The organism is Brucella sp. LJL56 (assembly GCF_054871705.1).
Window position 1 is genome coordinate 57,672 of sequence record NZ_JBTXLQ010000002.1, and the last position, 115,050, is coordinate 172,721.

Here is a 115,050-nt window from a genome sequence, read left to right on the forward strand (position 1 = left end):
TGACGCCAGGCGCCGGTTCAAACTCATAGAGCGTGACAACAGGGCCGGGGCGAACATGGATGATCTCGCCGCGCACGCCGAAATCTTCCAGAACGCTTTCCAGCAATCCTGCGCTACGTTCCAGCATTTCCTGCGTGATGACATTTCCGTCCTGTTCGGGCGGCATCTGCAGGAGATCACGTGGGGGGAATTCATACTCGCCATGCATCACCGGCGCTTCCGCGCGGGGGAGGGGCTGCGGCTGGTACAATGCAATCGAGGGCGCTGCCTTGACCGGAGCAGGCTTTTCGATGGCTGGCTCCGGAGCCACTACTTCCTCGACAACATGCTCTTCGGCTTCCGCAACGGTGAGCACGACTTCATCTTCAGTGGCTTCGCCGACAACCTCCGGAGCAATCTCAGGCGTGGCCACAACTGGCTGCGGAGCGGGTGTTTTGATCTCGACTGCGGCAACAGGTTCCGGTGCGACGATCTCCAGCGGTGCAGAAGCTGCAGGGGCGACCGGGGTTTCTGCGACTGGCTGAACAGGAGCCACGGCAACCGGCTCGGGCTGCTTGTTCCATTCACGAATGCGGAACTGTGCCAGAATGGATTCAACAGTAGGCAAAGGCTTGCGAGGCTCTGCCGGAACGGCAGAAACGAGCGGCTCCGCAGGCACAAGTGCCGTGTTGATATCGCAACCTTCCCAGAAAGCGAAGTCGGAAAGATAGGCGAAGGCCGATGGCTGAGCTGGATTTACAGTTTCGATCACGACTGGAGCTACGTCCAGAACAGGGGTTGCCGACGCAATGGCGGCAATCATGGGAACCGCAGGCATTGCAGGAGGCACCGGTGCTACCGGCGAACGAACCATGCTCTGCGACACGGTTTTCTGGAGTTCTGCGACAGCCATGGGCTGGGCCTCGGCAGCCTCCTCAACGCTGATGGCAGGCGTAGCTTCGGCCGCGTTCGTCTGTGAACGCTCATTGATGCTCGGAAGCTCCTCGCCGCGACGACGCAGAAGCTCGACTTCCGGCGTACGGGTAAAGCGAACATTCGCGCCGAGCGAAAAGTGAACTTTCCAGGTATCGTCACTATTCGGGCCGTGACTTCCCGTCTGACCGCGAGGCAGCTTCGGGTCCTGGGCGTTCTCTGCACGATTTCCTGTCGATTGGTGGAAATTTTCTCTCAAATTACGCATGATACCTGAACCATAGATACTGTCGCCTGAATGAGCCCAAGTAATAAAAAATGAAGGTTAACAACCTCCTTCCGAAATGCCTCAAAAGACAGAAAATTATTGCGGGATATGATCGACCACAGAAAGCGGAACCGAGGCATTGTTACCATCGGTTGCATATTTAAACGAAACATTATCAATGATATAAAGCGTATTCTTATAGTATTTTATGCGCATAAAAACAATCAAGGGTAGTTTAAGCAGCCTGTTAATTCTACGGCTTTGAAGCTTCACTCGACGACAGAAGGGACACAAGCGGACAGACTCAGACATCAGTCTCGGGCAAGTGCCACGACCGGGTCGAGTTTGGAAGCGTTGCGGGCTGGAATAAAGCCGAATCCGATGCCGATCAGGCTTGAGCAGACAAGCGCAACCACGATCGATGTCGGCGAATAAATGAGCTGGAACATCGAACTGAACTGCGCGAACAACATGCCAAATCCGGCAGCGATGAGAACGCCAAGCACACCGCCAATGAGGCAGACGAGAACTGCTTCAATTAGAAACTGCTGTAAAATATCGCTCTGGCGTGCACCGATTGCCATGCGAACACCGATCTCGTTGATTCTTTCCGAAACGGCTACCAGCATGATGTTCATAACGCCGATGCCGCCGACAAAGAGCGATATGCCTGCGATACTGGATACCAGAAGGGCAAGCGTCGCAGTCGTGGCCTGAATGGTCTTCTGCAGACTATCGGTGTTGAAAATCGAGAAGTCCTTCTCGCCATGCCTCTTTGTCAGAAACGTGGTTATCAACTTTTCGGCTTCCGACGGATCCATCGTGTCGGCGACGCGCACGAGGATCATCTGCAACGAGCGCGAGCCGGTCATACGTGTCTGCACGGTCGTGTGGGGAAGGTAGATTTCGAGCGTCTGTGCGCCGCCCGGACCGCGTTCTTCGGCCTTGACGACGCCGACAATTCGCACCGGCACCTTCTTGAGAAGGATTATTTTGCCGATCACCGAGCCGACCTCATGCGGGAAAAGGGTCGTCTTGGCTGTTTCGTCGACGACCGCGACCTGCGCCAGATCATCGACATTGCGCTGATCGAAAAAGCGACCTTCGAGCAGCTTGCTGTTGCGCGTGGCGAAATATTCCGCACCGACGCCATTGACCGACACACTGACCTCCTTGTCGCCGACGCGAATGGTGGAACTGGTCGTGTCGGATGGCGTGGCAGCCACGACATAGGGCAATTTTGCGATCTCATTGGCATCGCCGAGATTGAGTGTCGTAATCTGGGCTGCTTTCAGATCGCCAAATCCCCTGCCGGGGCTGATATAGAGCGTATTGGTGCCAAGATCGCTGATCCGTTCCAGAATCTGCTGTTGTGAACCTTGTCCGAGCGCCACGACACACACAACGGATGCCGTACCGATAATGATACCGAGCATTGTCAGAAATGTGCGGAGCCGATGAGCATTCATCGAGCGGAGCGCCATAGCGAATGCTTCGTTGAATCGATCGCGAATCCCGGCAATGAGCCTTGGCTTGGTATGCTTCTCATTCACGACCGGCACCGCCGTTAACGGTCGCATGGCCTCACCATTTCTTGTGTCCGAAATGATTTCACCGTCGCGGATTTCGATAATACGCTGCGCCCGCGCGGCAACCTGCCGGTCATGTGTAACGATGACGATGGTGCGACCTTCGCGATTCAGCTCCTGAAGAATGCCCAGGACTTCTTCGCCGCTATGGCTGTCGAGCGCGCCCGTCGGTTCGTCAGCCAGAACGACATCCGCATCGTTGATGAGGGCGCGGGCAATGGAGACACGCTGCTGCTGGCCGCCGGAAAGCTGGCTCGGTCGATGGTGCGTGCGTTCACCCATGCCGAGGCGCTGGAGGATCATCTCGGCCTTTTCGCGCCGCTCCTCTTTTCTCTGACCTGCATAAATGGCCGGAATCTCGACATTGCCCACGGCGTCGAGTTCACCAAGCAGATGATAGCGCTGGAAAATGAAGCCGAAATGCTCGCGCCGTAATTGGGCCAGTTCATCGGCTTCAAGCTCCGACGTGGCGCGACCGGAGATCAGGTATTCACCTTCCGACGGACGATCCAGACAGCCGAGAATGTTCATCAGCGTGGATTTGCCCGAACCGGACGCACCGATAATCGCCACCATCTCGCCGCGCTCGATAGTAAGGTTCACACGATTTAGAACCGTCGTGAAATCGTCACCCGATGGATAGTGTCGTGAAACGCCCTTAAGCGAGAGCAGCGGCGCGTCACTCATGTCAGATACCGGCAGGGGCTTGAGAGGTGACCTGATTATCGGTCACGACCTTATCCCCCTCGTTCAGTCCTGAACGGATTTCGGTGTTGATCTTGTCAGTAATGCCGGTTTCGACTGTCCGTTCTTCGATCTTGTTGGCGCCAGTCACCACGCGCACCGTAGCCTTGCCGGGTTCGTTCGTGTCTTTGAGGGCCGTTACAGGCGCGATCAATGCGTTCATCGCCTTCGCAAGCAGAATGTGAACCTCGGTTGTCATGTAGGTTCTGAGCAGTCCATCCGGATTGGGAACGCTGAAAATACCCTTGTAATAAATGGCGGAAGCGGTTGCCGTGCTGGAAGAACTCACTGCCGTAGTCGTAAAGCTCTTGTCGTTGACGATGGAATCCGGCGCCGGTTCGATCTTTTCCAGCTTCGCGTCGTAACGCTTCAAATTCTGTCCCGATATGGTGAAATAAAGCGGCATTCCCTCACGAACCTGAGTGATGTCTGCTTCCGAAATATCCGCCTCGACGGTCATCGTGTCGAGCTGACCGAGAATGGCGATTGTCGGCGCACTTTGCTGGGCGTTGACCGTCTGGCCTTCCTGAACGACCGTTGCAAGGATGGTGCCATCGATAGGTGCGGTGATGCGGGTATAGGCGAGGTTGGTTTCGGCGATCTGAACGTCGACTTCTGCGGCTGCGATTGCCGCTTCGCTATTGGCGACTTGCGCCTCCTTCGACTTCACGGTGCTGACCGCCTTGTCGTAATCCGCACGTGCAACGGCGTTCTTGCCGATCATCATCTGGTTTCGGGCCAGATCCTGTCTGGCCAACTCCAGATCGGCAAGATTCTGGGCACGGGTGGCTTCGTTCTGGCGAAGCGATGCCTGAGCCTTGTTGAGCTCATTCTGCTGGTTGGTCGAGTCAATCAGCGCAACGACGTCACCAGCTTTGATCTGCTGGCCAGGCTTTACTTTGAGTGAGAGGATGCGGCCGGTTGCCTGCGCGCCGATGGCGACCAGATTTTTGGGGCGCAAGGTGCCGGTGGCAAGAACCGAACTCTCGATCTCGCCGCGCTTGATAATGGTCGTAGCGGGCAAGGCCTCTTCTTTGGTCAGGGAGCGGACGACGAAATAGCCCACGATCAACAGTGCAATAAGAACGGCCAGCCACAGGCGCCAGCGAAAACGACGTTTCGACTTGGGTTTCATAACGGCCTCTTATCGGTTGTCAGTGGAGGAATGGGCGTCGTCTTGATGATGCGTGGTCCTGTGTAGCCGTCGACGACTTCAGGTTTTGCAACATCGATGAGGCCGTTCCAGCCGCCGCCCAATGCTTTCTGCAGGGCGACGTAATTCAGGACAAGATCGGTCCGGGCCTGACTGAGATTGGTTTCCGCACTGAGAAGATCGCGTTGTGCCGTCAGCACATCGACAAAGCTCTTCGTGCCGGCTCTGTACTGTTCCAGCGTCAGCTCGTTGATCTTGCGGCTGTTGCTGACGATTTTCTGAAGCTGGCCAGTGCGCAGACGGTTCTGATTGAGCGATACGCTGGCATTTTCAACTTCGCTGAGCGCCGTCAGGATGGTCTTGCGATAGGCGATGAAAGTCTGATCGCGCGCGGCTCGCGCAGCTTCCACATCAGCATTCAACTGACCGCCATGGAAGATGGGTACGCTCAGGCTGGGACCGAAAGCCCAACTGATTGTCGACAGCTTACCAATATCCCCGAAATTGGCGCCGCCTGTGTTGATGTTTCCTGTGAGCGAAATACTCGGATAGAGCAGGGCCTGCTTCTGGCCGACACTGGCATTGGAGCTTGCATAATCCCGTTCTGCTGCGCGAACGTCCGGACGGCTCAATAACAGATCGGCAGGCAGACCGGCGGAGGCCTTGCGCGGGATTGATGGGATCGGACGCGACTTGTCCAGAACGCTCGCCAGCGCCGACGAAGACCGGCCAGTCAACACCGACAACTGGTTGAGATATTGCGCGTATCTGATCCGTAATCCCGGAACCTGCGATTCAGTCGTCGCGGCTTGTGTCTCGGCGTTCAGAAGATCGACCTGCGAAATCTGTCCGGCCTCAAGCTGGCTGCGCGTCAGTGCTACTGTCTGCCGCTGCGATGCAGCATTGCGCTGGGCAATGGCGATATCAGCCTGCGCCCCGCGCAAATTCGCATAATTGGTGGCAATATCACCGATCAGCGTGACGAGCGCTGCCCGCAATTGTTCGTTTGCGGATTCGACATTGTAATAAGCCGCTTCCACACCGCGTTTGTTGCCCCCGAAAAGATCCAGCTCCCATTGGGTTTTGAAACCCATACTCGACTGATTGGAGGCGAGGGTGCTACCGCTGTCGGACCGTGAATAGCTGCCGCTGCCGTCGAGCTGCGGATAAAGTGCACCACCAGCCGACGTGTAATTGGCACGTGCCTGCCGCACCTTTGCCTTCGCGGCCGCTACATCCGGGCTACCTGCAATTCCATCCGCGATCAGTTGGTCGAGAACCGGGTCTTTCAGGTTCTTCCACCAGTCGCCAAGTTGCGGCGCCCGCCTGTCAGCCTTGCTATTCCAACCGGCGGGGGTCAGCACATTTGGCTTCTGATAGTCAGGACCAACAGTGACGCATGCCGCCAGCAACGGCAGGAAACTTCCCAGTACAGTCAGGCGAACAAGCGATCTCGTCAAAAAATTGGTCCTGAAATTTCGGTGCTGTCATCAGGTCGGCATTTGATCGCCCCGAAAACGAAGCGCCCCTTATACCTGCAACGGTTGTGCCTAAGCAGCCCAAAGTCGTGGGAGCATGCCATGGGTCGCGCCGAGTCGCGGTTGGGGGCATAATGCCATTCTTCATCATCGGTCATCAGCGAATGATCGAAGTCAAATGTGGCAATGCACAGAAAATATCAGGATTTGTATGAAGCCTGACGGGCGTTCGCGTGTCTAGTCCCCCTGGCTTTCCAGCCAGTCGGCAAGCGAGCGGCGGTTTGCGGCACGACCGCGCATGGGCTCAGCCATACACATGGAGTTGAGAACGGCTTCCTGCGTGGCTTCCGCCGCCGCGCGAAACAGTGTGTCGATGCAGTTTTCGTTGAGCACCGCGATCTCGACCACATCACGCGTTTCATCATGATCGAATGTCACGGCCGTTGAAAAGCCGATGGCAATATCGCCGCTGCCGTGACCCCAGAATGCACCAAGACGCGCCAGTCCCGCCCCGCAGCGACGGGTCACGCGCTTCAATTGCCGATGTTCCATCGGAACGTCGGTTGCGAGCACCAGAATGACCGAGCCTTTTTCGGGCTGATCGTCCGCTTTCGGTGATGGCCTGCGTCCATCGGGAAGAACCAGATCACCGGCCCGACCGAAATTGGTCAGCGCCAGTACGCCGAGGTGATGGAGCTTGCCGTCGAGTTCGAACCGGCGCGAGGATGTGCCGATGCCGCCTTTGAAGCCGAAGCAGCTCATGCCGGTTCCGGCACCGACATTGCCTTCAGCCACAGCAGTTCCGGCGAGCTTCAACGCTTCCTGTGCGTCTGGTTCCGTGACGGCCATTGCCTGAATGTCGCTGAGCGGGCCGTCATTGCATTCAAGAACGACCGGATTGACAGTTGCCGTGGTGCGCCCGATATCGGGATTGCCCGCAATCGCCTCGCGGATCAACGCATTGGCGCAGGTTCCGACGCCGAATGTATTGGTGAGCAGGATCGGCGTTTCCAGCGTGCCCAGCTCTTCAACCTGCACGAGGCCAGTGCTCTTGCCGAAACCGTTGATGACATCGCAGGCGGCTAGCACCTTGCGGCGATAAAGGTTGCCGTCATGCGGGATGATTGCCGTCACGCCGGTATTGATATCGCCGCTGCGCAAGGTGCGGTGCCCCACGCGCACGCCCGGCACATCGGTTATGGCGTTGTTTTCGCCCGGCTGCATGATACCGCAGATAATGCCGTAGTCGCGTGCCTTGCCTGTCATGGTCATTTTCCGTCAGATGTTGAAGAGGCAGGGCGTCAGAGACGTCCGGCCTCGATAATGCGTTTGAGGAAAGCCTGCGTGCGCTCGCCCTGCGGGTTGCCGAAAATCTGCGATGGCGGGCCTTCTTCATAGACCTTGCCGTTTTGCAGGAAACAGACCTTGTCCGCAACCTCGCGGGCAAAACCCATTTCATGCGTGGCAAGAACCATGGTCATGCCCTTTTTGGCAAGATCGCGCACGATGTCGAGCACTTCCGACACCAGTTCGGGATCGAGCGCCGAGGTGATTTCATCGAGCAGCAGCAGCGTCGGGTCCATCAGGAGCGCGCGCACAATGGCCACACGCTGCTGCTGGCCGCCTGAAAGCCTGTCTGGATATTCCTTCGCCTTGTGGTCGAGGCCAATGCGTGCGAGCAGCGCCAGACCCTTTTCCTCGGCTTCCTTCACCGGCATGCCCAGCACTTTTGTCGGCCCTAGCGTCACATTCTCCATAACCGTCATGTGCGGAAACAGATTATATCCCTGGAACACGATGCCGATCTCGCGACGCAAAATGTCGAGGTCCACGCCCGGTCCGGTCACGCGGTCGCCGTGCAGACGGATTTCGCCTTCATCGATGGTTTCGAGCCGGTTGATGCAACGCAAAAGCGTGGACTTGCCGCAGCCGGAAGGTCCTATCAGGCATACGACCTGATGTTCCTCGATGTCCAGGCTAATGCCGGACAGAACCTCCAGTGAGCCGTAACGCTTGATTGCTTTGTCGATTTCTACGAGTGCCATTATCCCGTCCCCCTTACATGCTCGAGCGCATTTTTCTGCGATCACGTTCGATCAGGCGGTCTACGAAGCGGGCCTGCGGAATGGTGATGACGATGAACAGGATGGCGACAGTGGTGACAGCCGACAGGTTGAAGTAGTTCGCGGCGATGATCTTCGACTGGTTGAAGGCGTCGATGGTGCCGATGATGGCAACCAGTGCAGTGTCTTTCTGCAGGCTGATGCAATTGTTCATCAGCGGCGGAATGATGCCGCGCACGGCGAGCGGCACGACGACATAACGCATGGTGCGCACATAGGAGAGGCCGAGCGAACGCGCGGCTGCGATTTGGCTTGGATGCACGCTTTCAATGCCTGCGCGATAGACCTCGGACGTATAGGCGCCGTAGGTCAGCGTCAGCGCAATGATCGCATAGGCGTTTGAGGACAGATCCTTTACGATCGGCAGGCCGGTCAGCGGCAGGCCGAAACCGATAAGATAAATCGTGATGATCGCCGGAAGCCCGCGAAACAGGTCGCTGTAGAAGGTTGCAAGCACGCGGATAGGCTTGCCTGCCTTGCCCGGCAGGGTGCGCGCAATGGCGACGACGAGCGCCCAGACGAGGATAAGGATGGCCGAGACGAAGAAAATGATAATGTTCGTGCCGAAGGCCTTCAGCACCGTACCTGCCGATTTAACGATCAGGCTGACATCGAAGAAGGTTCGGCTGACGGCTGCGTCATTGACGATCATGAACCATGCGCCGGCGCAGATGATGAGAACGGCCACAGCATAGGAAATCACCTGCCAGGAAAGATCGGACGCCTGTGCGCCGAGCTCGCGCCCACGGTAGATATCGGCGCTCTTTCCGGCTTCGCCCGAAATCTGCACAGCGCGCCAGGCAAACCAGAGGACAGCAAGCGGTGCCAGCAGCAGCACTATGCCGACTGCCACAACGGGCAATTCAGGCCAGCCCTGCGAGATCGTATAGCTCGAAACGCTATAGACCGTCTGGCCCGAGGCCAGAAGGGTAAGGAAGGAAAAGACAAAAGCGAACAGGGAACGACCGCCGTGGGTGCGAACCTTGTTTCGGACACGCCATTGCCGCGCGCGTTCCGCGCTTGCATCCGGTGCCGGATAAGACATGGTTTATTCTCACTGAAACAGATGGGGAAACGGTCCCGACGATCGGGAACGCCAGCCGCAAAAATCGGGTTCTGAATGCCGGTCAATCCGGGTCGCAACCGGCATCGCGATTGCGACCCGAAAACCGTCAGATCATGGCTTCCAGAGCGGAACGTCGGAAGGCGACATTCCCCAGGACGGAAGCAGATAGGCAGCTTCAAGCTTCTTCAGCGTGCCATCCTTGTTCATGTCCTCGATAAGCTGGTCGATGACCTTCTTGTTTTCCGAACCCTTCGGGTAAATGCCCGCCGTCTGGCCGCCGGACTCATACTTGCCGACAACCGCAAGCTTTCCGTTGGAGTTCTGCACCTGTCCGAGAATGATCGTGAGGTCGGTCATCACGGCATCAACCTTGCCAGCGGCAAGAGCGGTGAACATGGAAGCCGTATCGTCGAACACGTCGAGGCTTGCGACCTTCAGCGTATCCTGTGCGAAAGGAACCAGCGTCGTACCGGCCTGAGTTCCGATTTTTCCGGTCTTCATGTCGGCTTCGGTAACCGGCTTGTCGGCACGTGCAGCGACACCGTAATCGGAATTCATGTAAGGAACGGAGAAATCCACGACCTTCTTGCGCGGCTCGGTGACCGAGATTAGCGCAAGCGCGATGTCGTAATCTCTGTTCTGACCGGCAACGATGGAATCGAACGAGGCGTTGACGAGCTTTACCTTGTCAAGGCCGAGACGATGCGCAATGTTGACCGCCATGCAGAATTCATAGCCGTCCTTGATGCTGTCCGGCGTATCGCCGTTGAACTGTCCGAGCGCTGGCAGATTGATGATGACGGTAAACTGGCCTTCAACCGCCGGATTGATCTTGGCCGAGCCTTTTTCGCCGGTCAGTGGGCAATCGCCATAGCCTTCGGTCGCTGCCGATGCGGCTCCCGCACCTGCCAGCGCTGCCGCGCTGGCGAAAAGTGCCCCATAAGCCGTTTGTTTCAGTAGTCTTTTTATTGTCATTGTCCCCTCTTGCTTTCTTTTCTTGAGGTTAAGGTTGAAGTACCGGCTCCGCTCCCGTGCGAGCCATATCCATGTAAATCTCCTGCAGGCGGCGGGTGATTGGCCCCGGTTTGCCGTCGGAGATCGTGTGATCCTGAATGCCGATGATCGGCGTCACGAAGCTCGATGCGCTCGTGAGAAATGCTTCCTTGGCGGCCTTCGCCTCATCGACCGTGAACAGGCGCTCCTCGATGCGAAGGTTCTGTTCTTCCGCGATCTTGATGACGGCGCGGCGCGTGCAGCCGGGCAGGATGGCGTGCGAATTGGGCCGCGTTACCAGCACATTGTCGTTGGTGATGATGAATGCTGTCGATGAGCCGCCCTCGGTGACGAAACCGTCTTCGACCAGCCAGACTTCATGGTAGCCCTTGCTCTTGGCTTGCTTCTTCGCCAGCACCTGCGCCAGAAGCATGACGGTCTTGATGTCGCGACGCGCCCAGCGCGTGTCGGGCGCAACATCCACGCGCACGCCATTCTGGACCGATGGCGAGTTGGCGAGGTTCTTGGCCTGCGTGAACATGACGAAATTCGGCTTGATGCCGTCGGCATAGACGAAATCACGCTCTGCTTCGCCGCGCGTCACCTGCATATAGACGACGCCTTCATGCAGTTCGTTGCGTTTCATCAGCTCGATCTGTGCCGCGCGAATGACTTCGAGCGAAGCAGGCAGAGGAATTCCGAGTTCCTTGACGGAACGCTCCAGACGGGCGAGGTGAAGCTCGTTATCGACAAGGCGGCCATCAATGACAGCGCTGACTTCGTAAATTCCGTCACCAAAAAGAAAACCGCGATCGAACACCGACACCTTCGCTTCGCTCTCAGCGACGAAGGCGCCGTTCAAATAAATTACCCTGGCCAAAACACGTCCTCGGACATCTGTGTGGTTGATTGGGCCGGACGGTAAGAAAAAACCTTTGGAGCTGCCAATGCTATGTTTTGCAATCACTATGCAAAAATTGCATAAGAGCTAGGGCAGTAAGTGAGTAGGGCAGTAAGGCAGTAGGAAAAGGTCGCGTTTGGGCCGCTCCAGACATACTGCCCTATTGCCCTTTGCAAGAAAGGCCTACCCCAATGGAACTGAAATGGCTGGAAGACTTCATCGCGCTGGCGGCAACGTCGAGTTTCTCACGCGCGGCCGACACCCGTCACGTAACGCAATCCGCGTTTTCCCGCCGCATCAAGCAGCTTGAGCTCTGGCTAGGTGTGACGCTGGTCAATCGCGCCACCTTTCCCGCTGAGCTGACCCGTGAGGGACGAACCTTTTTACCTGTCGCACAGGATACCGTTCGCCAGTTCTACACTACGCGCAAGGCGCTGCAGCCAAGCCGCGAGGTTCAAAACCCGGTCCTCACATTTTCTGCGTTGCATACACTAACCGTCACATTCTTTCCGCACTGGCTGAAACAGATCGATGATGACATCGGCGGCATCCGGTCCTTGCTCAGCCCGGATCGGGGTGGCTTCGAGGACAATATCGCGACGCTGACGGAAGGCGAAGTACATTTCTTCCTGACCTATGCACATAACTCGGTGCCAATCCTCATCGACCGGACGCAGTTTCCATATATTGTGCTCGGCACCGAGCGCTTGATGCCAGTCTCGCGCCCTTCATCGACAGGACCGATTCTCGATCACGCGATTGCCAGCGGGGAACCAGTGCCATATTTGAGCTATGGCGACTTTTCCTTTTTCGGCGCGGCCTTATCCCAGAAATTTGCATCCGGCACCGCGTTCAAGCGCCATGTGGTTCACGAAAACACCATGTCGATTGGTCTCAAGGCCATGGCTCTTGCGGGCTGGGGCATGGCCTGGCTACCCGAAAGCCTCATCTATGACGAATTGCAGCGGGGCGAACTTGTGCCAGCCTCAACTGATCCCTATTGGGACTTCACCGTCGAGATCCGCATCTATCGTCATGATGCGGCACTTCCGGTACATGCCGAGAGCTTCTGGGAATATTTGCAGGCAAAAGATCGGGCAATATCCGAAAAGGGCGATTGACAGCAGCCCATCGTCGGCGCTGTAAAAGGCAGCATATACTCAGCCGGTAGCAGGGGACACATCGCGGCATGAAAGTTACCATCGAACAGACGCTCGATCAGGCAGGTACGGGCGCATTTCAACGCGGTCTTTTGGGTGTGTTCGGTCTTGTCTGGGCCGCCGATGCCATGCAGGTGCTGGCCGTTGGCTTTACCGGCGCTGCCATTGCAAAGACATTTGGGCTGACTATTCCACAGGCATTGCAAACCGGAACACTGTTCTTCCTTGGCATGCTGATCGGTGCAGCCGTATTCGGACGACTGGCCGATAAATATGGTCGCCGTCGCGTGCTTCTCATCACTGTCGCCTGCGATGCGATATTCGGACTGCTTTCGGCATTTGCGCCAAGTTTCGGCATTTTGCTCGCCCTGCGTTTCATGACGGGTGTGGCTGTCGGCGGAACTCTTCCGGTCGACTATGCGATGATGGCCGAATTCCTTCCCGCCAAAAATCGTGGCCGCTGGCTGGTCATGCTCGAAGGCTTCTGGGCCGTCGGCACCGTTATCATCGCACTTGCTGCATGGGCCACGAGCCTAGCTGGCGTAGAGGATGCGTGGCGCTATATCTTCATTGTCACAGCAGCACCGGCTCTTATCGGCATCTGGTTGCGCCTCTGGGTGCCGGAATCACCGATGCATCTATTGAAGTCGGGACGCCCGGAAGAAGCGAAATCGGTCATGAACCGCGTGCTTCGCCGTAACGGCAAACCGGAACTGCCGCCGAAGGCCCGGCTTGAAGCCCCCCTTATGGTGACAGACGAAAAGCTTCTGTCTCCAAATCTGCGCCAGCGCACGCTGACGACGCTCGCAATCTGGTTCCTCGTTTCAGTGTCCTATTACGGCATTTTCACCTGGATTCCGGCAAAGCTTGCGGGTGACGGTTTCGGTTTCGTCCGCGGCTATGGGTTCCTTGTCGTGGTCGCACTGGCCCAATTGCCGGGCTATGCGCTTGCTGCCTATGGCGTTGAGGCATGGGGACGCAAGAAAACTCTTATCACCTTCCTGTTTATCAGTGCCGCCGCCTGCGCTCTCTTTACGGTGGCCGACAGCTCTGCCGTCGTCGGTGCATCCATTCTCATCATGAGCTTTGCTTTGCTTGGCACATGGGGCGCGCTCTACGCTTTCACGCCGGAGCTCTATCCGACAGCGCTTCGCGCAAGCGGCATGGGAGCGGCAGGCGCCATGGCCCGCCTCGGCGGCCTGCTTGCGCCCTCCGCGCTGGCGCTCGTCATCAGCCAGAGCTTTTATGTTGCAGTGGCGTTATTTGCGGGACTTCTGGCGCTGGCCGGTGTTATCGCCTTCTTCATCGATGTGGAGACGCGGCAGAAGGCACTAAGCTGAATAGAATAAGCCCGAAAAGCGTTCGCATCTTCCGGGCTTATTTGATATTATTTCATTAATTTACAATGTATTCTTAATCCATTGCTTTCGGTAGGCGGTATAGGCTTCGTTGCCCGGCCTGAAAATCCGTCCATGTTTTTCCGGCACGGCTGCCCCCGCCAGCAATCCGGCACCAAGCGACGTGCCAGTTGATCCTGATACGGCTTCGACATCACGTCCCGTAAAATTTGCCAGCGCTTCAAGATAGACTGGATTTCCGGCAAACGGCCCTTCGATGATAACTGGCCCATCAGCACCCAAAAGGTAAAGGCAGGTTTCCGTCATCAGCGCCGCATAGATACAAGCGGCAACATAGCGCTCCGCATCATTGGCAGTATCGGCATTGATCCAGCGAAGATTGGAATTTGGATAGGGGCCGCAACCGGGCACGGCTGACGGCAGTGCCATAATGTGCTGCGCCAGAACCCTTGCCACGATATCGTGCAGGTCGGTGACCGGGGGGACGGCCAGTTCATCGGTCATGATGTCGAATTCACGCCCGCCCATGTAACGGGCGGATGGAACGGCACGTCCATAGGCATCGACATTGGCCAGCGTATCGCGTTCCGGGTCCAGCCCGTCGAGATTACCACCAACGGCGAAGCTCACCACCCATGTGCCCGTCGAAACCACCGAAAACGGACCTTTGCGTTCCATCAGATGTGCGAGTAACGATGCGTTGGAATCGTGAATCCCGCAATGTACCGGAACAGGTTTTTCCAGGCCGATTTCCTGTGCAATTTCCGGAAGCAGGTTGCCGAGTGCATCGAAGGCGGAGCGAAGCGGCGGGAATTTATCGCGAATATCCAGCCGGTCAACGAGGGGCGAGAGGGTGGAATCCTTCGGCAGCCATAGATCGGTGTGGCAACCAAGTGACGTCACTTCCGTGGCGGCGACGCCAGTAAGACGCCAGGCCCAATATTGCGGATAAGTGAATATGAAATGTGTGCGCGCAAAACCATCGGGAAACGTCGTCTTCAGATAATGAAGCTGCGCACCCAGATTGAGGCCGAGCGACAGGATCGGCGAGAATGTATCTTTGAAATCCGGCTTTATGTCAGCATAGGAAGCGCGGATCTCGGCTGGATATTCGAGTTCATAGTCGAGAGCCGGCATTGCCAGCGTGCCGTTTCTGGCGACCAGGGCCGCCGCTGCGCCATGCGTCGTGATCGAGATGGCATCAAAGCCTGGCTCTTGCGCAAATTCCGCGAGACTTGTCAGAAAGAAACGCCACAGAGCTTCGATGTCATAATGCGGATAGGGGCCATCGTGCAGTACCGTATTGGACATGCGGTTTGCAACGATCTCCTCGCCGCTTGCCGCATCGAGCACCACGACCTTGGCATTGGTCTTGCCGATATCGAGAATGGCAATGCGCTTCATGGCATATGAAAGACTGGCTTGAGGTCCACGGAAACCGGCGAATTGTCCGGGTTTGTTGCCATGATGTCCGCCATATGCGCCCACCATTTCTTCATCACCGGATGGTTAGGCAGGGTGGTCATGCCATGCGTGGTTGTGCGCGTCAGCACGCCGAATAGCGCATTGTTCTCTTCATCGAGATAGATCGCGTAATCCGACACGCCTGCCTCGTGTAGAAGTTCGACCATTTCGGGCCATATCTCGTCATGGCGGCGGCGATATTCCGCCTCCATGCCCGGATTGAGCTTCATGCGAAATGCATAGCGTTCGCTGGTCATGCCGCGCGCCTCCCCTTGAACTGCCGGATGAGGATCGGCAGCGAAATGGTGACGATAAGAAGCAGGCCGATGAAAATCGACATGACGATGCCCGGCACATTGAGAAGGCCAAGCCCGAAGGTCACGAGGCCCATCACGAAAGCGGCGATCACCACGCCGACAATGGTGCCCGATCCGCCAAGGATCGACACGCCGCCCAGCACGACCATGGTGACGATTTCCAATTCCCACCCTTGCGCGATGGAAGGGCGCGTGGAGCCGAGGCGCGAGGTCAGGCAGACGGCGGCGATGCCGCTCATCACGCCCGTCATCAGGAAAAGTACGAATTTGGTTTTCTCAACCGGTATCCCGGAAAAGCGCGCCGCGAATTCATTATTGCCGATGGCATAGATGCGGCGTCCGAAACTGGTGGCATGCAGCAGTACCCCGAACAGCACGGCAAACAGGACGAACAGCGCAAATTCGAAAGAGATCACCCAGAACACATAGCCCTGTCCGAAATAGGCAAAGCTTTCCGGATAGCCGCCAAAGGCCTGATCGCCGAGCACGATATAGGAAATGCCGCGGAAAAGGCTCATCGTGCCGATGGTCACGACGATGGACGGCAGTTTCAGCCCGGCAACCAGCCCGCCATTGATTGCGCCGCAGACAAGGCCGGTGCCGATGCCGATCATCACGAGACCGGGGGTGCCGACACCTGCTTGCGCCGCCGCGCCCATGGCCGTCGAGGCAAGCGCGATAATGGCTGCGACCGAAAGGTCGATTTCGCCAGAGATGATAAGCAGCGTCATCGCAAAGGCGATCAGCGCCTTTTCGGTGAAATTGAACGTGGCATCCGACAGGTTCCACGCATTGAGGAAGTAGGGCGAGGCGAAGGAATTGGCGATGAAGATCGCAATCGCGACACCAAGCAGAAGCATTTCCCAGCTTGCGAAGATGCGGGAGAATGGCGTTCCGAGCCGGTCCGGAATGTGACGGCGCTGTTCGTTATTCATGCCGCAACCTCCTCATAAGTCTTCGCGGCCTTGTCGCGCAGGATGATGCGTCCGCGCCGCTTTTCCTGCCTTGCATTGAAGATCACGGCCAAGATGATGACAGAGCCGGAAATCGCCATTTGCCAGAAGGGCGATATGTCGATGACGGGGAGGGCGTTCTTGATGACGCCGAGGAACAGGGCGCCAAGAACCGCACCGGCGACAGAACCTATCCCGCCAAGCGTCGAGATGCCGCCAATGACGCAGGCCGCAACGCTGTCAAGTTCGAACCCGGCGGCCACATCCACATAGGCGACGGCATAGCGCGACACCCAGAGATAGCCGCAAAGCCCGGCAAGCGCGCCTGACAGCACGAAGGCGAAGAAGCGCGTGCGGCCGACATCAATGCCGGTATAGACGGCGGCGGTTGGGTTGCCGCCGGAGGCATAAAGGGCGCGCCCGAAGAAGGTTCGCGTCAGCAGCACATAGACCAGCCCGACGATCAAGATCGCCGTCCAGCCGAGCAGCGGCAGGCCGAGAAAAGGTGTTCGCGGTGTGTTGAGGAACGGGGCGGTCATCTGGTGGGCGTTGACCCAAGCGCCGCCGGACAGCACAAAAGCCATGCCGCGATAGATGGTGAGCGTGCCGAGCGTAACGACAATCGCCGGAATGTTGAGCTTCCAGACCAGAATGCCGTTGATTGCACCAAGAACCGCACCGACACCGATGGCAAGCACGATCAATAGCACCAGGGGCAAGCCAGGATAGGTCGCATTCAGCATCGCCACGGCCATGCCGGTAAAAGCGAGATTGGCAGCAACCGACAGATCTATGGACTTGGTCAGGATCACCGCCATTTGTCCGAGCGCGATGATGATCAGGATCGACGTGTCGTTGAAGATGCCAGCCAGATTGCCGGCACTGGCAAAGCCCGGCGCGCGGCTTGCGAACAAGCCCACCAGAAGCGCGATGATGACGAGGAGCAAGAGTTCCCGCTGTTTCAGCAATTGTTTCATGATCTACTCCGCAGCCTGCTCGGCGTTACCGGTGGCGGCACGCACCAGCACTTCCGCGTCAAGGCTGGCGCGTTCGAAGACGCCTTCCATCAGCCCTTCGCGCATGACCATCACGCGGTCAGACATGCCGATGATTTCCGGCAGTTCCGACGAGATCATGATGATGCTGAGGCCCTCGGCGGCCAATTCGCTGATGAAGGCGTGAACCGCAGCCTTGGAGCCTATATCAATCCCCTTGGTCGGTTCGTCGAGAATGATGACCTTCGGATTGGTGGCGAGCCACTTGCCGATGACAACCTTCTGCTGGTTGCCGCCGGACAGCGTCCCGACCGGCACGGAAAGGGCGGCTGCGCGGAGGTCGAATCGCTCGGCATATTTGCGCGCCAGCGCCAGTTCTTCCGCCATACGCAGAAAGCCATTGCGCGAGGTGCGGGCAAGCGACGGCAGCGAAACATTCTGGAAGATCGGCAGTTGCAGCACCGCGCCGTGACGTCCGCGCTCTTCCGGCACATAGACAATGCCATGCGCCACCGCATCGCCGGGACGGCGGATGCTGATTTTGCGATCTTCCAGCGTCACACGGCCATGGGAAGGCTTGGTGATTCCGAAAAGCGATTGTGCGAATTCCGAGCGACCGGCGCCGACAAGCCCATAAATGCCGAGGATTTCACCCTTGCGCAGCTCAAAGGAAATGTCGCGAAATTCGGTCGGATGCGAATAGTTTTCGACCTTCAGCACCGGCTTGCCGATGGCGACATCCTGCTTGGGGAAAGCCTGATCGACGGAGCGTCCGACCATCATGCGGACGATATCGTTCTGCCGCGTGTCTGCCAGCGCTCCGTGTCCGACCGCGTGCCCGTCGCGGAAAACCGCATAATTATCGGCGATTTCATAGACTTCATCGAACTTGTGGCTGATGAACAGGATGGCCTTTCCCTGCGCCTTCAAGCGCGCCACGATGCGAAACAGATCGTCCACTTCCTTGCGTGACAGGGCTGCGGTCGGCTCATCCATGATGACGATGCGCGAATCCACGGACAAGGCGCGGGCAATCGCCACAAGATGGCGCTGCGCAATGGACAGTTCCTTTAGCTTGATGCGGGCGTCAACCGTCGTTTCCAGCGACGACAGCAAAGCCTGCGAGCGCGCATAGACCGCCTTCCAGTTGACGAAGCCGAACCGGGTGCGCGGCGCATGGCCGAGATAGATGTTTTCGCCCACCGACAATTCGTCGAAGAGCACGGTTTCCTGATGAATGGCCGTTACGCCATGATCGGTCGCATCCTGCGCGGTCGCCAGATGCACCGGCTTGCCGTCGATGAGGATTTCGCCTTCGTCGGGCTGGTAGATGCCGGTGAGGATTTTTACGAGTGTGGATTTGCCAGCGCCATTCTCTCCGATCAGCGCCGTCACCTTGCCCGGATAGAGCGCGATGTTCACATCATCGAGCGCACGCACACCCGGAAATGTCTTGGCTATGCCGCGCATTTCCAGAATGGGCTGGTCCGTGGCGCCGAGCGTCGGCTCTCCGCCGGATTGGCCGCTGGATTGAAAGGCTGCATTCATCGCAGATACCTGAAATCGATCAAACTGTTCCGGGAAGAAACAGGCGGCACGCACATCGCCTGCCGCCGTTTTTGAAGACGCATCCCGAAAACCGGTTTCCACCTTTCGGGATGCGGTTTTCCGATCAGAAGACCTTGGAGAACTGGTCGATGTTCGACGCATCGTAGACGAACGGATCGCTCATCGCGGCCTCGCCGTTTTCGCCGATCTTGATCTTGCCCATGCGCCCGGCTTCAATTTCGGAACCCGGCTTGCCATCGGTATCCCCCTTGACGAGGTGATAGGCAATCTGGGTCGCGGAATAGCCGAGATCGATCGGGTTCCAGATGGCGAATTCCTTGGTCGCGCCCGATTTGATGGCACCAGCCATTTCAGACGGCAGGCCAAGGCCCGTCACATAGACATCGCCGATCTTGCCTGCATCCTTCACAGCCTGCGAAGCGGCCAGAACGCCCACGGTGGTCGGTGCGACGATGACCTTGACGTTCGGATTCGACTTCAGGAGGCCCTGTGCTTCACGATAACTCTTGTCGGCAAGGTCGTCGCCATAGACGGTCGTGACCAGATTGAGGCCAGGAAAGTCCTTGAGCTGCTTCTTCATCTCGCCAATCCAGATATTCTGGTTGGTCGAGGTGGTGGTGGCCGACAGGATTGCGAAATCGCCCTTTCCGTCCAGCAGGTGGTCGGCGGCCAGCTTCAGGCACATCTTGCCGATCAGTTCGTTGGACGACGGGTTGAGGTGCACAATACGGCCTTCAGGTGCGACACCGGAATCCCACGAGATGACCTTGATGCCGCGCTGCGCGGCTTTTTTCAGGGCAGGGACGACCGCATCCGGATCATTTGCCGAAATGGCGATGGCGTCCACCCCCTGCGCAATCAGCGAATTGATGACTTCGATCTGGCCTTCGGCGGTCGTGGTGGTCGGGCCGGTATAGATGACCTCTACGCCGCCAAGTTCCTTCGCCGCTTCCTGCGCGCCCTTGTTGGCGGCTTCGAAGAAGCCGTTACCGAGCGACTTCGCGACGAGCGCGATCTTCATGTCGGCGGCCTGCGCATGGGCAGCCATGAAGGCGACGGCAAGTGCAGTACCGAGTGCCAGTTTCTTGAAAAGCTTCATGTCTCATTCCTCCCAGTATAAAGACATATGTTTCACGATGGCCCGGCAGAGCCGGGGTCATAATATAGTCGGCTCAGGCAACCTCGGCAGAATCCCCTTGTTCGCCGCCCTTGCCGGTATTTGCGGAAACCTGCGCCACAATGAGCCGGATACCCGCATTTTCCACCATCCGCCGCGCCTCATCGGAAATGCCATCATCGGTGATCAGCGTGCTGACCCGGTCGAGAGGACAGAGAATGAGGCTGGATCGGCGTGTGAATTTCGATGAATCGACCATCAGAACGAGTTCATCCGCCTGGCCCATCAGTTTTTGTTCGCTCTGGATGATCAGCGCATCGGATTCCATCACGCCAAGCGGGCTGACACCCTGACAGCCCATGAACATGCGCCGTCCGTAAAAATTGCGGATGACGTCATTATCGAATGGCGACAGGATCAGGCTCTGGTCGCGATAGATCGCGCCGCCGGGCACGATCACCGTGCTTTTCGACTGGCGCAACAGATGTTCGGCAATGGCGAAGGAATTGGTCAGCACCTGAAGGCGACGCGGGGCGAGATAATGCACCATCTGGAACGTCGTGGAGCCGCCATTGATGATGATGCTGTCGCCCTCATCACAAAGCGCCACAGCTTCGCGGGCGATGGCGCGCTTGCGGTCACCATTTTCGGATTCCGAAACCCTGAACGGACGCCCCGTCAGACTGCCGAACTGCGGCGGGTGGATGGCTTCTGCGCCACCGCGCACACGCTTGATGCGACCCTGCATATGCAACGATGCAATATCGCGCCGAAGGGTCGCTTCCGACGCCTCCGTCAACTCCACCAGATCCTGAATGGTGATCACCGGCTTCTCCTGAACAGCGCTCAGGATGATGCGGTGGCGCTCTCTTTCGTGCATGGCTCCTCCTGTCTTTTTGTATCGGGCATAAATGCAGCGAATGTCAATCACAAACAATCACAATAATGATTGAATATGATTGTTTGTGATTGACAGAGATTCCTTTCATACGTCATATCTGCCGCCAACAGGATCGCTTGCGCGTGGGATGGAGATACGCACGGCGATTGGCCATGACAGACTTGGCATAACAGACTTGGGAGGATGAAATGGTGGTCAGCAATCGGCTGCTCAATAATCGCTGGGACGACGCCAAGGCGGCAACGATGGATGAGCCGGAAAAGCTGCTTTACCGCTCCAATCTGCTCGGGTCAGACAAGCGCATCACCAATTACGGCGGCGGCAACACATCTGCGAAGGTCGAGGAAACCGATCCGCTGACCGGCGAAAAGGTTCAGGTTCTCTGGGTCAAGGGTTCGGGCGGTGATGTCGGCACAATCAAGCTCGATGGTTTTGCCACACTTTATCAGGACAAGCTCGATGCGCTGAAAGGCATTTATAAGGGCGTCGAGGACGAGGACCGTATGGTCGGTTTTCTGCCGCACTGCACCTTCAATCTCAACCCGCGCGCCGCTTCCATTGATACGCCGCTGCATGGATTTGTCGCTTTCAAGCATGTGGACCACATGCATCCCGATGCGATCATCGCAATCGCCGCATCCAGTAATTCCCGTGAACTGACAGCCGAGATTTTCGGCGATGAGATCGGCTGGCTGCCGTGGCGTCGTCCCGGTTTCCAGCTTGGTCTCGACCTTGAAGCCTTCGTGAAGTCAAATCCTAACGCTAAGGGTGTTGTCCTTGAAAGTCATGGGCTTTTCACCTGGGCTAATGATGCGAAGACCTGCTACGAAACCACGCTCGCCATCATCAACAAGGCCATTGAATGGCTGGACCGGAAGACGGCAGGCAAGGCCGCTTTCGGTGGTGCCGTCGTACAAAGCCTCCCAGTTTCCGAGCGCCGTTCCATTGTCGCGCGGCTGATGCCGGAAATTCGCGGGTTGATCGGCAAGGAAGAGCGCAAGCTCGGTCATTTTGACGATCAAGATGCCGTGCTGGAATTCGTGAACTCAAAGGAACTGCGCCCGCTGGCAGCCTTGGGCACGTCCTGCCCGGATCATTTCCTGCGCACCAAAATCCGCCCGCTGGTCGTTAATTTCGACCCGGCCAAGCCCGATATCAACGCGGTGGTTGCCGGGCTTGAGGGCGCGCTGGAAGCCTATCGCGCCGATTACAAGCGCTATTATGAGTCCTGCAAACACAACAATTCGCCGAAGATGCGCGACCCCAATCCGGTGATTTTCCTTATCCCCGGCATCGGCATGCTGTCCTTCGCGCGCGACAAGGCGACGGCGCGCATTGCCGGTGAGTTTTATGTCAACGCGATCAATGTGATGCGCGGTGCATCCGGCGTATCGGATTATCAGGGCCTGCCGGAACAGGAAGCCTTCGATATCGAATATTGGCTGCTTGAAGAAGCCAAGCTGCAGCGTATGCCAAAGCCGAAGAGCCTCGCGGGGCGCATTGCATTCATTACCGGCGGTGCTGGCGGCATTGGCTTTGCCACGGCGGAACGGCTGGCAGGCGAGGGCGCGTGTGTGGTTCTGGCAGATATTGATGCAGGATCGCTCAAAACCGCTCACGAAAATCTCGTCAAGCGTTTCAGCGCCGATCAGGTACGCAGCGTGGAACTGAACGTGACCGACGAAAAGGGCGTCGCGAACGCTTTTATCGAAGCAAGTGTCGAGCTTGGCGGCATCGATATTCTGGTTTCCAACGCCGGAATTGCATCATCCGCGCCGGTGGAAACCACCGAACTCTCCATGTGGAATCGCAATATCGACATTCTGGCGACCGGCTATTTCCTCGTTTCGCGCGAGGCATTCCGCTTGTTCCGCCGCCAGAAAATCGGCGGCAATGTGGTATTTGTCGCTTCCAAGAATGGTCTTGCCGCATCGCCCAATGCATCTGCCTATTGCACGGCGAAAGCTGCCGAAATCCATCTGGCGCGCTGTCTGGCGCTGGAAGGCGCAGATGCCGGTATCCGCGTTAATGTGGTCAATCCCGATGCGGTTCTGCGCGGTTCCAAGATCTGGGACGGCGAGTGGCGCGAACAGCGCGCGGCATCCTCCAGGATCGATGTTTCGGAGCTGGAAGAGCATTATCGGAAGCGGTCGTTGCTGAAGCTCAATGTTCTGCCGGAAGATATCGCAGAGGCGATCTATTTCCTCGCCAGCGACGCTTCGGCAAAATCCACCGGCAACATCATCAATGTCGATGCCGGAAACCAGCAGAGTTTTCCGCGCTGATCGTATAATCTGGACATTCTGGGAGGAACCATGTCCGAACAACGCATTGCGGCAGATTTCATCGCCGAGCATAATTCCGGTTTCGAGAATGCATTGAAGAGCGATTATCAGGCACTTGGCGAACAGCTTCTGCGCCGCGGTATCGAGATCGACAAGATTACAGACAAGGTGGCAGCCTATTTCGTCGCCGTTCCGTCATGGGGCACCGGCACGGGCGGCACCCGCTTCGGGCGCTTTCCAGGAAGGGGTGAGCCGCGCGGCATTTTCGACAAGCTCGATGATTGCGCCGTCATCAACGAATTGTCGCGCGCAACGCCGAATGTCTCGCTGCATATTCCGTGGGATAAGGCCGATCCGAAGAAGCTCAAAGCCCATGCGCAAGCGCTTGGACTTGGTTTCGACGCCATGAACTCCAATACGTTTGCCGATGCCGCGGACCAGAAACTATCCTACAAGTTCGGATCACTCACCCATGTCGATCCGGCAGTGCGGGCGCAGGCTGTCGAGCACAACATCGAATGCATTGAAATCGGAAAAGCTATAGGTTCCAAGGCCTTGACTGTATGGCTGAGCGACGGTTCCAACTTTCCCGGCCAACAGAATTTCACCCGCGCTTTTGAGCGCTATCTGGATTCGATGGGCGACATCTATAAGTCACTGCCCGACGACTGGCGCCTGTTTTCCGAACACAAGATGTATGAACCGGCCTTCTATTCGACCGTGGTTCAGGACTGGGGCACCAATTATCTCATCGCCTCGACGCTTGGGCCGAAGGCACAATGTCTGGTCGATCTCGGTCATCATGCGCCGAACACCAATATCGAAATGGTCGTCGCGCGGCTGATTCAGTTCGGAAAACTCGGCGGATTCCATTTCAACGACAGCAAATATGGCGATGACGATCTCGACGCCGGCTCCATTGATCCGTATCGATTGTTCCTTGTTTTCAATGAGTTGGTCGATGCGGAATATCGCGGCGTGGCGGACTTCCACCCGGCCCATATGATCGATCAGTCGCATAATGTGACCGATCCGCTGGAAAGCCTGACCTCATCCGCCAACGAAATCCGCCGCGCCTATGCGCAGGCGCTTCTGGTGGATCGCGAAGCGCTGGAAACCTACCAGCAGGAAAACGATGCGCTGATGGCATCCGATACGCTCAAACGCGCTTACCGGACAGATGTGGAACCGATTCTTGCGGAAGCGCGCCGCCGCACTGGCGGAGCCATCGAACCGATTGCCGCTTACAGGGCGAGCGGCTACCGCGACAAGGTTGCGAAGGAGCGTCCCGAGAGCAAAAGCGATGGCGGGGCGTTTAACTAAAAACGCCACCCGCCACAAAATTGCCGCAAAAAGAACGGCTGTTCGCCACAATTGAAAGGCGATTTCTGTCGCTTTTCCGCTCCGAAAATCGCGTTTGGCAACTGTCAGCGCGATTTTCGGAACGTTAAATTAAGGCGAAATTGCCCAAGTTTTTCATGCTCGCCTCGCTTCAATGCGAGTATGCCATGATAGAAGAGGCGGGACGGTCCACCCCACACAACCACGTCACCATGATGCAGCATATATTTCGCAATCGGGTCGGTTCGCTTCAATCCGCCAAACTGGAAAGTCGCGGGCAGACCGAGCGACACAGAAACGATCGGATTGCTGAAATCCTGTTCATCCTTGTCCTGATGTAATGATAGTTTCGCGCCCGGTTCATAACGATTGATGAGACAGGCATCGGGCGCAAAATCGGGATAGCCAGCTTCATGGGCAGCACTTTGGGCAAGCGTGCGAAACGCATCCGGCATCGCAGGCCAGGGCAGGCCGGTTTCCGGGTCGTCGGTACTGTAACGATAGCCGGTCCGGTCCGTGACCCAGCCAAATTCTCCGCAATTCGTCATCGCGACCGACATGCGATACCCGCCGGGCGTCGTCATGTGACGGAAAGGTGCGGCGGCGGAAACATCGGCCACCGCTTTCAGAACAGCGGCCTCGCTCGGAAGTGCAAAGCCGCGTAGAAGCACGGCTCCGGGTGCCAGGATTTCACGCGGCTCAGTCTGGTCGAAAAGATCTCTCATACGACCTTTCTAGCACGAGATCAGGAGCGAGCCTCCCGAAACCTGCTTTCAAATTTACGCCAGCCCCATGGCCTTTTCGAAAGAGCGCATGAAAAGCTCGTTCTCTTCCGGTGCACCCACGCTGACGCGGATGAAATTCGTATAGCTTTCCTGCTTCCAGGGTTTCACGATAACGCCGTCCCGCAGGAGCTTTTCGGCAAAAACAACGGAATCTGACTTTACGTCGATGAACAGAAAATTTCCCTTGGAGGGGGCAAAACGGATTTGGCGTTCACTCAAGAAACCGGCCAGACGCCCCCGCTCACTCAGCGCAAGCGCAATCCCCTTTGCAAGATGACCCTTGTCGCGGCGAGCAGCCAGTCCCGCTGCCTGCGCAATACCATTGGCGTTGAAAGGCGTGCGGGCACGATCCAGAAATCCGCGCAATTCCGGGTCACTGACAAGCCCGAACCCGAGACGGGCTCCGGCCAACCCATAAGCCTTTGAAAAAGTGCGCAGCGCCACCCAGTTGAGAGCGCTGTCGCGCAGAAGTGCAGCGGCAGACGGATAATCCTCACCAGCCGCATATTCCGCATAGGCTTCGTCAACAACCAGCAACGTTTCTGGCGAAACAGCCTCGATAACGCGCTGCATAGCTTCCGGTGTCAGCCATGTTCCGACCGGATTGAGCGGATTTGCGAACATCACGAGACGTGGAGCCGTTGCAATCGCAGCCACCAGCGCATCGATATCGACCTCAAGCGACGGCGTCACTTCAACCCGTTCGACGGTCGCGCCCATTGTCGTTGCATAGTCCTCATGCAGCGGAAAGGATGGGTAAAGTGTGACTACCCGCTCGCCGGGCCGCAAAACCGTCCGGCAGATCACGCCGATCAGGTCTTCCGATCCGTTGCCGAGAATGATGCAATCTTGCGGCCAATCGAACTCAGTCGCGATTTCCCGCGTCAGTTCGCGTCCAGATGGATCAGGGTAGAGCCGCAGCAGATCATGGGCACCGGAAAAGAGGGCCTGCACCTTCGGCGAAGGTCCGAGCGGATTTTCGTTGGAGCCCAGTTTTGCAATCGACGGAGGGTGATAACGCGCTTCCACCTCGGCAATGGTAAAACCAGCATTATAGGGGCTAAGGCAGCGAATTTCAGGCCGAATCAGATTCCCAAGCCGGACTTTTTCCTGTGCCATCCACGTTCTCCTCCAATGCAGCGCATCGCATGACGTGCGCCTTTTGGAGAGAAGTTCTAAGACTAAAATCCAATTTTGTATATATATGTATAGACAAGTTATGAAAAAGATGGTCCTATGCTGGGGAGACCACAAAAAATTGCTAAACATTCGACCCGGAACAAGTAGAAGTTCGGGCAACAATATTGTTTTGCCAAAGGTCCGCAGGGGAACATGATGCAGGTTTTATCGCTTTTCGACCTTAGCGGGCGTAAAGCGCTGGTTACCGGTGCGAGCCGGGGACTGGGACAGGCCATTGCCGAAGCACTCGCCTCGGCTGGTGCCGATGTCGCCATTACAGCGCGCAAGTCCGACGATCTTTCGCAAACGGCATCCCGTATCGCCGCCCATGGCCGCACCTCGGCAACTCTTTCTCTCGATGTGCGCGACGTCGCGGCCTGTGGAGCCGCTGTCGCGCAAGCGAAAGATGCTCTCGGCGGCCTCGATATTCTCGTTAACAACGCAGGTTATGAAGAAATCCGTCCCTCGCTCGATGTGGACGAAGCGCTCTGGGATCGCATCGTGGCGACCAATCTCAAAGGCGCGTTCTTTTGCGCGCAGGCCGCCGCCCGCCACATGACAGAGAGCGGGAAGGGTGGGGTGATCATCAATCTGTGCTCGCTGACCTCCTATGTCGGTGTGCCAACCGCCGCTCCCTATGGTTCTTCCAAATCCGGTCTCATGGGTATGACCCATGCTTTGGCGACCGAATGGGCACCTTCCGGCATCCGCGTCAATGGCATTGCGCCAGGCTATTTCCGCACGGCCATGACAGATGTGTTTTATGAAAACGACGACTGGCAGAAGGCGATGTTGGGCAAAATTCCGCAGGGGCGTTTCGGTGCCATGGAAGATGTTGCGGGCGCCGTGGTGTTTCTGGCAAGCGCCGCATCGTCCTATGTCACGGGGCAGGTGATCCCCATCGACGGCGGCTATCTCGCATCAATCTGATATTCTCAAGAAGAATATCAGCAGATAGCGAAATGACATTGAAATAACTTCATAAAGCATCTTCCGATGCTTTGACTGAAATGGGAAACAGCGATGAGTACAACCGAAACCGGAACTGGCCGTAAAGTCTCCAACGGACCGGCTGCCGTATCGGTCAACAATGTCAGCATGATCTATAACGGCTTCCATGCCGTGCGTGCGGCATCTTTCGATCTCGCCAAGGGCCGTTTTCTGACCATTCTCGGGCCATCAGGTTCCGGCAAGACGACGCTTCTCCGCCTCATTGCCGGTTTCCAGAAACCCAGCATCGGCGAAATATTCATCAACGATGAAGCTGTCAGCGCCGTGCCGCCGCACAAGCGCTCCATTGGCATGGTTTTCCAGAAGCTCGCGCTTTTCCCGCATATGACGGCCGCTGAAAATGTCGCGTTTCCGCTGAAAATGCGCCGCTTCGATGCGCGTTCGATCCCTGAGCGGGTGGAACGCTATCTCGACCTCGTTCGTCTGAACGGCCTCGGCGGACGGCGTGTGCACGAGCTTTCCGGCGGCCAGCAGCAGCGCGTCGCCATCGCGCGCGCTCTGGTTTTTGAACCGGACCTGCTTCTGCTCGATGAACCTCTGGCAGCGCTTGACCGCAAGCTGCGCGAGGAAATGCAGCTTGAATTCCGCCGTATCCAGCGTGAACTCGGCGTCACGACCATCAATGTCACCCATGACCAGCGCGAAGCGCTCGTCGTATCTGACGAAATCATCGTCATGGATGGCGGTGAAATCCAGCAGATGGCGCAGCCATCCGAGACCTATCGCAACCCGTCCAATGCCTTTGTAGCGAACTTCATCGGCGTCACCAATTTCATTTCCGGCAAGGTGTCTTCGCTCGACGGCAATCTCGTGCGGGTCGATGCGGGAATGGCTCTCGTAGGCATGGCAGGCGAGGGACGCGGACCGGTTGCCTCCGGCGCAAATGTCTCGTGCGCAATCCGCGCCGAACAGATCCGTATCGGCGGCAACGCCGCAGCGCATGCAGAACTCGATACCGTGCTTGAAGGCATCGTTACGGATGCGATCTTCGAAGGCGAACGCATCGTCTATGAATTGCGGGTTCCTGCCTTGGGAGACGTGTTGATGCGCGTCTTCGATCACGACCCTATCGGCCACAGCCAGTTTGCAGAAGGCGAGACAGTGCATCTTGGCTGGAACGCCCGCGATCTCATCGTCTTTGCCGCATGAATTGAAACGTTACGGGGAAACTCCAGAGGAGAAACAAAATGAGCAATCTGAAGAAGCCTTTTCTGATACTCGACCGCCGCCGCTTCCTGCGGAGCGCAGGCGCTTTTGCCGCAGCAGCCGGCACGACGTCGCTCGGCCTGTCGCACGCTTTCGCTGAAGAACCGGCAAAGCCGAAGGAACTGATCGTTCGCGCCTGGGGCGGCAGTTGGGTGGAAGCGCTGAAAGCTGGCGTGTCCGATCCGTTTACCGCCAAGACCGGCATTTCCATCCGCCACGACCTGACGGAAGACAACGAAATCCAGCCGAAGCTCTGGGCTGCGGTCGCGCAGAAGCGTGTTCCGCCGATCCACGTCAACTGGGATACGACCACCAATGCGACCAAATCGGCATTGCGCGGTGTAACGGAAGACCTGTCGGACCTGTCGAACCTCAAGAACACCACCGATCTTGCCAAGCCGGTTGGTCTCGACGGCTATCCGATCGTCAACACTTACGGCTATGTCTATGTGCTGGCCTATCGTCCGGAAGCCTTCCCGGATGGCCCGCCGAAGTCGTGGCACGCTCTGCTCGATCCGAAGTTCAAGGGCCGCATCGCGCTTTACAACGATGGTATCGGCTTCCACTTCCCGGCGCAGGTTGCCGGTGGCGGCAAGCTGGAAGACATTCCGGGCAACATGCAGCCCGCATGGGATTTCATCACCAAGGTGAAGCAACAGCAGCCGCTTCTCGGCGAAGACCCGGATTTCACCACCTGGTTCCAGAAGGGCGAAATCGATCTGGCCTGCACCATTTCCACCAATGCGCGCGAAGCCCAGAAGAACGGCGTCAAGATCGACTGGACCGTTCCGGAAGAGGGCGCGAAGTTCGACACAGACGGCCTTTGGATTCCAAAGGGCCTGCCGGAAAACGAGCTTTATTGGGCCAAGGAATATATCAACTTCGCGCTTACCAAGGATGCGCAGCAGGTCTGGCTCGACGGCCTTGGCCTGCCTGGCGTCGTGCCGGGCCTGACCCCTCCCGCCGATCTGGTGAACGATCCGGCCTATCCGACCAAGGACGAGGATTTCAAACACCTCATCCGCATCTCGGCAAAAGTGCAGGTGGAAAACGAGAGCGAATGGTTCTCGAAGTTCAAGGCCATCATGCAGGGCTGATCCAGCTCCATAAAAACAAGACGGGTCGCCCGAAAGGGCGATCCTGATGCCCGAAATACCAATACTCAGGAATTGAAAAATGCGAGCGGCACGCACTGCCTATCCGGTTGTCTGGCGCATCATGGACGCGCTGGAAGCAATCGCAGCCTTTCTATGGCCAGCGCGGTTCAATCGCGCCGTGCCCTATCTGATGCTGTTTCCGGCGATTGTTCTGGTCGGGCTGCTGGTGCTGGGCCTGATCCAGATTGGTGACACCAGTCTTCGCACGCTCGACACCTCCACATTCCTGATGTCGGATTATTACACGCTCGCCAATTACAAGCGCGCGCTGACGGAAAGCCTGTTCGCAACCGTGGCATGGCGCAGCCTGTCCGGCTCGCTTGTCGTGACCGCGATCACGCTTCTTCTGGCATTTCCCTATGCCTATCTCATGGTGCGCACGCCATCGGCCGCTTTGCGCAAATTCCTGCTGATCGCGCTGTTTCTGCCCTTCTTCATCGGGCAGGTCGTGCGCGCCTATGGGTGGCTCATCATTCTCGGCAATCAGGGCATGGTGAACGAGGCGCTTGGCCTTGTCGGCATCGCGCCGATGCGGCTGCTCTATAATTATCCGGCGGTTCTGTTCGGCCTCATCCAGTATATGCTGCCATTCGCCGTGCTGATGCTTGCCCCGGCACTGACCGCCATTCCTGAAGAAATGGAAGCGGCGGCAAGCTCGCTTGGCGCAAACTGGCTGCGGACCTTCGCCCATGTCGTCCTGCCCATGGCCCGCCCCGGTTTGATCGGCGCGGGACTGGTGGTGATGACGCTGTCGCTCACCGATTTTGCGGTACCGGCAATCTTAGGCGGCGGATCGCAGGATTTCATCGCCAATGCGATCTATGACCAGTTCTTCCGCACATCCGATCAAGGGCTCGGTGCAACGCTGGCGCTGCTTCTGGTTGGCGTCGGCTCCATCCTCGTCGGGATCGTGTTCACGCTGTTCGGGGCAGGCACGCTTGCCATGGGGAGGACGCGCAAATGACCTCGCCACTGTCGAAATCGATCGTCATATGGACATTCGTGATCGCGGTTCTGGTGCTGCTTTCCGCACCGACCATCGTGGTGCTTGGGGCGTCGTTCACATCCGGCAACATGATCACCTTTCCGCCGGAAGGGTTCTCGCTCAAATGGTATCAGAAGATCGCCGGAACGAGCGACCTCTGGGATGCATTTCTGCGCTCGCTCTATGTCTCCTTCATCTGCACCATCGTCGCCATTCCGGTCGGCACGCTCGCGGGCATAGCGCTGGCGAAATATGCCGTGCGGTTTGAAAAGGCGATCCAGATTTATCTGCTGCTGCCCTTCACCATTCCGCTGATCGGTTCCGGAATCGGTCTCATGCTGATCTTCGGCCAGGCCGGAATTCTGGGCCAGCTCTGGCCGGTGGGGATCGCAGCCTGCGTCATCAATCTGCCTTTCATGATCTGGGCCGTGACGGCAAGCGCCGCCAATCTCGATGCCGATCTGGAACTTGCCGCCGCCAATTGCGGGGCAGGGCCGATCTCGACCTTCTTCTTCGTCACGCTGCCGGTCGTCGTGCCGGGCGTCATCAGCGGCTCGCTTCTGATGTTCATTCTGGCGCTGAACGAATTTCTGGTCAGCCTGCTTCTGGTCGATGCGCGTATCGTGACGCTGCCGGTGCAGATCTACAATTCGATCCGGTCCATCATCACGCCAGACCTTGCGGCCATCTCGGTTGTCTTCATCGCCTGTGCCGCTGCCGCCATCTTCCTGCTCGACCGGCTGGTCGGGCTCGACATCTTCCTCAAATCGAAATGACGGGTTGCGCCACCACCGCAACCAGCAAGGAGCCGATCATGTCCGATGTTTCTTTTCACGAACTGGCTAAACTGGACGACGCAGCGCGCGCCGAACTTCTCAAGCGCTCCGAAACCGATCTATCCGGCTTTATCGAGAAGGTGAAGCCGATCATCGAAGCCGTTCGCACCGAAGGCGATGCGGCGCTTGTCCGCTTTGCACGCGATCTCGACAAGGCGGAAGTCGATCCCGCCAATATCAAGGCGACGGAAGCCGAGTTCGATGCCGCTTTCGACAAGGTGGAGAAAGACGTGATCGAGGCCATCCAGTTCGGCATCGATAATATTCGCCATTTCCATGAGGAGCAGAAGCCGGAGGCCATGTGGCTGAAGGAAATGCGTCCCGGCGCCTTTGCGGGCGACCGATTCACGCCAATTCGCTCCGTCGCGCTCTATATTCCGCGCGGCAAGGGGGCGTTTCCGTCCGTGACCATGATGACCGCAGTTCCGGCTGTAGTTGCTGGCGTGCCTGATCTTGCCATCGTCACTCCGCCCACGCCGGACGGTTCCGTCGATGCCGCAACACTCGTTGCAGCACGCCTTGCCGGTGTGGAAACCGTCTATAAGGTCGGCGGCGCGCAGGCCGTTGCTGCCGTCGCCTATGGCACGGAAACGGTGAAACCGGCGCTCAAGATCGTCGGCCCCGGCAGCCCATGGGTGGTCGCAGCCAAGCGCCTGCTTGGCGGCGTCATCGATCCCGGCCTGCCTGCGGGCCCTTCCGAAGCTGTCATTTTCGCCGACGACACGGTGAAGGGCGGGCTTGCCGCGCTCGACCTTTTGATCGAGGCGGAACATGGCCCGGATTCGTCGGCATGGCTCGTCACGCACAGCCGCCGCGTCGCGGAAGAAGCGCTGGCTGCATTGCCGGACCATTGGGCACGCATGACAGAACAGCGCGTCGGCTTCTCCAAAACCGTGCTTACCGGCAAATATGGCGGCATCGTCCTGACGTCCTCCGTGGAAGAGAGCTACAAGTTCATCAATGATTATGCGCCGGAACATCTGGAGCTTCTCTCGACCGATCCGTTCGCGCATCTCGGCCACATCACCGAAGCTGCCGAAATCCTGATGGGCCCGCACACGCCGGTCGTCATCGGCAATTTCGGCCTTGGGCCGAACGCCGTGCTGCCCACCAGCCGCTGGGCGCGCACCTATGGCCCGCTTTCGGTGACGGATTTCGTCAAGCGTTCGTCCATCGGCTATGTGACGGCATCTGCTTATCCGGAATTTGCAAAGCATGCCCGCACGCTGGCGCGTTATGAAGGCTTCTCCTCACACGAGAACGCCGTGTCGGAAATCCGCAAGGATTATCTGTAAGGTCTGGAGGGACGGCGATGAAGGCTGTCAGGCTTTATGCGGCGAAGGATTTGCGGGTCGAGACAATCGACCCGCCGACGCATCTGGAGCCGGGCTGGGTTCGGTTGAAGGTGTCGGCTGCGGGCATCTGCGGCTCCGATCTGCATAATTTCATGACCGGCCAGTGGATCAGCCGTTCGCCCTCTGTCGCTGGCCATGAATTTGCTGGCATCGTGACTGAAAGCGGCGCTGGCGTGACCGGTTTCAAACTCGGCGATACGGTCATTGCCGATTCCCGCTACTGGTGTGGCGAATGCCCGTCCTGCAAAAGCGGCAGGCACAATGTCTGTGAAACGCTTGGTTTCATCGGCGAAGTCTGCGATGGCGGTTTTGCCGAGGAGACAGCACTTCCCGCACGGCTCCTCGTTCATTACGATCAGGCCATCAACCCGGTGGTCGCCGCCATGGGCGAGCCGCTTTCGGTGGCGCTACACGCCATCCGCAAGCAGCGCGTGCCTTCGGGCGAAGCGGTTCTCGTTGTGGGTTGCGGGCCAATCGGCGGGCTTGCAGCGCTTCTTCTCTCCCCCCTGCATGACGGTCCCGTACTGGTCTGCGACCGCAACGACCAGCGCGCCAATCTCGTTTCAACAGTCACCGGTGCAATCAAGGTTCCGCTCGACAAGTCGGCAATTGAAGCCGCACTTGATGGCCAGCCAATCCGCTATGCGATCGATGCCACCGGCAATGTCAGCGTCCTCCAGGCAACGCTCGACGTGCTTTCCGGCGGCGGCTCGCTGGCATTGGTCGGCATATCCCATGGCAGGATCGAGCTTGATCCGAACATTCTGGTCGAGCGGGAAATCAGCCTGATCGGCTGCCATGCCTATCAGGACGAACTGCATGAAATTGCAAAAATTCTGCCCGATCTTGAGGCGCCGCTGTTGCAGCTTGTCGACCGGGAAATCTCGCTCGATGAGGTCCCGGACGCCTATGCCCGGCTAATAGCCGGTGAGGCGAACGGCTTGAAAACGATCATACGGACAGGGATGTGACCCATGGGCGCTGGCGACAAATTGGAACCCCATCATATCGCCGGCATCGAACTGCCCGAAACCGCCGGGCCGCTCTATGAGAAGGTCAAGGCGCAGGTGCTGGATAATATCCGCTCCGGCCGCTGGCCGGGCAATCACCGCCTGCCTTCGGAACATGAGCTGGTGGATGCGCTTGGCATTTCCCGCATGACCGTCAACCGCGCGCTGCGAGAACTGACCGATCAGGGCATATTGAAGCGTATTCAGGGCGTCGGCACTTTCGTCGCGCCCCCGAAGCCGGAAACAACGCTGATCGAAGTCGTCAACATCGCCAATGAAATCAAGGCTCGGGGCGGACAGCACAGCGCCGAGGTCGTCACCCTTGAAATCATCGAGCCGACGCCCGGTCTTCTCAATGCGTTTGAACTGCAAAGGAGCATTCCCATCGCCCATTCGCTGATCGTACATCTCGAAAACGATGTGCCGGTGCAGCTTGAGGAGCGCTTCGTCAATACAAGCCTCGTGCGGCACTACGAATTGCAGGATTTCCGGGCTATCACGACTTACGATTATCTTCAGAAAAGCACCCCGATGACCGAGGTTGAGCAGGTCATTTCGGCAATCACACCCGACGCAGAAATTACGCGTCTGTTGCGTCTCGACGATGGCATCGCCTGTGTGCTTCTGGACCGCCGGACATGGACAGGCGAGACGGTGGCGACCGTCAACAAGCTGATCTACGCCGGTAATCGCTACCGTCTCGGCAGCCGTTACAAGCCTGAAATCTATAGATAATCCAAACCACTCCGTAACGATCACATTTATCTGATCCGGTGCTTTTCACCGGCTGTGTTGACATTTGCCGATTCTCGTAACATCTATTGTTACATGAAAAGAGACAGCAAATTATCGGGCGTTCTGCACGTCCTCCTTCACATGGCGGAACATAAAGGGCCGGTCACGTCTGAGGCTCTTGCCAAGGCCATGACCACCAATCCGGTCGTCGTGAGACGTGTCATGGGCGGTCTGCGCGAGCAGGGCTACGTTCGCTCGGAAAAGGGACATGGTGGCGGTTGGGAAATCGCCTGCGACCTCAACAAGGTTACCCTGCGCGACATTTACGAAGCCATCGGGGAGCCGGCGCTCCTGGCCATGGGCAACCGCACTGAAATGCCGGGCTGTCTGGTGGAGCAGGCGGTAAATGCCTCGCTGAGCAAGGCATTTAACGACGCCGAAAACCTTCTTCTGGGGCGTTTTGGCGAGGTCACGCTTGCCATGCTGAGCGCAGATTTTCATCAGCGCGCACTGGAGCGCGGCGTAACATTCGATCTGGAGAGCAACCATGCATCATGATGCAATCATCATCGGCGGCAGCTTCGCGGGCTTGTCGGCTGCAACCTATCTGGCGCGCGGCAGACGATCTGTCCGCGTGATCGACGCCGGAAAACCGCGCAACCGTTTCGCCGAACATTCGCATGGTTTCTTTGCGCAGGACGGCAGCAATCCATTGTCCATGCTGGAAACGGCAAAGGCGCAGGTCGAAGCCTATCCGACCGTGACCTTTACGCAAGGTAAGGCCGTTTCCGGTAGTGGCGAAATCGACAATTTTACGATCGAACTCGATAGCGGAGAGATGGTTGAGGGACGCAGACTGATCCTTGCTTTCGGCATATCGGATGATCTGCCGGATATTCCCGGCCTCGCGGAGCGATGGGGAAATACCGTCATTCATTGTCCCTATTGCCACGGCTATGAATTCAGCGACCGGCAGCTTGGTGTTCTCAATCTGTCGCCCATGTCGGTGCATCAGGCCATGCTGATCTCCGAATGGGGACCGACAACCTTCTTCATCGATAAGGGACTGGAACCGGATGCAGAGGCATTCGCAGAACTGGAACGGCGCGGCGTGAAGATCGAACACAGCCCTGTCGGTGCATTGCACGGCGAGGGGGCCGACATTTCAGAGGTCGAGCTTGAAGATGGGCGACTGGTTCCACTCAATGCGCTTTACATCGGACCACGCAATCGGCTGAACAGCCAGATTGCCGACACGTTCGGCTGCGCAATGGATGAACTGCCGCTCGGCAGAACGATACAGACGGACGGACTGAAGACGACAACCGTGCCCGGAATTTTTGCAGCAGGCGATATTACTCGTGGCGCGCACAGCGTCGCCTGGTCTGTGGCTGATGGCGTGACGGCAGGAACTGCGGCGCATCGATCCCTGGTGTTTTAGCCTCCCAATTTGTTGCATTCCGGCTACATTGGCGCTCCTGTCTGCAATCGTCATATATCAGCCTCTTGCTTACGCGCTCCAGTCCTGCAAATTCAACGTTCGTGGCCCTTCCCGCAGCGGAGATTCCTGGGCCGGATCGAGGAATTCATGGACACTGGGTCAGTTAGCTCAAGACCGCTCGCAGGCATTGCGCTTGCCTGCGGCGGTTACGCTTGTTTTGCCCTTCAGGATGCGATGGTAAAATGGCTCGTGGCGACCTATCAGGTGCCGCAGATATTGTTCATGCGCAGTCTGGTGATCGTGCTCATTACCGGCGTGCTGATACGTTATCGCCGTCATCCATCGATTTTCCGAAGCCCTTATCGCAACACCGTCGTTCTGCGTGCTGCACTTATGCTTGGAGCGTGGCTGCTGTTCTACAATGCAGCCCGCCATCTCGAGCTGGCTGAGCTGACCACGCTTTATTTCTCTGCACCTATAATGGTCATGTTCCTGTCGATCCTTGTCCTCAAGGAGAAAATCGGGCCGGGAAGATGGATCGCCTGCGCCATAGGATTCATCGGCGTAACGGTTGCGGCCAATCCGACCCATTCGCCCAATCTCATTCCTGCTGCCATGTGCATCGTGGCGGGTTTCTGCTGGGCATGGAGCACGATCCTGATCCGGCTCGTCAGCCGCAGCGAAACCACGATGACGCAGATGTATGCGACCAGCCTGTTGTTCGGTCTGGCCTGTGCACTGTCCTTTCCATGGACATGGCAGGACCCCGATCTCTCCGGCTGGCTTCTGATGATCTGTCTTGGGCTTGTATCGACGCTCGGCCAGTTCCTTCTTTATGAAGGATTTCGCCACGCACCCGCCTCGGCACTGGCGCCGGTGGAATATAGCGGGCTCATCTGGGCCTTTATCTACGGCTATCTCATCTGGGCAGAGGTTCCAGCCGCAAATGTGTTTGCCGGTGCATTCCTGATCGTGCTGGCAAGTCTGTTGCTCATCGCCTGGGAGCAGCGACAGGCAAACCTGCGCAAGCGCCGCGCCCCCTGTTGAGACGCGGCAGTATCGCTATTGCAAATGCTAGACCGCTTCTGCGGTCTGCCTGAGTGGCAGCGGGAATAGTCTGTCATATGCGATGTTGAACACGAACGCATAGACCAGATAGAAGACGACAATCGCTATATCCATCACGAGAGCGGTCATCAGCGAAATTCCCAGATACCAGGCGATGAACGGGATCAGAAGCACGATCAACCCGGCTTCGAAAAGGATCGCGTGAAGAACCCGGACGGCCATGCTCTTGTTGACGCTGCCGGTGAAGCGCAGCATCGCCTTGTCAAAGCCCAGATTGAACAGAAAATTCCACACGGTCGCGGTCGTTGCCGAAACAATGCCGATAACGCCCATCTCTGCGGCAGGCTTGTCCAGAATGAAGGCGGAACCGGGTATGAAGATCGCCAGACCGATGATTTCGAACATCGTTGCGTGGCGGACACGGTCCATAAAACTGCGCATTTCCTTTAATCCCTGTTGTTAATGCGCGTGCTTCTATCTTATTATGCCAGTAAGAAAAGTTAGATATTATCTGGATTTACGATAGATGGGTATCGAACTGGAGCAACTCGAGGCCTTTGTGGCCTCTGCTGATCACGGATCATTCTCCGCCGCCGCGCGATATTTGCGCAAGGCGCAGTCTGCGGTCAGCGTGCTGGTTTCCTCACTGGAAGACGATCTCGACGTCAAGCTGTTCAGCCGTGCAACCCGCAATCCGGTGTTGACGGAGGCGGGAGCGAGGCTGTTGCCGGAAGCGCGGCTGCTGCTTGCAAGACGGGAGCATCTGATTTCCGTCGCCAGAAATTTCGGCGATCATGTGGAAAGCCGTCTCGTGGTTGCAATCGACGAGCTTTACCCCGAACCGGCCATCGCGACGCTGTTTGCAGCCTTTGCGCAGGAGTTTCCGCATGTAGAGCTTGAACTGACCTTTCCGCCTTCAACCGCGATAAGCGGGCTTGTACTGGAGGGAAGGGCGGACCTCGGCGTCATGTGGCGCGCCGAGCAAATGCCTGATGAGCTCGGCTTCCATACGATCGGCTGGGTGCCTCTGGTGCTGGTCTGCGGACATGAGCACCCTTTGGCTCATGCGGTGGTGAGTTGGGAAGATCTGAGATCATATCGCCAGATCATGGCCCGGAAACACAGCGACACCGCAGAAAGCCGCCGTCTGCGGGTCGGTGCCGAGGTCTGGTGGGTGGAAAGCCACTGGGTCATCCTGCAGATCCTCACGCGAGGGATCGGCTGGGCGTTCATTCCAGAACATATCTTGAAGGACTCACCGCTGGCGCCGGAACTTGTCATTCCGAAACTGCAGTTCGATGAAGGTGCGCATCCGGTCGCGCTGGAGCTGATTTGGAACAAGCGGCGACGGCAGGGGCCAGCCGCCCAATGGCTGCAGGAGCGCTTTGCCAAGAGCCGCTTTTGAACTTTTGATAAAGAAGATGCAAAGGGCAGGGAATGACCCTGCCCAAAGCGGATTTATACTTTTGCGGCTTCCACGAAGCGCGGATCGAAGGTTTGCGCAAATGAGATATCCGCACTTGCCAGTTCCGGATCGAGCGCCTTCAGCATTTCGAACAGGCTCTTGAAGCCGTCTTCCGCGATCAGGCCCTTTTCAGAATACATGGCGCGGGACTTCTCGAAGCCGGTTTTGTAAAGCGCGCGGTCGCCGAGCAGATATTCTTCCGGCACAGCATCTGCCACGTCATCGGCGGAAGCCTTGTGAATCCAGTTCAGCGATTTGACGAAAGCATTCACGACACGCTGCGTGGTAACAGGATTTGCATCGATGAAGCTCTGCTGCAGATAAACGGTTGCGGCTGGATTGGTGCCGCCGAAGAGCTGGCGGGTGCCTTCTTCGGTGCGCGTATCGAGAAGCAGCGTGATGTCGCCGTCCACTTCCAGTCGCGTGATGACCGGATCGAGATGAACGAGGGCTGCAATTTCGCCCTTCTTGATGGCTGCGACAGCGCTTGCGCCACCGCCGACACCGATGATCGAAGCGGCATCTTCGGGAAGGCCGTTCTTGATGAGCGCATATTGCAGCAACAGCGATGTTGAAGAACCGGGCGCCGTGACGCCGACATTCTGGCCCTTGAGATCGGCAATCGTCTTGATTTCACCGGCAAGGTCCTTGCGCACGCCGATGCAGATGCCGGGAAAGCGGCCAAGTTCGCAGACAGCCTTGATATCCTGCCCCTTGTTCTGCATGCGAATGGTGTGTTCGTATGCACCGGTCACCACATCGACCGAACCGCCGATCAGCGCCTGCAAGGACTTTGCGCCGCCACCGAAATCATTGATGGTCGCCTTGATGCCTTCTTCCTCGAAGAAACCCTTGCGCTCGGCAATGGTGAGCGGAAGGTAATAGAAGAGCGGCTTACCGCCGACACCGAACATCAGCTCCGGCTTTTCCGGTGTCGCGGATGCATCCTGCGCATAGGCTGGCAAGCGCGAGGCGATGCCCGCAAGCCCGAAGGCGGCGGCGCCCAGCAATATATCTCTACGCGTTGTCCTCATGGTTTCCTCCTTGAATCTTTTTAACCGTTGTGTCCGGCAGCTTTCGGGCGCCAGACAAGCAGGCGTGCTTCAACGATGGATACGCCCCAGTCGATGACGAGCACGAATGCCGTCAGCACCAGCATTCCGGCAAAGACGCCAGTGACATCGAACACGCCTTCCGCCTGATGGATCAGGTAGCCGAGACCGGCCGATGAACCGAGATATTCGCCGACCACCGCGCCGACGACGGCAAAGCCGACAGCCGTGTGCAGGCTTGAGAACATCCACGACAGCGCAGATGGCAGATAGACATTGCGCAGAAGCTGGCGCTCGTTCATGCCGAGCATACGCGCATTGGCGAGTACTGTCTGGTTCACTTCCTTCACGCCCTGATAGACGTTGAAGAAGACGATGAAGAAAACCAGTGAAACGCCGAGCGCCACCTTCGACCAGATGCCGAGGCCGAGCCACAGCGCGAAGATTGGTGCCAGCACCACGCGCGGCAGAGAATTGGCCGCCTTCACATAAGGGTCGAAGATCGCTGCGAGCAGGGGCTTGCGGGCAAACCAGAACCCGATCAGCACGCCGCCGATTGCGCCGATAGCAAAGGCCAGCATCGCTTCAAGCAGCGTGATGCCGAGGTGATACCAGATCGTTCCATCGGAGAACCATTTATAGATGCGCTGCGCCACATCGCCCGGCGTCGCAAAGAAGAACTTCGCCTTGGCCGGATTGCCCAGCAGATGGGTGGCGGTGAAGAGGTGCCAGACCAGAATCACGACGACAGCCACGCTGAGCTGCGCCAGAAACAGCATAACAGGCTTTTTCATTTCTGTTCCCCACTCGTCTGCTGATAGCCCTTGAGAACCTCTTCCTTGAGCGCACTCCATATTTCACGATGAATTTCGTGAAACTTGTCATCGAGGCGAATTTCGGAAATCTCGCGCGGGCGGGCGAGGGGGATCTTATATTCCGCCATGATGCGGGCACGCGGTCCGGCGGACATGATGACGACGCGATCCGCCAGCGCGATGGCTTCTTCCAGATCGTGGGTCACGAACATGACGGCCTTCTTGTCCTGCGACCAGAGATCGAGCAAAAGGTCACCCATGATGACGCGGGTTTGCGCATCGAGCGGGCCGAAGGGTTCATCCATCAGCAGATATTTCGGATTGCGGATCAGTACCTGCGCAAGACCGACGCGCTTGCGCTGTCCACCAGAAAGCATATGCGGATATCGATCGCCAAAACTTGCAAGGCCGACGCGGCCAAGCCATTCACGAGCCTGCTCGCGTGCCCGCGCTTTTGGCGTGCCTGCAATCTCCAGCCCGATGGAAACATTATCCAGCACTGTCTTCCATGGCATGAGCGCATCCTGCTGGAAGAGGTAACCTGCCTTGCGATTGAGACCTTGTAACTGCTGGCCGTTTATTTCGACGGTGCCAGCGGCCGGCACGAGAAGCCCGGCAACAGCATTGAGCAATGTGGATTTTCCGCAACCGGTCGGACCGACAATCGCAACGAATTCGTTTTCAGCAACTTCAAGATTGCTTTCGGCAACGGCGTCGAAACGACCGCCATCGGCCAGCTTGAACGAAATCTGCACATCCTTGAGCGCGATTACTGCCTTGCCTGTTTCCTCCGGTCGAATACGGCTTGGTTCGGCGTTCATCGCTTGTCACATCCGGTAAACTGACGATGCGCTTTGCCATAACGGCTCATATATCCGCTCCTTTTCGGGTAGCGCCTCATAAACGGGGGAACAGACAAGATGCATAAACTTGTCCGTCATAAGTGAGGCGCAAAAATTTGCGATAGAATCCCTTCGTATAACGTCCCGGCAACAACATGCAACGAAAAGCGGACAAGGCATTTCATTCTATCGACAAAAATAAGTCTATACGAAATATTGTTACAATCAGCCGCGCCAGGTCAGGAAGCGCTTCTCGATCTGTCCGATGACGAAATTGACGATCAGCCCCATCACCGACAGGATCGTGACCCCGGCAAACAGCTTTTCAAGATCGTAAAGTGATCCGGCTTCAAGAATATAAGAGCCGATGCCGAACTGGGCGCCGAGCATTTCCGCTGCGACCAGCAGGATGATGGCGATGGAGATCGACACCCGCAATCCCGACAGGATCGCAGGGAAAGCGCCGGGCAGGATGATCTTGCGCACGATCGACCACCATTCGAGGCCAAAACTCTGTCCCATGCGCACAAGCGAACGGTCAACATTATCAACTGCGCCATAAGTGGCGACCACGGTTGGCGTAAAAGTCCCGAAAGCGATAAGCATATATTTCGACATTTCATCGATGCCAAACCAGATCACGAAGAGCGGCAGAAGCGCGATCTTCGGGATCGGGAAGAGGGCCGCCACGAGCGGTACCAGACCGGCCCGCACATAGCTGAACAAGCCGATCATTACACCGAGACCGACACCAACCGCGATGCCAAGGCTCGCACCGACGACCAGCCGCCGCAGCGACGGCAGCAGATGCTGCCACAACAGGCCAGTCTGCCAGAGCTGGACGAAGGTTTCGAACACCGCAGACGGACGCGGCAATGTCAGATTGGATATGAAGCCGCTACGGGTTCCAACTTCTGCCAGCGCAAGCAGTGCAATGAACAGGATCAAGGCTATATGACGCACCGGCTGGGGCGCAAAGCCGCCACCACGGAAAGGAACCGGGCGAATATCCTGGCTGGACGGCTTGATCTCTGTAATCTCAACCATTGATCAACTCCTGATCCGCTGCCTGCGCTTCCGCCCGCATCAGCTCCCAGAGATGCTTCTGCTTTTCTTCCAGAACGGGGTCGCCAAGATGACGCTCGGAAAGGGGAATATCGATGTCGACAATTTCCCTGATCCGCCCCGGCCTCCGCGACAGGACCACGACCCGATGGCCGAGCCGCACGGCCTCGTTGAGATTGTGCGTGACATAGACAGATGTGAATGGCTGGCGCGTCCACAGCGCAATCAGATCATCCATCAGCAATTCCCGTGTCTGGCTATCGAGCGCCGACAAGGGTTCATCCATCAGCATGACGGCAGGGCGCACCGACAAGGCACGCGCAATCGCCACACGCTGGCGCATGCCGCCGGAAAGCTGTTTAGGCAAAGCCTCACGGAAATCCGAGAGTCGGGTCCGCTCCAGAACATTGGTGACGATCCTGTCCATTTCGGCCCGGCCAAGACCGTGATCCTCCAGCACCAGCTTGATGTTTCCTTTCACACTGCGCCATGGCAGCAGCGCAAAGTGCTGGAAAACATAGGTGAGGGGGTTGAGCGAATCCTTCGGCGGCGAACCGATCTGCAGCACTTCGCCCGAGGATGGCTTTTCCAGGCCACCCAGAAAACGCAGGAGCGTGGACTTTCCACAGCCCGAAGGGCCGATCAGGCAGACAATCTGCCCTTGCGGAATGGTGAGCGATATATCGTTCAGAACTTCGACCGGACCATAAGAATGGCTGATATTTTTTAGTTGCAGATCCATTTCAACTCCAGTCGGAAAGTCCACCCTCCGACAATAGCATCCCGGTTTGAGATGTCCGTTGTCGGATTTAGTGCCCGGCAAAACCGCCGGACACTGAATGCTCAATCTCAGATTGTCTTGACGTAGGATGTGTCGAACAGCTTTTCCTGCGTGACATCTTCCTTGACCATGCCTTCGGATCGGAACCAGTCGAGCTGCTCCACACAACTGTTGAGCGACAGGGCCAGTCCCTTATTGATGCGCATTGCGCCATCAATCAGGTTTTGTTTTGCAGTTTCAAACGGACTGTCGCTTTCGACATATTTGTGCACGATCTTTGCAATGTCATCGCGCGCCGCATCGTCTGCGGTGTTGTCGACGAAGGCCGCATTATAATCGTCGATTGCCTTGGAATAGGCTTTGACGAAGGCTTCCGTCATGGCGCGCTCGTCGCTCGCATTCCTGGTGGAAGTGAAGGCCGTCGTGACCTGATAATCCGGCGCATAATCGGAGACGAGACCGATCTGCTTGGCAGCGCCTTCGCGAATAAGTTTCTTGGCGATATTGGGCTGGATGGCCCAGGAATCGATCTGCCCGGTTGACAGAGCGCCGACTACGGCACCGAGTTTCTGCAACGGGCGGAGCTGGATTTCGGAAAGCGGAATATTGTTGGCCTTGGCGATCTTGTGCGCCATGAAATGAAACGACGATCCAGCCGTGGTGATACCAAAACTGTGTCCTGCCAGTTTGGACGGTTCAGTCAGCCCGGCTTCATAGGCCTTGTTAGAGGCCAGGATGACATTGCCGGTGATGCCTTTTTCTTCCGCAAGCGCGCCACCGATTACCTTGATTGCCCCCTTGTCAGCCAGACTGATGAGGCCACCGCTCATTGCCGTCACGCCGAAATCGGCATCGCCGGATGCGATGGCGACTGCCATGGGCTGGGCGGCTTCGAAGAACTTCAGTTCGATATCGAGACCGGCATCTTTGAAATAACCACGCTCATAAGCGATGTAACTCGGCGCGTGGCTCGCCAGATGAAGAACAGCCAGATTTCGCGTCGCAGCGCGGGCAGGGGAGCCGAAAGCGGTGCTGATGCCCAACGCACCAAGTCCCATCAATGTCTGACGGCGTGTCAGGGTGAAATCCATTCTGGCTCTCCTCCGATGCAGGTGTCGGCCTGGCACCAGAACTTTCCTGTTACACCCGGCAAACAAAATTTCGTTACGTCTCTACCACGGAAAAATATGGAAGATTGCTTTCGCATAAAGCCACGTGGCACGATTTTCAATAATATTAACGGCTAAGTTCCAAACTCGCGGCTATCGATCTTACGGAGAAACGGGCCTAACCGAGCCAATATTGGACCGGATGCGGTCTCGGGCAGCAGATGCCCACCAGCCAGTCCTTCGCCCTCAATATTGGTGGCCCAGTCTGCCCAGATATCGAGCGGTTCACGCCCGCCGCCATAGCGTCGGCCTTCTTCCCAGAAGACCAGAACCGGCGCGTGGATACGCCGTCCAGCCGCCCGATCGGCAAGATCGTCGGCTTCATCCACGCCAGCACCTGCGCGGTAGTCCTCGCATATCCGGTGCCGGACTTCAGCATTCTCGAAGGCTTCCCGATAGTCAGCAAGAGCGAGGGGATGCAGCTTGTCGAGACCATGCGCCATCTTCTGCAAGGTCGTATCGATCATGAAACGGGGATTGCCGGATAACAGCATTTCCGGCAGCGGTTCGGGCTGGGCAAGCATGAACCAGTGCCAGGCACCCATGCCAAAAGCCTTGCTGGCACCTTCCCACATTTCCGGTGTCGGCACGACAGTAACGGATACCAGCCCAAGCACCTTGTCAGGATCATCGAGCGCCATGCGATAGGCAACCCGACCGCCGCGATCATGGCCGATTACAACGAACCGGTCGTGGCCGAGCGTCTGCATCAACTCCACCAGGCTTGCAGCCATGCGCCGTTTCGACCCTGCGCCGGTGGGATTGGAAGTGATGCGGCTGCGCCCATAGCCCGGTAAATCCGGTATGACGACAGTACAGAATTGCGCCAATTCCGGTGCAATGCGATGCCATGCGGCCATGGTTTCAGGATAACCGTGCAGCAACAGGACAGGCAGGCCTTTTCCGCCGCGCATGACGGCGAAACGGACATCGTTCGTTTGCACCTCCTGCATTTCAAAACCGGGAAGGAGCTGCTTGATTGCTGGTTTCATAGCCCACCATATTGATCGTGCCCGAAGCTGATTCAGTCGACCTTATAGCACGTCGTGCAAAGGATGAGCTCTAAAGGGAGGTAAGTGGAGGCCACCCGCAGTACCATATCGATCAGATAATATGTATTATGGAACTTAAACGTATCGACGAGCAAAAGATGTATTTTACAAGGCCTTGCCGCCCGTCGGATCAGGTCTTTGTATCTCCAATGAAAGCGCCTTAGTTTATCCGCATCTGGCTGGAGTGATCGAACAAATGCATGCGGTGGGAGGAAATATTCAGCCCCACTTTGTCGCCTGCCGCGTAACGCGTCTCTCCTTCAACGGTCGCCATCAGCTTTTCTTCGCCCACTTCAAGAACGATATGTGTCTGAGCGCCCGTCGGCTCAACCAGCCTAACTCTGGCCGGCAAACCGCCATCCGATCCAATCTGCAGGTGTTCAGGTCGCATCCCCAGTATTATTTTCTGCCCGGCCTGCAATGCGCCTTCAGGCAATGGAAGCAAGGCGTCACCGATACGGGCGCCGCTTCCTGAACCATCTCGCTCAACCGAAGCTTCGAGAAAATTCATTGAAGGTGAGCCGATAAATCCGGCAACAAAAACATTTGCCGGGCGTGTGTAAAGCTCCATCGGCGTTCCTTGCTGTTCAATCCTTCCCTTGTTCAGAACGACAACCCGGTCGGCCAATGTCATCGCCTCTATCTGGTCGTGTGTTACATAAATCGATGTCGTGCGTACTTTCTGATGCAATTCCTTGATCTCGGCTCGCATCAGGACACGCAGTTTTGCATCCAGATTGGATAGAGGTTCATCGAACAGAAAAACTGAAGGTTTGCGTACGACTGCACGTCCCATCGCAACACGCTGGCGCTGTCCACCCGAAAGCTGGTGCGGTTTGCGATCCAGAAGATCGGTAAGGTCGAGCATTCGAGCAGCGTCTGCCACACGTTCCTTTATTTCGGTTTTCGGGCGACCTGCGAGTTGAAGATTAAACGCAATGTTGTCGAAAACCGTCATATGCGGGTAGAGGGCGTAGTTTTGAAAAACCATCGCAACATCCCGATCACTCGGGTTGGCACGATTGACATTTCTTTCGCCGATCAACAAGTCACCCGCGGTAATCTGTTCAAGCCCCGCGATCATTCGGAGCAGCGTGGACTTGCCGCAGCCGGACGGCCCGACAAGCGCCACAAACTCCTCATCTGCAATCGTTAGATCAACGTTCGGGATGACCTCCACATTGCCATAGCATTTGCGGATTGAATGAAGCTCGACCGAAGCCATTTGCTCAACCTTTCTGCCCTGATGCTGTCCGATTTTGCCGCCCCGCCACCAGAACGGCCAGATCCGGGCGATCCGTGGTCAATTGACCTATCGGCTTGGACATCCAGTATTCCAGTTCGGTTTCGGTGTTGGGAACCCAGCACCCCAGCCTCGCCGCTCCCACTTCTGCAACACACTGCTCCAGCACGTTTTCCAGCAGACTTTTCTCAAATGCCAGTATCGTGGCCGTGTCGATGCCTCGCTTGAGCACCTTGTCGAAGCCACCGAAGAATTCGGCCGAACGGCGATCTATCGACATGAGCAATTGCTGTTGGGGAAACCGACAATGAATATCTTCCAGAACTTCCGGAACGAAACAGGTGAGAAAGACGCGATCGATCATGCCGCGTTCTTCAGCCAGCGCGATGATTTTCTCCGGCAGATCGGGATAAGGCACGCCCCGTTCGTCGATTTTAATCTCCAGTTCCAGCTCCAGTCGGGTCGGCGCAAAAATATCCAGCACCGCTGCAAGAGTTGGAATCGTCTCGCCACGGCTATCGTTCAGAACAATTTGTCCGAGCGCTTCTGCACTTTGAGCCTGAACAGGCCCTCGCCCGTTCGTCGTCCGGTCGAGCAAAGGGTCATGGATCACAACCGGAACCCCGTCGGAACTCAAGTGGACATCCAGTTCCACGGCATCCACATCGAGGGCCAGCAGATTACGGAAGCCGGCAAGGCTGTTCTCAGCCCACAAATTTCGACCGCCACGATGGCCGATGATCTTAACCATTTGAATTTCTCCGGTTGTATTATTTTCCGCTGTCGACAAGGCCTTTGACGAACCACCGCTGCATAACAAGGATTACAAGTACAGGTGGCAGCATGGTCCAGAGGGAAGCGTTCATAAGAAGATGCCATGTTGGCAGTCCGTCGGACTGCGGCATAACCTGTTTCAGGCCGACCACCGCTGTCGCCATGCTGGGGTCCGTCGTCATGAGCAACGGCCAGAGATACTGGTTCCAGCCCATGAGGAACAGGATGATCGACAATGCCACGATATTTGACCGCGACAATGGCAGTAGAATTCGAAGGAAGAACTGCATCGGCTTGGCGCCGTCGATACGGGCCGCCTCGCACAGATCGTCCGGAATTGTCAGGAAGAATTGCCTAAACAGGAATGTGGCGGTTGCCGATGCGATGATCGGAAGGATGAGGCCCGGATAGGTATTGACCATATTCCAGTTCAACTCGACCGCTATGCCGAGCCAGCCGAAAAGAATGTTCAACGGTAGCGCCATGTTGGCGGCAGATTCATAGGTCGGAACAATACGGACCTCGATCGGCAGCATCATCGATATGAATATCAGCCAGAAAGCGGTCATCCGGAAAGGAAACCGAAAGTAGGTCACGGCAAATGCTGCAAGCAGGGACAAAACCAGTTTGCCGATGGTGATTCCGAGCGCCACGATAAATGTATTCACCAGAAGCTGGCCAAAATTGATCGTGTTCAAAACTTCGCGCGAATTGACGAAGAACTGATCGCCGGGAAGCCAGCTCAACGGAACTTTGAGCACATCCTGCTGGCTCAAGGAACTCGTGACCAGAACAAAATACAGCGGGAGACAAACCAGGACGATCCCGAGTATCAGAATCGCATGGCAAACCGCATCGAGGACTGGAGTGCGCTCATTCATAACTCAAACCGCATAGTTGACGCGCCGCTCGACCAGTCGAAACTGGGCAAAAGTGAGGGCGAGAGCGAGGATCATGAGAATGACGGATTGGGCGGCTGACGACCCCATATCCAGATTGACGAAGCCATCCTGGTAAACCTTGTAAACAAGGATCGAGGTCGCGCCCGCAGGTCCGCCGCGCGTCGTTGCGTCGATGATGGCAAAGGTGTCGAACAGGCCATAAACGAAATTGATGACGACCAGAAAGAACAGCGTCGGCGCGATCATTGGCAGTGAAATGCGCTGGAACCGCCGCAACGGGCCGGCGCCGTCGATGGCAGCGGATTCCAGAATCGAACGCGGCACAGCCAGGAGAGCTGCGGCGAGAAAGATATAATTGTAGCAGATGTGCTTCCACGAAGCGGCTAGCACAATGAGGATCATTGCATCCGTCGAATTCTTGGTCGGGTCCCAGCCGATCCCCATCATATGCATCATCTGGGAGATCGGGCCCACACGCGTATTGAAGAGAAACGCCAGCATGATCCCAGCGACAGCGGGAGCAATGGCGTAGGGAAGCAATAGTATTGTGCGATATGTTCCACGTGCGCGGATGATATGGTTTGTAGCAAAGGCAAACAGGAGAGCAACCGACAGCGTTATGGCATTTTGCCAGAGTGTAAACCACAGCGTCAGCTTGGCCGATGCCCAGTAGGGCGCACTTGCAAACAACGCAGTGAAATTGGCAAATCCCACCCACTGCACAGACCCGCCGAATGGATCGTTCAACTGAAACGCCTGAATAAGCGCACGAAACGACGGAATAAAGAAAAAGAACAGCAAAACCAGCAACTGAGGCAAAAGAAGCAGGATTGGTGTTCTCAACTCCTGGAAATGCGCGCGCTTCAACCCGCTTTCCTTCCGCTCCGCAAGGGAGCGGAAGCGCAAAGCACGTCCACGTAGGGAAATCATCGCATCACTTTCCAGCGTTCAGCTTTTCGAAGCGGCGGAGCACTTCGTTACCGCGGGCGACGGCGGAATCCAGAGCTTCCTGGGTCGTCTTCTGACCCAATGCTGCGGCCATCACTTCTTCCATGATCAGAACATTCGCCTGATTGGAATTGCCGAAACGGAATCCCATCGAATTGTCCGAATTCGGTTTCCGCATGAGTTGTTCGATGGCAATCGCGCGGGTCGGGTGCTGCTCGAAATAGCCTTCCTTTTTCAACGCATCATAAGCCGTGGTTGTAACGGGAACATAGCCCGTATTCTTGCTCCACCAGACCTGTGTCTCGGGTTTGGCCAGAAAATCGAAGAAAGCCGCAGCGCCTTTATATTCGTCTTCGGAATGGCCTTTCATGGTCCATAAGGCACCGCCACCGATGACGCTGTTATGGGGAGTACGGTCTTTCTCATGCGGAAGAAAAGTCGCATTCCACGGGAATTTCGCCGAAGCCTCCACGGCGGCATGGGAGGCTGTAGAGGCAATTATGGTCGAACAGGTGCCAGATGTGAACAACTGGACGGGCTGAACACCCTGCCCCGCGATCTCCATGACGCCGCTGGAGATTAGATCATGCATACGCTCGACCTGGGTACCGAGGTGTTTGTTGAACACAAACTCCGTATCGATCCCGTCGATACCATTTCGTTTCGTGCCATAGGGGAAATCATTCACAGCCGAATAATTCTCGAGAAAGCTCCACTCATAGTCACCGGGCAGAGACATCGCGCATTGTGAGACGCCTTTGTCATGAATCGCGTGTAGCTGTTGGGTAAGCTCTTGCCAGTTGTCCGAGGGTTTGTCGAAACCGGCAGCCTTGAAATGCTCTTCATTGTACCAAAGAATGGGCGTCGACGAATTGAAGGGCAGCGCCTGCAGTTTTCCCTTGTCGCTGTAATAGGCAGCAACCGGAGCTATCACCGTGCTCCAGTCGATAGTGTACCCCTCTTTGCTCATCAGATCCGTGACGGGAATGACCGCGCTGGAATTCAGCATCGTGAGGAATGCACGCTCGTTCGTCTGGACAATGGTCGGCGCGCGCTTCGCCCGATAAGCGGCAATCATCGCATTGATGAGTTCTTCGTAACTGCCCTTATTGACCGGAACGACAGTGTACTGATCCTGCGTTTCGTTGAACTGCTTTGCCAGTTCGCCGACACGATCGTTAAGCACGCCTCCCATTGCATGCCAGAATTCGATCTGGGTCTTGGCCTCTGCCGTCATACTGACCAGCATTGAACTGCCTGCCAGCATAGCTGCTACTAAAAGACGCTTCATCGCTTCCTCCCAATACCGATCAAGTGCTTGAATTGTGAGCATACGCTCTGAATTGTGTTTGTCCAGCCTGTTTTTCCAGTTACTCTCACTCCTCCATATCGAGACGTTTACAACTATAATCTGCAATATTTTTCGGATAAGTACTTAAATCCTTAAGCATCAGGCACTTCGCCGGTTGATCTTTTGGTCGCTTGAGATTTATCATACGCTCTCATTATAATCATAATCTCAGGATTCTCTCCATGGCAGCTACCCTTCACGCAAGCAATTCCGGGGATTTCGATCTCGTCATTTTTGACTGTGACGGCGTACTGGTCGACAGTGAGATAATCGGCTGCGGTGCTGTCGCGGAGGTTTTGACCCAATACGGTGTCCCGACAGAACTTGAATATGTGATGCGCAATTTTCTCGGCCGCCCCGCTTCTGCGGTAACGGACGAGTTTGTGCGGCGCGCGGGCAGAGCCTTGCCGGAAGATTTTGTAACGAACTGGCGAGAGAGCCTCTTCAAGCGCTTCGAGCTGGAGCTCGTCGCGGTTGATGGTATTCAGGACGCGATTGAGGCAATCGCTCTTCCGTACTGTGTCGCATCGTCCAGCGACGAAGAGCGTCTCGACATCTCATTGGGGAAAACGGGTCTGTTGTCGCTGTTTAAAGGCAATATCTTCAGCACGACAATGGTGAAGCATGGCAAGCCCGCACCCGATCTCTTTCTATTTGCAGCCGGCAAAATGGGCGCGAAGCCCTCACGGTGTGTCGTCGTTGAAGACAGCCGTAGTGGCGTGCAGGCAGCCAAGGCGGCTGGAATGACAGCAATCGGCTTTACTGGCGGCAGCCATTATACGGTGCTGGACAATACGGAGGCATTGCGCGATGCGGGTGCCGATCATATTCTGATGAGCGCCGCTGACCTGCCCGCCTTATTGAAAGATATTTCCTCCGATGGCCGATAACGAAAAGCCTAAACTGGACGACGCCGCAAGGGCTGGCTGGCTATATTACATTGCCGGCAAGACTCAGGACGAAATTGCACAAATGCTTGGCGTTTCCCGGCCTACCGCCCAACGCTTCGTTTCCCAATGTCGATCCGAAGGTCTTATTACATTCCGGATGAACCATCCGATAGCCGACTGCATGGAACTGTCCAGCAGGCTTACAGACAAATTCGAACTGGTTTATTGCGAGGTTGTGCCCTCTGAAGGAACATGGCCGGACGTATCGACCGCTGTCCCGGAAGCTGCTGCCGTTTTGATTGAACGTCAATTACGATCACGCAACGCCATTGTTATGGCAGTGGGAACCGGGCGCACGATGCGGGCAACAGTTCAACGTGTTTCGCCGTTGAATGGCTCCACTCACCGACTGGTTTCGCTTGTAGGGCACATCGGGATCGATGGATCCGCAAGCCCATTCGATGCTCTGATCAAGCTTTCAGAAACTGTGAATGCCCAACATTTTCCCCTCCTCCTGCCGCTTTATCTCCCCTCCTCTGTAGAGAGAGACGTTCTGCTCTCAATAGAGCCTGTGCGCCGGGTTCATGAGCTTGCGACGACAGCAGACCTGTGGCTAACCGGTATTAGCGATCTGTCCGCCGACTCTCCTCTGTCCAAAGAGGGATTTCTCAATCGGGACGAACTATTCGAACTCAATCGCCTCGGTGCAGTTGGGGAAATCTGCGGTTGGGCTTTCGACGCGGAAGGAAGAATATTGGACGGCGCCACCAATCTGCGAACCACGAGCGTCGCACCACAGATTGGCGTTGATCGACCGAGAATTTGCGTTGCTTCGGGAGAACGCAAGCTGGTTCCGTTAAAGGCGGCCTTGCACGGACGCATAATCAATGGACTGATAACCGATGAGGACACAGCAAAACGACTTTTGATGTGACCGTGGCGCTGGAGCGCCGATCTGACTTAATCAGATCGACGCTCTAAGTATCTGTTTCAATCATTTCGATGGGGCCGCCGTCTTACTCATAACGATCGTGGCGACGGACCCAGTCCATTCCCCCAACCTCATTGCGGCCTTTCGGAGCGAGATCGAGCATATTGTAGGTGCCCATCATTACCTCAACGCCGCGTCCATAGGTGGAATAGGTACGGAAGACCTCGCCCTTGTCATCCTTGTAGAAGGCGCTGACACCTGGCCATTCTGCACCAGTTTCCTGCCATTCGCCGAAGTTGTAGTCTATTTTTCCGCTGGCGACCTCATCGGGTTCAAAACTTACCCGGAAGTCGTAGTTGAAATCGGTGTCGAAGGACGACACCCATTTGAACTGCCAGCCCATGCGCTTGCGGTAACGTTCGATGTCGGCAAGCGGCGCGCGGGAGACAGCGATCATGGTGACGTCGTGATGCGCAAGGTGCTTGTTCATACCGTCGGCGTGGTCGGCCATGAAGGAACAACTGGGACAGCCTTCCTTCCATCCCGGCGCGAACATGAAATGCTGTACCAGAAGTTGCGAGCGGCCATCGAAGAGATCAGCCAGCGTGCGTGAGCCCTCCGGCGTATCGAAGACGTATTCCTTGTCGATACGCACCCAAGGCAGGGCGAGCCGCTGCCGGACAACCTTGTCGCGAAGATGCGTCAATTCCTTCTCTGCTTTCAGGAAGTCCCGGCGGGCGGTCAGCCATTCATCGTGTGAAACAACAGTGTGTTGCATTGTCAGTCTCCTATGGTTTGAGTATTGGGGCGCTGCAAACGGGCTGCAAAAAGCTTCGTCCAAGGCGTCAGGTGAAAGAGGCTCATCAGCGCGTACATCACGGCCATGTCGTTGACGGGGAAGAACGTCGATGCGCCAGAGCACATCGTCATGTCCTGCGAGCCGACTGCAGAAATCCAAGCCATCAGCGCAAATGTCGGGGTGGCGGCGAGCCCGATCCAACTGGTCGCATCGCTCGCCGATCCCGGCGGCGAACCGTCCCTTTCCGTTACAGTGCACATTGGCATATCTGCGTCTCCCATCGAATTGCCGTTTCCAGCGGTTGCGATACAATGAAGCTAGCTCGGATGGAGGCGTGCGTGGGAGTTACAAGTGTGACGGGATTTCAATGGACTCGCTGATCGCTACCGCCGCAAGTGCTCTCTCGGCTGGTGATCCCCTCGCGGCGCTGAAAAGGATCGCATTGCGCGATGACCCACCGGCGCTGGCATTGCGAGGCATCGCAATGGCGCAACTCGGTGACTTCGCGCGCGCCAGAGCGCTTCTGCGAAGCGCAGCGCGTATGTTCGGCCCGAAAGAACTTGTAGCCCGTGCGCGTTGTGCCGTTGCCGAAGCCGAGATCGCACTTGTTTCGCGCGATCTCGGGCGCTCGTTGCAAACGCTCAATGCAGCCCGGATAGTCCTTGAAACTTCCGGCGACCGAAGGAACGCGGCTCATGCCGGCTATCTCGAAGCCCGGCACCTTCTCCTGATCGGTCACCTTGATGAAGCCGAAGCGGTACTCGGTGCGTTCGATGCCAGCGCTCTACCGTACGCGTCGCTGGCCGGGCGCGAACTGGTGGCGGCGGGCATAGCCATCCGTCGCATCAGGACAGCGCCTGCGAAAACTGCTCTGGAACGGGCAATGCAGGCAGCGACAGACGCGCGCATTCCAGCACTCTCGGTCGAGGTCGAGCGCGCTGTACGAGCCTTCGGGACACCGGCAGCGCGCTTGATCACCGGCGGCGCCGAGCGCTTGCTCCATCTCGGAGAAGTCGAAAGGCTTTTGGCTACCGATACGCTGATCGTGGACGCCTGCCGCAATGCGGTGCGTGGAGGGACAACGATCGTTCCTCTCGCCACTCGTCCGGTACTGCTTAAGCTCATGCGCGCTCTGGCGGAGGCCTGGCCGGAGGATGTTGCACGCGAAACGCTTCTCAAGCGCGCTTTCGGCGCACGACATGCCGATGCATCGCACCGTGCGCGACTGCGCGTTGAAATTGCCCGGCTGCGCGAAGCTGTCAAACCGCTTGCCACACTGAGTGCAACCAGGGACGGTTTTGTTCTGCAGCCCTACACCACCCGCAATGTTGCCGTTCTGGCGCCGCGCGTAGAAGGCGACCGTGCCGAAGTCCTCGCTTTGCTCGGCGATGGGGAAGCCTGGTCGAGTTCGGCATTGGCGCTGGCGTTGAACGTTAGCCCGCGCACGGTGCAGCGAGCACTCGAAGAGCTTGCCCGCGACGGCAAGGTCGAGACGTTCGGACGCGGGCGGGCGTGCCGCTGGATCGCATCGGGCGTGCCCGGATTCCCGACAAGCTTGTTGCTCCCCACTACACGGATTTACAGCTAGGATGACGACATGAAACACTCAACTGCCGAAATCATCCGTGAATATGGCCCCTTCCCCGATGCAGATGACGTCGCCGGGGTCAGCTTCGACGGCAATCAAGTCTGGTTCGCAACCGGCAGCAGACTCAATGCTCTTGATCCCGAAAGCGGGGAAATCCTGCGTTCGCTCGACGTCGTCGCCGATGCAGGAACTGCATTCGACGGCGAGCACCTGTTCCAGATCGGCGATGCCATGATCCGCAAGATCGACCCCAGGACCGGTGAAGTTGTGGCCGTAATACCGGCGCCCGGAGACGGCGGAAATTCCGGTCTGGCGTGGGCGGAGGGATCGCTCTGGGTCGGACAGCATCGCGGTCGCAAGATACACCAGGTGGATCCCGAGACCGGAGAAGTGCTGCGTACGATCGAATCCGATCGGTTCGTCACAGGCGTGACCTGGGTCGACGGCGAACTTTGGCACGGCACCTGGGAAGGCAACGGGAGCGACATTCGCCGCATCGATCAGAAAACAGGTGCCGTGCTCGAGCGATTGGACATGCCGACCGGAACCGGCGTTTCGGGGCTTGAATCCGATGGCGGCGACCGTTTTTTCTGCGGAGGCGGGGGCAGCGGAATGGTAAGGGTCGTTCGCCGGCCCCGGCACGCTATCAAATGAACGATAAGTCTATCAGTGTCCCGATTGGGGCTCATGAATTTTTGGCAAGAACCACGCCAGAAGTCCAAACAATGGCAGATAGGAGCACAACCGGTAAACGGTTTCCACGCCATATTGATCTGCAAGCACGCCGAGAATTGCAGCAGCAATACCTCCAAGCCCGAAATTCAAGCCATAAAAAAGGCCACCAATAAGTCCGATACGATTGGGCAAGAGTTCCATCGCATAGATAAGGATCGATGCGAAAGCGCTCGCCATAATCAGATTGATGAAAACGGTGAGAACTCCCGTCCAGAACAAATCGACATAGGGAAGCATCAATGTCAGCGGCAGAGGTCCCAGCACAGAAATCCAGATAATCTTGTAGCGGCCTATCCGGTCTCCCACGATGCCACCGATCAATGCCCCTGCCGCAGAGGACATAAGAAAGATAAAGAGCATCATCTGCGCAGAGGGAATGGACAGGCCAAATTTGTCCATCAGATAAAACGTGTAGAATGAGCGAAAGCTTTCGCCATATGCGTTCTTTGTAAACATCAAAAGGGTCAATACGACCAGACCGATAGCGATAGTGGCGGGCGCATGGCGGATGGGTTCCCCACCTGCGCTGCCCCCTGCCCGCACGGCAGCGAATGCCGCTCGAATTTCTTTCTGTTTACTGCCGATCCAGACCAGGAGCGACATCGCGAGCAATGCCAATACGGCAAACCAGGCAAGACTTTGCTGCCCCCACGGCACAAGTATCAGTGCTGCAAAGACAGGTCCGAGCGAACCGCCTGCCTGCCCGCCAACCTGGAAAATACCCTGTGCAAGCCCCTGGCGCCCTCCCGCCGCATATCGAGCCATCCGCGTGGCTTCGGGATGGAAAATCGAAGATCCAATACCGATGAGCGCCACAGAGACAAGTATCACCGCATAACTATGCGCGAAAGCCAGGCTCACCAGCCCGGAAAGCGTGAACATCATACCGACTACCGGCGAATAAGGTGCGGGCCGTTTGTCGGTAATCATCCCGATGACCGGCTGAAGCAAAGACCCGGCTATCTGGAAAGTAAGGGTGATCATCCCGATCTGCACGAAGTCGAGCGCATAGGCGTCTTTGAGGATCGGATAAGATGCAGAAATCAGGGATTGCATCAAGTCGTTCAAAAGATGCGAGAAACCCAGAACGAGCAGCACAGCTATGTAAGACTTGGAACGCGTTCTGGCGGGACTTGATGCTATTACGTTCACTGATTCCACCCAAAAGCAATAGAAAGCAAATATTATTCTTGCTTTACCTCATACTCCGATCAACGTCCATGTCATGTGAAAATAATACTCTCAACAACGATCTCAAAAGATCGCGACCAGATGCGGACGTTCTCTACGAAAACGGCCATCAGTATCCATGGAAACACACTCTTGACGGAAAACGGAGACTGATCAAGCATGCTGCTCAGCATCTGAGCCATTTCTGATCAGCGCCAAGGAGCAAACCATGAGTGAAGATCATCATGAACATTCGGATCGATGGAAGCACGACGGCGTACGTGTGATCAAAGGCGACCAGCTTGATCCGAATACCGCACAAACACCCGGTATGTTTCGTCAGGCGGCGATCAATCACGCGCGCGTCGGAGCACAGAAAATCTGGGCAGGAACGGTCGCAATCGAGCCCAATGCAAAGACTGGCGTCCATCACCATGGCGCGCTTGAAAGCGTCATTTTTGTTCTTCGGGGCAAGGCACGGATGCGATGGGGAGATCATCTGGAGTATGTGGCCGAAGCGGGACCGGGCGACTTTATCTTTGTACCACCCTATGTTCCCCATCAGGAGATAAATGCCGATCCAGACAATGTGCTGGAATGCGTTTTGGTTCGATCCGACAACGAAGCGGTTGTCGTAAACATCACGGACGTCGATCCGATAGAAGACCCCGAGGAGGTCTATTGGGTGGACCCAATACATCCTCATCCCAAATAAAGACATCTGCCTGCCCGGATGAAACCTGGTCGCCCGACATAGTATGCGGTAAGTCGCCACTAATCGTCAGGCTATACGCTGAGAGCGTGATCATTCTCGATCTCTTTATTAGGACTTGTTCCGATGTGATTGAGAAATCGCGCTATTTTTAGATGAGCGCAAAGGGAATCTGACCATTCTTCGTAGAGTTCCATCTTGCCGGATAAGATGGTGATGAAGCGCTGCAATAACATGCAACGTGACAATAGCGATGGTGCCATAAACGAGCATGGCGTGCAGCCACGACCAGAACGCTTCGTCAGCGTCTGAAACGGTCAATGGCAAATTCGGCATGACGAACAAGTCGAAGACATAGCTCGGGATATCGAGAGGCGAGGAAGACACAACTGCCCATCCGGTGAGCGGGATCAGGATGGTCATTGTCAAAAGCATTCGGTGAGCGCCGCCTGCCAGCAGTACCTCCAGCCGGTTCGTATCCTTGTAAGGCAGGGGATGTATGCTCGTTGCAAACCAGAACACCCGGATAAGTGCCAATCCGAAAATCGTGAAACCGAATGATTTGTGCCATTGATAGAGCGTGAACTGGAGCACGGGGTCAGAACCCGTCGCCTGTGTGAGAAAGCCGAGACCGATCTGAAGAATAAACAGACAGGCGATCAGCCAATGCAGAAGCTGCGCTACCAATCCGTATGTGGTTTCAGTATTGCGCCACATCACAATCTTTCCGAAAGGCTTCAAACCTGTTTCATTCGAACTGTTTATAGGCACTCACGGCAATTTCCTGGAGTCGTGCGCGAGGCATGTCGCCGACAAGCGCACAACTGATGGCATTGTCTGTCCATACAAGCGCCTCCAGGTTATCCTGAGACAGGTAACGCAAGGACGTCTCCTTCATATCGTCCGACGGCACGATAAATAGCGTGACACGCTTGCCTCCCCGCTCTTCATACATCAGTTGCGCCGCAGGTCCGCTCTGGGCAGGCAGCAAGCGCCCACCAACCAGGGAAAGCCCTTCGGCCTGCAAATCGGGAATGGTAAGGGCGCGATCAAGCCGCTTGGAGAGCCATGCAGAAAGATGTTGCTCCTGCTCGGCTTTCACTTCCACAGGATGCACGATTTCGCTGGTGTAAAGGGTATGAGCCGCCATAGCCTCACTTACCAGTGGCCATGCAGACGTCGGCGGGGGACCGGAAAAATCGCGCCCGAACCAACCGCCGAGCCCTCCCAGCGCCACCAGAAACACAGCAACGGCGGCCATGCGCCACCATTGTTGTCGCGCCACGAGAACCTGCTTGTTGATATTGTCGGGGAAAAGTCGTGTGGGGAGCGGTTCATCTAGGACAGGGGCATATAATGCCCGCAACGTCTCGTTCTGTCTTTGCCAGATAGCAACTTCCGACTTCAAAGATGGATTGCATAAAAGCTCGGCCTCCACTGCCTGACGGCGCTCCTCGCTCAAAAAGCCATCAGCATAGGCCTGCAATTCGGTGTCGCTGATCAGGTTACTCTTCATTTCACAGCCCTCAATTGCGCACCTGTCTCCTCTGTAAGCTTGCGTAATGTGGCCCGCGCCCGCCCCAACCGCGACATCAGTGTGCCAAGCGGAATATCCAGTACCGTGGCGGCCTCGGTGTAACTCATGCCCTCAATTGCTATAAGCAAAAGCGCTTCTCGTTGTTCGGCAGACAATAGCTGTATTGCGCGCGCGGTTTCGGCAAAAGCAAGCCGGGAGGGCGATGCGCTGGCAACCTGCGGTTCCATCGTGACGCTCGATAACGGCGCAATATCCGGGGCGCGTCGCCTGTGGCGCAATTCGTTTCGCCAAAGATTGATAAGCATTCGAAACAGCCATGCACGCAAGGGGCCGGACGGTTGCCAAAGGCTGCGTTTGCGGATAGCGCGCTCCAGACAATCCTGAACAAGATCGTCTGCCCGATCGGCGTCATGTGTCAGCGCCCGGGCGTAACGCCGGAGCGCTGGAACACATTCTTCCATTTCTTCCAGGAAGCGCGACATGCCTTGTTACCCGGCTTTCTCAATCCTTTGCGACATGCCAGACGCCGCCGACGCCATCGCCGGAAACATCACCCGGCTTTTTATCGCCTTGCCAAAGATAGAGAGGCTTCTCTTCATAGGCCCATTGCTTCGTACCGTCCTTACGGGCAACAAGACTGAACTCATCACCGGCGGTCGCCATTCCGTCGGCCTTCAGCGGCGGCCATTTCTTCGCACAGTCATCGTAACAGTTGGATGTCCCTTTGGTGTCCTTGTCGAAGACGTAAAGCGTCATCCCTTTCGCGTTCGTGAGAACCTCCCCTTTCGCCGTTTTCATCGTTTTTATGGTACCCGATGCGTAATCTTCAGTATGCGCAACGAACGGCAGGCCAGTCATAAGAGCGACGGCTATGAAAAATGTTGTCGGTCTGCACATAATAATCCTCCTTTGCGGTATTGTCCTTGCTTCCATTCACGACAACACCGCGCCCTTGAAATTAATCCGCAACCGGAGACATTATTTTGCTCCGCGCAGATTCATCTCGAATTTGACTACGTTGGAATAGATCGGTGTGCCGACATCCATTCCGTATAGGGAACGGAGCACGTCGCCGGTCACATGAAACGTAACAGTTTTGGCGTCGTTGCCGACAAGGGCCGCAAAGAATGTCTCGCCATGGGTTTTACCCCGTGCCGTCAGCACCCCGTCGATACGTGCCGTGCGCGGGCCGGTCTGCGTAATCCGTGTCGATTCAAAAGTCAGAACTGGATAGTTCCGAACGTCGAACACTGCGGAAGACTTCAGAAAGTCAGTGATCCGGGGTTGCTTTGCATCGACGCTTGCGGGCCGGAGCCGAAGCGATACGGAAGACCTGGAGAGATTTTGCGCATCGAGTTCCAGATTGCCCGTAAACTCGCCAAACGAGCCGCCCAGACCGCCACCCCCGACCTGGCTCACGGTAAAGGCGATTTGTGACGACTGCTGAATGGTATAATGCCCGCTGGCAACACCGAACGTATCGGCATGCGATGAGACGGGCATCGCGGCTATGACCATTGCGATAGCGAAGGGGCGGAACATGACGACCTCCCATGTTTGCCGTGTCCCAGCATCAACACCGGTCGCGCGTTTTTAATCCGCCCGTAAGCGTATTTTTTTAAAACCGCGATGCTCGCTCGCAAGTCAAAGTGACAGAAGCTAGAGCGCATTTCGATCTGATTGAATCAGATCGGCGCTCTAACTGTTTGTTTTAACGCGCATCTTGTTCCGAAAACCGTTTCACACTTTTCGGGATGCGCTCTAGCGGTATCTGACTGAACTATCAGTACATGATGCACGCCAGGCCAGCGACCACGAACAAGGCACCCAACCACGCTCCGGCTGCAGGACGTTGCCCGGTTCGCAACCACAATAGCGGAAGGATGATGACTGGCGTTGTCGCGGAAATCGTTGAGACCACGCCTGTCTCCCCACCTGACAAGGCAAAGAGCAGCAGCGTCATTCCCATGGCAAGCGACAGAAAGCCCGAGAGCGCTGTCAGGCAGGTCACCCGCCACGTCAGCGGATTGCGTGGACGAAACGCTGCGACGGGAAACATCGAGACGAAGCTGAGACAGCAGGCCGCCGTTCCGACACGCAGCAGCGAGGCCAGAAACGGATCGATACCGGTTGCCATTACCGGCCGCACGATGATTGATCCGACTGCTTGCCCAAGTGCGGCAAGCAAACCGAACAATAAGCCGACAATCAGGGAGCCTTTTACCGTCTCCCAGGGATGAAGCTGCGTTCGACGGTTGTTGAAGAATATCGCCAGGCAAACACCCAGAATGGTGAGGGTAATGCCGGCTACAACCGAAGTCGTGAGTTTTTCACCAAGCACGACCCACCCCAGAACGGCAGCAATGGGAGCATTCATTGCAAACAGAATTCCGGATCGGCGTGGCCCTAGCCGGTTCAAGGTCACGAAGAGGATCGTGTCACCCAGGAAGATGCCGATAAAGCCAGACAGGATGAGCGGAAAAGCATTGCCAGAATGGATCTGTTGCCACGTTCCGGTTGCTATCACATAGACAATAAGCAGGCAGCTTACGAAGATCTGGCGCACCTGATTGAAGGTCAGTGCGCCCAAATGGCCAGCAGGTCCAGCCGAGATGAGGCCCGTGAGCGCCCAGCAGATAGCAGCCCCCAGTGCCGCCAGCTCATAAATAGGCATGAAGCCCCTCAGCAAATCCGTGAATTACGACTTAGAATCGGGAAACAAAAACCCTTCCCCAACTCGTCGCTTCTCCTATCTGACCTTCGATATACTGGCAATGCTATGCTATCCGGCGGCATAGTTCCTCAATGCTTCCCCCAGACGCGCGATACCCGGTTCGATGTTCCCCAGCGGTACCGAGGAAAAGCTGACCCGTGCATGATTGATCTCGGGATCCTTCGCATAAAACGGGTCGCCCGGAACATAGCCAACCTCGAATTTCGGGATTGCGCAGTCGATCAGAAACTTTCGTGCATCAAAACCGTCAGGGAACGTCAGCCAGGTGAACAGACCACCGGCAGGATCGGTGAAACGAATGCCCTGAGGCAGTTCGCTACGCAGTGCATCAAGCATGACATCCTTTTTGTGCCTATAGTGTTTCCTGATGGTTCCGATGTGCTTCTCCAGATCATAGGTTTCCAGGAGATTGGAAATTGCGGTCATATTCAAGGTGCTGCACTGGGTATCGGCGCCAAGCTTGAGCAGCGTGAGTTTATGAATGATCTCTTCGGAAGCGACAGTCCAGCCGAGCCGCAGTCCAGGGGATAATATCTTCGAGAAGCTGCCGAGATAAATGACGCGCCCCTCCTCATCCAGACTTTTCAACGGGACCGGCGGTGGCGCATCGAAATGCACCTCGCGATAGGGTGTGTCCTCCAAAATGATCAGTCCGTATTTGTTCGCGAGCCGGATCAGGGCCTTTCTCCGTTCCAGGGTCATGGTGACGCCAGTCGGGTTGTGATAATCCGGGATTGTATAAAGCAGCTTTGCACGAGGCTGGCGCATCAAAAGGGCTTCCAAAGCGTCCGTGTCGAGGCCGTCATCATCCACCGGAACGGTTTCGTATTGCGGTTCGCAAGCCGCGAACGCACCAAGCGCGCCAAGAAATGTCGGGGCCTCGGTAATGATGACATCGCCCTTGTCGATCAGCAGACGTGCCACAAGGTCGAGCCCCTGCTGTGCGCCCTGCAGGATAAGGACGTTGTCCATCGTGCAACGGATGTGTTCCTGTTTCATGCGGTCCGCGATCTGCTGGCGCAGCTTCGGCAAACCGACAGAAAAAGAGTATTGCAGTGCCTCACGGCCAGAATTTACTATCGCCGCGTCGAAGGCGGTCTTGATCGCATCGAACGGAAAAACGTCCCCATCGGGATATCCTCCACCGAAGAAAATCATCTCGGGATTTGTATTCAAGCTGCGGATAGCCGACGGCTTGATGCCGTCCATACGGGATGCATACTGAATATTCATTTGGCTTGTCTCTGGTCTGGAGAAAGGCGCAGACGGGGTCAGGATTTCGCTGGCAAGGCGAGAAGAACCGGCAGGTGTCGAGCATCGGGAGCCATGTCGAGGTTCATGACGAAATCACAAAGCGCGCGGTAACGATCCCCTGGCAAAACACGCCCAGCAAGCGCCTCGAACTTGGCTATGACCGCAGCGTCGCTCATCGGATTGGCCATGCCTCCCAGTGGAAACTCGACCGTTTCGCTGAACATGCGACCATCGTGCAGCGTCGCCGCGATTGCGGGTTCTGCATTGGCAGCCATTGCGGTATCAATTCCGACATTGGTGAGTGCAAGCCACTGCTCTATCGCTGGAGCAGACCATGCCTCCCGCTCGAGCTCATCAAGCCCGACCTTGCCATATTGGAGCCGCGCAGCAACGGCATAAGCCAGGCTCATTTGCGCGTCAGCGCGGCTGGCGATGATCTTGCCGCCGCACATGCCTGCCTGAAACTCGCTCATCGTTACATCAATACGAGCGATATCCTGCGGTGCAATACCGCGTTCGGTCAAAATCTTATCGATAGCATCGATAGCCGAATGGGTGCCGCGGCATGTTGCATAGGGCTTTATGGAGCAACGGTTGACACGCCAGAACTGTCCAAAATCAGCATTGAGCAGGTCCGGCCTGGCTTCGCCGCGACAGAAGGTCGTAAAGAAATTACCCCAACCTGTAGCGTCCAGTACCGAAAGCGGACCATCAAACCCCGAGGCTGCGAGCTTTGCGGCGACGAAGCCGCCTTCAGCAGCGCGGCCAGCATGCAGCTTCTTGGTCTGGCTACCATCATGAATGAACGCCCACGTACCGCCCGCATATGAACTGGCGACACCCAGCGCCGAGGCGTGCCGGTCGGCATCCAGGCCGAAAAGGGTGCTGGCGGCTGCCGCGGCAGCGAAAGCCCCGCAAGTGCCGGTGGAATGCCAGCCCAGCTCGTTATGGGTTTCGTAGCCGCCGCTGGCTTCCAACATTCGCCGCCCGACTTCGTATCCGGCGAGAACTGCGGTCAGAAAATCCTGCCCTGTGACTGTACCGCGAACCTCGCCCAATGCTGCGATTACCGCAGGCATCACGACAGCGCCCGAATGGTCGCAACCACCGCTGTCATCGAGTTCAAACGCGTGTGCCGAGACACCGTTGACGAAGCTCGCTGTGCGGCTGTCGAGCATCATCGTCGTGCCCCAGATCGGCGCTGGACCGGTTCCACCGCCATGAACGAGACCAAATGCTTGCAGCACTGTCTGGGCCTCAAGGGAGGTAATACCTGCGATCGCCGCCCCAAGCGTATCGAGGATATGGATTTTTGCCTTATGAATCGTCGCTGCCGGAAAGTCGGCAAAGCGCATAGCCGCGACATTCCGCGCCAGCGTCATGGACGGATGGTCAGTCACGGCCCTGTTCCTTACGATAATGTTCGAAGATGTTTAGAGGATGCTGGGTTTCGAGCGGCCCTGCCTGCTCTGCTGTCCAGGCGGCAATCTCGCCGCCGGTGGCGAGCCATACATCGTCGTGTGCAAGTATGTGTTGCAGAAGCTGTTCGAGGATGAAAATACGTCCCGGTGTTCCGATCATTTCGGGCCGTACTTGCAGCACATAACAGCGTCCATATTGGCGGTAAGCGTCGAATTCCGCCTTCCAGTTGTGCAGCACGCCCTCATAGGAGGCGATGCGACCCAGCCCTTTTGGAAAAGCGGGGGCGAAATTGAACTGGAAATAAGGCCGATCCTCAAGTTCGACATGAACCGGAATCTCAACCAGAGACGAAGGATGGACATAAGGCGCGTCGTCACCGTTGAGCGAAGCTGACCAGTCGAAACCTGCCTCTTTAAGCACGAGGTCGAAATGGCGCGGCCACAAGCCTCGCGGCAGGCAGAAGCCGTTCGGACGCCGTCCTGTCACCTCAGCGAGTATGTCAGCAGAATGCAAAAGAACATTCTTTTGCGCATCATGTCCGAGCGTGGAAAAATCCTCGAATGCCACACCGCGCGCTGCAATTTCATGACCGGCTCCGGCCATAGTCGCCACGGCGTCGCGATGCTTCATCGCAACCTCTCCCGGAACGAACCATGTGGTTTTCACACCGAGATTGTCGAAAAGCGCGCACAGGCGGTCAACACCGCGCACCGCGCCATATTCCCAGACAGAAAAACTCTTGGCCCGTTCTGCCAGATCGGGCGCGCGGGCAATGGCGTCAAGCCCGTCATCGAACAGTATGGTAACCGCTACGGCACAACGCTTGCCATGCGGCCATGGGAAGGTCGGGATCATCTTGTTTCTCCTTCACCGCATGACGCATTCTGGTCTATCCACCATTGAGCAATCTCTCGACCGCGCGCGACCCAGACATCGTCGTGAGCGCGGATCGCCTCGAACAGCCCCTTCAGAATGCTGAGCCTGCCCAGTTTTGCCGAGACTTTTGGATGCAGGATTGTCGTCCAGCACAGGCCATCACGGTGAAAGCCCTCGAACTCGGCACGCCAGTTAGCTTCCACAGTGCGGAAATCCGCTATGCGGTCTTGACCGGTTGGAAAATCAGGCTCTTCGAAATAGGCAAGCGCCGTGTAGTCGTCGATATCCCAGCGGCCCGGAATCTCCACCAATCCCGGTTTGCCGTCCGGACCAGAATGGAAATAAGGCCGATCGTCGCCTCGCATCGAGCTGGAATAAAGGACGCCGAATTCCTTGAGGATCGTTGCGGTATGCGGGCTCCAATCGCCGGAGGGCGTGCGAAATCCAACCGGCTTGATGCCGAGACGGCTTTCAAAAACCTGAGCGGAACGCTGCATGATAGCGAGCTGTTCTGCAGGCGTCCGGTCGATAAACACTTCGTGGTAATGGCCATGATAAGCCATCTCGTGACCGGCTTTCAGGATAGCCTCGCAGCGCTCGGGCCACTGTTCCACTACCCATGTGGGGGTAAAGAAAGTGGCAACCAGATCATATTCGGCCAACAGATCCAGCAGGCGCGGCAACGCACGCCACGGCCCGTAAGAGCCTTCGGTAAAGTAGCGCAGATTGTCGAGCAGGCTGCCATCGAGCATAGCGCCACCGGTCGGACCATCCAGATCGAAGGCAAGCGCCACCGCCGAACGCTTGCCGGACGGCCACTTCGGCGAGCCGGGACAAGGCCCCCCAACACCTAAATCTTCCACCTTCACCTCCGCCATTTTAGCAAATTTTCACCGGGGCGGTGCCGCGTTGAAGCGGAACCGTCCTGTCATTTTATTGCTGCTGATATTGTGCAGGCCGGTTACAATCCCGACGGCTATTTCACCGGCTCTTCATTGATCTTGACCGTCTTGACACCGGCAGACTGCAGTTCCCATTTTTTGAGAACAGCGTCGTAGGAACCATCGGCAATCATGTCCTTGAGTGCCTTGGCAATGAGATCGCGCAGTTGCCCGTCCTTCTTGCTGATGGCAATCCCCTGATGCACGGTCGTGAATGGCTCGCCGACGATGGTGTAAGTGTCCGGCTCCAGATTCAGAAGATATGGGAGCGTTTCACTTCCCTGCACGGCTGCGTCGAGACGTTTCTGGCGTAGCTGGGTACGGGCATCGGCCGACCCTTCCGTGCCAACGATCTTCAGGGCTGGCTTGCCGTTCTTTTCACAAGTTTCCTTGCTCCAGGCTTCCATTTCCTTCGGGAATGAAGTGCGTCGGCTGGCTCCAACCGTCTTGCCGCAGAAATCTGCTGGTGTTTTGTATTGTTCTGCCCGGTCGGCGGTGGTGTAGAACTGGGCACCCGAAGCGAGGTAATCAACGAAATCCAGTGTTTCCCGGCGTCCCGGCATATCTGTCATGCCGGAGATGATCATATCTGCGCGCCCGGTATTGAGCGCGCTGACCAACTGCTCGAAGCTGATCTCTTCCCATTTGACGGCGACACCAAGTTTTGCACCGATGGCATTGCCCAGATCGATATCAAGACCCGTCAAGGTACCCGTTTTCGGATCCTTGAATTCGAGTGGCGGATAGTTCGGGACATTGGCGATAACGATTTCTTTCTTTGCCGCAATTCGCTCCGGCAGCTCCTGTCCCGTCGCGGCGTGGCTTGCTGCCATCAAGACGAGAACGGAAAGTGCAAGCTTGTTCTTGATCATGTCCTTATCCCCTGTTGTGTAAGTCCGGTGTTACTTCTTGTGTACGGCTTTGATGAAGTTCTGCGTTCGCGTCTGCTGCGGATTTGTAAGAACCTGTTCAGGCGAACCGATTTCGATGATTTCGCCCTGATCCATGAAGGCGACACGGTCAGCAACTTCACGGGCAAAGCCAAGCTCGTGGGTTACGACGATCATCGTCATCCCGCTTTGTGCCAGATCGCTCATGACACGCAGAACTTCCCCGACCAGTTCCGGATCGAGTGCCGAAGTCGGCTCGTCGAACAGCAGCAGCGTCGGTTGCATGGCAAGCGAGCGGGCGATGGCGACACGCTGTTGCTGTCCACCCGACAACTGGGCCGGATAAGCGTCACGCTTGTCGTAAAGCCCAACCCGTTCAAGAAGTGCATGAGCGCGTTTTCGGGCAACGTCAGGTTTCTCCCGCAGCACCTGTATCGGACCCTCGACGATGTTCTCGGTCACCGTCAGATGCGGGAAAAGGTTGAAGCGCTGAAACACCATGCCTATCGAGCGCCGTTGGCGGGCAACCTCCGCATCGCTCAGTTCATGCAGGTGATTGCCTTCGCGACGATAGCCGATCAACTCGCCGCCGACCCAGATCGCGCCGCCATTCATGTGTTCGAGCTGATTTATGCAGCGCAGGAACGTGCTCTTGCCGGACCCCGAAGGGCCAATGATGCAGAGAACTTCGCCCTTGGCGATCTGGAGGCTCACCCCTTTCAGAACTTCGAGCGTCCCGAATTTCTTGCGCACATCTGCGGCCACGACCAGTGGCCCCTGAGACGAGAGATTTTGCTTTGCGACGTCAGTTGAAACAGTATTTGCCATGTCCATTACCTCCGTCACTTCGATTCACCCGGCGACATGACGCCCTTTGAGAAGTATTTTTCGATACGCCCCTGGATGAGACTGAGTATGGTCACGACGATCAGGTACCAGAACGCAGCAACGATCAGGAGTTCTACAACGCGGGAATTTGCGTAGTAGATATTCTGGGCGCTGTGCAGGATTTCCGCATACTGGATCACACTTGCGAGCGAGGTGAGTTTCACCATGCCGATGAATTCATTGCCGACCGGCGGCACGATGACACGCATGGCTTGTGGCATGATGATCCGGCGCAGCAATTTCAGGCGTGTCATGCCGATGGTCTGGGCGGCTTCGTACTGGCCCTTGTCCACGGAGAGCAGCCCGGCACGGACGACTTCAGCGGTAAATGCGCCTTGCTGGATGCCAAGACCGAGGAGCGTGGCCACAAAAGGCGTCATGATTTCAACGGTCGAGACCGAAAAGACGCCCGGTATGCCCATAGTAGGGAAAACCAGTGCCAGATTGAACCACAACAGCAGTTGCAGAAGTGCCGGAACCGCCCGGAAGAACCAGACATAGCCGATGGAGACATAGGAAAGTACCGGATTGTCCGACAGGCGCATCACGGCAAACACGATCCCGAGTGCTATACCCAGCGCCATGGCCAGAACCGACATGATGATGGTGTTCAACAGCCCGGTCATGATGGCCGGAACGGTGAGGAATTCTCCCACATAGTTCCATTCAATCTGTCCGACGGCAAATGCATGGATGATTGCGGCAAGCGCGAGAACCACGACCGCAGCCGCGACAAGACGGCCATAATGGCGTCGCGGTACGTGTACCAGATGGCTGATTTGATAAACGTTATCAGTCATTGTTGTTTAACCTTTCGCATTCCGGTCGGCGTCGCCTCTGACCCTGAGAACGATCTTCCCGACATGCTGGCCGCTTTCCATGTAGCTGTGCGCACCTGCTGCATCCGAAAGAGGAAACTCCCGATCGATCAGGGGGCGGATACGCCCGGTTTCGACATCGGGCCAGAGATCCTTGAGGACGCCTGACACGATACGCGCCTTATCCTCGGCAGGACGGTCTCGCAATGATGTGGTGAAGAGCGAACCGCGCTTGCCCATCATTTTGCCCAGATGAATGTTGGCTTCACGGCCTCCCTGAAGGCCGATCATGACGATACGCCCGTCATGAGCCATCGCGTCGATGTTCCGGTCGAGATAGAGGCCGCCCATATTGTCGAGAATAATATCCGCGCCACGACCGCCGGTTTCGTCCATAATAACCGAAACGAAGTCTTCGTTCCTGTAATCGATGGGACGGTCGGCCCCAATACTTCGACAATATTCCATTTTTTCGTGACCGCCCGCTGTCGCAAAGATGCGCGCGCCGCGCGCTCGCCCGGCCTGAATGGCAAAACTACCGATACCTCCCGCCCCTCCATGCACAAGAAGCGTATCTCCCGGCGCGAACCGGGCGATATCGATAATGTTGGACCAGACCGTGCAAGCCGCTTCCGGCAAAGCCGCCGCCGTGATCAGGTCGATATTCGCGGGAACCGGAAGCACAAGGCTTGCCGGCACGCAGACCAGATCCGCATAACCTCCGCCGTTGATCAGAGCGCAAACTCTATCGCCGATATTCCACCCTTTGACGTCGGATGCCATGTCCACGATGATACCAGAGCATTCAATGCCGAGAATGGTCGGGAGCGAAATGCCCCCGCCATAAGTTCCCCGACGCTGCAACAGATCGGCATGATTGAGCGCGGTGGCATGCACCTCGATCATGACGCTTCCAGGTAAGAGCCTGGGCGCGGCCACCTGACCGAGTTTCAGGACATCCGGCCCCCCGGTGCGGACGAGTTCAACGGCACGCATGGTATCGACTGGAAGAGTTTGCGCCACTGACATGCTCATTTTCCTGCGTCGATCGCCACTTCGGTGACACCCTGGCGCTCAAGTCCATATTTTTTCAGAATCTGCTCGTATGTTCCATTCTTTATCAGCCCCTGAACCGCTTCGGCCACGCCATCGCGAAGGCCGGTTTCGTTCTTGTCGAAGGCGAGCCCGAACAGACTTTCCATCAAGGGATTGCCTGCCAGTGCATAGACGCCGGGCTCATCCTTCATCAGATATGCCACATATTCAGGCCCAAGCACCGCCGCATCGAGGCGACCCTGTTTCAGATCAAGACGTGTTGCGGTCGCTCCGGCAGTACCATTGACTGTAATGGCTGGTTTGCCAGTTCCGACACAATTGGCCTCGCTCCATTTCTGCGTTTCAGGAAAAAAGCTTGTCGTGCGCGGTGCCCCGACCTTCTTCCCGCATAGATCGCCCTCGCTCTTGATGTCGCCGCTCTTGGCAGCAAGTGTGAATGGTTGGGCGCCGGTGCGCAGATAATCGACGAAGGTGAGCTTGTCGCGACGCGATGGGTAATCGCTGATAGCTGTGCCGATCATGTCGATGCGCTTGCTGGTCAGCGACGTCATGAGCTGTTCGAAGCTCATTTCCTGCCATTCGACTTCGAGCTTCATCTCTTTGGCAAGGCTGTTGACGAGATCAACATTGAAACCGACACGTTCGTTGGTAGCCGGGTTCTTGTAGCCCATCGGCGGATAGGTGGTCTCTATCCCGACGATGATTTTACCGGAGCTTTTGACGCGGTCGGGCAGATCGCCCCCGGCAGCCGAAGCGGCGCTCGCGCCGGCAACACATGCAATTGCGATACCGCAGCCGAGTGCTTTCAAGATATGCGTAGTCCCCATGACAGTTCTCCCATTTTGGTCTGATGCGTCCGGTGTGTTTCACCGATATTGATTGACGCGTGACGGATGGTCCGTCACGCCTTCTTGTTGTTCCCGAATGCGTTCAATTCTGTTCCGCCCATTGGCGTTGCGACTGGAGGAGCTGCTGCAGCCGGTCAATCTGCTCTCCCACCCGTTCGGGCGCGGTGCCGCCATATCCCTTGCGGGCTGCAACAGCCGCTTCCGGGGAAAGATGCGTGAGGACATCGGCCTTCAGGCGCGTATCGACGGCGGACAGATCATCAGACGACAGATCTTCCAGGCCGATTGCCTTTTCCTCACAGTAGCGCACCAGTGCACCGGTAATCTCATGTGCTTCGCTAAACGGAATACCCTGCCGGGAGAGCCAGTCGGCCACTTCCGTGGCAAGAGTGAAGCCCTCGAACGACTGTTTTCTCAACCGCTCCTGATCGACTTTCATCGTCGCGATCATGCCCGCCATCGCTGGCAGCACGAGTTCAAGTGTGTCGATCGCTTCGAAACATGCCCATTTGTCTTCGCTGAGATCACGGTTATAGGCGAAAGGCAGTCCCTTGAGGGCGATCAGCATTCCGTTCAGCGACGCGATCAGACGTGCAGAACGACCACGCGTCAGTTCCGCAATATCGGCATTCTTCTTCTGCGGCATGATGGACGAGCCGGTGGCGTAGCTGTCATCCAGCTCTATCCAATGAAACTGCTTGGACGACCACAGAAAGACCTCTTCTGCCAGGCGGGAAAGATTGACGCCGAGCATGGCGGTCGCAAACAGAAATTCGGCGACATGATCGCGGCTGCCCACGGCATCGATCGAATTTTCACACGGTGCATCATAGCCTAGCTCGCTTGCCGACAGCTCCGAATGTAAGGCAATTGCCGACCCTGCAAGGGCGGCAGCCCCCAGCGGCGAGCGCCCTGCTCTCTTGTGCCAGTCGATAATCCGGCCAATATCGCGCGAAAATCCTTGTGCATGGGCCAGAAGCTGATGCCCGAACGTCACAGGCTGTGCAGGTTGAAGATGGGTAAAACCGGTTGCCAGTGTTTGCTGGTGTGCTTTTGCCTGGGCAACAAGTGCATCCTGGAGTGAGGCGATGTTTGCGACAAGCGTGGGAGCGATCCGGCGCAGATGAAGCTTGAGATTGTTGGCCGCCTGATCGTTGCGCGAACGCCCGGCGCGCAGTTTTCCGCCAAGAGCACCGAGCCGGCTCGTCAGCACGCGTTCCAGAAAGGTGTGAACGTCTTCGTCATCTTCTGAAGGTTGCAGGCGGTTGGCTTGCCAGTCCTTGCCGATAGATTCCAGCGCGGTCGTGATTTGCTCAGTTTCGACTGCATCGAGGATGCCGGCGCGCTCCAGCTCATGGGCGTGGGCTATCGACGAGCGCAGGTCTTCCGGAACGAGCCTGAAATGGTTTTGGGGAGAACGCGACAGGCGTACGAGTTCGGGAGATGGAGGAGAGCGGAAACGAGCTCCCCAAAGCCTTACAGATTCATTCATGATTGTCCTCCTGACCGGTCGGATAGTTGCAAACGGTCGTTGACTGGACAATTGAATAGATTTCCGGGATGGTAGTCCAAAAAGGAATAGGGGAGCTGATTCAACGATGCGCCAGCATTTGCCAACAACGACGGGTCTCCGTGTATTAGCTGCTCTCGCACAACACGGAACGATTTCCGAAGCGGCAAAATTTCTCCACATGACGCAAAGTGCCGTGAGCAAGCAGCTCAAATCTGTGGAGGATCTGGTCGGCCTCGGGCTCTTCTCGCGCACAAGCCAGGGTCTCATGCCGACCGAAGCCGGAACGGTTTATATTGAACAGGCACGTGTCGCTCTGGGCGCCCTTGAAACTGCCGCTGCACGGGTCATGCACCTGCGCTCCAACAAGCCAACATTGCGACTGCACGTTTTGCCAATACTTGGCGACCGTTGGTTTATTCAGCGGTTCGTACAGTTTGCCGAAGCCCATCCAGACATAGACGTTCAGTTCAGTTCATTTGCACCTAGCGATACGGAAGACGAGGCAGATGTCGTTTTCCGTTTTGGTGAGGGGGAATGGCCCGGATGGCATATGGACTATTTTCTTGGTCGTGATGTCGTGCTGGTTGGTTCTCCGCATTGTATCGCGCGCCATGGCGGCATATCGGACCCCATGGATATCGGTAGCTTCCCAATGTTGGAGCACTTGAAAACGCCCCTTTACTGGAACGATTTCGCTATCGCGAACAACATCAGCGAATTTCGCCCCGAGCGAATTCTGAAACTTGGCTATTATTCTCTCGTCATTCGCGCGGCGATCGGCGGGCACGGTCTGGCGCTTATCCCGCGAAGCCTGATCCTTGACGAGCTCGAAAGCGGTCAGCTCGTCAATCCATTGAATTTGCGCTACGACAGCCGCAATTGTTACTGGCTAACGACCCATGCGGACCGCGACCGCAATCCGCAGCTTGAAGTATTCCGCAATTGGGCGCTGCGAGAAGCTGAGAAGACCGAAAACAGCGTACTAGAGCGCGTTTCGATCTGATTGGATCAGATCGGCGCTCTAACTTCTTCTATTTCAAGCATAATCTTGATCGTCCTCGTTTCACTCCGGTCGGATTATGCTCTAGCGCGAACGTCGTAGGATTTCCCATTGCCTGGCATGGTTTGCAACTGGGGCAGTTAAATGGGTTTGTCCTCGGAAATAATGCGATTTCGCAGCAACCCGATCGCCTGTAGTGTGGTAGCATTGAGGACGCCTTCCCGACGATGGATAAAACCAATCTCGGTGGAATATTGGCGCCGTTCCTGATGAACTTTCCTTATCTGGTGCCTGTCTTCAAAGGCCGCTGCAAAATGTCCGGGCAGGAAACCCAGATAATTTCCCGACAGAATCAGCGTTAGCACAGCTTCGAGCTGGAGAGCAGACGGACCGTCGCCGCTTTTATCCTTGAGTGTCGGAATGAAACGTCTGTCAACATAAAGATGCTCTACGCAGGGTGCGGCATCGACAGTCCTGCAGTCCAGCTCCTCATCCTGATCCGCAAAAAATGGGTGTAAGTGCCCACAATAAAGATAGGAAACTTCATTATACAGGGACGTATATTGCAGGTCTGGATTCCGGTGATAAATCGGTGTGATGCCGATATCGAAAATGTTTCCGCAAATCCCTTTTTCGATTTCTTCTGGCTTTGTTACAACAACGCTGACATGGCAATTTCTGGCGTCGAAATAGCTTATGAGCCATGGCAACGGAGAATTTTCATCAGTAATGATGTTGTCGATAACTGCAATTCGAAGCAGTTCTTTCTTCTTCTTGATTTTACCAACATCATTCCGAAATTTCTCGATCGATGAAAACAGCTCCGTGCTTGCCCGATAAACTTCGCTACCGTCCTGCGTAAGTTCGAATTTCGAGCCACCGCGAACGCACAGGCGAATACCCAGCCTAATTTCCAGATCGGAGAGCTGCTTGCTGATTGTCGGCAACCCGACGTTCAGCGCCTTGGCAGCACCTTTCAATCCTCCATTGGCAACAATGGTTCTGAAAACTCTCAGTAAACGCACATCGAGATCGGTCATCGGCAATAGATCGGAACCATAGTGGTTTGATGCTCATGAAACCTTCGTTTCCGTCAATGATATCGCCCAATTGGGAGGATGTCTCTATCCTATGGTGCCAAATGCAGTGTTCTTGGAGGATTTGCCTGCAAGAAAACTCCATCATTACGAGATCAGTCGACGGGCATGTCTCAAAAAAGAAGGCCAGTCATAACAAGGGGATGGTAGATCGATATGGACCAGAAGAAGCTTGAGGCGCTCCGCGAAAAATATGCCGGAACTGAAGGTGGGGATATTTTCGATCCGGTTTTCCGCAAGGCCGCCAGCGCTCAGTTTTCAGAAGCTGGAAAGCGCGCCTTTCCCTATGCAAATGTCTCGACATTTCTCGATCTGCCTCATCTGCCCGATGCTATTGCCGATCCATCTTTCTGCGGTCTGGAAGCCGCTATTGTAGGCGTACCGATGGACCTTGGCGTAACCAATCGTTCGGGCGCCCGTTTCGGCCCAAAAGCTGTGCGTTCGATAGAAAGAATCGGACCGTTCGATCATGTTTTACAAATGGCGCCCTCCACCGAAATCAAAGTGGCTGATATCGGCGACGTGCCGCTCAATTCGCGTTTCGACCTGGCGCGCTCACATGCTGATATCGAGGCGTTTTATACCGCAATCGTCGACGCCGGAATCTACCCGCTTTCAGTCGGTGGCGACCATTCGATCAGCGGGTCCATTCTCCGGGCCCTCGGACGTGAAAAGCCTGTCGGAATGATCCATATCGACGCCCATTGCGACACGAGTGGGCCTTATGAGGGCTGCAAGTTCCATCATGGCGGCCCCTTCCGACAAGCGGTTCTGGACGGTGTTCTAGATCCGCAGAGAACAATTCAGATCGGTATTCGGGGCGGTGCCGAATATCTTTGGGAATTTTCAAGTGATTCCGGCATGACAGTGTTGCATGTCGAAGATGTGATATCACTCGGTATTGACCGGGTCATCGAGATCGCGCGCGAGGTTGTCGGCAAAGGTCCGGTCTATCTTTCTTTTGATATCGATAGCCTCGACCCCGGCTTTGCTCCGGGCACCGGTACGCCCGAGGTCGGCGGCCTGCAGCCCCGTGAGGCAATGCAGATCATGCGCGGTCTCAACGGCTTGAATTTCATTGGATCGGATGTAGTTGAGGTTGCGCCGCAATATGATCCAACGACCAACACGGCACAGGCTGCTGCCCAGATCCTTTTCATCCAGCTATGTCTGGCCGCAACAGCAATACAACAAAGAAAACCAGAGTAATGGATGAGGGTGGTCACTGGCCACACCGCCGCGCCCAGCCGAAAATTCAATATGCGAAAATGCTGGATGCGAAAATGCTGGCCTCCATCGAAGAACTATTGTGCGCGGCGCACGGTTTCGGATGGAAGATAACCGAAGCGCTGGCGGTAATCGGCTGAAAACAGGCCCATATGATTGAAAGCCCAGGCCATCGCGATACGCGTGATGTCGCCTGGCCCGACATAGCCGCGGGCAAGCTCCGCATGCACTTTGTCCAGCCGCATATTCTTGAACACGCCAAGCGGTGTGTTGCCCCGGACACTGCGGAATGTGCGGTGTAAAGTGCGGGCGCTGGTGCCCGTCGCATCGACAAGCTCCTGCAAGGTCAGTTGCTTGTCGAGGTTGTCGAGCATGAATTTTTCGGCGCGCTGCACATAGCTTGGAACGGCGCTCGTCAGCGGCCTTGCGCGCGGCTGCGTATCCAGTGCTGCCGCAAGCGACGCCATCAGGCTGTCTTCCAGCCGCTCCGACAAGCCGCCGTGGAAAAACGCTTCCTTGTCCTTCTCGATCTCGTTCATGACGAAATGCGCAAGCTGATAGAAGGCATGGCCGACTGGTGTATCGAAAGATACGACGCGCTTGTTATGGGTAAACTGCTCGATGAACTCCCTGCCCCCAAGAATATCGATCTGGGTATCATTCAGGCTGAAGATCAGCATGCGCGTGGAAGGGTGAAATTCAAGATCGATCGCCGAATGTGCATCGACGAGCTGGGCATTCATGCCTGACTGATACAATAGCTCGTCACCACGCCGGTCGCGCGAAACGAAGACGCCTTGCAACGGAACCTGCAACAAAGTCATATCGTTATGCGCTTCAACTTCGATGCGTGCATGGCCGCCGACGCGAATAGCTGTCAGGCCGAAAGGGCGCATACGTCCATGCGATACTTCCGTTCGATAGGTCCGGCTGGACTTCTTCGAGATGCGGCAAGGCCTGAGCAGGCCCGACATGGTGTCCTGAAACGAATCGATGGACGGCGAAAGCCTGTGCATATAGCTCGTAGTCGGCATCACGATATTCCCCGTATCTCATTTAGAGAGCATTTTATTTTAAGATTAAAGTATCACGCTGAGATGAGAGCGCAAGCGTCGCGAAAATTTTGCACGAAAGCGCGTTTCTGGCGGTTTCCTGTTAGGGATGGCGATTTGGTGATAGACAGCTCCGTTCCCGCTTTTATCGTTGGTCCCAGGCGCCAGAGAGCAGCCACGAAAAAGGGAACCGCGAATGAAAGCGATTATCGTCGGAGGGGGCATTGGCGGCCTCACGATGGCATTGATGCTGCATGCACGAGGCATTGATTGCCAGATTTTCGAAGCCGCGCCTGAAGTCCGCGAACTGGGCGTTGGCATCAATGTCCTTCCGCATGCCATCCGCGAGCTGGCCGAAATTGGCCTTCTGCCCGCACTGGACGCCATCGGCATCCGCACCCGTGAGCTGATCTATGCCACACGGCAGGGCCAGGAAATCTGGCGCGAGCCCCGCGGCATGGATGCAGGCTATGATGTGCCGCAGTTTTCCATTCATCGCGGCTATTTGCAGAAACTACTTTTTGACGCTGTGATCGAGCGGCTAGGACCGGATGCCGTTATCGCGAACCAGTGTTGCGTCGGCTATGCCCAGAACGAAGGCTCGGCGACTGTTCATTTCGCCGAAGGCTCGAAAATCACCTCGGCAACCGCCGACATCGTTATCGGCGCGGACGGTATTCATTCTATCATCCGGCATCAGATGTTCCCGAATGAGGCCGGGCTTAAATGGAACGGCGTCATGATGTGGCGTGGGGCGGTCGAAAGCGATCCATTCCTTGATGGTCGCACCATGATCGTTGCTGGCGGCTTTACGTACAAGCTGGTGCTTTACCCGATAGCCAAGGGCTCGACACCCGGCAAAATTCTGAACAACTGGGTTGTCACCTATCGTCCGGGCGCCGACGGGTCGCCCGCGCCAAAGCGCGAAGACTGGAGCCGTCGCGGTACGCATGAGGAACTCATGCCGCATGTCGAGAAGTTCGGCATCAATGTTGTGGACCTTGCCGCGCTGGTGCGGGCAACCGATACATTCTTCGAATATCCCATGTGCGACCGCGATCCTGCCCGCTGGTGGACCGATGGCCGTGTGGCGCTGATCGGCGATGCCGCCCATCCGATGTATCCGGTCGGGTCCAACGGCGCGAGCCAGGCCATCATCGACGCCCGCACGCTTGCCGATCATCTGGCCGCCGCCGAACACGGTCGTGCAGCACTTGCGGCCTATCAGGCCATCCGCCTGCCCGCGACGGCGGAAATCGTCCGGCTTAACCGGTTGGGTGGCCCGGAAGGCGTCATCGATGAGGTCGAACGTCGCGCACCGTCCGGCGTTGCCGATCTGGACGGTGTGATCAGCTTTGCCGAGCGAGAAGCGATCGTTCGCGGCTATGCCGCAAAAGCTGGCTTTTCAACACAACAGGTTAACCGGGCTTATGCCTGATTCTAACCTCCGAAATCTTATGAAAGGGAATTAGAGTGACTGTTCTTCCAGCAAGCGTGACCAAATCCGGCTCCTCCGTGGACGGTGTTGTCTGGCACATTCTAGGCCAGACCTATGTGCCCAAGCATGTCTGCGAAAGCTCCATGTCATGGCACGCAACCTTCCCTCCCGGCACATTCGTTCCGCCGCACATCCATACGACGCAGGAAGAGTTCATCTATGTGCTCGAAGGCCGCTTCGACCTGCTTCTCGACGGCAAGGAAGCCGTTGCCGAGGCTGGCGATCTCGTCTGCCTGCCGCGCAACATATCGCACGGCATTTTCAACAAGTCCGAACAGCCGGTGAAGTGCATTTTCTGGGTTTCACCGACCGCGAAGCTCTGGGACCTGTTCGTTCGCATCGATAATGTCGGTGATCCCGCTGAAATAGTTCGCGTTGCACCGGCGCATGAGGTTGAATTTTTGCCCGCACCAGCAGAATAATGCATCCGCCCGGCCGAGGTATGGGAGTACATCTGCCGGGTTGCCACAGCATTTCCAGCAAAAGTGCGAAGCAGTTTTGCGTCGGATGATGCGAAAGAAAAATAAAACAAAGCAGAAATCTGCAATCGAGGTGGAACAATGAAAATTTCGACGAAAGCAGCTCTCGCGCTGCTCGCCGCAACCGTGTTGACCGGAACCGCACAGGCCGAAGACGGCAAGATCAAGATCGGTTTGATCTATACGCTCAGCGGTCCGTCTGCCTTGCTTGGCGAGCAATCCCGCGACGGCTTTCTGCTTGCCATGGACAAGCTGGGTAACAAGCTCGGCGGCCTCGATGCTGAAATTATCATTCAGGACGATGAGCAGAAGCCGGATATCGGCGTCAACAAGGTCCAGCAGATGATCCAGCGCGACAAGGTGGATTTTGTCATCGGACCGATCTTCTCAAACGTCCTGAACGCCATCGTCAAGCCGGCAACCGATTCCGGCGCGTTCCTGATCTCCACCAATGCGGGCACGTCCAATCTGGCTGGCAAGGATTGTAACGCCAATCTGTTCGTCACCTCCTATCAGAACGACCAGATGCATGAAGTTTCCGGCAAATATGCCGAGAAGCAGAACTACCAGCGTGTTGTCCTGATTGCCCCGAACTATCAGGCAGGCAAGGACGCACTGGCCGGTTTCAAGCATTCCTACAAGAACGAAGTCGCGCAGGAAATCTATGTGCCGCTTGGCCAGCTCGACTATTCAGCGGAACTGGCGCAGATCGCAGCCGAACAGCCTGACGCTGTCTATGCCTTCCTGCCCGGCGGCATGGGCGTGAATTTCGTCAAGCAATACCGCCAGGCCGGTCTCGAAGGCACGCCGTTCCTTTCCGCTTTCACCGTCGATGAGACCACCTTGCCCGCGCAGCAGGATGCTGCAGTCGGCTTCTTCGCCGGTTCGAACTGGGCACCGGATCTCGACTCCGCGCCTGCCAAGGAATTCGCCGCCGCCTATGAAGCCAAGTTCAAGCGAATTCCCGCAACCTTTGCCGTGCAGGCTTACGATGCCGCCATGCTGATCGATGCAGCCGTCAAACAGGTCAACGGCAATATTGCCGACAAGGACGCTTTGCGGGCAGCCCTAAAGGATGCGAAATTCAGCTCGCCGCGCGGCGAATTCAGCTTTGGCGACAATCACTTTCCGATCCAGGATTTCTACCTGACCAAAGTCGTCAAGCGTGACGACGGCCAGTTCGCCACGTCCTATGTTGAAACGGTCTTCAACGATTACAAGGACAATTACGCAGCCGAATGCAAGATGTAACCCGGTCGAAGAAGGGCGCTCCGATGAGCTCAGCCTTCTCAATTTCCAAGTCTGAAACAGTTCACGCCAGCCGGTCTGGCGTGAACTGGATTTCTGTACAACGAGTTCCGGACGTCCCCCATGTTCAATCTTTTTCTGCTGCAATCCCTTAACGGGATTCAGTTCGGCATTTTGCTCTTTCTCGTCGCCGCCGGGCTGACGCTGATCTTCGGCGTCATGGACCTGATCAATCTGGCGCATGGCGTTCTTTATATGGTCGGCGCTTATCTGACCGCGACTTTCACTGCCATGACTGGCAGCTTCTTCTCCGGCATTCTGATCGCCCTTCCTGTCACGCTCGTCATCGGTATCGTGCTAGAAGTGCTGGTCTTTCGACGATTATACGAACGCAGCCATCTCGATCAGGTTCTCGCGACATTCGGGCTGATCCTGATTGTGAATGAACTGGTGAAAATCATCTGGGGCGCGGCACCGCTCAGCGTACCGATGCCGGAATCGCTCTCTGGTTCCATCCAGCTTTTTGGAAATCTGCGCTATCCTGTCTATCGCCTGCTGATTATCGCGTCTGGCCTTTTCACGGCGGCAGGTCTCTACCTCCTCGTCAATCACACGCGCATCGGCATGCTGCTGCGCGCCGGAGCAACCAATGGCGATATGGTCTCGGCTCTTGGCATCAATATTCGCCGCCTGTTCATGGTGGTCTTCGGACTTGGCGCAATGCTTGCCGGTTTTGCAGGCGGCATGGTTTCTCCCATCCTCTCGGTCGATCCGGGCATGGGCGATTCCATCCTGATCCTCACATTCGTCGTCATCGTGATCGGTGGCGTTGGTTCCGTGCGCGGTGCTTTTGTTGCGGCTATTGCCGTCGGCCTCGTCGATACGCTTGGCCGCACCTTCGGACCGATGCTGCTCCGTAATCTGCTCGATCCGGCCGCCGCTTCCCAGATGGGCCGCACGCTGGTGCCGATGCTCACCTATATTCTGATGGCCGCCGTGCTCTATTTCCGACCAACAGGTCTCTTCCCGGCACAGGGAGGAACGCGATGAGCGAGATTACCCACAACAGCACCCGCGATACCGCGATGCCGGAAAACGCGAAAGGCCGACCGTCGCCTCTGCTGGATGCAGGTCCATTGTTGGTCTTCGCCGCCTTCGCGATCATTCCGCTTGTTGCCTCCGTGCTGGGCGACAGCTTTCTTCTCGTGATCGTGACACGCATCATGATCTTTGCGCTGGCAGCACTTTCGCTCAACTTCATCATGGGTTACGGCGCGCTCGTTTCGTTCGGTCATGCAGCTTATATCGGGATCGGCGCCTATGCCGTTGGCATCCTGTCCAGCTACGGCATCAACGATCTGATCCTTCAGATGGTCGCGGCTATCGTTGCCGCAGCTACCTTCGCGCTTGTCACCGGCTATATCTCGCTGAGAACCAGTGGCGTCTATTTCATCATGATCACGCTGGCCTTCGGCCAGATGGCCTTTTTTTTCATGGTTTCCCTGTCGGCCTTTGGCGGCGACGACGGAATGACGCTTTCGTCACGTTCCACTCTGTTCGGCAATACGCTGCTTTCCAGCAATCTGGTGCTGTTCTATTTTGTGCTGGCGCTGCTGGTCGGTGCATTTCTCACCTTCCGTATGCTGGTGCATTCAAGATTCGGTCGTGTCCTGCGCGGAACGCGGGACAATCCGGTGCGCATGCGCGCCATCGGCTTCTCGCCCTTCTCGTTTCAGCTTACCGCCTATGTCATCGCCGGTGTGGCGGCGGCCATCGCAGGCGTTCTGCTGGCCAATCAGATCCAGTTCGTTTCGCCTGCCTTCATGAGCTGGCAGCGCTCCGGCGAACTGATCGTCATGGTGGTTCTGGGTGGCATGGGCACGCTGATCGGCCCTGTCCTCGGCGCAACCGCCTTCATCGTGCTGGAAGAAGTGTTGGCTCATTTCTCCGAGCACTGGAAACTCGGCCTCGGCCTTTTCCTCGTACTCGTCGTGCTTTTCAGCCGCGACGGCATTGGCGGGCTGATCCGCAAGCTGCGTGGAGGTTCCGATGTCGGATGAACTTCTTCAGGTTAATGACCTGCACAAGAGCTTCGGCGCGCTCAAAGTCACGGACGGCGTCAACCTCACGGTCAAACGCGGTGAAATTCACGCGCTGATCGGCCCGAATGGTGCTGGAAAGACGACGCTGATCCACCAGCTTTCGGGCAACCTCAAAAGCGACCGTGGTTCGGTCATCTTTGATGGCCGCGATATTTCCGCTCTCGCCATGCCCAATCGTGTCCATTTGGGCCTTGCGCGCTCGTTTCAGATCACCTCGGTTCTGGAAGGTTTCAGCGTGCTCGAAAATGTTGCGCTGGCCGTTCAGGCGCGATCAGGCTCAAGCTTCCGCTTCTTTCAGCCGGCAAGCAAGGAGACAGAGATCAACGAGCAAGCCATGGCAGCACTTGCCCGCGTGCGGCTGGACGACCGCGCCCATCGCCGGGCCGGAGCGCTTTCGCATGGCGAAAAACGTCAGCTTGAGATTGCCATCGCTCTGGCCACCAAAGCGCAGTTGCTGTTGCTCGACGAGCCTTTGGCGGGAACGAGCCACGAGGAATCAGACGTTCTGGTCGAACTGATGCGCACATTGCGCCAGACCCATACGCTGGTTCTGATCGAACATGACATGGATGCCGTTTTCTCGCTGGCCGATCAGGTGAGTGTGCTTGTCTACGGGCGCGTGATCGCATCCGGAACACCCGACGCCGTGCGCTCCGCTCCCGACGTGCGCGCCGCCTATCTCGGTGAAGAGGAGGCCGCATAATGCTGAAAGTCGAAGGACTCCAGAACGCCTATGGCCAGTCCCGCATTCTCTTTGGCATCGACTTTGAAGTCGGTGCGGGAGAGGTCGTCACGATCCTCGGCAGAAACGGCATGGGCAAAACCACAACCATCAAGTCGATCTTCGGCTTGCTGCCGCCGAAGGGCGGCAAGGTTTTCGTCAATGGCCAGGACGTCACCGGCAAACCGCCCCATGCGATTGCACGCGAGGGGCTGGGGCTGGTCCCGGAAGGGCGACAGATATTTCCGACGCTGAGCGTCGAGGAAAACCTTTTGGCCACCCGGCGCGCAGACGCACGCTCGTCCAAATGGACTCTGGAGAGCATCTACCGGATGTTCCCGCGCCTCAAGGAGCGGCGGCGCAACATGGGTAACCAGCTTTCCGGCGGCGAGCAGCAGATGCTGGCGGTGGGTCGCGCACTGATGACCAATCCGAAAATGGTCGTGCTGGACGAGGCGACAGAAGGATTGTCGCCGCTCATGCGTGAAGAGATCTGGTCCTGCCTTCGCAACATCAAGGATGAGGGCGAAGCGATCCTCGTCATCGACAAGAATGTCGATGCACTCGCGCGATTTGCGGACCGTCACGTCGTCATCGAAAAGGGTCGTGTGGTGTGGAGCGGTGACAACGCCGCACTGTTGAACACCCCGGACATCAAGGAACGTTACTTGCACGTTTGACCCAGCAGTCGAACGCAAACTTGCATTGAATTGACAGGAGACGAGCATGCACCCCAGCGCTCATGTGGATACATTCGTTCTGGATAATCTCCCGGCTGCGGAACTTCTACCGGATATCATCAACCTCGACGCACTCGGCTACCCGGAGCAGCTCAACGCCGCCTATGAGCTGGTGGACAGCCATCTTGAGCGCGGCAAAGGTGACCGCATCGCCTTGCAGGCGCCGGGCGTGCGCTGGACCTATAGCGATCTTGCCGCAATGATCAACAAGATCGCCAATGTGCTGACCGAAAAGCTCGGCATGAAAACCGGCAATCGCGTGATGATCCGCTCTGGCAACAACCCGACCAAGATCGCGCTCTATATGGCGATCATCAAGGCAGGCGGCGTTGTGGTCGCGACCATGCCACTTCTGCGCGCCAGGGAACTGGTCCAGATCATCGACAAGGCGGAAATCAGTATCGCCTTTTGCGATCACGCGCTGATCGGTGAAATGCAAAATGCTATGGCACAGACCGATTTCATCAAAACGCTGGTGACCTGGGAAGACAACGCAGGCGGAGAGCTTGGCGCTTTGCTGGACGATGCATCTGGCGATTTCGATGCGGTGGCGACACGGGCGGACGATCCGTGCCTGTTGGGTTTTACATCCGGCACCACCGGCCTGCCGAAAGCGACGATCCATTTCCACCGCGACCTGCTGATCGTCTGCGATTGCTATGCGCATCACATACTGGACGCGACGGAAGACGACATCTTCATCGGTTCGCCGCCACTGGCTTTCACGTTTGGGCTTGGCGGCCTGGTTCTGTTTCCCTGCAGGATCGGTGCTTCCACGGTGCTACCGGCAAAGACAGTGCCGCACGATCTTGCGCTTGCTATCGGGGAATATAAACCGACTGTCTGTTTCACGGCGCCGACCGCTTATCGCGCCATGCTTTCGAAGATTGATCAGTATGATCTTTCGTCGTTGCGCAAATGTGTTTCAGCCGGTGAAGCCCTGCCCCTTCCCACGTTCGAAGCGTGGAAGCGCGCGACCGGACTTTCGCTGGCGGACGGTATCGGTGCAACGGAAATGCTGCATATCTTTATCTCCGCGCCGGAAGGCGATATTCGTCCCGGCGCGACCGGCAAGCCTATCCCCGGTTATGAGGCTCGCGTCATCGATGACAACGGGCAGGAATGCGCGCCCGGCACACCCGGACGGCTCGCCGTTCGCGGGCCGCTCGGCTGCAAATATCTGGCCGACCCGCGCCAGACCAAATATGTCGAAAACGGCTGGAACATTACCGGCGATACCTATGTCATGGATGAGGACGGTTATTTCTGGTATCAGGCACGCAATGACGACATGATCGTTTCCGCCGGATACAATATTGCCGGACCGGAGGTCGAAGCCAGCCTGCTTGCGCATCCCGCCGTAGCCGAATGCGGCGTGGTAGCCGCCCCCGATGAGGAACGCGGCTGCATCGTCAAAGCCTATGTGGTGCTGAACGAGGGCTATAATGGTGATGCGAATTTGCAGGAAACACTGCAACGTCACGTCAAAAGCGAACTCGCACCCTATAAATATCCGCGCCTGATATGCTGGGTCTCCAGCTTGCCCAAAACGGAATCCGGAAAATTGCAACGATCTGCCCTGCGTGCGCAGGCGGCAACCGAGGCCCGCGCCTGACGCGGCTTCATGCATGAAATACGCAGGAGACTTCAGTGCTTCACGACTTCGATACCGCCTATGACAATATGAAGGCCGTCAGCGATTCAGCCACCTATCCGCCGCGCTGGACGGAACTGGCCTCCGGCTTTCGCGAGAAGATGCGTGATCAGGGACGTCTGATACCCGATATTGCTTATGCCGACGGCGCGCGGAACCATTACGACCTCATCCTGCCGGATGGCATGGCCAAGGGCACACTCGTTTATGTCCATGGCGGCTACTGGAAAGGGCTGGATAAAAGCTTCTGGTCGCATCTGGCACAAGGCGCGCTTGAGCGCGGATATCGCGTGGCCATGCCGAGCTATACGCTGTGCCCCGAAGCGCGGATTTCCAGCATCACGCTGGAAATCGGCCGCTTCATCGACCGGCTGGCGCAGGAAGTGGATGGCGAAATCATATTGACCGGTCATTCAGCCGGGGGGCATCTGGTCACCCGCATGGCTTGCGAAAATGCGCCCATCGCTGCTGCAACAGCAGAACGGATCAAGCGCGTTCTTTCCATCAGCGGGCTGCATGATCTGCGGCCGCTTCTCAAAACGGCGATGAACGATATTTTCCATATGGATGCGGCGGAAGCGGTCGCAGAGAGTGCCGCACTGCACCGCCCTCGCCCGGATATCGCCGTTCATTGCTGCGTCGGCGGCGACGAGCTGAAGGAATTCAGGCGGCAGAATGCGTTGCTGGCAAACATCTGGTACGGATCGGGGATCGATACCGACGCGTGGGAAATCGACGGCACGCATCATTGCAATGTCATGGACACACTACGCGATCCCGAAAGCCAGGCCGTCAAATTTCTCTGCCCGTAGCGCCGCGAAAGCATCTTCAGAAATGCTCTATCGGAAGGCCGCGCCGCTCATGTCCCGATAGGACAAATCCGACCGGCTCGGCTTTCGTCCCTCCGCTCATGCGGTTGATCAGCACGGCCATTTCCGTTCTGTTATGAACACCGAAACGCTTGATCAGATCATCGACATAATCCTTCACCGTGTGCGGCGACAGTTCCAGATGCCGCGCAATCTGCTTGTTGGTATTGCCAGCGGCCAGCAACCGGGCGACCGTCGAAAGACGTGGAGACAAACTGGTCAGATTGGCACTCGGCGTTTTCGCCGGGCGCGCTTCCTGAATATTGCGCAAGGCAAGTGCCGACGAACGACATAACAATGATACCTGCTCTTCAAGCTGCGTTGCGTGCATCTCGAAACCAGCAGCATAAATCAACGCCTGAATGTTGCCGCCGACATAGACCGGGCTGCACAAGTTATCGTTGTAGTTCCAGCGGGCGAGTAGCGTTCGCATCAGCGGCACATTGCCCGATGCATTTCGGGGCAATCGCGACCCCGCAACCGCGCCCGCGTTCTGTACCACGGCCGCAATCATCGGATCCGAATCCGCCAGCCCGTTCTGATATTCAAGAAGAAAGCCGGTAGGCGCATTGATGCTGTGAAAAAGACGCGGCCGATTATTCTCCAGCAAATAAATTCCAAGCGAACGCACCCGCAAGACATTCGTGGAAAAATAGTCACAAGCTATTGTAAAATCGTCATAATTCCGGCTCTCCGCAACGGAAAGCGCTGCAGATATTCGCTCATCTGTCGATAATATTTGCCTGGGCATTCTCTCTCCCGAGTTCCCAAGCCCCCCATCTGGGGGGAATGTTCGTTCCCACTCTTGTCCGTATCATTCCCGCTTATAACCACTAAATCAAGGGGAACTAACTTGGATACCAGCGTGCACCGGACTCATACGGCCGACAACTATTCCGCAGTCCTCCAGGGCTTCAACGACCGCCTGCAATCGATTCTACTCTTGATTGAAGAAAAGGCTGAAGAAGCAGAGAAACTCGGACGGATGCACGATGACGTCGTGGACGCAATGCGCAAGGGCGGCTTCTATACGATGCTGTTTCCGAAGGAAGTCGGTGGCGCCGAACTGCGACCAATCGATGCCATGAAATTAATGTCAGCGCTTTCCTATGCTCATGCATCGTCGGGCTGGTGCACGATGGTCAACAATATGGAAGGCACCACGATGGCGATCTACCTCGATGATGAGGGGATTGCCAATGTCTTCAAGGATGGCGTCGATATCACCATTGCGGGCAACGGCGTGCCGCGCGGCTTTGCCCGCAAGGTCGATGGCGGCTACATGATCCGCGGCAACTGGGCTTATGGAAGCTCCATCTTCCACGCGGAATGGATTCACTCCGGCTGTTTCCTTCTCGATCCCAAGGACCCGAGCGGAAAGGCGCCATTGAAAGACGAAACCGGCGCACCGCAGATCATCGTCGCGCATCACCCGCGCTCGACGATCCAGTTGCTCGGCAACTGGGATGTACTCGGCCTGCGCGCTACCGGCAGCTTCGACTACACGTTGGCAACCGATGACGACCTTTTCGTGCCGGAATCCATGACCTATAGTTTTACGCAGTCCGCGCCCAAGCGCGGTCAGGCGCAGGGCCATCTCGGGCTGGCAGGCTACAGCGCCCTCACCCATACGAGCTGGGCTATCGGCGTCGGACGCCGGATACTCGACGAACTCGCCAAGGTGATCCGCCAGCGACAGGACCCGTTCGGCAAAAGTGCGGACAGCGCCAGCTTGCGTTTCCAGTTTGCCAACGCGGAAGCCCGCTATCGGGCGGCGCGCGCCCTTGCCATGGAAACATGGGAAGAGGTGTCGGAGACCACCGCGTCCGGCGGTGTTCCATCCCTCGACCAGATGACAATGGTGAAGCTTTCGCTGCGCTATATGCACGACATCGTTTCGGATGTGGCGACATTTGCGCATCGTGCGGCGCGCGGCGCGTCGCTGCATAATACGGCCATGCAACGCTTCTATCGCGACATTCATTCCGGTACGCAGCATATCCTGCTCGCCGACCAGATCGTCGAGGAATGCGGCAAGGGACTACTCGGCCTTTCAGGCCCTGATGCGCGATGGACCGTTTTCGGCATCAGCGACAACTGAGACCGGCCATGACGAGAAATATTGTCAGCTTCGTCGGGTGTGATCGCCCGACGAAAGTTCATCGGTTGACCCAGGCGATTGCCGCAAGGCTGGAAGCGGAAGACGATGTGTCGGTCACGCATCTGGACCTGTCGCATGCCGGGCCGAACCTGTTTACCGTCAATCGCAAGGCACTGGACCAGCAATCCGAAACCCTGATCTCGGAAATCGAGCATTGCGACGCACTGATCGTCGGCTGCCCGGTCTATCAGGGCAGTTACCCCGGCCTTTTCAAGCACGTGTTCGATCTCGTCCATCCGCTGGCGCTGCGCGGTCGCCCGACCGTCCTTTGTGCTGTGGGCGGCGGGCAGCGTCATGCGCTGGTGGTCGAACATCATCTGCGTCCGTTGTTCGGGTTTTTCGAAGCGGGAACGGTGGCAACCGGCATCTATGCCTGTTCGGCGGAGCTGGATCCGGACGGCCTGCTGCCGCCCGCTCTGGAAACCCGGATCGACAGCGCCGTCGACCAGATGAGAAAGCAATTGGTCCAATCGCACCAAGCCAGCGGCATAAGGTGGAAAGATGTCGAACTACTCGAACAGTTTTGAAAAACGCACGATCGAAGTCCGTGGCAAAACCGTCACCTATCTCGTGAAGGGTGAAGGCAAGGATGTCGTCTTTCTGCATGGAACCGGGACATTTCCCGGCTTCGACAGCCTGGCCGACATTGCTTCCAGAAACCGGCTCATCATCCCGTTTCATTCGAATTTCGGCGAAAGCGACGACGATGCCGATATCGTGCAGATCGGCGACTATGTGCTCCATTACATGGATTTCTTCGATGCGATGGGGCTGGACCGGTTCAGCCTTGGCGGTTTTTCACTCGGCGGCTGGATCGCCGCGGAATTCGCCATCAGACAGCCGGGCAGGCTCGCCGCGTTGTTTCTCGCAGCACCCGCCGGCCTCGATCTTCCGGCAATCCCCATCCCCGATCTGTTTCAGGTCGCGCCAGCCGACATCCCTGCCCATCTGACGCACGATCCGGCGGTCGCCTTGCGCTATTTTCCAGCACAGCCCGACAGCCGGTTCGATGCAGCGCTCGGGCGCGAAATGAGTGCGTTGGCGCGCGTTCACGCAACCGATGGGCGCGGCAATCCGAAGCTTGGCCATTGGCTGCACAGGTTGAACATGCCGACCCTTATCCTTTGGGGTGAGGAAGACCGGGTTATCCCTGCGCAATACGGCCAAGAATGGCAGCGCGGAATCGACGGCGCACGTCTGGAGACGCTCGGCGCAACCGGACATCTGCTGTTTGAAGAGACGCCGGCGGCAGCAACACTTGTGCGCGATTTTCTCTCCGCGGTCTGAGAGACCATAAGGATGCGTATCAATACTTTGCAGGTAAAAATAAGGGGAACCAAGCCATGCAATGGGAAAGCCTATCGGACTTCGATCAATCCAGAATAAAGCGCTGGCAGTGGGGAATGCTGGCGCTGGCGCTTTTGTGCGAGATGTTTCTCGCCGCTGACTGGTACGCCTTTGCGGCGGTCATACCGTTCATTTCGGAAACACTTCAGCTCGATTCCGCGCAGGCCGGTCTGGCGCAGGGGATATTTGCGTTGACCTATGGTCTCGGCATGATCGTCTGGTCGCAATTGAGCCGCCGCATGAGTGCCCGATCGTTGCTGCTGATCGGGCTTTCCTTCACCGCCATCGGCATGGTGGCACAAGTCTATGTACAGAACTACGCGCAATTAATTGCGCTGCGTCTGTTTATCGGCTTCTTTGACGCAGCGATCTTTCTCGGCAATATGAAACTCATCATCGGCTGGTTTCCGCAGAGGCGGCGCGGCAGCATGATCGGCTTGATCCTCGCCGCCTATAGTCTGGCTATCACACTGGATTTCGCGATTGGCATTCCCCTTTCCATCACCTATGGCTGGCGCACTTTCTTCGCCATTCTCGCCATCGGCACATTGGTAGCGGCAGCGGGCGTACTGGTGTTCACCCGCAACAATCCCGCACATATCGGCTTTAAGGATTTCCGCTGGGAGCCGGAAAAGCGGCAGACCTCGACCGCTCCGCTGGCCAGCATCTTCCGCTCGAAGTGGATCATCGTCGGCAGCCTCGGCATTTCGGCCTGCACGATGGCCATTGCCGGAACCGCCACCTGGGTTATTCCCGGATATATTGCCGTGCATCAGATGCCGGTAGAAGATGCAGCCCTGATAGGCACCTTGATGGGGCTGTCGCAGGTCGTGTTTCTCGTCATCGGTGGTTACGCCGCCGACCGCCTGAACAAAACGGGGATGATCAAATTCGGAACGGTGCTTGCCGTCCTCGTCGCGGCAATGTTCACCATCGGCATGGCGATACCCCTTGGCTTCGGCTGGCTCATTCTGATGGCGCTGTTGAGCGGCATGGCGCTTTTCGGCGGTGGTGCGATCTTCGCGTTTCTCAGTGAAAAATATCCGGAAGAGCTGGCAACGGCTGCCGTCGGTTATGCCGAAATCTTTGCCATCATTGCGACATTCATTTCGCCATGGGTCATGGGCGTGGTCATCAAGCTATCGGGCGGATCTTTTGTTAGCGCGTTCCTGACCTTCGCTATCATGGAAGCAATCATTCTGGCCATCATTCTGGTGGTCACCCGCGAGAGCTTCAGCCTGAATGACGACAAGGTTTCCATTGCCGTCAGCGGCAACGCGATTTCGGGCGAAGCAACCCGCCCCTGATCTAAAGAACGGCGGCGGATGCGATTGACGGGTCGCATCCGCCTTTTTCTCTGGCTTCTTTCCGCAACCGATATTAACACCGAAGAGAGCGCCTTGTTGCGCCTGATGCCGCATCGCATCGGGCACATGACTGTTGCAACCATGATCGATAGCGAGGGAATTCATGGAGGAACGCTTCTCAGGTACGGTTCTGGCTTCCGAGCATCTGGAGGAGAACCCCGCGCGTTCGCTGGGCGAGATCGGCCTGAACAGTTTTGCGCCCTACCTGATGAACCGCCTGATGGCCCGCTATAACGCTAACCTCGCGGAAGCGCTGAAAGGCCGGAAGATCACGACGGTCAAATTGCGCACGCTCGCTGTTCTGAGTGTCACACCTTCGGCCACCATCAACGAGCTTGCGGTCTTTACCGTGACCGAGCAATCCACGATGAGCCGCACGCTCGATTCGCTTGAAGAGCAGGGTTACATCCGCCGTCAGGCACGCGCCGAAGACATGCGCATCCGCGATATTTCCCTGACCGAAGAAGGGCGCAACATCTTCAACGAAGCATGGCCTGCCATGTATGATCTGCTGTTGCAATTGTTTGAAGGCATTGACGAAGACGAGCATCGCGCCTTTGTCGGCACCTTGCAGAAAATGCTGCGCAATATCCGTAAAAACGAACTTTAAGCCCGGCCCGTTTCCAAGAAGCGAGCCGGGTTTGTCGCAACATCAGTCCGTCGAACGCGACGGTATCAGCGCGGTTGCCACCGCTGCGAGAGCGGCAACAATCGCGAAAATATAGAAGTTCCATTGCGGGCTGACATTGAGGCTTGCGATCAAACCGCCAAGAAGCGGACCAGATAGCGCGCCAATGCGCGAGAAGCTCAGCGCCCATCCGGTTCCAGCAGAACGGATCGAGGAATCGAGCCGCTGGGCCAAAAAGCCTGTGAGCACCAGCGACGCCGACACGGTGCCAAAACCGGCAATCGCGACGAACACATAATTCATCAACAGCGAGCCTTTGAAGGCGAGCGCCACAATGCCCAGCGCGCCCAGCGCATAGGAACAGGCTACCGTGCGCTTTACGCCAAAACGATCTGCCCAGGTGCCAAGCACAATGCCGCCGATTGCCGAACTCAGGCTGAAAACGGCAAGGAACAGCAGGCTGTTGCCAAGGTCATAACCGTTCTTGCGCATGATCTGCGGCAGCCATTGCGCGAGGCCATAGACCAGCAGCAGCCCCATGAAGAGCGCAGCCCAGAAACAGGCGGTTTCGAACGCCTTTTTCGGGGAGAAGATTTCGCTGAAAACAGTACGCCAGCCGACCTTGCCATGCTTGCGGACAATCGCCGCTGGCACGCCGACGCCCATGCGCTGCGCGGTCTTGCGCGCCGCATCATGCTTGCCGCGCTGGACCAGCGATTCCACGCTTTCCGGAAGGAATGCGAGAAAGATAGGTACAAACAACAATGGCACCGCGCCAATCAAAACGATGGTGCGCCAGCCATGGGCTTCGAGAAAGCCGCGACCGCACAGGGCAGCGGCCAGCAATCCCATCGAATAGCCCGAATACATGAGACCGTAATTGAAGCTCTTCTTCTTCACCGGGGAATATTCGACCGTCAACGCTGCAGCGACCGGAATAATCCCGCCAAGACCAATGCCCGAAATGAACCGGCTCAATCCGAAGATGAAGGGTGTCGGCGCCATGGCGCTGACAATCATGCACAGCGAAAACACGGTGATGCAGGCAACGAAAAGCGGCTTGCGTCCATGAAGCTCGCTCAGCGTACCTGCAAGAATGCCGCCGATCAGCATGCCGATCACCGTATAGCTGCCGATGGCGCCAAGCTCTATCGGCGTCAACTGCCAGACTGGATCGACGGACAAGGCAGGCAAAATGGCACCGATGACACCAACGTCATAGCCTTCTGCAAAAATCGCAAGCCAGCACAGGCCCACGACCAGCAGGCTTTTGCCTGCCGATATCTCCCTTCCGGCCATAGCCGGCGCATCTATGCTCTGCGCTTGAGACATAGTCTTCCCCTTTTCTTTGAAAGAGCGGCGCGTGTCCTCGTGCACGCCGACTTTTCAGGTCGAACATGGCTGTTCCAGCATCTTTGCGATGCCCCGTGCCCCTTGATCAGAGCGTTGCGATTGTTTTCAGTGCGCCATCAAGCGCAATGCCCTGTTCATCCAGCAGGGCCGCTTGCCGCAAGCGCCGCAGCCAGGCTGCGCCGTCGTCCCGCTCGCTTAGAACAGGCAGAGCGGACAAAACGCGGTCGAATTTCGACAGGCCACGCGAATGCGTATCGGAATAGCCCTTGACCAGACGGCGACAGGCAAGAACCTCGACCGCGAGATCATAGTTCTGCGGCAAGGCGGCCAGCGCCTGTGCCAGCCAGGCTTCGCGGTGTTCGACCTCACGCTGATGGCGCAGGCTACCGCGCCGGAAACGACGCAAGCCCGAAACGACATAAAGCCCGGTGAACCAGAACAGTGTACCGGTGTTCACCCTGCGGCCCTTGCTCACACGCTTGTCGAGCCATGCAAAGAGCTTAGGGCGATTTTCGATCCAGGCGCCGATACCTCTCGGTAAGGTGCCGCACACTTCTTCCATGCGCGGATGCATATATTCGGTCGTATAGGCGATCTGATCTTTCTTGAGGCCAATTTCCTTGCGCACCCTCTCAAACCGCGAGCCGCGCACCTTGATGTCGGCCACCCGAACCACATCGTCATAAGCCATGGCAACAGCGACATATTTCGCCGCCTGTACGGTGAAGGCAAAGCCTTGCGCCGTAGCGCCATTGGCAAGATCGGCCTTGAGCAGGGCAGCGCAACGGTTCAGATATTCATCCGCGTAAGCCGGATCCTGAAACTCGGTCAACTTCTTGATGCCCGCAAAAAGCATCGCATGGCATTCGCCCGGAAACTCGCTGCGAATGCGCTTGATAAGCCCGTCCAGCGCCGGATGATCAGCCCGCTCGGGCAGAGGGTCCAGCCGCTTCGCAGGCGTTGCCGCCAGCGTGTCATTCGCGCCGCCAAGCGCGCGCTGATAGGCAGATTCAAAAGCTCTCAGACTTGCCTCGATGCCTTTGCCGCCAGACTTGATGGTCGCTTCAAAGGCAGCCTTGTCGAAAGGCAACGCGCCGGAAGCTGCAAGCGCGCCGAACAAAGCCGAGGAAACCACGCTGCCGCTTTTCGTTGCCAGCGCTTCCATGTCGAAAGCAATAGTCTTCCGTGCGGCAAAGGCTGTCGCGTCCTCAACAACCACCGGATTGCCGATGCCGTCACCCGGCTTTTCCTTTTCGCCCACCGCAAAGGAGCGATGAGTAGAGGTGATAAGCAAGGTCTTGTCCGGCGTCACGAGGCCGCGCAGCACGGAACGCCCCGCTTCCATCAGTTCCGCCGCGATAACGATATCGACGTCGCCGGGTGTGGGCATTAGCGACAGGATAGGATGCGCACCTTCGCGGGCCCGCAACAGCTCAAGATAATAGATCGTCGCGCCGGTTCTCTGCGCCACGCCGGGTACGGACGTCGTTTGCGCGACCCAGCCATTGTTTTCTGCCAGCGCCACAACCCAGTCGGCGAGAACGCCGCCGCCCTGCCCGCCCATGGCGAGGATGGCAATCGACAGCGGCTTGTCCTGCGAAAGAAGAGCGGACGGCGATGCGTTCAGTGTGGACATGGCCTGTTCCTCAATCCGCAAAGACAATGCGCGACGCGCGGCGGCGCTTTTGCAGCCAGCCGATGACGCCAGAGCGCAGGCGATGCACGAACTTGTCCCAGCCCGTCGGGTTGTGGATGACATCGGCGCGATAGAAGGACGGGCAAAGAACTGCCGCTTCCGAAACCTCGCCGCAATTGCCGCAACCAACGCAGGAATTGTCGATGGCCGCGACCGGATCGTCCTTCAGCGGATCGTCGGTGTGCTTCACGGAAAGCGACGGACAGCCCGACAGGCGGATGCAGGCATGATCGCCAGTGCACACATCCTCATCGACACCGAAACGCTGCTTGATCATCCGCTTGCCGTCCTTGACGGCCTTGGCGAATTGCGGCTTTATGCGGCGCTGCTTGTTGAGCATGCATTCCGACGACGCCACGATGATCTTCGGGCCTTTTTCTTCCGTCGTCAGCGCTTCCTTCAGCGTGTCGCGCATCTTTGCAACGTCATAGGTGTGGTCGATCTGGCGGACCCAGCCCGCACCAATTCCCTTGACTGCATCGACAATGGAATTGTTGGTCTTCCGGCGCGGATTGATCGCTCTGGAGGACATAACGTCCTGACCGCCCGTCGCCGACGAATAGTAATTGTCGACCACGAGGATGACGCCATCCTGCTTGTTGAAGACGGCATTGCCAACCGAAGTGGCAAGACCATTGTGCCAGAAACCGCCATCGCCCATCACCGAAATGGAGCGTTTGCCCGCAGGCACGTTGAAAGCGGAAGCCGAGGCGGGACCAAGGCCGTAGCCCATGGTCGTGCCGCCGAGATTGAACGGCGGCAGAATGGAAAAGAGGTGGCAGCCAATATCGGCTGAAACGTGATGCTCGCCCAGCTCCTTTTCCACCAGCTTCATGGCGGCAAAGATCGGGCGTTCCGGGCAACCGGTGCAGAAACCGGCCGGACGCGGCGGCACCACTTCGGCCAGCGCCTTGACGCGTTCATCGGCCAGAACCGGCGACGGATCGGGTAGCGGCGGGCGGTTGCCGAGCAACTGCGGCGCATGTGCATCAAAGAATGCCGTCAGCCCCTTCAAGAGCACAGGTGTCGTGTATTCGCCGCCCAGCGGCAGCACATCCTTGCCGGACAGTTTTGTCTGGATATCGCGGCGGCGCAGCAGCGTATGCAGCGCCTGCTCGATATATTCCGGCGCGCCCTCCTCCAGTATCACCACGGCTTTCTTGCCGGCAACGAAGGCGATGACTTCGTCGTCTATCATGGGATAGGCGACATTCATCACATAGAGCGGAACCCGGCTTTCGCCATAGACATCGGCCAGCCCCATTTGCTGCAAAGCCCGCATGGCGCTGTTGTAAAGCCCGCCTTGCAGGATGATGCCGACATCGCCCTCTTGCGGGCCAAAATATTCATTGAGATGATTGGCTTTGACGAACTCGACGGCTGCGGGCCAGCGCTTCTCGAGCTTTTCCTTCTCGTGCAGGAAAGATGCCGGCGGCAGCACGATGCGATTGACGTCGCGCCTCGGGTTTTCCAGCGCTTCGGCCAGCGTGTGGACCGGCCGCTTGTTATCCTTTGCAACAAACTGACCATGCACATGGCAACTGCGGATGCCGACCTGCAACATGACCGGCGTGTTGGAGGCTTCCGACAATTCGAAGCCTTTTTCAACGGCTTCCACGATCGAAGGCAGATTGGGCCGCGGGGTCAAAAGCCACATTTGCGATTTCATCGCATAGGCATGGCTGCGCTCCTGCATGATGGAGGAGCCTTCGCCGTAGTCCTCGCCGATGATGACCAGCGCGCCGCCGGTTACACCACCGGAGGCGAGATTGGAAAGGGCATCAGAGGCGACATTGGTACCAGCCGTCGATTTCCACGTAACCGCGCCGCGCACCGGATACATCACCGAGGCGGAAAGCATGGCCGCAGCCGCGGCTTCCGATGCGGACGATTCGAAATGGACGCCCAAATCTTCCATCACGTCCTTCGCATCCGCGAGAACGTCCATCAGATGGGAAATCGGCGAACCCTGATAGCCGCCGACATAGGAAACCCCCGACTGCAGCAGCGCCTTGGTGATGGCGAGAATGCCTTCGCCGCTGAAAATATCGCCTTCGCCGAGCTTCAGAGCCTCGACCTCACGGGCGAATGAGCGCTCCGCCATGACAATTCCCCTTTTCCGTTCGCCGGAATATCAATTCATTTGCATCAGCATATTTTCTAATTCTAAACTGTGTCAATAGTGGTTTTTGACCGGATTATAATTATTGCATTTGCATATATCAGTCTGACGCCATGTTACCATCTTCTCAAACAGCATGGAAAATAAGCTGATTTTTTTGCTTGACGTACCGAAGCTCCCAATTATATTTTAAGCTTAAAATAATTAACCGGCGCCGTTCGGCAGCATATCGGAAAGGGAACTCAACATGCGTATCGTGTGTATTGGAGGAGGTCCGGCCGGCCTTTATTTCGGCCTTCTGATGAAGAAGCTTCATCCAGAACATGACATCACGGTCGTGGAGCGGAACCGCGCCTATGACACGTTCGGCTGGGGCGTGGTGTTTTCCGACGCGACTATGGAATCGATGAAGGTTTGGGACCCGGAAAGTGCGGCCGAAATTCAGGACGCCTTCAATCACTGGGACGATATCGAGGTGCTGTTCAAGGGCACGCGCCAGCGCACCAGCGGTCATGGCTTTGTCGGCATCGGGCGCAAGCGTCTGCTCAACATTCTTCAGGCGCGCTGCGAAGCGCTGGACGTGAAGCTTCAGTTCGAAACCGACGTGGAAAGCGATCTCGATTTCCCCGACGCCGATCTCATCATCGCTTCGGACGGTCTGAACTCCCGCATTCGCAATCGCTATGAGGATGTGTTCGAACCCGATCTGATCGTCCGGCCCAATCGCTACATCTGGCTTGGCACGGAAAAGCTGTTCGACGCATTTACCTTCGATTTCCGCAAGACCGATCACGGCTGGTTTCAGGCGCATATCTACAAGTTCGACGACAAGACCTCGACCTTCATCATCGAAACGACCGAGGAAGCCTATCAGGCGCATGGCCTGGACCAGATGGACCAGACTGCTTCCATTGATTTCTGCGAGAAGCTTTTTGCGGAAACGCTTGAAGGCGCGCCGCTGATGACCAATGCGCGCCATATGCGCGGCTCGGCCTGGCTAAACTTCAACCGCCTGATTTGCGGAAAATGGAGCCACTTCAACGGCAACTCCCATGTCGTGTTGATGGGCGATGCTGCTCATACCGCGCATTTCGCCATCGGATCGGGCACCAAACTCGCTATCGATGACGCCATTGAGCTGGCCAACCAGTTCCAGAAGTTCGGCCACGGCAAGGAAGGCATACCGGAAGTCCTGCATGCCTATGAAGAAATCCGCCGCGTCGACGTTGCTCGCATCCAGAACGCTGCGCGCAACGCCATGGAATGGTTCGAAGTCGTCGGGCAGCGTTATGCTGACACGCTGGAGCCGGAACAGTTCATGTATTCCATGCTGACGCGTTCGCAGCGCATCAGCCACGAAAATCTGCGCCTGCGCGACAAGGATTGGCTGGAAGGCTATGAGCGCTGGTTTGCCCGCAAGCAGGGGCTGAACGTGACGGAAGACGAGCGTTGCCTGCCACCGATGTTCACGCCCTATACGCTGCGTGGCGTGACGCTGCCAAACCGCATCGTCGTGTCGCCAATGGCCATGTATTCCGCAACCGATGGCCTGATCGACGATTTCCATATGGTGCATTTGGGCAGCCGCGCCATGGGCGGTGCGGGACTGGTCTTTGCCGAAATGACCTGCGTGTCACCGGATGCGCGGATTACCCCCGGCTGTCTCGGCATCTGGAACGATGCGCAGGCCGAAGGCTGGAAGCGTGTTGTCGATTTCGTGCACGGCAACAGTAATGCCAAAGTTGCCATGCAGATCGGTCATGCCGGACGTAAAGGTGCAACCAAGCTGGCATGGGAAGGTATCGATCAGCCATTGGACGAAGGCGCATGGCCGCTGCTGTCTGCTTCCGCCCTCCCCTATCTCAAGAACAGCCAGACGCCGAAGGCGATGGACCGCGCCGACATGGATCGGGTGAAAGCGGACTTCGTCGCCGCAACCAAACGCGCGGCGGAAGCTGGCGTCGATTGGCTCGAACTGCACTGTGCGCATGGTTATCTTCTGTCGAGCTTCCTCTCGCCGCTCACCAACCGGCGCGAAGACGAATATGGCGGCAGCTATGAAAACCGTGCGCGTTATCCGCTGGAAGTCTTCCATGCGGTCCGCGAAGTTTGGCCGCAGGACAAGCCGATCTCGGTTCGCCTTTCCTGCCACGACTGGTTCGAAGGCGGCAACACGCCGGAAGATGCAGCCATCTTTGCGGACATGTTCAAAGCCGCAGGCGCCGATCTGATCGACTGTTCGTCGGGTCAGGTTTGGAAGGAAGAAAAGCCGGTTTATGGCCGCCTGTTCCAGACCCCGTTTTCCGACAAGATCCGCAACGAAATCCACATTCCGACGATTGCCGTCGGCGCGATTTCGGAAGCCGATCATGCGAATTCGATCATCGCGGCGGGACGTGCCGATCTCTGCGCTGTGGCACGCCCGCATCTTGCCGATCCGTCTTGGGCGCTGCATGAGGCGGCGAAAATCGGCATCAACTCCATCGCATGGCCGAAGCAATATCGCTCCGCCAAGTATCAGTATGAAGCCAATCTCGCCCGCGCCGCCGCTGCGCCGCAAGGTGCGAAGTAACGGAGATTGCGATGAATGATCCGGCTGTTGGCCTTGCCCTTTCCGGCAAACATGCGCTGGTCACCGGTGCCGGTAGCGGCATCGGCGCCGCTATTGCCGTCGGTCTTGCCCGCGCCGGGGCCAATGTGACGCTGGCGGGCCGCCGCCGCGAACCGCTGGAAGCAACCGCCGCCTTGTTGGACTGGCAGCGCTGCTTTATTGCCGATGGTTTCGACGTGACAAATCGCGAAGCCATTGCAACAGGGTTGGACGGCGCGCGCGCCGCTTTCGGGCCTGTCAGCATTCTTGTCAATAATGCTGGTGAAGCACCGAGCGCACCTTTCGAGAAAACCAGCCTCGACATGTGGAGCCGCGTTCTCGATGTCGATCTGACCGGAGTCTTCAATGTGACGCAGGCAACCCTTGATGACATCAAGTCGGGCGGCACAGGCGGACGCATCATCAATATCGCGTCCACGGCGGGCCTGAGCGGTTACTCTTATGTCTCGGCTTATTGCGCCGCAAAGCACGGGGTCGTCGGGCTGACCAGAGCGCTGGCGCTGGAACTCGCCCGCAAGGGCGTGACGGTCAACGCCGTTTGCCCCGGTTTTACCGATACGCCGATCATTGCCCGCTCGATCCAGGCCATTGTCGCGAAGACCGGACGGTCCAAGCAAGATGTTCTGGCGGAATTCGTCAAGGCGAACCCGCAAGGACGCCTGATACAGCCGGAGGAAGTGGCTGAAACCGTGCTGTGGCTCACATCGCCCGGCGCGCAATCGATAACTGGACAGGCGATAGCAATCGCCGGTGGGGAGGTAATGGCAGGATGAACGACGGCACCGTTTCGATGGCAAGCAATCTGAAGCCTTTCAAGGACTATCAGGCCGAGCATTTTCTGTGGCAGACGAGCGAAGACGGTCGTGTTGCAACGCTCACCCTGAACCGCCCAGACCGGAAAAACCCGCTGACATTCGAAAGCTATGCCGAGCTTCGCGATCTGTTTCGCAATCTCGTCTATGCCTCCGACGTGCGCACAATCGTGCTGACCGGCGCTGGCGGAAACTTCTCGTCGGGCGGCGATGTGTTCGAGATCATCGAACCGCTGACCCATATGACGATGCCCGATCTTCTGGCTTTCACGCGCATGACCGGCGATGTCGTCAAGGCCATGCGTAAATGTCCGCAGCAGATCATTGCCGCTGTTGACGGCATTTGCGCCGGCGCTGGCGCTATTCTGGCCATGGCATCGGATTTGCGCATCGCGACGCCGGAAGCCAAGACGGCATTCCTTTTCACCCGCGTCGGCCTTGCTGGCGCAGATATGGGCGCATGCGGCATTCTCCCGCGACTGATCGGTCAGGGCCGTGCGTCGGAACTGCTTTATACCGGGCGTTTCATGAGCGCCGACGAAGGCGAGCGCTGGGGCTTCTTCAACGCACTGCATCCGCAGGGCGATTTGCTCGGCAAGGCCGAAGCGCTGGCACGCAATATTGCCGACGGCCCATGGTTTGCGCATGGCATGACCAAAACCATGCTCAATCAGGAATGGGCAATGGGCATTGAAGAACTGGTGGAATCGGAAGCGCAGGCGCAGGCCATCTGCATGGCGACGCAGGATTTCCGCCGCGCCTTCGAGGCTTTTGCAGCCAAGCAGAAGCCCGTTTTCGAGGGGAACTGACCCATGGATAGTTCTGCAGCACTGCCGCTCAAGCGGGAGCATCTCGACTGGCCGTTTTTTGAGAAAACCCATACCGACTGGGCCGCAAGACTCGATGCCTTTGCGGCAAGCCCGGTGCTTGCCGATGTCGATCACAGCGACACGGACAATGCCTGTCGCGCTTTGGTGAAAGCGCTCGGCCAAGCCGGGCTGCTGGAAGCAGCCGTCAGCCTGACGGGCGGCGAAGGGATCGATTCCCGCAAGCTTTGCATCGCCCGCGAGACACTGGCCTATCATGACGGTCTGGCCGATTTCGCCTTTGCCATGCAGGGCCTAGGCACCGGCGCGATCAGCCTCACCGGATCGGACGAACTCAAGCAAGCCGTGCTGCCGAAAGTGGCAAGCGGCGAATGGATTTCGGCCTTTGCCCTGTCGGAAAAACTGGCAGGGTCCGATGTGGCTGCAATGAGCTGCGCAGCCATTGCCGATGGCGACCATTATGTACTCGATGGTGAAAAGACCTGGATTTCCAATGGCGGCATCGCCGATGTCTACACCGTGTTTGCCCGCACGGGCGAAGCGCCCGGCACGCGGGGCATTTCGGCCTTTGTCGTTTTCGCCACCGATCCCGGCTTTTCCATCGCGGAGCGCATCGATGTGATCGCGCCGCATCCGCTGGCCACGATCCGCTTCGACAATTGCCGCATTCCGGCCAGCCGTCGCCTCGGCGCACCGGGCGAAGGCTTCAAGATCGCCATGCGCACGCTCGATATTTTCCGCGCATCGGTTGCGGCAGCAGCACTTGGCTTTGCGCGCCGTGCTGCCAGCGAGGCGCTGTCCCATGCACGGACGCGCCCGATGTTCGGCGGTGCATTGGCCGACTTGCAGCTAACGCAAGCCACACTTGGCGACATGGCGACCGATATCGATGCCGCAGCGCTTCTGACCTATCGCGCGGCATGGCGGCGCGACGTTCAGAAGCTGAACACAACCAAGGAAGCAGCCATGGCCAAGATGGTGGCGACGGAAAACGCCCAACAAACCATCGACAAGGCCGTGCAGATGTTTGGCGGTCGTGGCGTGAAAAGTGGCGAGATCGTCGAGCGGCTTTATCGCGAGATACGCGCGCTTCGCATCTACGAAGGTGCGACGGAAGTGCAGAAACTCATTATCGCGCGCGAACTGCTGAAGGCTAACTAAAGCCCGTTACCGCGCGCATTTTCTGGAGATATAACATGCATAAGACACTTCAGCCGCAAGGCTGGGCCCGCCCCATCGGATATGCCAATGGCGTTGAAGCGCGTGGACGCACCGTGTTTATCGGGGGCCAGATCGGCTGGAACGAACAGCAACAGTTCGAGACCGACGATTTCGTCGAACAGACCGAGCAGACATTAAAGAACATTGTCGCAATTCTGGCGGAAGCTGGCGGCAGGCCGGAACACATCGCCTCCATGACCTGGTACTTCACCGACAAGGCTGAATATAACGCCAATCTGAAAGGCATCGGTCGCGCCTATCGCGATGTGATTGGCAAGCACTTCCCCGCAATGGCGGCGGTGCAGGTCGTCGCGCTGGTCGAGGACCGGGCCAAGATCGAAATACAGGCTTTTGCCGTTATACCGGACTGAGACCGCCATGGCCGATAGACGCGAATTCTCCTCCGCTGTGACAGGCACGGTTGTCGACGGTATTCTTATACTTACAGTCGACAACCCGCCGGTCAATGCCACATCAGCCGACGTGCGCAAAGGTTTTGCCGCAGCCATTCACCATGCTTCTGCCGACGCGGCGATCTGCGCGACCGTGCTGAGCGGTGCGGGCAAGATCTTCATTGGCGGAGCGGACATTCGCGAATTCGGCAAGCCGCCGGTCGAACCGGCATTGCCAGATGTCATCACGATCATCGAAAGCACCGACAAGCCGGTAGTGGTCGCGATCAACGGCGCCGCTTTGGGTGGCGGACTTGAGGTAGCGCTCGCAGCCCACGCCCGTATTGCTTCGGCCAGCGCCTTCTTTGCCTTGCCGGAAGTCAAGCTTGGGATCGTGCCCGGTGCGGGCGGCACGCAGCGTCTGCCCCGGTTGATCGGGCCGCTCGCAGCACTCGACATGATCGCCACGGGACGCCAGATTACCCCGGAAGAAGCGCTGCAATTGGGTCTGATCGACCAGATATCGAGCGGCAATCTTGTGGCCGACGCCATCACGCTTGCCAATGCGCTGGTCGGCACATCCTTGCGCCGGACCGGCAATTTAACCGTTAGCGCACCCGATGCCGCCGCTTTCGAACAGGCCAAGGCCAAGATATTGAAGAAGGCGCGCGGCGCGACGGCCCCCGGCGAAGCCGCGCGGCTGGTTCAGCTCTCGACAACGACCTCGATTGCCGAAGGACTGGCCGAAGAACGCATAGCCTTCGTTCGTCTGCGCGACAGCGCGGAAGCCGCCGCCTTGCGGCATCTGTTCTTCGCCGAACGCGCCGCCGGAAAAGTGGAAGGCATTGAGGCAAAGCCTCGGCCGCTTTCCACCATCGGCATTGCCGGAACTGGCCTGATGGGGTCGGGCATCGCCGTCGCCTGCCTCGCTGCAGGATATAAGGTGATCGGCTATGAAACGACAGTGGAAGCCGCCGCCAATGGCCATGCACGGATTACCGACATGATCCAGAAGGCAGTCGATACCGGCAGGCTTTCCACCGAGGCCGCAGAAGCGCAACGCGCTAATCTCGTCGTCAGTGCCAATATGGCCGCGCTCGCCGAAGCCGATCTCGTTATCGAAGCTGTGTTCGATGATTTCACTGTCAAGGCATCGCTGTTCCGGCAGCTCGACGCCTTGCTGCCCCCGTCAACAATTCTGGCCACCAATACCAGCTATCTCAATCCGGATGAGCTGGCAGCCGTCACGGATCGCCCTGACAGGGTATTGGGCCTGCATTTCTTCTCGCCAGCCAACATCATGCGGCTTTTGGAAGTGGTGCGCTGCGCGGAAACATCCGACGAGACGCTTGCAACCGGCATCGCCTTTGCGCGCAAGATCAAGAAGCTACCCATTGTTACCGGTGTTTGCGAAGGCTTTATCGGCAACCGGATGTTTTCGGCCTACCGCACGGAAGCCGAAAAAATGCTGGCAGAGGGTGCCTATCCCGAAGATATAGATCGCGCCATGGAAAGCTATGGCTTTGCGATGGGACTGTTTGCGGTTAACGACATGGCTGGGCTGGAAATCGCCTGGGCACGGCGCAAGAGAGCGGCGGCAAGCCGCAATCCCAACCTTCCCTATTTCGATGTCGCGGACAAATTGTGCGAAGCCGGGCGTTTTGGACGCAAGGCCGGTCTCGGCTGGTATCGCTATACGGATGGCGTTCGCGCCAGCGACCCGGACGTCCACACGCTGATCGACGACTACCGTGTGCGTCACGCCATTGTTCCTCGCAGTTTCAGCGACGAAGCGATCATGCAGCGCCTGCTCGCCGCCATGGCGGATGAAGGACAATCCTTGCTTGAAGAAGGCACTGCGCGCCATTCCGATGACATCGATCTCGTTCTGGTCAATGGATACGGCTTTCCGTCGATCAAGGGCGGGCCGATGTTCGCAGCACGTCAGATTGGAGAAACCCGATGAACGAAGCTTTCATATGCGACTATATTCGCACACCCATAGGGCGTTTCGGCGGGGCTTTGTCCAGCGTCCGCACGGACGATCTTGCCGCTACTCCGCTCAAGGCACTTGTCGAGCGCAATCCTGCGTTGGATTGCGAAGCGATCGAGGACGTGATTTTCGGCTGCGCCAATCAGGCAGGGGAAGATAATCGCAATGTTGCCCGTATGGCGACACTGCTTGCCGGTTTTCCTGTTACCGCCACCGGTACGACGATCAACAGGCTTTGCGGTTCCGGGATGGATGCCGTGCTCGCCGCCGCGCGCGCCATTCGTGCAGGCGAAGCAGAGCTCATGATTGCGGGCGGTGTGGAAAGTATGAGCCGTGCGCCCTTTGTCTTACCTAAAGCAGACAACCCGTTCTCGCGCCGTGCGGAAATCCACGATACGACAATTGGCTGGCGCTTCGTCAATCCGGTGATGAAAGCGCAATACGGCATCGACTCCATGCCGGAGACCGGCGATCATGTGGCTGTCGATTATGCGGTCACGCGCGCCGATCAGGATGAATTTGCCTTGCGCAGCCAGAAAAAAGCCGCGACGGCACAAAGCAATGGTCGACTGGCGCAGGAAATCACGCCCGTTTCCATCCCTCAGCGCAAGGGTGATCCCGTGGTCGTCAGTGCCGACGAACATCCGCGTGAAACTACCTTGGATGCGCTGGCCAAACTGAAACCAATCAACCGGCTGGAAGGCGCGACCGTTACAGCTGGCAATGCGTCAGGCGTCAACGATGGAGCGGCAGCACTTATCATCGCATCGGAAGCTGCTGCCCGCAAATTCGGCCTCACCCCTGTCGCTCGAGTTCTGAGTGGCGCGACGGCGGGCGTTCCTCCACGCATCATGGGTATCGGCCCAGCTCCAGCAAGCCAGAAACTGATGACACGGCTGGGAATGAGGCAGGAGCAGTTCGACATAATCGAACTGAATGAAGCCTTTGCCAGCCAGGGATTGGCCACCTTACGTCTTCTTGGCGTTGCCGACGGCGATGTCCGCGTCAATCCGAATGGCGGTGCCATTGCTCTCGGGCATCCGCTCGGCATGTCTGGAGCGCGCATCACCGGCACTGCAGCGCTGGAACTGAAACTCGGCGGCGGTCGCTTTGCGCTTGCCACGATGTGCATTGGCGTCGGGCAAGGCATCGCCATCGCGCTCGAAAGGGTTTAGCGTCCATCGTAACGATCTGCCGTTTTTGAGCACATCCTTTTCGATGGGAGCAGGATCAGAAATCAGTCCAGTGGACTGATTTCCCTGCGTAGGCGTTTCACACTTTTCGGGATGCGCTCTGGAACGGCTGATCCACAGGTTCCTGCGCGTCTAACAGAGTTTCTGCAAAAGCCGCTGTGTTGCTTCGATGTCCTGAACCATCAGGCTGCCTGCCTTTTTCGCATCGCCAGTACGAATGGCATCCAGCATTTCGTAATGATAGGCTGAATAAGGGTGGATAATTCCCTCATCCACTTGTTGACGAACATGATTGGAAAGAAGACGCATATAGGGTCCCAGCCGCAGCCACAGAGTTTCAATCATCTGAGGTAATGTTTCCGATCCCGATAATTCGTAGATCGTAAAATGAAATTCCTGGTTCTTGCGCAGCATCTCATAGATTTTGCCTTCTTGACCGAGAGCTTCGTGCTCCCGCGCAAGTGTCAGACAGCGATCAATGTCTGCAGCACTCATCCGTGGCGTGGCAAGTTCGGTGGCGAGCCCTTCAAGAGCAACGCGGACTCGACAAATATCATCCAGCCGCGTCCGTGAAATATCGGGCACACGCGCCGATCCGTTGCGGGCAATTTCCAGTCCGTTTTCCGCCGCAAGCCGTCGCAGCGCCTCGCGTACAGGCATATGACTTGTGCCGAATTCCGCAGCGAGAGAAGCTATCGTCACGGCCTGCGAGGGCTCGAATGAGCCCCACATCAAAGCTTGGCGAAGCTGTTCGTAGACCCCGTCCTGTACAGTTACGCGCGAGGATACTTTCGACAGACGGGTTTCACCAATCATTTGCTTCAAATCCCTTGTCTCCGTGTTCCCCGGTTATAGCATTTTACAGCCCGATAAGATCACCGGGTGTCACATAAATACGGTGAAAACAACAGGATGGGGCAGAAATCGACATATAACCGGAAGGGTTAACCTATCGTCAGGCTGTCCAGCGCATCGCACAAGGCTTCCGTTTCCGCCAGAGAGGTCACCGACCCCGGCGAAAACCGCAGAATGCGACTGCGACAATCGCAATAAAAATTTTCGGACTTCAATGCGGTCATTATCGCCGTTGCCTTTTCAACGGAGACGGCTTGTGCCATCACACTGCCGCCGCGCTCTTCAGACTTTTCCGGCGAGACCAGCGTCAGTGTAGCGTTGGCAGCGATCCGTTCCACAATCATGCCGGTCGATAGTTCGTTGTGCCGGGCCAGTACGTCGACACCGGTCGCGGAAACAAAATCGAGGCCGGGTTGGGAGGCAATTGCCGCCAGCACGGCAGGCGTTCCGTGATCGAAGCGTCGCGCATCGTCGGCATAGGCAAACGTATCGAGATCCCAGGAAAATGGATTGGGTTGACTAAACCAGCCACGCAATTCCGGCTTGCACGTAGCCAGTAATCCCGGACGCACATAGATTACCCCTGCTCCCGAGCTTCCACAAAGCCATTTGAGAGACGATCCCACCACGACATCTATCTCTCCGACGGAAAAGGGACGAATGCCCACGCCCTGGGTGACATCCGCAACGATGATCGTATCCTGTTGCCTGCCGTGTTTGCAGATCAGGTCCAGATCGACACGCTTCGACGTTGTAGACGACACCCATGTGATCAATGCAATCGCAACATCGCTGCCCCAAGCGTCGATAAAGTCCTCGTCACGCACAAAACTCTCGCCCGGTCTCATGGGTACGGTTTCAAGCGTAAATCCGAACCGGGCCTGCAATCCAGCCAGCAAAAAATGCAGACTTGGAAAACAATCCGCGGCAGCCAGAATTCGGCGTCCACGCAATCGTTCATCAGGCAGTGCACCAATCAGACTGTAAAGGGCCAGCGTCACGTTCTCCACGGTCGTCATGGATTCCGCAGGAGCGCCAATCAACTTCTCCCAGCTTCGGATGAAATGCCCGCGCTCCGCCAGCATTGTCGGCCATTGAGAGTCATTTTCTGCTGACCATATGTCCGAGTAACGATCGAGTGCCGTTTTCACTTTTTCCGCTTTACCCGGGAAGGTACCTATCGAGTGATAGAGAAAATAACCGCTCATGTTCTGTCTGCCATAGTGCTGTTGCCGATGCCGCCGATGAAACCGGAATTCGATCTATCGGACTTTCTCCTTTTTGAAGCGCGCTTCAAGAAGCGCCACAAGGCGCACCAGCGGCAGCAGGAGGATGAGATAGATAAGCGCCGCGCCAATCAACGGTGTCGGGTTGGCATAAAGTGCCTGTGCGTCCTGCGCTTCCTTCAAAAGCTCGGGCAGAGCCACGGTAGATGCCAAGGCGGTGTCCTTGAACATGGACACACAATTGCTGGTAGTCGGCGGAATGATGATACGGATTGCCTGTGGCAAAACCACTTTCCACAGAGTAACCGGGAATGGAATTCCAAGGGCCGAAGCGGCTTCGAACTGGCCGCGCGGTACACTTTCGATGCCGGACCGGAACACTTCCGCCGAATATGCCGCCATAACCATGGAAAAAGACATGATAGCGGAGGTCCAGGCGGAAAAGCGTATCCCGATGAATGGCAGTGCATAATAGATCAGGATCAGCACGACCAGGACCGGCATGGCACGGAATACGTCAATATAGGCAATCGCGAGATAACGCAGCACCTTCGGTCCGTAGATACGAACAATACTGATCAGCAAGCCCGACAGAACACCAAAGAAAATGCTGGCGATACCGATAAGAAACGTATTGAGCAGGCCGCGTCCGAGCGCCGGCAGGCTCGAAACGAGAACCTCGGTGTTCAGGAAGGTTTCGACGAATGTCATATTGGCGTCCTTCGCAGGCAAATCCTGGGAGCGCACGACCGGTCAGTTTTGAGAAGTAACGGTCGAAGATGGGCCGGTCCTGCAAATGCGGCCCACCTGTCACCACGTCAAAAGATTATGGCTGTGGGATCGGTACGACGGTAACCGTCGAGGAATTGGCTGCAGGGTCCGTCCCGAACCACTTTTTGTGAATAGCCGCAGTGGTGCCGTCCTGCTTCATGGCGGTGATTGCGTCATTGAGCTTGCCGAGCAACGGATGGTCCTTCGCCATCATCAGACCGTATTGTTCGCCAGTCTGAATCCGGTCCTTCACGGCATAACCCTTCATTTTGAGAAAGAGATGTTCCATGCCCGGTACGTCAGAAATGACCGCGTCAATACGGCCTGCACCGAGATCGAGAAACAGATCCTGTTGAGAGTTATAGCCCTTGATATCGGAGAAGCCTTTGGCTTCCTTGTTTTCCTTCACCCATTTCTCGCCAGTAGAGCCAGAAAGAGCGCCGACGGTCTTGCCCTTCAGATCGGCCAGTCCCGTAATGGCACTATCGGCCTTGGTGGCTACCCCGATGTCAGAATCATAATAAGGCTGGGTGAAGGACTGCGATTTCAGGCGTTCAGGCGTGATGGTTATGGACGAAACCGCCACGTCGATACGCCGTGAAGTGGTTGCGGCGAACAGTGCCTGAAACCCGTAATCGGCAATTTCCGGCTCCATTCCTGCCCGTTTGGCGGCCTCGGTCGCCATATCGATTTCGAATCCTTCGAATGTCCCGTCGGCATTCTTCAACTCGAAAGGGGGGTTGCTGGGATAAGCACCGATATTGAGCGCGTCAGCAGCCAGAGACGCGGTTGTCATGGCAAAGGCACTCGCAAGGCCTGCCATAGCCAGAAAAGTACGGCGACAGATCATCATATTGTTATTCCCTCTATGGGTCGTTTCTTTTCGGTAGAAGTCTCTGACCCTACCAGTGCCGACCTATTTGATTATTTGATCACACGGCATTTTAAGTTTCAACTAAAATCGCATTTGCCTGGGCAACCACACCGTCACGAAAACGTTGCCAGTCACTCAAAGAGAGCCGAAGAACCGCTGAAGGCGATCCATGGCCTCATTGACACGCGCAAGCGATTGCGAACCGAAGCAGACACGCAAATGCCCTTCGCCGCCCGCTCCGTAAAAGCTCCCCGCCTCCAGGACAACGCCTGCCTCTGTCATGATGCGCTCAGCGATGTCCTGAGACTTGAGACCCAGTGCAGCGATTTTAGGAAACGCATAAATCGTGCCTTCTGGCCAGTCGCACGTGACACCCGACATCTGGTTTAACCGCGATACGACAATGTCGCGTTTCACTTTGTCTTCCGTCACCAGCTCGGCCAATATCTCCTCCGGGCCGGAGACCGCCGCCAGCGCGCCCGCCTGAATAAATGTATTCACATGAGTGACGTCGTTGGTCGTGATCTTCAAGATGCCTTCGATCAGATGCGGGGGCGCCGTGAGGTAACCGAGCCGCCAGCCATCCATGGCAAAACTCTTGGTGAAAGCAAACATTGAAATCGTTCGCTCCTTCATGCCGGGCAACGAAGCGATTGAAACATGGCGCGCACCATCGAACAGTATCTCTTCGTAGACCTCGTCCGAAACCACAACAAGATCGTGACGGCGAGCAATGTCCGCCAGAACTTCCAGTTCCTCGCGACTATAGACCCGCCCTGTGGGGTTGCACGGATTAATCAGAACAATCATTTTCGTGCGGGCTGTGATCTTCGGCTCGATCAGTTCCGCCTTGATGGAAAAACGGTCGCTGGCATCCAACGGTGCTAGAACGGGTTTGGCTCCAGCAAGTTCTATCTTGCCTATATGTTGGGGATAATAAGGCTCCAACAGGATTGCCTCATCTCCTGGGTCGAGCAGCGCCATGAAAGCTGCAAAGGACGCGTGAGTCAGCCCGTTGGTGACGACGATATCGGAAGCGGAAACATCCATATCGTTCTTTTCACGCAGGCGGGCGGCCAGCGCTTCGCGCAATTTCGGAATGCCCTGAAAATGCGAGTAATGGACATCGCCAGCCATCAACGCATTGACCGTCGCCTCTTTGATATGCCGGGGCGTATCGGCATGTGGGCTGCCCAGCTCCATGTGGATGAGGTCACCTGCGCCAAGCGCCGCCGCCCGGGCATACATGCCAAAGGACTTTTTGGAGCTTTCGGTGATACGTTTGGCAAGGCGGACCATGAATCTATCTCTCCTGTTGTTCTCCGCCTTTGCCCTTCGCCCTGCAGCGATGGTCAAAGCCAGCCTTCCAGCGACTTAATCAGTCGGCGCGCTCAAGCCAGCACCGCCCGGTTCCGCTGTTTTCACATTTTTGTTCTGAGCAGGCCGCATGAGCGCGGCTTCAACCTGGATCGTTATCCGACGTTCATTTACATCTAAGGATCATTTGATCAAATTAGCAAGTGGAATCTTCCATGACAATTTCCGTTCGCACAGAAATAAACCCGGCCATCAATAACTAATTGATATTATTTATATTTAATCCAGACGCTGGCACAAGGACAGGAGAACAATCGGAGCCTTATCGAACAATCGACAATGAGTGGACACTATTCTTCATCGTCATCCATGAGGTGATTGCCTACCGATTTCTTGACGAGCTTCATATCTCTCAACAACGAAGCGATCGTGTCGCGGTCAACCTCAGCCATCAGGTCACGTAACCAGCTTTCGTGGACCTGTGCCATTTTTGCAAAAACCGCCTGCCCCGAATCGGTCAATCGCGCGACAGTGACGCGCCTGTCGGCACCGGGCGTCTCACGACGGACCAGCCCATCGGCTTCCAGCCGCTCGATTAAACCGGTGATGTTGCCATTGGTCACCATGGTCCGCCGCGAGAGTTCCCCCAACCGTAACCCATCCGGTTCCCGATAAAGCTGAGCAAGAATGTCAAACTGTGGCAGCGTAACGCCAAATTCATTGCGCAGACGGCGGCGGATTTCCTGTGAAACCAGTCTGGTTGTTGCCAGCATACGCAGCCAGAGACGCAGTTCCTGTTTTTCGCCCTCATCGGCTTCAGTGACTATAAATTCGAGGTCCATTATTACTGCCCGATGCATTTCGTTGCGCTGCAATCAACGAGAATTGCCCCAGGCAGCCGATATTTCAAGTCTAAATCAACCTGATCACCCTAGCCCTGCCCTTTATTGGTCAACAGGTCACGTCAAAACCTTCCATTAACGCAATCGAACGTTGAAGAATCCAGTTCTGAGCACCGCCGACATACAGACTCAGTTTGCCCAGCCATCCAATATTATACTTGAATGCATATATTCAGGTTACTTCCCCCGATGTTTCATTGCCAGTTGCACAAAGCCATACCAATCAAAAATTCATGGCAAACAGGGTTTTGCGACGCGCATTCTTTAGCCACTGGAAAACTCCATGGAGATTTTTACAAAAGAGATACTTGCAAGAGCATATTCCCTGCCATAGGCTTCGAACCAACGTCCGAAAGAGACCGGTTCATCAAGGACCGTACAATAATGCTGGCGCCGGCTCAGGACGAAATGGGGATTTTATGAACGATACATCTGCTCTTTCAAGTCTCGCGTCCGGACTACTGTCTGGCGCCGTCAAGGTAGTTGACATCACCGCACCACTCGGTCCGGATACGCCTGTCCTTTACCTTCCCCCACAATTCGGCAAAAACACGCCTAACGTCAAAGTTCACACTATCAGCCAATACGATCAAGACGGTCCGTTCTGGGCGTGGAACTGGATAGAGCTAGGCGAACACACCGGCACCCATTTCGATGCCCCCTGTCACTGGATCACCGGCAAGGATCACTCCAACAACACCACCGATACGATCCCGCCACAGAACTTCGTTGCACCCGTAAACGTGATCGACCGTTCCGCACAGGCCGCCGCCGACGCCGATTATCTGCTGACGGTGGACAGCATCAAGGAATGGGAAGCAGAGCATGGCGAAATTGAAGCCGGATCATGGGTTTTGATGCGTACCGACTGGTACAAGCGCAATGGTTCGGTCGATACATTTCTGAATGCCGATGAAAACGGCCCACATTCTCCAGGGCCAACGGTTGAAGCAATCGAGTATCTGCTTTCCAAAGGCATCATCGGTTGGGGCCAGGAAACAGTCGGTACGGATGCAGGATCCGCAGGAGCCATGACCCCACCGTTTCCAGCACACAATCTTATGCACAAGGCAAACCGATATGGACTGGCAAGCCTGAGTAACCTCGACCAACTGCCTGCCAAGGGTGCAATCCTGATCGCAGCACCCCTGAAATTCGTGAAGGGCACAGGATCGCCAGTCCGCGCGCTCGCACTCGTCGTCTAGAGCATTTCCAGCAAAAGTGCGAAGCGGTTTTGCGTAGGATAATGCGACGAAACAAATACTTAGAGCGGTTCCAGGGACTCCGTTTTAACTGGAACCACTCTAGGAAAAATCGATCGGACATTAGCCTCTGCGGCATGGCAAGGTTCCACACCAAGCTATGAAGCGTTAGCATGAATATTCTTTGCTCTCGTACTGATCGGGCTTGACGATATCGCTTCTGCAAGAAACAGGGTGCCGATTGACCCTATCGGCACCCTAAGAAATACATTGAGATGTTCTGCGATCCGCACGAACTGTCCGTGCTCATTTCAATCGCTCCGCACGGTATCAAAATCCGATATATTCAGATTTAAAATCGAACAACCAGAATTGTCGCCAGACACGACAGACCAGTCCGTCAGTTAGCATGTGAAGGCTACTTTGCTAAATTCAACGTTTTGAATACAAATAGGGAGAGAATATCTCCTCGACTGCGCGGTTATCGCAAAGTTTCTGAATGAAGTGACGCAAGTTACAAGGGCAATAACCAATATTTTATTCGTCGCGATAACTAATACCAAAACTCGATGATTCAAACTCATCGAGTTTTGGTTAAGCCTGTGCGGCGATTGAGCATTTTCGGGGCGTGATGCGTTAGCATCTCAGCGCCCTAGTATAAGAGTGTTGGCTTTATCTTCGGAGAATATTGTTCATGATCGATCGTGACGCAGTAACCCGCAAAGACACCCTGCAAACAGGCACTCCTTTCTGGGTCAGAACACCAAACTCCACCGTGCAGGCAAATCAACACCTACCTTGTGAGTCTTTCGACGTCATTGTGGTCGGAGCGGGCATCTCGGGAGCTTTAATGGCGGAAGCGATGACACGCATTGGAAAACGCGTACTAATCGTTGACCGGCGGCCACCGGTACGGGGTTCGACCTCGGCTTCCACTGCAATGATTCAGCATGAAATCGATATACCTTTGACAAGGTTGCACACTAAAATCGGTGATGAACCAGCCAATACTGCCTGGCAACGGTCAGCACAGGCAGTTCAGGAGTTGATTCATTTATCGGTCGGACTGAAGCTCAATTGCCAGATGGCTCGCAAGTCAGCGCTTTATCTGGCAGGCAACGAAATGGGAGCGCAAGCACTAGCCAATGAGGCGGCCGCCCGCAACAAAATCGGCATCAAGGCTGATTATCTCAACCACGCCGCACTCATGGAGCGCTTTGGACTGGACAGGCCTGCCGCGATTTTGTCAGACGTTTCTGCATCAGCTAATCCCGCGCAACTGACCGCCGGGCTGTTGCGCGCGGTTCTAAAGCGCAATGCCCAGATCATTTCCCCGGTCGAGATTACCGACATGGCAGAGTTACCTTCTGGCGTCGCCTTGGCGACACGACGAGGCGAGGTTCTGGCAGCGGAATATGCGGTATTCTGCACCGGTTACGAGTATCTTCCTCAGATGGAAGCGAAATCACATAGCATTGCGTCTACCTGGGCGCTGTCTTCGAAACCATTGCATAATGTACCAGCGTGGATGCGAGACATGCTGGTCTGGGAAGCTGCAGATCCTTATCTCTACCTGAGAACCGATAAATTCGGACGCATCATCGCCGGCGGGGAGGACGAACAATCACAAAACAGCAACGACGACCCGAAGAAATTGGAAAATAAGGCGACGATCATCGCACGGAAGCTGAATGATCTCATTGGGGTCGCGATAGATAAGCCGAACTATATCTGGTCTGCACCCTTTGGTATCACGAAAGACGGCTTGCCGATTATCGACCGTGTTCCAGGATATGAACGCATTTTCGCAGCGATGGGTTTCGGTGGCAACGGTATCACCTTTGCGATGATCGCATCGCAAAACATCACGGCCGCGATCGCAGGCGAGCCAATTCCTGATGCGGAACTCTTCCGACATCGTTGATACAAAAACGGTGTCGGGCCTCTTACAGCATAATCCGGCCGGATTGAAACGAA

The 115,050-nt window shown here is 56.8% G+C and carries 107 protein-coding genes and 2 pseudogenes (1 of these 109 cut by a window edge); 46 read left to right on the forward strand and 63 right to left on the reverse strand.

The features are described 5' to 3' along the window. The 10 genes and pseudogenes from ACYSN1_RS08900 to ACYSN1_RS08945 form a co-directional block, all read right to left on the reverse strand. Positions 1–724, reverse strand: a pseudogene (locus ACYSN1_RS08900) (DNA translocase FtsK) (its annotated part extends 1,316 nt beyond the left edge of the window); the annotation flags it as partial. 86 nt (positions 725–810) lie between these two features. Then, positions 811–1,180, reverse strand: a pseudogene (locus tag ACYSN1_RS08905) (DNA translocase FtsK); the annotation flags it as partial. A 311-nt stretch (positions 1,181–1,491) separates the two neighbouring features. Next, entirely contained in the window at positions 1,492–3,456 is a 1,965-nt protein-coding gene (locus ACYSN1_RS08910; protein ID WP_461725345.1) for a MacB family efflux pump subunit, read from the reverse strand. Between the two features lies 1 nt (position 3,457). Then, a complete protein-coding gene (locus ACYSN1_RS08915) occupies positions 3,458–4,648 on the reverse strand; it encodes an efflux RND transporter periplasmic adaptor subunit (protein ID WP_461725346.1) in 1,191 nt (396 codons plus the stop codon). Further along, positions 4,645–6,126, reverse strand: coding sequence for an efflux transporter outer membrane subunit (locus ACYSN1_RS08920; protein WP_461725347.1), 1,482 nt, complete (start codon positions 6,124–6,126; stop codon positions 4,645–4,647). Before ACYSN1_RS08920 ends, ACYSN1_RS08915 begins: the two co-directional genes overlap by 4 nt. 255 nt (positions 6,127–6,381) lie before the next feature. After that, positions 6,382–7,410, reverse strand: coding sequence for a DmpA family aminopeptidase (locus tag ACYSN1_RS08925; protein ID WP_461725348.1), 1,029 nt, complete (start codon positions 7,408–7,410; stop codon positions 6,382–6,384). A 35-nt stretch (positions 7,411–7,445) separates the two neighbouring features. After that, on the reverse strand, positions 7,446–8,189 hold the full coding sequence (locus ACYSN1_RS08930) for an amino acid ABC transporter ATP-binding protein (protein ID WP_061345302.1): 744 nt from the start codon (positions 8,187–8,189) through the stop codon (positions 7,446–7,448). A gap of 13 nt (positions 8,190–8,202) precedes the next feature. Further along, the gene (locus ACYSN1_RS08935) at positions 8,203–9,312 is read right to left on the reverse strand and encodes an amino acid ABC transporter permease (protein ID WP_461725349.1); all 1,110 of its coding nucleotides are present in this window, start codon (positions 9,310–9,312) and stop codon (positions 8,203–8,205) included. A 132-nt stretch (positions 9,313–9,444) separates the two neighbouring features. Continuing rightward, positions 9,445–10,308 carry an ABC transporter substrate-binding protein gene (locus ACYSN1_RS08940; RefSeq protein ID WP_461725350.1) on the reverse strand — a complete coding sequence of 288 codons (864 nt, stop codon included), beginning with the start codon at positions 10,306–10,308 and terminating at the stop codon, positions 9,445–9,447. Between the two features lie 28 nt (positions 10,309–10,336). After that, complete coding sequence (locus ACYSN1_RS08945; RefSeq protein WP_461725351.1) at positions 10,337–11,206, reverse strand: D-amino-acid transaminase; 870 nt, start codon at positions 11,204–11,206, stop codon at positions 10,337–10,339. A gap of 212 nt (positions 11,207–11,418) precedes the next feature. On the opposite strand from ACYSN1_RS08945, the gene ACYSN1_RS08950 reads away from it, so the two are divergent. Further along, positions 11,419–12,348, forward strand: a complete 930-nt coding sequence (locus tag ACYSN1_RS08950) for a LysR family transcriptional regulator (RefSeq protein WP_461725352.1) — start codon at positions 11,419–11,421, stop codon at positions 12,346–12,348. A gap of 68 nt (positions 12,349–12,416) precedes the next feature. Further along, positions 12,417–13,727, forward strand: a complete 1,311-nt coding sequence (locus tag ACYSN1_RS08955; protein ID WP_461725353.1) for an MFS transporter — start codon at positions 12,417–12,419, stop codon at positions 13,725–13,727. 60 nt (positions 13,728–13,787) lie between these two features. On the opposite strand, the gene ACYSN1_RS08960 is transcribed toward ACYSN1_RS08955, so the two are convergent. From ACYSN1_RS08960 to ACYSN1_RS08990, 7 genes are all read right to left on the reverse strand, one after another. Next, a complete protein-coding gene (locus ACYSN1_RS08960) occupies positions 13,788–15,149 on the reverse strand; it encodes an FGGY-family carbohydrate kinase (RefSeq protein WP_461725354.1) in 1,362 nt (453 codons plus the stop codon). Then, on the reverse strand, positions 15,146–15,466 hold the full coding sequence (gene rhaM, locus ACYSN1_RS08965; RefSeq protein ID WP_461725355.1) for an L-rhamnose mutarotase: 321 nt from the start codon (positions 15,464–15,466) through the stop codon (positions 15,146–15,148). The genes ACYSN1_RS08960 and rhaM overlap by 4 nt, the downstream gene beginning before the upstream one ends. Then, positions 15,463–16,461, reverse strand: coding sequence for an ABC transporter permease (locus ACYSN1_RS08970; protein WP_461725356.1), 999 nt, complete (start codon positions 16,459–16,461; stop codon positions 15,463–15,465). The genes rhaM and ACYSN1_RS08970 overlap by 4 nt, the downstream gene beginning before the upstream one ends. Continuing rightward, entirely contained in the window at positions 16,458–17,456 is a 999-nt protein-coding gene (locus tag ACYSN1_RS08975) for an ABC transporter permease (protein ID WP_461725357.1), read from the reverse strand. Before ACYSN1_RS08975 ends, ACYSN1_RS08970 begins: the two co-directional genes overlap by 4 nt. Before the next feature lie 3 nt (positions 17,457–17,459). Next, positions 17,460–19,022, reverse strand: coding sequence for a sugar ABC transporter ATP-binding protein (locus tag ACYSN1_RS08980; protein ID WP_461725358.1), 1,563 nt, complete (start codon positions 19,020–19,022; stop codon positions 17,460–17,462). Positions 19,023–19,146: 124 nt separating this feature from the next. Further along, on the reverse strand, positions 19,147–20,142 hold the full coding sequence (rhaS, locus tag ACYSN1_RS08985) for a rhamnose ABC transporter substrate-binding protein (protein ID WP_461725359.1): 996 nt from the start codon (positions 20,140–20,142) through the stop codon (positions 19,147–19,149). 73 nt (positions 20,143–20,215) lie between these two features. Continuing rightward, positions 20,216–21,040: a DeoR/GlpR family DNA-binding transcription regulator gene (locus ACYSN1_RS08990; RefSeq protein ID WP_461725360.1), complete on the reverse strand. Its 825-nt coding sequence runs from the start codon at positions 21,038–21,040 to the stop codon at positions 20,216–20,218. 209 nt (positions 21,041–21,249) lie between these two features. On the opposite strand from ACYSN1_RS08990, the gene ACYSN1_RS08995 reads away from it, so the two are divergent. Both ACYSN1_RS08995 and rhaI read left to right on the forward strand, forming a co-directional pair. Continuing rightward, positions 21,250–23,346 carry a bifunctional rhamnulose-1-phosphate aldolase/short-chain dehydrogenase gene (locus ACYSN1_RS08995; protein WP_461725361.1) on the forward strand — a complete coding sequence of 699 codons (2,097 nt, stop codon included), beginning with the start codon at positions 21,250–21,252 and terminating at the stop codon, positions 23,344–23,346. Positions 23,347–23,376: 30 nt separating this feature from the next. Next, complete coding sequence (rhaI, locus tag ACYSN1_RS09000) at positions 23,377–24,669, forward strand: L-rhamnose catabolism isomerase (RefSeq protein ID WP_461725362.1); 1,293 nt, start codon at positions 23,377–23,379, stop codon at positions 24,667–24,669. Positions 24,670–24,773: 104 nt separating this feature from the next. Here the strand turns inward: rhaI and alkB are convergent, their stop codons facing one another. Together alkB and ACYSN1_RS09010 are read right to left on the reverse strand one after the other, a co-directional pair. Beyond that, the gene (gene alkB / locus ACYSN1_RS09005; protein WP_461725363.1) at positions 24,774–25,412 is read right to left on the reverse strand and encodes a DNA oxidative demethylase AlkB; all 639 of its coding nucleotides are present in this window, start codon (positions 25,410–25,412) and stop codon (positions 24,774–24,776) included. A gap of 54 nt (positions 25,413–25,466) precedes the next feature. Further along, complete coding sequence (locus ACYSN1_RS09010) at positions 25,467–26,591, reverse strand: histidinol-phosphate transaminase (protein WP_461725364.1); 1,125 nt, start codon at positions 26,589–26,591, stop codon at positions 25,467–25,469. Positions 26,592–26,807: 216 nt separating this feature from the next. On the opposite strand from ACYSN1_RS09010, the gene ACYSN1_RS09015 reads away from it, so the two are divergent. The 11 genes from ACYSN1_RS09015 (at position 26,808) to ACYSN1_RS09065 (ending at position 37,434) form a co-directional block, all read left to right on the forward strand. Beyond that, positions 26,808–27,581: an SDR family NAD(P)-dependent oxidoreductase gene (locus tag ACYSN1_RS09015; RefSeq protein ID WP_461725860.1), complete on the forward strand. Its 774-nt coding sequence runs from the start codon at positions 26,808–26,810 to the stop codon at positions 27,579–27,581. A gap of 93 nt (positions 27,582–27,674) precedes the next feature. After that, positions 27,675–28,811 (forward strand): ABC transporter ATP-binding protein, encoded by a 1,137-nt coding sequence (locus tag ACYSN1_RS09020; protein WP_461725365.1) that lies wholly within the window; start codon positions 27,675–27,677, stop codon positions 28,809–28,811. A gap of 38 nt (positions 28,812–28,849) precedes the next feature. Further along, positions 28,850–29,965 (forward strand): ABC transporter substrate-binding protein, encoded by a 1,116-nt coding sequence (locus tag ACYSN1_RS09025; RefSeq protein ID WP_461725366.1) that lies wholly within the window; start codon positions 28,850–28,852, stop codon positions 29,963–29,965. A gap of 79 nt (positions 29,966–30,044) precedes the next feature. Then, positions 30,045–30,989 (forward strand): ABC transporter permease, encoded by a 945-nt coding sequence (locus ACYSN1_RS09030; protein ID WP_461725367.1) that lies wholly within the window; start codon positions 30,045–30,047, stop codon positions 30,987–30,989. Continuing rightward, the gene (locus ACYSN1_RS09035) at positions 30,986–31,786 is read left to right on the forward strand and encodes an ABC transporter permease (protein ID WP_461725368.1); all 801 of its coding nucleotides are present in this window, start codon (positions 30,986–30,988) and stop codon (positions 31,784–31,786) included. Before ACYSN1_RS09030 ends, ACYSN1_RS09035 begins: the two co-directional genes overlap by 4 nt. A 38-nt stretch (positions 31,787–31,824) precedes the next feature. Beyond that, positions 31,825–33,141, forward strand: a complete 1,317-nt coding sequence (hisD, locus tag ACYSN1_RS09040) for a histidinol dehydrogenase (protein WP_010658779.1) — start codon at positions 31,825–31,827, stop codon at positions 33,139–33,141. 17 nt (positions 33,142–33,158) lie between these two features. Further along, positions 33,159–34,172, forward strand: coding sequence for a zinc-dependent alcohol dehydrogenase (locus ACYSN1_RS09045; protein WP_461725369.1), 1,014 nt, complete (start codon positions 33,159–33,161; stop codon positions 34,170–34,172). A 3-nt stretch (positions 34,173–34,175) separates the two neighbouring features. After that, positions 34,176–34,946, forward strand: coding sequence for a histidine utilization repressor (gene hutC, locus ACYSN1_RS09050; protein WP_461725370.1), 771 nt, complete (start codon positions 34,176–34,178; stop codon positions 34,944–34,946). Positions 34,947–35,039: 93 nt separating this feature from the next. Next, the gene (locus ACYSN1_RS09055; RefSeq protein WP_461725371.1) at positions 35,040–35,504 is read left to right on the forward strand and encodes an Rrf2 family transcriptional regulator; all 465 of its coding nucleotides are present in this window, start codon (positions 35,040–35,042) and stop codon (positions 35,502–35,504) included. Continuing rightward, positions 35,494–36,387 (forward strand): NAD(P)/FAD-dependent oxidoreductase, encoded by an 894-nt coding sequence (locus ACYSN1_RS09060; RefSeq protein ID WP_461725372.1) that lies wholly within the window; start codon positions 35,494–35,496, stop codon positions 36,385–36,387. The genes ACYSN1_RS09055 and ACYSN1_RS09060 overlap by 11 nt, the downstream gene beginning before the upstream one ends. Positions 36,388–36,534: 147 nt before the next feature. Then, positions 36,535–37,434, forward strand: a complete 900-nt coding sequence (locus tag ACYSN1_RS09065) for a DMT family transporter (RefSeq protein ID WP_140019290.1) — start codon at positions 36,535–36,537, stop codon at positions 37,432–37,434. 27 nt (positions 37,435–37,461) lie between these two features. On the opposite strand, the gene ACYSN1_RS09070 is transcribed toward ACYSN1_RS09065, so the two are convergent. Continuing rightward, positions 37,462–37,896 (reverse strand): PACE efflux transporter, encoded by a 435-nt coding sequence (locus ACYSN1_RS09070; RefSeq protein ID WP_461725373.1) that lies wholly within the window; start codon positions 37,894–37,896, stop codon positions 37,462–37,464. Between the two features lie 85 nt (positions 37,897–37,981). On the opposite strand from ACYSN1_RS09070, the gene ACYSN1_RS09075 reads away from it, so the two are divergent. Next, a complete protein-coding gene (locus ACYSN1_RS09075) occupies positions 37,982–38,860 on the forward strand; it encodes a LysR family transcriptional regulator (protein WP_461725374.1) in 879 nt (292 codons plus the stop codon). A gap of 53 nt (positions 38,861–38,913) precedes the next feature. On the opposite strand, the gene ACYSN1_RS09080 is transcribed toward ACYSN1_RS09075, so the two are convergent. From ACYSN1_RS09080 to ACYSN1_RS09135, 12 genes are all read right to left on the reverse strand, one after another. Then, positions 38,914–39,954 (reverse strand): ABC transporter substrate-binding protein, encoded by a 1,041-nt coding sequence (locus ACYSN1_RS09080; RefSeq protein WP_105544389.1) that lies wholly within the window; start codon positions 39,952–39,954, stop codon positions 38,914–38,916. A gap of 20 nt (positions 39,955–39,974) precedes the next feature. Further along, positions 39,975–40,766 carry an ABC transporter permease gene (locus ACYSN1_RS09085; protein ID WP_461725375.1) on the reverse strand — a complete coding sequence of 264 codons (792 nt, stop codon included), beginning with the start codon at positions 40,764–40,766 and terminating at the stop codon, positions 39,975–39,977. Beyond that, complete coding sequence (locus ACYSN1_RS09090; protein ID WP_461725376.1) at positions 40,763–41,608, reverse strand: ABC transporter ATP-binding protein; 846 nt, start codon at positions 41,606–41,608, stop codon at positions 40,763–40,765. Before ACYSN1_RS09090 ends, ACYSN1_RS09085 begins: the two co-directional genes overlap by 4 nt. 246 nt (positions 41,609–41,854) lie before the next feature. Beyond that, complete coding sequence (locus ACYSN1_RS09095; protein ID WP_461725377.1) at positions 41,855–42,676, reverse strand: ABC transporter permease; 822 nt, start codon at positions 42,674–42,676, stop codon at positions 41,855–41,857. Then, entirely contained in the window at positions 42,669–43,436 is a 768-nt protein-coding gene (locus ACYSN1_RS09100; protein WP_461725378.1) for an ABC transporter ATP-binding protein, read from the reverse strand. Before ACYSN1_RS09100 ends, ACYSN1_RS09095 begins: the two co-directional genes overlap by 8 nt. 107 nt (positions 43,437–43,543) lie before the next feature. After that, the gene (locus ACYSN1_RS09105) at positions 43,544–44,566 is read right to left on the reverse strand and encodes an ABC transporter substrate-binding protein (protein WP_461725379.1); all 1,023 of its coding nucleotides are present in this window, start codon (positions 44,564–44,566) and stop codon (positions 43,544–43,546) included. A gap of 152 nt (positions 44,567–44,718) precedes the next feature. After that, positions 44,719–45,636 (reverse strand): alpha/beta hydrolase, encoded by a 918-nt coding sequence (locus ACYSN1_RS09110; RefSeq protein WP_461725380.1) that lies wholly within the window; start codon positions 45,634–45,636, stop codon positions 44,719–44,721. Positions 45,637–45,856: 220 nt separating this feature from the next. Beyond that, the gene (locus ACYSN1_RS09115; RefSeq protein ID WP_461725381.1) at positions 45,857–46,921 is read right to left on the reverse strand and encodes an ABC transporter ATP-binding protein; all 1,065 of its coding nucleotides are present in this window, start codon (positions 46,919–46,921) and stop codon (positions 45,857–45,859) included. Positions 46,922–46,925: 4 nt separating this feature from the next. Next, on the reverse strand, positions 46,926–47,690 hold the full coding sequence (locus ACYSN1_RS09120) for a glycerophosphodiester phosphodiesterase family protein (protein ID WP_461725382.1): 765 nt from the start codon (positions 47,688–47,690) through the stop codon (positions 46,926–46,928). Between the two features lie 19 nt (positions 47,691–47,709). Next, complete coding sequence (gene ugpE, locus ACYSN1_RS09125) at positions 47,710–48,594, reverse strand: sn-glycerol-3-phosphate ABC transporter permease UgpE (RefSeq protein WP_461725383.1); 885 nt, start codon at positions 48,592–48,594, stop codon at positions 47,710–47,712. Positions 48,595–48,597: 3 nt separating this feature from the next. Then, complete coding sequence (locus tag ACYSN1_RS09130; RefSeq protein WP_461725384.1) at positions 48,598–49,545, reverse strand: ABC transporter permease subunit; 948 nt, start codon at positions 49,543–49,545, stop codon at positions 48,598–48,600. A 4-nt stretch (positions 49,546–49,549) separates the two neighbouring features. After that, a complete protein-coding gene (locus tag ACYSN1_RS09135) occupies positions 49,550–50,854 on the reverse strand; it encodes an extracellular solute-binding protein (protein WP_461725385.1) in 1,305 nt (434 codons plus the stop codon). Positions 50,855–51,096: 242 nt separating this feature from the next. Between ACYSN1_RS09135 and ACYSN1_RS09140 the strand changes: the two genes are divergently transcribed. Then, positions 51,097–51,804 carry an HAD family hydrolase gene (locus ACYSN1_RS09140; RefSeq protein WP_461725386.1) on the forward strand — a complete coding sequence of 236 codons (708 nt, stop codon included), beginning with the start codon at positions 51,097–51,099 and terminating at the stop codon, positions 51,802–51,804. Continuing rightward, positions 51,794–52,738, forward strand: a complete 945-nt coding sequence (locus ACYSN1_RS09145; RefSeq protein ID WP_461725387.1) for a sugar-binding transcriptional regulator — start codon at positions 51,794–51,796, stop codon at positions 52,736–52,738. Before ACYSN1_RS09140 ends, ACYSN1_RS09145 begins: the two co-directional genes overlap by 11 nt. Positions 52,739–52,820: 82 nt before the next feature. Here the strand turns inward: ACYSN1_RS09145 and ACYSN1_RS09150 are convergent, their stop codons facing one another. Both ACYSN1_RS09150 and ACYSN1_RS09155 read right to left on the reverse strand, forming a co-directional pair. Continuing rightward, positions 52,821–53,513 carry a DUF899 domain-containing protein gene (locus tag ACYSN1_RS09150; RefSeq protein ID WP_461725388.1) on the reverse strand — a complete coding sequence of 231 codons (693 nt, stop codon included), beginning with the start codon at positions 53,511–53,513 and terminating at the stop codon, positions 52,821–52,823. Positions 53,514–53,515: 2 nt separating this feature from the next. Next, positions 53,516–53,800: a hypothetical protein gene (locus ACYSN1_RS09155; protein WP_461725389.1), complete on the reverse strand. Its 285-nt coding sequence runs from the start codon at positions 53,798–53,800 to the stop codon at positions 53,516–53,518. A gap of 101 nt (positions 53,801–53,901) precedes the next feature. Here ACYSN1_RS09155 and ACYSN1_RS09160 point away from each other — a divergent pair, with 101 nt between their 5' ends. Next, positions 53,902–55,122 carry a helix-turn-helix domain-containing protein gene (locus ACYSN1_RS09160; RefSeq protein ID WP_461725390.1) on the forward strand — a complete coding sequence of 407 codons (1,221 nt, stop codon included), beginning with the start codon at positions 53,902–53,904 and terminating at the stop codon, positions 55,120–55,122. Positions 55,123–55,131: 9 nt separating this feature from the next. After that, complete coding sequence (locus tag ACYSN1_RS09165) at positions 55,132–55,776, forward strand: Vgb family protein (RefSeq protein ID WP_461725391.1); 645 nt, start codon at positions 55,132–55,134, stop codon at positions 55,774–55,776. Between the two features lie 12 nt (positions 55,777–55,788). On the opposite strand, the gene ACYSN1_RS09170 is transcribed toward ACYSN1_RS09165, so the two are convergent. Continuing rightward, a complete protein-coding gene (locus ACYSN1_RS09170) occupies positions 55,789–57,018 on the reverse strand; it encodes an MFS transporter (protein ID WP_461725392.1) in 1,230 nt (409 codons plus the stop codon). 238 nt (positions 57,019–57,256) lie between these two features. Here ACYSN1_RS09170 and ACYSN1_RS09175 point away from each other — a divergent pair, with 238 nt between their 5' ends. Further along, positions 57,257–57,742 (forward strand): cupin domain-containing protein, encoded by a 486-nt coding sequence (locus tag ACYSN1_RS09175; RefSeq protein ID WP_461725393.1) that lies wholly within the window; start codon positions 57,257–57,259, stop codon positions 57,740–57,742. A 108-nt stretch (positions 57,743–57,850) separates the two neighbouring features. Here ACYSN1_RS09175 and ACYSN1_RS09180 read toward each other — a convergent pair whose 3' ends face one another. The 16 genes from ACYSN1_RS09180 to argH all read right to left on the reverse strand — a co-directional run bounded on the left by ACYSN1_RS09180 (position 57,851) and on the right by argH (position 72,495). After that, complete coding sequence (locus tag ACYSN1_RS09180; protein ID WP_461725394.1) at positions 57,851–58,456, reverse strand: cytochrome b; 606 nt, start codon at positions 58,454–58,456, stop codon at positions 57,851–57,853. Between the two features lie 31 nt (positions 58,457–58,487). Then, positions 58,488–59,255: an anti-sigma factor family protein gene (locus tag ACYSN1_RS09185; RefSeq protein ID WP_461725395.1), complete on the reverse strand. Its 768-nt coding sequence runs from the start codon at positions 59,253–59,255 to the stop codon at positions 58,488–58,490. Further along, positions 59,252–59,758 (reverse strand): sigma-70 family RNA polymerase sigma factor, encoded by a 507-nt coding sequence (locus tag ACYSN1_RS09190; RefSeq protein ID WP_461725396.1) that lies wholly within the window; start codon positions 59,756–59,758, stop codon positions 59,252–59,254. Before ACYSN1_RS09190 ends, ACYSN1_RS09185 begins: the two co-directional genes overlap by 4 nt. 19 nt (positions 59,759–59,777) lie before the next feature. Further along, positions 59,778–60,173 carry a COG4315 family predicted lipoprotein gene (locus tag ACYSN1_RS09195; protein WP_461725397.1) on the reverse strand — a complete coding sequence of 132 codons (396 nt, stop codon included), beginning with the start codon at positions 60,171–60,173 and terminating at the stop codon, positions 59,778–59,780. 81 nt (positions 60,174–60,254) lie between these two features. After that, positions 60,255–60,818: a YceI family protein gene (locus tag ACYSN1_RS09200; RefSeq protein ID WP_461725398.1), complete on the reverse strand. Its 564-nt coding sequence runs from the start codon at positions 60,816–60,818 to the stop codon at positions 60,255–60,257. A gap of 241 nt (positions 60,819–61,059) precedes the next feature. After that, positions 61,060–61,950 carry a DMT family transporter gene (locus tag ACYSN1_RS09205; protein ID WP_461725399.1) on the reverse strand — a complete coding sequence of 297 codons (891 nt, stop codon included), beginning with the start codon at positions 61,948–61,950 and terminating at the stop codon, positions 61,060–61,062. 108 nt (positions 61,951–62,058) lie between these two features. After that, positions 62,059–63,243 (reverse strand): aminotransferase-like domain-containing protein, encoded by a 1,185-nt coding sequence (locus ACYSN1_RS09210; RefSeq protein ID WP_461725400.1) that lies wholly within the window; start codon positions 63,241–63,243, stop codon positions 62,059–62,061. Between the two features lie 38 nt (positions 63,244–63,281). Next, positions 63,282–64,664 (reverse strand): MmgE/PrpD family protein, encoded by a 1,383-nt coding sequence (locus ACYSN1_RS09215; RefSeq protein WP_461725401.1) that lies wholly within the window; start codon positions 64,662–64,664, stop codon positions 63,282–63,284. Next, a complete protein-coding gene (locus ACYSN1_RS09220) occupies positions 64,657–65,541 on the reverse strand; it encodes a polysaccharide deacetylase family protein (RefSeq protein WP_461725402.1) in 885 nt (294 codons plus the stop codon). The genes ACYSN1_RS09215 and ACYSN1_RS09220 overlap by 8 nt, the downstream gene beginning before the upstream one ends. After that, positions 65,538–66,440, reverse strand: coding sequence for a polysaccharide deacetylase family protein (locus ACYSN1_RS09225; RefSeq protein WP_461725403.1), 903 nt, complete (start codon positions 66,438–66,440; stop codon positions 65,538–65,540). Before ACYSN1_RS09225 ends, ACYSN1_RS09220 begins: the two co-directional genes overlap by 4 nt. Positions 66,441–66,538: 98 nt before the next feature. Then, a complete protein-coding gene (locus ACYSN1_RS09230; RefSeq protein WP_461725404.1) occupies positions 66,539–67,375 on the reverse strand; it encodes an ABC transporter substrate-binding protein in 837 nt (278 codons plus the stop codon). A 30-nt stretch (positions 67,376–67,405) separates the two neighbouring features. After that, on the reverse strand, positions 67,406–68,221 hold the full coding sequence (locus tag ACYSN1_RS09235) for an amino acid ABC transporter ATP-binding protein (protein ID WP_235859037.1): 816 nt from the start codon (positions 68,219–68,221) through the stop codon (positions 67,406–67,408). A gap of 14 nt (positions 68,222–68,235) precedes the next feature. After that, complete coding sequence (locus ACYSN1_RS09240; protein ID WP_140019261.1) at positions 68,236–69,081, reverse strand: amino acid ABC transporter permease; 846 nt, start codon at positions 69,079–69,081, stop codon at positions 68,236–68,238. A gap of 6 nt (positions 69,082–69,087) precedes the next feature. Beyond that, on the reverse strand, positions 69,088–70,128 hold the full coding sequence (locus tag ACYSN1_RS09245) for an NAD(P)H-quinone oxidoreductase (RefSeq protein ID WP_461725405.1): 1,041 nt from the start codon (positions 70,126–70,128) through the stop codon (positions 69,088–69,090). A 2-nt stretch (positions 70,129–70,130) separates the two neighbouring features. Beyond that, on the reverse strand, positions 70,131–70,982 hold the full coding sequence (locus ACYSN1_RS09250) for an ABC transporter substrate-binding protein (protein ID WP_461725406.1): 852 nt from the start codon (positions 70,980–70,982) through the stop codon (positions 70,131–70,133). A gap of 103 nt (positions 70,983–71,085) precedes the next feature. After that, a complete protein-coding gene (gene argH / locus ACYSN1_RS09255) occupies positions 71,086–72,495 on the reverse strand; it encodes an argininosuccinate lyase (RefSeq protein WP_461725407.1) in 1,410 nt (469 codons plus the stop codon). A gap of 106 nt (positions 72,496–72,601) precedes the next feature. Between argH and ACYSN1_RS09260 the strand changes: the two genes are divergently transcribed. Then, positions 72,602–73,519 carry a LysR substrate-binding domain-containing protein gene (locus ACYSN1_RS09260; RefSeq protein ID WP_151612508.1) on the forward strand — a complete coding sequence of 306 codons (918 nt, stop codon included), beginning with the start codon at positions 72,602–72,604 and terminating at the stop codon, positions 73,517–73,519. 137 nt (positions 73,520–73,656) lie between these two features. On the opposite strand, the gene ACYSN1_RS09265 is transcribed toward ACYSN1_RS09260, so the two are convergent. Then, positions 73,657–74,556: a LysR family transcriptional regulator gene (locus ACYSN1_RS09265; RefSeq protein WP_461725408.1), complete on the reverse strand. Its 900-nt coding sequence runs from the start codon at positions 74,554–74,556 to the stop codon at positions 73,657–73,659. 213 nt (positions 74,557–74,769) lie between these two features. Between ACYSN1_RS09265 and speB the strand changes: the two genes are divergently transcribed. After that, positions 74,770–75,822 carry an agmatinase gene (speB, locus tag ACYSN1_RS09270; protein ID WP_461725409.1) on the forward strand — a complete coding sequence of 351 codons (1,053 nt, stop codon included), beginning with the start codon at positions 74,770–74,772 and terminating at the stop codon, positions 75,820–75,822. Between the two features lie 95 nt (positions 75,823–75,917). Here speB and ACYSN1_RS09275 read toward each other — a convergent pair whose 3' ends face one another. Next, entirely contained in the window at positions 75,918–76,874 is a 957-nt protein-coding gene (locus ACYSN1_RS09275) for an AraC family transcriptional regulator (RefSeq protein ID WP_461725861.1), read from the reverse strand. A gap of 214 nt (positions 76,875–77,088) precedes the next feature. Here ACYSN1_RS09275 and ACYSN1_RS09280 point away from each other — a divergent pair, with 214 nt between their 5' ends. The 9 genes from ACYSN1_RS09280 to ACYSN1_RS09320 all read left to right on the forward strand — a co-directional run bounded on the left by ACYSN1_RS09280 (position 77,089) and on the right by ACYSN1_RS09320 (position 86,146). Next, positions 77,089–78,330, forward strand: coding sequence for a flavin-dependent oxidoreductase (locus ACYSN1_RS09280; protein ID WP_461725410.1), 1,242 nt, complete (start codon positions 77,089–77,091; stop codon positions 78,328–78,330). A 35-nt stretch (positions 78,331–78,365) separates the two neighbouring features. Beyond that, positions 78,366–78,812 carry a cupin domain-containing protein gene (locus ACYSN1_RS09285; RefSeq protein WP_140019253.1) on the forward strand — a complete coding sequence of 149 codons (447 nt, stop codon included), beginning with the start codon at positions 78,366–78,368 and terminating at the stop codon, positions 78,810–78,812. A gap of 138 nt (positions 78,813–78,950) precedes the next feature. Beyond that, positions 78,951–80,120: an ABC transporter substrate-binding protein gene (locus ACYSN1_RS09290; RefSeq protein ID WP_461725411.1), complete on the forward strand. Its 1,170-nt coding sequence runs from the start codon at positions 78,951–78,953 to the stop codon at positions 80,118–80,120. Between the two features lie 120 nt (positions 80,121–80,240). Then, entirely contained in the window at positions 80,241–81,167 is a 927-nt protein-coding gene (locus tag ACYSN1_RS09295) for a branched-chain amino acid ABC transporter permease (RefSeq protein WP_461725412.1), read from the forward strand. Then, positions 81,164–82,177, forward strand: coding sequence for a branched-chain amino acid ABC transporter permease (locus ACYSN1_RS09300; RefSeq protein ID WP_461725413.1), 1,014 nt, complete (start codon positions 81,164–81,166; stop codon positions 82,175–82,177). Before ACYSN1_RS09295 ends, ACYSN1_RS09300 begins: the two co-directional genes overlap by 4 nt. After that, entirely contained in the window at positions 82,167–82,922 is a 756-nt protein-coding gene (locus ACYSN1_RS09305) for an ABC transporter ATP-binding protein (protein WP_461725414.1), read from the forward strand. The genes ACYSN1_RS09300 and ACYSN1_RS09305 overlap by 11 nt, the downstream gene beginning before the upstream one ends. Beyond that, the gene (locus ACYSN1_RS09310; protein ID WP_461725415.1) at positions 82,922–83,620 is read left to right on the forward strand and encodes an ABC transporter ATP-binding protein; all 699 of its coding nucleotides are present in this window, start codon (positions 82,922–82,924) and stop codon (positions 83,618–83,620) included. Before ACYSN1_RS09305 ends, ACYSN1_RS09310 begins: the two co-directional genes overlap by 1 nt. A 46-nt stretch (positions 83,621–83,666) precedes the next feature. After that, complete coding sequence (locus tag ACYSN1_RS09315; RefSeq protein WP_461725416.1) at positions 83,667–85,295, forward strand: benzoate-CoA ligase family protein; 1,629 nt, start codon at positions 83,667–83,669, stop codon at positions 85,293–85,295. A gap of 35 nt (positions 85,296–85,330) precedes the next feature. Then, on the forward strand, positions 85,331–86,146 hold the full coding sequence (locus tag ACYSN1_RS09320; protein ID WP_461725417.1) for an alpha/beta hydrolase: 816 nt from the start codon (positions 85,331–85,333) through the stop codon (positions 86,144–86,146). Between the two features lie 16 nt (positions 86,147–86,162). On the opposite strand, the gene ACYSN1_RS09325 is transcribed toward ACYSN1_RS09320, so the two are convergent. After that, positions 86,163–86,813 carry a helix-turn-helix transcriptional regulator gene (locus ACYSN1_RS09325; RefSeq protein ID WP_461725418.1) on the reverse strand — a complete coding sequence of 217 codons (651 nt, stop codon included), beginning with the start codon at positions 86,811–86,813 and terminating at the stop codon, positions 86,163–86,165. A gap of 243 nt (positions 86,814–87,056) precedes the next feature. Between ACYSN1_RS09325 and ACYSN1_RS09330 the strand changes: the two genes are divergently transcribed. The 5 genes from ACYSN1_RS09330 (at position 87,057) to ACYSN1_RS09350 (ending at position 91,688) form a co-directional block, all read left to right on the forward strand. After that, complete coding sequence (locus ACYSN1_RS09330; RefSeq protein ID WP_461725419.1) at positions 87,057–88,304, forward strand: acyl-CoA dehydrogenase family protein; 1,248 nt, start codon at positions 87,057–87,059, stop codon at positions 88,302–88,304. A gap of 8 nt (positions 88,305–88,312) precedes the next feature. After that, positions 88,313–88,891: an NAD(P)H-dependent oxidoreductase gene (locus ACYSN1_RS09335; protein ID WP_461725420.1), complete on the forward strand. Its 579-nt coding sequence runs from the start codon at positions 88,313–88,315 to the stop codon at positions 88,889–88,891. Next, positions 88,866–89,651 (forward strand): alpha/beta fold hydrolase, encoded by a 786-nt coding sequence (locus ACYSN1_RS09340; RefSeq protein ID WP_461725421.1) that lies wholly within the window; start codon positions 88,866–88,868, stop codon positions 89,649–89,651. Before ACYSN1_RS09335 ends, ACYSN1_RS09340 begins: the two co-directional genes overlap by 26 nt. Before the next feature lie 56 nt (positions 89,652–89,707). After that, positions 89,708–91,018, forward strand: coding sequence for an MFS transporter (locus ACYSN1_RS09345; protein ID WP_461725422.1), 1,311 nt, complete (start codon positions 89,708–89,710; stop codon positions 91,016–91,018). A 163-nt stretch (positions 91,019–91,181) separates the two neighbouring features. Next, positions 91,182–91,688 carry a MarR family winged helix-turn-helix transcriptional regulator gene (locus tag ACYSN1_RS09350; RefSeq protein ID WP_461725423.1) on the forward strand — a complete coding sequence of 169 codons (507 nt, stop codon included), beginning with the start codon at positions 91,182–91,184 and terminating at the stop codon, positions 91,686–91,688. 42 nt (positions 91,689–91,730) lie between these two features. On the opposite strand, the gene ACYSN1_RS09355 is transcribed toward ACYSN1_RS09350, so the two are convergent. The 3 genes from ACYSN1_RS09355 to ACYSN1_RS09365 all read right to left on the reverse strand — a co-directional run bounded on the left by ACYSN1_RS09355 (position 91,731) and on the right by ACYSN1_RS09365 (position 96,859). Beyond that, entirely contained in the window at positions 91,731–93,038 is a 1,308-nt protein-coding gene (locus ACYSN1_RS09355; protein WP_461725424.1) for an MFS transporter, read from the reverse strand. Between the two features lie 106 nt (positions 93,039–93,144). Beyond that, entirely contained in the window at positions 93,145–94,695 is a 1,551-nt protein-coding gene (locus ACYSN1_RS09360; RefSeq protein WP_461725425.1) for an indolepyruvate oxidoreductase subunit beta family protein, read from the reverse strand. Positions 94,696–94,705: 10 nt separating this feature from the next. Next, on the reverse strand, positions 94,706–96,859 hold the full coding sequence (locus ACYSN1_RS09365; protein ID WP_461725426.1) for a thiamine pyrophosphate-dependent enzyme: 2,154 nt from the start codon (positions 96,857–96,859) through the stop codon (positions 94,706–94,708). 265 nt (positions 96,860–97,124) lie between these two features. Here ACYSN1_RS09365 and ACYSN1_RS09370 point away from each other — a divergent pair, with 265 nt between their 5' ends. Genes ACYSN1_RS09370 through pcaF form a run of 7 tightly spaced genes read left to right on the forward strand, consistent with a single transcriptional unit; the run spans position 97,125 to position 105,908 of the window. Then, on the forward strand, positions 97,125–99,449 hold the full coding sequence (locus ACYSN1_RS09370) for a bifunctional salicylyl-CoA 5-hydroxylase/oxidoreductase (protein ID WP_461725427.1): 2,325 nt from the start codon (positions 97,125–97,127) through the stop codon (positions 99,447–99,449). Between the two features lie 11 nt (positions 99,450–99,460). Then, positions 99,461–100,261 carry an SDR family NAD(P)-dependent oxidoreductase gene (locus ACYSN1_RS09375; protein WP_461725428.1) on the forward strand — a complete coding sequence of 267 codons (801 nt, stop codon included), beginning with the start codon at positions 99,461–99,463 and terminating at the stop codon, positions 100,259–100,261. Beyond that, positions 100,258–101,109, forward strand: a complete 852-nt coding sequence (locus ACYSN1_RS09380) for an enoyl-CoA hydratase family protein (protein ID WP_461725429.1) — start codon at positions 100,258–100,260, stop codon at positions 101,107–101,109. The genes ACYSN1_RS09375 and ACYSN1_RS09380 overlap by 4 nt, the downstream gene beginning before the upstream one ends. Before the next feature lie 3 nt (positions 101,110–101,112). Beyond that, positions 101,113–102,288 carry an acyl-CoA dehydrogenase family protein gene (locus ACYSN1_RS09385; RefSeq protein WP_461725430.1) on the forward strand — a complete coding sequence of 392 codons (1,176 nt, stop codon included), beginning with the start codon at positions 101,113–101,115 and terminating at the stop codon, positions 102,286–102,288. Positions 102,289–102,323: 35 nt separating this feature from the next. After that, on the forward strand, positions 102,324–102,719 hold the full coding sequence (locus ACYSN1_RS09390) for a RidA family protein (protein ID WP_140019233.1): 396 nt from the start codon (positions 102,324–102,326) through the stop codon (positions 102,717–102,719). Between the two features lie 7 nt (positions 102,720–102,726). Next, the gene (locus ACYSN1_RS09395; protein ID WP_461725431.1) at positions 102,727–104,706 is read left to right on the forward strand and encodes a 3-hydroxyacyl-CoA dehydrogenase NAD-binding domain-containing protein; all 1,980 of its coding nucleotides are present in this window, start codon (positions 102,727–102,729) and stop codon (positions 104,704–104,706) included. Then, a complete protein-coding gene (gene pcaF, locus ACYSN1_RS09400) occupies positions 104,703–105,908 on the forward strand; it encodes a 3-oxoadipyl-CoA thiolase (RefSeq protein WP_461725432.1) in 1,206 nt (401 codons plus the stop codon). The genes ACYSN1_RS09395 and pcaF overlap by 4 nt, the downstream gene beginning before the upstream one ends. Positions 105,909–106,058: 150 nt before the next feature. Here the strand turns inward: pcaF and ACYSN1_RS09405 are convergent, their stop codons facing one another. The 6 genes from ACYSN1_RS09405 to ACYSN1_RS09430 form a co-directional block, all read right to left on the reverse strand. After that, entirely contained in the window at positions 106,059–106,742 is a 684-nt protein-coding gene (locus ACYSN1_RS09405; protein ID WP_461725433.1) for a GntR family transcriptional regulator, read from the reverse strand. A gap of 128 nt (positions 106,743–106,870) precedes the next feature. Further along, positions 106,871–107,989, reverse strand: coding sequence for an aminotransferase class V-fold PLP-dependent enzyme (locus ACYSN1_RS09410; RefSeq protein WP_461725434.1), 1,119 nt, complete (start codon positions 107,987–107,989; stop codon positions 106,871–106,873). 54 nt (positions 107,990–108,043) lie between these two features. Beyond that, complete coding sequence (locus ACYSN1_RS09415) at positions 108,044–108,718, reverse strand: amino acid ABC transporter permease (RefSeq protein ID WP_461725435.1); 675 nt, start codon at positions 108,716–108,718, stop codon at positions 108,044–108,046. A 115-nt stretch (positions 108,719–108,833) separates the two neighbouring features. Beyond that, positions 108,834–109,631 carry an ABC transporter substrate-binding protein gene (locus tag ACYSN1_RS09420; RefSeq protein ID WP_461725436.1) on the reverse strand — a complete coding sequence of 266 codons (798 nt, stop codon included), beginning with the start codon at positions 109,629–109,631 and terminating at the stop codon, positions 108,834–108,836. Between the two features lie 156 nt (positions 109,632–109,787). Then, complete coding sequence (locus ACYSN1_RS09425) at positions 109,788–110,951, reverse strand: pyridoxal phosphate-dependent aminotransferase (protein ID WP_461725437.1); 1,164 nt, start codon at positions 110,949–110,951, stop codon at positions 109,788–109,790. 368 nt (positions 110,952–111,319) lie between these two features. After that, positions 111,320–111,811, reverse strand: a complete 492-nt coding sequence (locus ACYSN1_RS09430; RefSeq protein ID WP_461725438.1) for a MarR family winged helix-turn-helix transcriptional regulator — start codon at positions 111,809–111,811, stop codon at positions 111,320–111,322. A gap of 479 nt (positions 111,812–112,290) precedes the next feature. On the opposite strand from ACYSN1_RS09430, the gene ACYSN1_RS09435 reads away from it, so the two are divergent. Further along, entirely contained in the window at positions 112,291–113,076 is a 786-nt protein-coding gene (locus ACYSN1_RS09435) for a cyclase family protein (protein ID WP_461725439.1), read from the forward strand. Between the two features lie 691 nt (positions 113,077–113,767). Further along, a complete protein-coding gene (locus tag ACYSN1_RS09440) occupies positions 113,768–114,997 on the forward strand; it encodes an NAD(P)/FAD-dependent oxidoreductase (protein ID WP_461725440.1) in 1,230 nt (409 codons plus the stop codon). The last annotated feature ends 53 nt before the right edge of the window (positions 114,998–115,050 follow it).

Bases quoted from the DNA above. Each gene is read 5' to 3' on its own strand.
- ACYSN1_RS09145 (WP_461725387.1), top strand. From the start codon at position 51,794: ATGGCCGATAACGAAAAGCCTAAACTGGACGACGCCGCAAGGGCTGGC.
- ACYSN1_RS09280 (WP_461725410.1), top strand. From the start codon at position 77,089: ATGAAAGCGATTATCGTCGGAGGGGGCATTGGCGGCCTCACGATGGCA.
- ACYSN1_RS08915 (WP_461725346.1), bottom strand. From the start codon at position 4,648: ATGAAACCCAAGTCGAAACGTCGTTTTCGCTGGCGCCTGTGGCTGGCC.
- ACYSN1_RS08910 (WP_461725345.1), bottom strand. From the start codon at position 3,456: ATGAGTGACGCGCCGCTGCTCTCGCTTAAGGGCGTTTCACGACACTAT.
- ACYSN1_RS09030 (WP_461725367.1), top strand. From the start codon at position 30,045: ATGCGAGCGGCACGCACTGCCTATCCGGTTGTCTGGCGCATCATGGAC.
- ACYSN1_RS09275 (WP_461725861.1), bottom strand. From the start codon at position 76,874: ATGCCGACTACGAGCTATATGCACAGGCTTTCGCCGTCCATCGATTCG.
- ACYSN1_RS09260 (WP_151612508.1), top strand. From the start codon at position 72,602: ATGCGCCAGCATTTGCCAACAACGACGGGTCTCCGTGTATTAGCTGCT.
- ACYSN1_RS09065 (WP_140019290.1), top strand. From the start codon at position 36,535: ATGGACACTGGGTCAGTTAGCTCAAGACCGCTCGCAGGCATTGCGCTT.
- ACYSN1_RS09390 (WP_140019233.1), top strand. From the start codon at position 102,324: ATGCATAAGACACTTCAGCCGCAAGGCTGGGCCCGCCCCATCGGATAT.
- ACYSN1_RS09340 (WP_461725421.1), top strand. From the start codon at position 88,866: ATGTCGAACTACTCGAACAGTTTTGAAAAACGCACGATCGAAGTCCGT.
- ugpE (WP_461725383.1), bottom strand. From the start codon at position 48,594: ATGAATGAGCGCACTCCAGTCCTCGATGCGGTTTGCCATGCGATTCTG.
- ACYSN1_RS09415 (WP_461725435.1), bottom strand. From the start codon at position 108,718: ATGACATTCGTCGAAACCTTCCTGAACACCGAGGTTCTCGTTTCGAGC.
- ACYSN1_RS09100 (WP_461725378.1), bottom strand. From the start codon at position 43,436: ATGGATCTGCAACTAAAAAATATCAGCCATTCTTATGGTCCGGTCGAA.
- ACYSN1_RS08995 (WP_461725361.1), top strand. From the start codon at position 21,250: ATGGTGGTCAGCAATCGGCTGCTCAATAATCGCTGGGACGACGCCAAG.
- ACYSN1_RS09430 (WP_461725438.1), bottom strand. From the start codon at position 111,811: ATGGACCTCGAATTTATAGTCACTGAAGCCGATGAGGGCGAAAAACAG.
- ACYSN1_RS09140 (WP_461725386.1), top strand. From the start codon at position 51,097: ATGGCAGCTACCCTTCACGCAAGCAATTCCGGGGATTTCGATCTCGTC.
- ACYSN1_RS08960 (WP_461725354.1), bottom strand. From the start codon at position 15,149: ATGAAGCGCATTGCCATTCTCGATATCGGCAAGACCAATGCCAAGGTC.
- ACYSN1_RS09315 (WP_461725416.1), top strand. From the start codon at position 83,667: ATGCACCCCAGCGCTCATGTGGATACATTCGTTCTGGATAATCTCCCG.
- ACYSN1_RS09165 (WP_461725391.1), top strand. From the start codon at position 55,132: ATGAAACACTCAACTGCCGAAATCATCCGTGAATATGGCCCCTTCCCC.
- speB (WP_461725409.1), top strand. From the start codon at position 74,770: ATGGACCAGAAGAAGCTTGAGGCGCTCCGCGAAAAATATGCCGGAACT.
- ACYSN1_RS09240 (WP_140019261.1), bottom strand. From the start codon at position 69,081: ATGACTGATAACGTTTATCAAATCAGCCATCTGGTACACGTACCGCGA.
- ACYSN1_RS09250 (WP_461725406.1), bottom strand. From the start codon at position 70,982: ATGGGGACTACGCATATCTTGAAAGCACTCGGCTGCGGTATCGCAATT.
- hutC (WP_461725370.1), top strand. From the start codon at position 34,176: ATGGGCGCTGGCGACAAATTGGAACCCCATCATATCGCCGGCATCGAA.
- ACYSN1_RS09265 (WP_461725408.1), bottom strand. From the start codon at position 74,556: ATGACCGATCTCGATGTGCGTTTACTGAGAGTTTTCAGAACCATTGTT.
- ACYSN1_RS09355 (WP_461725424.1), bottom strand. From the start codon at position 93,038: ATGTCTCAAGCGCAGAGCATAGATGCGCCGGCTATGGCCGGAAGGGAG.
- pcaF (WP_461725432.1), top strand. From the start codon at position 104,703: ATGAACGAAGCTTTCATATGCGACTATATTCGCACACCCATAGGGCGT.
- ACYSN1_RS08990 (WP_461725360.1), bottom strand. From the start codon at position 21,040: ATGCACGAAAGAGAGCGCCACCGCATCATCCTGAGCGCTGTTCAGGAG.
- ACYSN1_RS09305 (WP_461725414.1), top strand. From the start codon at position 82,167: ATGTCGGATGAACTTCTTCAGGTTAATGACCTGCACAAGAGCTTCGGC.
- ACYSN1_RS09015 (WP_461725860.1), top strand. From the start codon at position 26,808: ATGCAGGTTTTATCGCTTTTCGACCTTAGCGGGCGTAAAGCGCTGGTT.
- ACYSN1_RS09110 (WP_461725380.1), bottom strand. From the start codon at position 45,636: ATGAAACCAGCAATCAAGCAGCTCCTTCCCGGTTTTGAAATGCAGGAG.
- ACYSN1_RS08980 (WP_461725358.1), bottom strand. From the start codon at position 19,022: ATGAATGCAGCCTTTCAATCCAGCGGCCAATCCGGCGGAGAGCCGACG.
- ACYSN1_RS09095 (WP_461725377.1), bottom strand. From the start codon at position 42,676: ATGGTTGAGATTACAGAGATCAAGCCGTCCAGCCAGGATATTCGCCCG.
- ACYSN1_RS09160 (WP_461725390.1), top strand. From the start codon at position 53,902: ATGGACTCGCTGATCGCTACCGCCGCAAGTGCTCTCTCGGCTGGTGAT.
- ACYSN1_RS09310 (WP_461725415.1), top strand. From the start codon at position 82,922: ATGCTGAAAGTCGAAGGACTCCAGAACGCCTATGGCCAGTCCCGCATT.
- argH (WP_461725407.1), bottom strand. From the start codon at position 72,495: ATGAATGAATCTGTAAGGCTTTGGGGAGCTCGTTTCCGCTCTCCTCCA.
- ACYSN1_RS09335 (WP_461725420.1), top strand. From the start codon at position 88,313: ATGACGAGAAATATTGTCAGCTTCGTCGGGTGTGATCGCCCGACGAAA.
- ACYSN1_RS09090 (WP_461725376.1), bottom strand. From the start codon at position 41,608: ATGAACGCCGAACCAAGCCGTATTCGACCGGAGGAAACAGGCAAGGCA.
- ACYSN1_RS09380 (WP_461725429.1), top strand. From the start codon at position 100,258: ATGAACGACGGCACCGTTTCGATGGCAAGCAATCTGAAGCCTTTCAAG.
- ACYSN1_RS08940 (WP_461725350.1), bottom strand. From the start codon at position 10,308: ATGACAATAAAAAGACTACTGAAACAAACGGCTTATGGGGCACTTTTC.
- ACYSN1_RS08935 (WP_461725349.1), bottom strand. From the start codon at position 9,312: ATGTCTTATCCGGCACCGGATGCAAGCGCGGAACGCGCGCGGCAATGG.
- ACYSN1_RS09200 (WP_461725398.1), bottom strand. From the start codon at position 60,818: ATGTTCCGCCCCTTCGCTATCGCAATGGTCATAGCCGCGATGCCCGTC.
- ACYSN1_RS09195 (WP_461725397.1), bottom strand. From the start codon at position 60,173: ATGTGCAGACCGACAACATTTTTCATAGCCGTCGCTCTTATGACTGGC.
- ACYSN1_RS09180 (WP_461725394.1), bottom strand. From the start codon at position 58,456: ATGTGGCGCAATACTGAAACCACATACGGATTGGTAGCGCAGCTTCTG.
- ACYSN1_RS09080 (WP_105544389.1), bottom strand. From the start codon at position 39,954: ATGAGGACAACGCGTAGAGATATATTGCTGGGCGCCGCCGCCTTCGGG.
- ACYSN1_RS09185 (WP_461725395.1), bottom strand. From the start codon at position 59,255: ATGAAGAGTAACCTGATCAGCGACACCGAATTGCAGGCCTATGCTGAT.
- ACYSN1_RS09410 (WP_461725434.1), bottom strand. From the start codon at position 107,989: ATGAGCGGTTATTTTCTCTATCACTCGATAGGTACCTTCCCGGGTAAA.
- ACYSN1_RS08975 (WP_461725357.1), bottom strand. From the start codon at position 17,456: ATGAAACAATTGCTGAAACAGCGGGAACTCTTGCTCCTCGTCATCATC.
- ACYSN1_RS09130 (WP_461725384.1), bottom strand. From the start codon at position 49,545: ATGATTTCCCTACGTGGACGTGCTTTGCGCTTCCGCTCCCTTGCGGAG.
- ACYSN1_RS09425 (WP_461725437.1), bottom strand. From the start codon at position 110,951: ATGGTCCGCCTTGCCAAACGTATCACCGAAAGCTCCAAAAAGTCCTTT.
- ACYSN1_RS09300 (WP_461725413.1), top strand. From the start codon at position 81,164: ATGAGCGAGATTACCCACAACAGCACCCGCGATACCGCGATGCCGGAA.
- ACYSN1_RS09385 (WP_461725430.1), top strand. From the start codon at position 101,113: ATGGATAGTTCTGCAGCACTGCCGCTCAAGCGGGAGCATCTCGACTGG.
- ACYSN1_RS09365 (WP_461725426.1), bottom strand. From the start codon at position 96,859: ATGGCGGAGCGCTCATTCGCCCGTGAGGTCGAGGCTCTGAAGCTCGGC.
- rhaI (WP_461725362.1), top strand. From the start codon at position 23,377: ATGTCCGAACAACGCATTGCGGCAGATTTCATCGCCGAGCATAATTCC.
- ACYSN1_RS09070 (WP_461725373.1), bottom strand. From the start codon at position 37,896: ATGCGCAGTTTTATGGACCGTGTCCGCCACGCAACGATGTTCGAAATC.
- ACYSN1_RS08970 (WP_461725356.1), bottom strand. From the start codon at position 16,461: ATGAATAACGAACAGCGCCGTCACATTCCGGACCGGCTCGGAACGCCA.
- rhaM (WP_461725355.1), bottom strand. From the start codon at position 15,466: ATGACCAGCGAACGCTATGCATTTCGCATGAAGCTCAATCCGGGCATG.
- ACYSN1_RS09020 (WP_461725365.1), top strand. From the start codon at position 27,675: ATGAGTACAACCGAAACCGGAACTGGCCGTAAAGTCTCCAACGGACCG.
- ACYSN1_RS08955 (WP_461725353.1), top strand. From the start codon at position 12,417: ATGAAAGTTACCATCGAACAGACGCTCGATCAGGCAGGTACGGGCGCA.
- ACYSN1_RS09290 (WP_461725411.1), top strand. From the start codon at position 78,951: ATGAAAATTTCGACGAAAGCAGCTCTCGCGCTGCTCGCCGCAACCGTG.
- ACYSN1_RS09395 (WP_461725431.1), top strand. From the start codon at position 102,727: ATGGCCGATAGACGCGAATTCTCCTCCGCTGTGACAGGCACGGTTGTC.
- ACYSN1_RS09225 (WP_461725403.1), bottom strand. From the start codon at position 66,440: ATGGCGGAGGTGAAGGTGGAAGATTTAGGTGTTGGGGGGCCTTGTCCC.
- ACYSN1_RS09155 (WP_461725389.1), bottom strand. From the start codon at position 53,800: ATGCCAATGTGCACTGTAACGGAAAGGGACGGTTCGCCGCCGGGATCG.
- ACYSN1_RS09035 (WP_461725368.1), top strand. From the start codon at position 30,986: ATGACCTCGCCACTGTCGAAATCGATCGTCATATGGACATTCGTGATC.
- ACYSN1_RS09135 (WP_461725385.1), bottom strand. From the start codon at position 50,854: ATGAAGCGTCTTTTAGTAGCAGCTATGCTGGCAGGCAGTTCAATGCTG.
- ACYSN1_RS08925 (WP_461725348.1), bottom strand. From the start codon at position 7,410: ATGACAGGCAAGGCACGCGACTACGGCATTATCTGCGGTATCATGCAG.
- ACYSN1_RS09085 (WP_461725375.1), bottom strand. From the start codon at position 40,766: ATGAAAAAGCCTGTTATGCTGTTTCTGGCGCAGCTCAGCGTGGCTGTC.
- ACYSN1_RS09105 (WP_461725379.1), bottom strand. From the start codon at position 44,566: ATGGATTTCACCCTGACACGCCGTCAGACATTGATGGGACTTGGTGCG.
- ACYSN1_RS09220 (WP_461725402.1), bottom strand. From the start codon at position 65,541: ATGATCCCGACCTTCCCATGGCCGCATGGCAAGCGTTGTGCCGTAGCG.
- ACYSN1_RS09115 (WP_461725381.1), bottom strand. From the start codon at position 46,921: ATGGCTTCGGTCGAGCTTCATTCAATCCGCAAATGCTATGGCAATGTG.
- ACYSN1_RS09150 (WP_461725388.1), bottom strand. From the start codon at position 53,513: ATGCAACACACTGTTGTTTCACACGATGAATGGCTGACCGCCCGCCGG.
- ACYSN1_RS09055 (WP_461725371.1), top strand. From the start codon at position 35,040: ATGAAAAGAGACAGCAAATTATCGGGCGTTCTGCACGTCCTCCTTCAC.
- ACYSN1_RS09025 (WP_461725366.1), top strand. From the start codon at position 28,850: ATGAGCAATCTGAAGAAGCCTTTTCTGATACTCGACCGCCGCCGCTTC.
- ACYSN1_RS09360 (WP_461725425.1), bottom strand. From the start codon at position 94,695: ATGTCCACACTGAACGCATCGCCGTCCGCTCTTCTTTCGCAGGACAAG.
- hisD (WP_010658779.1), top strand. From the start codon at position 31,825: ATGTCCGATGTTTCTTTTCACGAACTGGCTAAACTGGACGACGCAGCG.
- ACYSN1_RS09205 (WP_461725399.1), bottom strand. From the start codon at position 61,950: ATGCCTATTTATGAGCTGGCGGCACTGGGGGCTGCTATCTGCTGGGCG.
- ACYSN1_RS09295 (WP_461725412.1), top strand. From the start codon at position 80,241: ATGTTCAATCTTTTTCTGCTGCAATCCCTTAACGGGATTCAGTTCGGC.
- ACYSN1_RS08930 (WP_061345302.1), bottom strand. From the start codon at position 8,189: ATGGCACTCGTAGAAATCGACAAAGCAATCAAGCGTTACGGCTCACTG.
- ACYSN1_RS09405 (WP_461725433.1), bottom strand. From the start codon at position 106,742: ATGATTGGTGAAACCCGTCTGTCGAAAGTATCCTCGCGCGTAACTGTA.
- ACYSN1_RS09370 (WP_461725427.1), top strand. From the start codon at position 97,125: ATGCGTATCGTGTGTATTGGAGGAGGTCCGGCCGGCCTTTATTTCGGC.
- ACYSN1_RS09190 (WP_461725396.1), bottom strand. From the start codon at position 59,758: ATGTCGCGCTTCCTGGAAGAAATGGAAGAATGTGTTCCAGCGCTCCGG.
- ACYSN1_RS09435 (WP_461725439.1), top strand. From the start codon at position 112,291: ATGAACGATACATCTGCTCTTTCAAGTCTCGCGTCCGGACTACTGTCT.
- ACYSN1_RS09245 (WP_461725405.1), bottom strand. From the start codon at position 70,128: ATGTCAGTGGCGCAAACTCTTCCAGTCGATACCATGCGTGCCGTTGAA.
- ACYSN1_RS09210 (WP_461725400.1), bottom strand. From the start codon at position 63,243: ATGAATATTCAGTATGCATCCCGTATGGACGGCATCAAGCCGTCGGCT.
- ACYSN1_RS09440 (WP_461725440.1), top strand. From the start codon at position 113,768: ATGATCGATCGTGACGCAGTAACCCGCAAAGACACCCTGCAAACAGGC.
- alkB (WP_461725363.1), bottom strand. From the start codon at position 25,412: ATGAGAGATCTTTTCGACCAGACTGAGCCGCGTGAAATCCTGGCACCC.
- ACYSN1_RS09120 (WP_461725382.1), bottom strand. From the start codon at position 47,690: ATGGTTAAGATCATCGGCCATCGTGGCGGTCGAAATTTGTGGGCTGAG.
- ACYSN1_RS09345 (WP_461725422.1), top strand. From the start codon at position 89,708: ATGCAATGGGAAAGCCTATCGGACTTCGATCAATCCAGAATAAAGCGC.
- ACYSN1_RS09420 (WP_461725436.1), bottom strand. From the start codon at position 109,631: ATGATGATCTGTCGCCGTACTTTTCTGGCTATGGCAGGCCTTGCGAGT.
- ACYSN1_RS09175 (WP_461725393.1), top strand. From the start codon at position 57,257: ATGAGTGAAGATCATCATGAACATTCGGATCGATGGAAGCACGACGGC.
- rhaS (WP_461725359.1), bottom strand. From the start codon at position 20,142: ATGAAGCTTTTCAAGAAACTGGCACTCGGTACTGCACTTGCCGTCGCC.
- ACYSN1_RS09075 (WP_461725374.1), top strand. From the start codon at position 37,982: ATGGGTATCGAACTGGAGCAACTCGAGGCCTTTGTGGCCTCTGCTGAT.
- ACYSN1_RS09010 (WP_461725364.1), bottom strand. From the start codon at position 26,591: ATGGCACAGGAAAAAGTCCGGCTTGGGAATCTGATTCGGCCTGAAATT.
- ACYSN1_RS09375 (WP_461725428.1), top strand. From the start codon at position 99,461: ATGAATGATCCGGCTGTTGGCCTTGCCCTTTCCGGCAAACATGCGCTG.
- ACYSN1_RS09045 (WP_461725369.1), top strand. From the start codon at position 33,159: ATGAAGGCTGTCAGGCTTTATGCGGCGAAGGATTTGCGGGTCGAGACA.
- ACYSN1_RS09350 (WP_461725423.1), top strand. From the start codon at position 91,182: ATGGAGGAACGCTTCTCAGGTACGGTTCTGGCTTCCGAGCATCTGGAG.
- ACYSN1_RS09230 (WP_461725404.1), bottom strand. From the start codon at position 67,375: ATGATCAAGAACAAGCTTGCACTTTCCGTTCTCGTCTTGATGGCAGCA.
- ACYSN1_RS09060 (WP_461725372.1), top strand. From the start codon at position 35,494: ATGCATCATGATGCAATCATCATCGGCGGCAGCTTCGCGGGCTTGTCG.
- ACYSN1_RS08950 (WP_461725352.1), top strand. From the start codon at position 11,419: ATGGAACTGAAATGGCTGGAAGACTTCATCGCGCTGGCGGCAACGTCG.
- ACYSN1_RS09235 (WP_235859037.1), bottom strand. From the start codon at position 68,221: ATGGCAAATACTGTTTCAACTGACGTCGCAAAGCAAAATCTCTCGTCT.